Source organism: Ralstonia sp. SET104, from assembly GCF_003851545.1.
Classification (GTDB): domain Bacteria; phylum Pseudomonadota; class Gammaproteobacteria; order Burkholderiales; family Burkholderiaceae; genus Ralstonia.
Window position 1 is genome coordinate 110677 of record NZ_BHVX01000007.1, and the last position, 115343, is coordinate 226019.

Genomic DNA, 115343 nt, shown 5'->3' on the forward strand with positions numbered 1-115343 from the left:
CCCTCCGGGCTGGCGGCGATCTCGCTGGTGTACTTCACGCTTATCAAGTCTGGCGATGATGTGCTGGTTCCGGACAATGCCTACGGCCCGAACCGTGATCATGGCGAATGGATGGCGCGCCAGTTCGGGATCACCGTGCGCTACTACGACCCCATGATCGGCGCTGGCATCGCTGACTTGATCCGCCACAACACCAGGCTCGTGTGGCTCGAAGCACCGGGCTCGGTGACGATGGAAGTGCCGGATTGCGCGGCGATCGCCGAGGTGGCCCGCAAGGCCGGCGCCATCACTGCCATCGATAACACCTGGAGCGGCGGCGTGTACTACCAGCCGTTCGTGCATGGCATCGATATCTCCGTGCAGGCGCTGACCAAGTACCAATCCGGCGGCAGCGATGTGCTCATGGGCGCCGCCATCACCAACGATGAAGCACTGCACCATAAGCTGCTGGCCACGCGCATGCGCATGGGCTGGGGCGTATCTGCCGATGATTGCTATTTCGTGCTGCGCGGCTTGCCGAGCTTGCCAACACGCCTGGCGGCACACGATGCGCACGCACGCGAAGTCGCTGAATGGTTGGCTGACCGGCCCGAAGTTGTGCGCGTGCTGCACCCGGCGCTGCCCGAGTGTCCTGGCCATGAAAACTGGAAGCGCGACTTTGCCGGCGCGAGCGGATTGTTCTCGATCGTGCTGCACGAGCGTTACTCGCAGGCGCAGATCGATGCCTTTATCGAAGGCTTGCGCTACTTTGCGATCGGCTTTTCGTGGGGTGGGGCGCACAGCCTGGCACTGCCGTACAACATTCCGTCGATGCGCACGGCGACCGCCTGGCCGCCGGCCGGTTGGGAGAACACGGGCGGCTTTGTGCGGCTGTATATCGGGCTGGAAGATCCGCGGGATTTGATTGCGGATCTGAAGCAGGCGATGGAGACGCACCTGCGGGCTTGATCGTTCAGACTTTCAGGGCGGCGAAGCGGGGCGCAGAGATGCGCCCCGTTTGCATATCAGTGAGCGTTGCTACAGCGTTTCAAGCAGGCGTGCAATGGCTTCAGGCGAGGGCAACTGGCCCTGCAACTCCTTCGGCAGGCTTTTTGTGATGGCGTAGGTTGCTACGCCAATCGGCTTTCTTGCATCACGCAAGGCGTACTCAACGATGGTGCGCTTCTTTTCCTTGCACAGGATGATGCCGATGGATGGGTTCTCGTCGTCCTGGCGGACCTGTTCGTCCAATGCGGCCAGGTAGAACTGCATCTTGCCGATGAACTCAGGCTCGAACTTGCCGATTTTCAGTTCGATGGCTACCAGCGAGCGCAGGCGCCGGTGAAACAGCAGAAGGTCGATGAAGTATTCGTCACCATCCACCTCGAGCCGGTATTGGCTGCCGAGAAAGGCAAACATGCCGCCCATTGCGCGCAGGAAATCTTCAATGCGGGTGATTAGCGCGCGCTCAAGCTCACGTTCGCTGTGCTGGTCGCCCAGCTCGAGAAAGTCGAACACGTATTCATCCTTGACCGCCAGTTTGGCCTGCGCGCGCAATGCGGGCGTCAGAGCCTTGTCGAAATTGGTCTGGCCCAGGAGCGATTTCTGGTAAGTCTGGTTGTCGATCTGGTGCGCAAGTACGTTTTTTGACCAGCCGAACTTGCGCGTCATGCGCAGGTAGAACTCGCGTTCCTGGGCGTCTTTGCAGCGTTCAAGGATAAGCAGATTGTGGCTCCAGCCGATTTCTCGCACCAGCGGTGCGAGTTTTGCTGTGCCGCTGTAGGTCTCGAAGAAACCCTTCATCCGCCACAAGTTGGACGCTGAAAACCCGCCCGTGCCGGGGAAGCTCGCCTGCAGGTCTACGGCGAGTTGCTCTACGACGGCTTTTCCCCAACCCTCGGTTCGCTGCCGCGCCACGATCAGTCGCCCGATGTCCCAGTACAGGCCGACCAGTTCCTTGTTGACCGCCCGCAATGCCGCATACTGCGCGGCCTGAATGCGCGCCCTGACCTCGGTTAGCAGGGCCGCATAGTCGTGTGCTTCAACAGTTTCTCGCACCACCGGTGCGAGTTTCCTGCGGGTGGATTGAGTCGTTGCCATCGCTGCGCTTTCTCCTTGCCGGAGCGCTTACTGCAGGGGAAACAGATTCAACAATCCATCCAGGCCGACCACGTTGAACGCAACGTCGGCCTGCGCCTGCACGATGGGCTTGGCGCGGAACGCCACCGACAGGCCTGCCACGCCCATCATCTTCAGGTCGTTCGAGCCGTCGCCCATGGCGATGGCGTTGTGCGGCGACACGCCCAGCTCCTGGCAGAACGCTTTGAGCGTCTGCGCCTTCACCTCCGCATTGACGATCTCGCCGAGCACGCGGCCGGTCAGCTTGCCATCGACGATTTCCAGCGTGTTGGCGCGCGTACGGTCCAGGCCCAGGCGCTCCTGCAGGCGCGAGGTGAAGAACTCGAAGCCGCCCGACACCAGCAGCGTGCGGATGCCCAATGCCTGCACGGCTTTGAGCATTTTCTCGGCACCCAGCGAGAGTTGCAGGCGCTCAGCATAGACGCGCTCCAGCACATTCGCATCCAGGCCCTTGAGCAGCTCAACACGACGCGTCAGGCTCTCGTTGAAATCCTTGATCTCGCCACGCATCGACGCTTCCGTGATGGCGGCTACCTGTGGCTTGAGCCCGCAGAAGTCTGCAATTTCGTCGATGCACTCGATGGTGATGAGCGTGGAATCCATGTCCATCGCCAGCACGCGGAAATCGCCAGACGTCCATTCGTCAGGAATCCATGCGTAGTCCATCTTGAGGTTGGCGCAGATGGCGTCGAGCTGGACGCGCAATTCGCTGGGCAATTCGTGCACCCACTCGATGGCGGCGACGTTGGGCGCGCGCATCTCGTAGGTGGCGCTGCCGAACAGGCTGCGGACGGATTCAATGTCGCCGGTGGACAGCGGCGACAGGCTTTGCAGAATGACGGGCATGGAATGACGAGAAGAGGGGGGGGCGGGCAATTCGGTGCCGGGGAAGCTCGCTATTGTAGCGAACGCCCCGACCGGATACGCCCCGCCCAAAGGTGAGGCGTCGGTGTCCAAGCATCAGGCGGACGCGGTCTCGATCATCAGGCTGCGTGCCACCTTGGCGAGAAAGCGGTCGCAGGCGTCGAGCTGGGCGAGTTCAACGTATTCGTTGGCTTTGTGCGCCTGCTCGATGTTGCCCGGTCCGCACAGCACGGCCGGAATGCCTGCGCGCTGAAACAGACCGGCCTCGGTGCCGTAGGCGACCTTGCGCTTGTCGTTGTCTTCGGTCAGCACGCGCACGAGTTGCGTGATGGCGGCCTGTTCCGACGCGTCGAGCGATGGCGCAGCAGCAATCTCGTCGAGTTCGATGCGGGCATCCGGATGCTCGCGCTGCATGGCAGGCTCGATGGTCTCGCGCACGTAGTGCTCGACGCGCGCGCGTATGGCCGGTGCATCCACGCCCGGCAGGTTGCGGAATTCAAACACCAGCTCGCACAGTGCCGGGATGGTGTTCAGCGCAATACCGCCGTTGATGAGGCCGGTCGATGCCGTGGTGAACGGCACGTCAAACGCGTCATCGAACGGGCCTTTGGCGCGGAATTCATCGGCCAGATCGCGCACGAAGCAGATGATGCGTGCGGCGTATTCGATGGCGTTCACACCCTGCGGCGTCAGCGACGAATGCGCGGCGCGGCCATGCACGCGGCAGCGGTACGCGTTGATGCCCTTGTGGGCGACGATGGGGCGCATGGAAGTGGGTTCGCCCACGATGCATCCGGCGGGCTTGATGCCGCGCGCAATCAGGTCTTCGATCATGCGCGGGGCGCCCACGCAGCCGACCTCTTCATCGTACGACAGCGCAAGGTGCACCGGCTCACGCAGCTTGGCCTGCAGCAGCGACGGCACCAGCGCCAGCGATGACGCTATGAAGCCTTTCATGTCGCACGTGCCGCGGCCGTAGAGCTTGCCGTCGCGCACTTCTGGCGCGAACGGGTTGCTGTCCCATTTCTGTCCATCGACCGGCACCACATCGGTGTGGCCCGACAGCACGATGCCGCCTTGCATGCTGCCGTTCGCGGCCGGAATGGTGGCAAACAGGTTGGCCTTGTTGCGATCGTCGTTGTGCGAGAGATGCGATTCGAGGCCGACGCCGCGCAGGTAGTCGCGCACGGTTTCGATCAGCGCCAGGTTGGAGCCGCGGCTGGTGGTGTCGAAGCTGACGAGCTTGTGTGTCCAGTCGAGCGTCGAGAATGGGGCGAGGGCGGTGCTCATGATGGTTTCCTTGTTCTGATCGGCTGATCCTACTGGATCACGTCAATTGCCGCATGGCGTGGCGAATGGTCTGCGCCAGCGCGGCGAATTCGGCCGGAATATTCTCGATGCGCAGACGGTCTTGCCCGGCCAGCTTGATCTGCCGGTTCTTCTGCACCAGATCGATGATCTTGATGGCGTCGACGGGCGGGTTCGGCACGAACTGCAGCGTGACGGCGTTCGTGCCTGTGTCGATCTTGCGGATGCCCAGCGGCGCCGCCGCAATGCGCAGCCGGTGCGTTTCGATGAGCGACTGCGCCTGCGGCGGCAGCTTGCCGAAACGGTCGATCAGCTCTTCCTGGATGTTGTCGATGGTGTCGCCGCTTTCGCAGTTGGCCAGGCGCTTGTAGAGCGACAGGCGCTCTTGCACGTCGCCGCAATAGTCCTGCGGCAGCAGGGCGGGTGTGCCGAGGTTGATCTCGGTGGTGGCCGCCAGCGGCGCCATCAGATCGGGCTCCTTGCCGGCCTTGAGCGACTTCACCGCCTGGTTGAGCATGTCGGTGTAGAGCTGGAAACCGATCTCGGAGATTTCGCCCGATTGCTTGTCGCCCAGCACCTCGCCCGCACCGCGAATTTCAAGATCGTGCATCGCCAGATAGAAGCCCGCACCGAGCTCTTCCATCTGCTGAATGGCTTCGAGCCGGCGCTGCGCCTGCTTGGTCAGGCCATCCACGTCGTGCACCAGCAAGTACGCATACGCCTGATGGTGCGAACGCCCGACGCGGCCGCGCAACTGGTGCAACTGCGCAAGGCCGAACTTGTCGGCGCGGTGGATCAGGATCGTATTGGCGGTCGGCACGTCGATGCCGGTTTCGATGATGGTCGTGCACAGCAGGATGTTGGCGCGCTGGGCAACGAAATCGCGCATCACGCGCTCCAGCTCGCGCTCATGCATCTGGCCGTGAGCGACCACCACGCGCGCTTCCGGAATCAACTCTTCGAGCTTGGCGCGCTTGTTCTCGATGGTCTCGACCTCGTTGTGCAGGAAGTAGACCTGGCCGCCGCGCTTGAGCTCGCGCAGGATGGCCTCGCGCAGTACGCCATCTTCTTCGCGGCGCAGGAAAGTCTTGATCGCCAGCCGCTTCTGCGGCGCAGTCGCAATAACGGAGAAATCGCGCAGGCCCTCCAGCGCCATGCCCAGCGTGCGCGGGATCGGCGTGGCGGTGAGCGTGAGCACGTCCACCTCGGCGCGCAGCGTTTTGAGCGCTTCTTTCTGACGCACGCCAAAGCGGTGTTCCTCATCGATGATGACGAGCCCCAAGCGGTCGAATTTCACATCCGGCGAAAGCAGCTTGTGCGTGCCGATCACGATGTCGATGGTGCCGGCGTTGATGGCTTCGACGGCGCCGTCGATCTCTTTCTTGTTCTTGAAGCGCGAGATTTCGGCAATGCGTACGGGCCAATCGGCAAAGCGGTCGACCAGCGTCTGGTAGTGCTGCTCGGCCAGCAGCGTGGTAGGCGCGAGGATGGCGACCTGCTTGCCGCCCATTACCGCTACAAATGCGGCGCGCAAGGCGACTTCAGTTTTGCCGAAGCCGACGTCGCCGCAGACCAGGCGGTCCATCGGCTTGCCCGATGTCATGTCAGCGATGACCGCGGCGATGGCGGCGGCCTGGTCGGGCGTTTCTTCAAAGCCGAAGCTCTCGGCAAACGTGGCGTAATCGTCAGGCGTGAGCGGGAAGGCGAAGCCCTGGCGCAGCGCGCGGCGCGCATAGAGGTTCAGCAGTTCAGCCGCTGTATCGCGGATCTGTTGCGCCGCTTTGCGCTTGGCCTTTTCCCACTGGCCCGAACCGAGCGAATGCAGCGGCGCGGTTTCGGGATCGGCACCCGAATAGCGCGAGATCACGTGCAACTGGTGTACCGGCACGTAAAGCTTGCTGCCCTTGTCGTAGTCGAGGTGCAGGAATTCTTCCTCGCCGTTGCCCATGTCGATGGACACCAGCCCCTGATAGCGGCCGATGCCGTGTTCGCTGTGCACCACCGGGTCGCCGATTTTCAACTCAGCCAGGTCGCGCACCATGGAATCAACGGCCGTGGCCTGCTCCTGCTTGCGGCGACCGGCGCGGCGCACGGTTTGCGCGTACAACTCGGTCTCGGTGATGAGGGCGATCCGTTCGTCTCCGAGGATGAAGCCCTGGTACAGCGGTGCGACACCCAGCACGAACTGGGCGTCACTGCTCATCAGGTCGGCGTAGTCGGCCACACCTTCGGGGTGCAGGCCGCTGGCGGCGAACATTTGCGCGAGCGTTTCGCGGCGGCCGGCGGATTCTGCGCAGATCATCACGCGGCAATTGCCGCGCATCAGGAACGATTCGAGATTGACCAGTGGGTCTTCTGCGCGGCGATTGACGGCCACGTTGGGCAGCGGCAGCGACAGCGGTGCATCACCGGGCTCGGCGTGCAACACGAGGCGCGCATGTGGCTTGGCCGCCACGAAAAACGCTTCTTCATCCAGGTACAACGCAGACGGCTGCAGCAGCGGCCGCTCGCGGTCGTGCCGCATGAAGTTGTAGCGCTGTGTGGTGTCGGCCCAGAAGCGGCGCACCGCGCCTTCAATATCGCCGACGAAGGCGAGGTGCGTGGCGCCCGGCAGGTAGTCGAACAGCGTGGCGGTGTCTTCGAAGAACAGCGGCAGGTAGTACTCGATACCCGCGCTCGGTACGCCGTTGCCAATGTCCTTGTAGATGGGCGAGCGCGTCGGGTCGCCTTCAAATACTTCGCGCCAGCGGCCGCGGAAGGCGGTGCGCGAGGCCTCGTCCATCGGGAATTCTCGACCCGGCAGCAGGCGAACTTCGTTCACCGGGTAGAGGCTGCGTTGCGTGTCGGGATCGAACGAGCGGATGGTCTCGATCTCGTCACCGAACAGGTCGAGGCGGTACGGCAGCGGCGAGCCCATCGGGAAGAGGTCGATCAGGCCGCCACGCACCGAGTATTCGCCCGGGCGCATCACGGCACTCACGTGCTCGTAGCCGGCCAGGGTGAACTGCGCTTTCAATGCGGCTTCGTCGAGCTTTTCGCCTTTCTTGAAGAAGAACGTGTAGGCGGCCAGAAACGAAGGCGGTGCCACGCGCTGCAAGGCTGTCGATGCGGGCACCAGCAGGATGTCGCATGCGCCGTTCTGCAGATCGTGCAGTGTTGCCAGCCGCTCGGAGATCAAGTCCTGGTGCGGCGAGAAATTGTCGTACGGCAGCGTTTCCCAGTCTGGCAGCAGTTTCACGCGCGCCTGCGGAGCAAACCAGCGCAGTTCTTCAGCCAGGCGCTGCGCATCAACGGCATTGGCGCAGACCACCGCCAGCATCGGCACGGCCGCGCGATGCTGCTCCAGGTAGCGCGCAAGCAGCAGGGCATCTGCCGCGCCTTGCAGGCCGCTGAAGACGAAGCGCGAGCCCGGTTTGACGGCGGGCAGGGCAGAGAGCGAAAAATCGGACATGAGGCGTCAGGTTTTGTGGGGCACGACGGCAAGGCAAAGCACGACACCCCGCCGGCATGTGCAGGCGGGGTGTCGTGACGCAGGCCGCTATTATAAAATCCGCGCCAGCCGCGCGCTTGGCTGGCGCCAAAATCCAAGCAAATGCTGCGCCAACATCCTTTTTTCCGCTTTTCATGCCGATTTCTCACCCTGGTCGACGCCGTTTTGCGCTGATTCCCTCGGCCGGCGCTGGCTCGCGCGCCGGCGGCGATTTGCCCAAGCAGTATCGGGTGATTGCCGGCCGGCCGATGCTGTGGCACACGGCACAGGCGTTTCTGGCCAGTCCTGAAATTGATACTGTGCTTGTCGTGACGACGCCCGGCGTACAGCCGCTCGCCCAGCGTTTTGCCAATGGCGGTTTTGACGCGCCCAAGCTGGTGGAAGTCGATTGCGGCGGAGATTCGCGTCACGCATCGGTCACGCACGGGTTGGCGGCCTTACGTGGCATGGGTGCGCATGATGACGACTGGGTGCTCGTGCACGATGCGGCGCGCCCCGGCCTGACCCCCGCGCTGATCGCTCGTTTGGTTACTGCGGTGGAGGCGGAGGGCACACAGGCTGTGGGTGGCATCCTCGCGCTGCCGGTGGCCGACACGCTCAAGCGCGCCGACGCGGCGCAGCATATCAGTGCCACTTTGCAGCGCGACGGCCTGTGGCAAGCGCAGACGCCGCAGATGTTCCCGCTTGGTCTGCTGGAGCGCGCCCTGCGGGAGGCACTCGTGCAGCATCGCATCGTCACTGACGAGGCCAGCGCCATTGAAGCCGCTGGCCATCCGCCGTTGCTTGTGCCGGGTGCGCTGCGCAACTTCAAGGTGACGTATCCCGACGATTTCGCGCTCGCAGAGGCCATCCTCGCGCGGGCGAGCCATGACTGAGAGAGACAGCATGAACTGGATGGACATTCGCATCGGCCAGGGCTATGACGTGCACGCACTGGTGGAAGGCCGCAAGCTGATCCTCGGTGGTGTGGAGATTGCGCACACGCGCGGTCTGCTCGGCCATTCCGATGCTGACGCGCTGCTGCATGCGATTACCGATGCGCTGTTCGGCGCCGCTGGCCTGGGCGACATCGGCCGGCATTTTCCCGACACCGATCCGGCTTTTGCGGGCGCCGACAGCCGCGTCCTCTTGCGCGAGGCCGTGCATCGCGTGCGCAAGGCTGGCTACGCGGTCGGCAATGTCGATGCGACGGTCATCGCGCAGAAACCGAAACTCGCGCCACACGTGCCGGGCATGGTCGCCAACCTGGCGGAAGACCTGGGCATCGCGCCCGAGCGTTGCAACGTCAAGGCCAAAACCAACGAGAAGCTCGGTTTCGAGGGCAAGGAAGAGGGCATCGTGGCGCAGGCCGTTGTGCTGATCTATCGCTCGGAAGCCGCCGATCAGGACTGAGTTTTCTCCGTTCTCGCACCCCGAAAAACGGCAACGCCGAGGCGATCGGCGGTGCCGTTTTCGTTTGTGGAATCGGCGCAGCTATTCAGCAGCAATAACCTGCGCCGCCGCGTTGATGACGGCCGCGATGCGACCAACATCTCGCAGTTGCTGCGTGCTCATGCCCTGGTGGTTCTTGAGCAAGTCATAGTGCGATTTGATGCAGAAATGGCACTTCCCGATGATGGAAGCAGCCAGGGCATACATCTCGAAGCGGCGCTTGTCGACACCACCGTTGTTGGCATAGGCGTTCATGCGCAGTTCCGCCTTTTGCTGCGAGAGGTCAGAGTCGTCGGCCATCTCAACGTACGGATACCAAACGGTGTTCATGCCCATCAGCGCTGCGGCGGTCAGCGCACCGTTCACCTCCTCGGGCGACAGCACTCCCGCATTGCGGATGGCGTCTGTCAGCACCTTGCTCTTGGTTGCAAAGGCGGCTGCCAGTGCCACGCCCACCGCATCGTTGCCCTCCAGTGAGGAGCGCGCGATCGTGCCGTCCAGGTTCAGGCGGATGTCCTTGGCGTAGTCGGGAATCCGGCTTTTGATCGTCTGCAAAAATTCCATCGGTTTCTCCTGTCAGCGGTTGCTGAAAGAGAAAGCCCGCGCAAGGGCGGGCTTCGGGTTCGGAGGACGCTGCCTGGCCGTTACAGCGTGGCGCCGCCAACCGCGCGGTTGCAGGGGCACAGCTCGTCCGTCTGCAGGCCGTCGAGAATGCGCAGCACCTCGTCCGGATTGCGGCCCACGTTCAGGTTATTGACCGACACGTGCTGGATCACGTTGTCCGGATCAACGATGAAGGTGGCGCGCAGCGCAACGCCGGCCTCGTGCTCGCGCACGCCGAGCTGATCGATCAGCGCACCGGTCGAGTCGGCGAACGACCACTGGTTGAGCTTGTTCAGATCCTTGTGCTCGCGACGCCATGCGAGCTTGACGAATTCATTGTCGGTCGAGCCACCGAGCACGATGGTGTCGCGGTCGGCAAAGTCGTCGTTCAGTTTGGCAAAGGCAACGATCTCGGTCGGGCACACAAAGGTGAAATCCTTCGGATAGAAGAAGATGACCTTCCACTTGCCCGGGAACGAGGTTTCGTTGATGTCTTCGAACGCCGACTGGCCGTTTTCCTCGTGATTGTTGAACCCCGGCTTGACGCCAACGACCTTGAACGGTTCGAGCTTGTCACCAATGGTCTTCATGAGCTTCTCCTGGAGTTGTGTGGCAATGGGCGCAAAACCCAAACGGGGACATGCAAACACACGCTCGCCGGCCGTCCGGGTCCAGTTTGGGGGGGCAGGTCGCTCGAACGGAAACGAAGAACGCGCAGGCGCGCAGCCTGGCGGCTGGAGTATTGACGATGCATTCGAAACCGGCCAATTGATATTCTCAACGCCGGCCATAGCGCCGCCTGCTGCACCACCTTATCGGCGACACATGACAGACGTGGGAAGCAGAGCATGTGCCCAGACGTGGGGCGTGTGCGGTATCAGGCGCGCGCGTAGCAGGCGCTGACGAGAAGCCCCGTTTCGGGCGGTGTGCGGTTCTCAAGCACAAGGCGGCCGCCACTGCGCTGCAAGATGCGATTGACGATCGACATGCCCAGTCCGGCCCCCTTGGCTTCGCTGCGCGCCGATTCGAGCCGGTAGAACGGCCGCGTGAGCAGCGCAAGCTGATCTGTCGGCACACCCGCACCACGATCGGCCACGCACAACACAACTTCGTTGCCTTGAAGGAGCGTGCTGACGGTGATGTCCGCGCGGTTCGTGCCGGGCGTCTTCCCGTAACGGCGCGCGTTTTCGATCAGGTTGTCGAGAATGCGCTGCGTTTCCATGCGGTTGCAGCGGGCGATGGCTTCGGGCGCGAGCTTGAGCGTGAGGTCAATATCATCGTGCGCAGAGTAGACGGGCGCCGTGTCGCGCACCAGTTCGGTCAGGTCCACCTCTTCGAGCATCTCACCGCTTGGGCGCGCGTAGTCCAGGAACTGGCCGATGATGGCGTCCATCTGTTCGATGTCGGCCACCATCAACTCGCGCGTTGGCTCGTCGACGGGGCTCATTTCAGTTTCCAGGCGCAGGCGCGTGAGCGGCGTGCGCAAGTCGTGCGAGATGCCAGCAAGCATGACTGCGCGATCGGCTTCAAGCTGCTTCAAGTCGCGCACCATCTGGTTGAAGCTGTGATTTGCCTGCGCCACTTCGGTGCCACCGGCCTCGGGCAGTGATTTCGGATCGTCACCCGCGCTGATGGCGCGGGCCGTATCGGCCAGGCGCTTGAGCGGCTGGTTCACCCGTGACGTAATGAACGCCGCGCCCAGCACCGATAGCACCAGCGCCGCCATCGACCACCACAGCCACTGCAGCCCAGGCACGTGCTCAAAGCGATCCGGGCTAATGGCAACCCAGTAGTCGTCGCCCTCGATCTGGAAGCTCACCCACACGCCCGGGATGTCGTTGACCGCCGTGGCGATCACTGTGTCCTTGCCCAGCCGGTTACGGATTTCCTGCTGGACGAGTTGCGTCAGATACGGGTTGGTGTGCGGTTCACGGTATTCGTCTTCTTTCTCGCGCGGGTAGACCTTGATGCCCTCGTTCTGCACGAGATCGAGCAGCAGGAAGCGACGTCGCGTCGGGTCGGAATACAGCAGCGCCGCCCGCGTGAGCTTGACCACGCTGACCACCTGCATGGCGATCTGCTGCGCGCGCGGTTCGCGCTCGAAAATACGGAAGCTCTGGAACCACACGCCCAGAGAGATCGCGATAAGCAATGCGATCAGCATGAAGGTTCGCCAGAACAGCGAACCAAACACACTGATCAGCAGACGCCGCAACGCGGCCGGACGCGGGATGCGCAAGTCGGATGCGGAAAAAGAGGGTTGCTCGGGTGCCTACTTGGCGCCGTCGGGAATGAACACGTAGCCCAGGCCCCACACGGTCTGGATGAAGCGGGGGGTGCTGGCGTCGGGTTCAATCAGCTTGCGCAAGCGTGAGATCTGCACGTCAAGGCTGCGATCGAACACTTCGTATTCGCGGCCGCGGGCCATTTCCATGAGCTTTTCGCGCGATAGGGGTTGGCGCGGATGGCGTGCAAACACCTTGAGCACGGAGAATTCGCCCGTCGTGAGCGTGATCTCTTCGTCGTTTTTCTTGAGTGTGCGCGTGGCCAGGTTGAGCACGAAATCGCCAAAGGCGAAGGTTTCCGGCGTTTCCGACGGCGCACCAGGGATTTCCGCCGGACCGCGGCGGCGCAGCACGGCGTGGATGCGCGCGATCAGCTCGCGCGGGTTGAAGGGCTTGGGCAGGTAATCGTCGGCGCCCATTTCGAGGCCGACAATACGGTCCACATCTTCGCCCTTGGCGGTGAGCATGATGATAGGCGTCTGATCATTCGCACCGCGCAGGCGGCGGCAGATCGACAGGCCGTCTTCACCCGGCATCATCAGGTCGAGCACGAGCAGGTCGAAGCGCTCGCGCAGCCACAGTTTGTTCATGGCCGTGGCATTTTCCGCCACCAGCACGGTGAAGCCCTGTTCTCCCAGGTAGCGGCGCAGCAGATCGCGCAGGCGGGGGTCGTCATCGACGACGAGAATCTTTTGACCGGAATTTTCCATGGCGCTAATGGTAACGACAAAAACATGGGCCCAATGGACAGCAGAAGGCAGTAAAAGCCCAATTGAAACAGACGGTTACATTATTTACCGAGTCCCGCGAACAGTCTGTAGGACGTGCAGCTACACTGCCTTGGCAGTTCCTCGCAATGGTTTGGGGTCTGTCGACCCCCGCGGAGGGGACTGGCGTGCAATGCGGTTGCTTGTTATCGATTGTCGCGCAATGATGCATGGCGCATCGGTTTCCAGCAACAAAGACGTGGCTTCTCAACTCCCTTTTTCGAATCGCTCAGTGATGTTTCGGCGGCGCATGGCGCTGTTGACCTGTGTTCTTGCCCTCTGTGCGGCCGGCTCGCCGGCGCATGCGCGTGGCGAACGCGGTGGCTTGGGCGGATTTGGCGGTTTTTTTGGCGGCGGGCATGCGATGCAGGCCGGCGCACAGGAAAAAAAGGGCGGGCAGGGTCCGGCGCGCGGCCATGGCAGCGAAGAGCGTAGCCGTCGTGCCGCTGCGATGGAAAACCGCCGTGGCGAGAGTGCTGATCGTCAATCTCCGCAGCGCAAGCTGTCTCCCGAGGAACGCAAGCAATTGCGTCAGAACATCTATGACGTCACGCGGGACATCTACCACCGTGGCGGCTAGGTAGGCCCAGGGAGAACAGCGCGTGAGTTGCTGCCCCCGGCAAAACAGTAGGGTCGATTTGGGGGACCGACATGCGAATCCGTAGCACCACGATCTTCTTGGCGCTGGCCGCCGCCGGCGCGCTTTCAGTGTCATTGCAGAGCGCGCACGCGGCAACACAGGACAAGCCGCATCGCCATACCACGCAAGCCAAGGCGCCTGCCGCCGACGAGCAGCGACTGGATCGCGACGATGCGCGTTATTTCCTCACCCGCATCGGCTTTGCGCCTTCCGAGAGCGAACTCGATGCCTACGCCGGGCTCACGCACCGGGAAGCCGTCGACCGCGCGCTTGCCCAGACGGGCACTGTTGCCACGCAGGCGCCGCCTGCGTGGGTGAACGATCCGATCGTCCCCTACAACAAGCTGCCCGATGAAGATGCCCGCAAGGCCGCGCGCCAGAAGAACGCGGCGCACGAGCTTGAACTGCGTGCCTGGTGGATGGGCGAAATGATCAAGACGCCGTCGCCGCTGACCGAGCGCATGACGCTGTTCTGGCATAACCATTTCGTTTCCAGCTCGCAGAAGGTGCCGTTTGCACAGTTGATGTATCGGCAGAACGCACTGCTGCGCCAGAACGCGGTGGGCAACTTCGGCACCATGCTGCACGCCATCGGCAAAGACCCGGCCATGCTGATCTATCTGGATGGCGCCGAGAGCCGCAAGGGCAAGCCAAACGAGAACTTCGCGCGTGAGGTGATGGAGCTGTTCACGCTGGGGGAGGGCCACTACACCGAACAGGACATCAAGGAAGCAGCGCGCACCTATACCGGCTGGAGCATCGACCGCGAGCACGATTTCGCCTACGTCTGGCGCCCGCAGATTCACGATGCCGGCACGAAGACGGTGTTCGGCCAGAGCGGCGACTACGATGGCGACCAGATGCTCGACATTTTGCTGTCTCGCCCCGAGACGGCCACCTTCATCGTCACCAAGCTCTGGCGCGAGTTTGTTTCCGCTGACGTGGATGTGGCACAAGAGCAGCGCGTGGCCGACGCGTTTCGCGCAAGCGGCTACGACATCAAGGTGGCGTTGCGTGGGCTGTTTCTGACGCCGGCGTTCTGGGCGCCGCAATCGCACGCGACGCTGGTGAAATCGCCGGTAGAGATGATTGTCGGCACGCTCAAGCAGTTCAACGTGCAGTACACCGATCCGACGCCGTTTGCGATCAAATCTGCCCAGCTTGGGCAGAACCTGCTGGCGCCGCCCAACGTGAAGGGCTGGCCCGGTGGCGATGCGTGGATCAATTCGACCACGCTGCTTGGGCGCAAGCAGTTTCTCGATCAACTCTTCCGCTCGACCGAGATGAAAGCGCCCTCCGCACGGGCGCAACAGCAACAGAAGCCCGGCATGATGATGACCGCAATGCGCGAAGACCTGAAGCAGGGCGGCAACGTGCAGGGTCTGGGCCAGGCGCTCAAGGGCATGGGGCAGGAAGGCCGCTTCAAGCTTGCGCAGTCGCAGACCATGGTGTCGTTCAACTCGGCCAAGTGGCTTGCGCAGTTCGGTGCGGATGGGGATGAGCCACCGCAACTCGCGCCGCGCATTTCGATCCAGCGCGCGGTATTGCCGATCGAGCCGACTGCGCCGATCCCCGTCAAGCTGGCTGGTACGGCGTACCTGCGCACGCTGATGATGGACCCGGCTTATCAGTTGAAGTAACGCCATCTCTGCGGGAGCACACATCATGGAACGACGCGATTTTCTGAAGGCTGGCGCCATGCTTGGCATGGGTGGTGCAGTACCGGGGATTGTTTTTGCGCAGGGCCAACGGGATCAAGGCGGGCGCCAGGGCTACGGCAACCTGCTCATCCTGATCGAACTCAAGGGCGGCAACGACGGGTTGAACACTGTGGTGCCGTACACGAGCGCGCAGTATTACGCGTTGCGTCCGCGCATCGCCATCAAGCGCGAACAGGTGCTGCAACTGGATGACCGCTACGGCTTGCATCCGTCTTTGCAGGCGATGATGCCGCTGTGGCAAGCGGGTGAATTGTCGGTCGTGCAGGGGCTGTCGTATCCGCAGCCGAATCTTTCGCACTTCCGCTCGATTGAGATCTGGGATACGGCGTCGCGCTCCGACCAGTATTTGCGCGAAGGCTGGCTGACGCGCGCATTTGCCGCGCGGCCAGTGCCGGCGTCGTTTGGTGCTGATGGCGTGATCATCGGCAGCGCTGATCTTGGCCCCCTTGATGGCGGCGCACGCGCCGTAGCGCTGGCCAATCCCGACGCGTTCCTTAACGAAGCGAAGCTGGCGATGCCGTCCCATGCGATGGGCAACGCCACGCTCGCCCACGTGCTGAAGGTTGAGGCGGATATCGTCAAGGCTGCCGATGGGCTGCGCCCGAAGTCGGGCAAGTTCGCATTCCAGACGCACTTTCCCGATGGCGGTTTCGGCAATTCGATCAAGGCGGCAATGCAGGTTGTAGCGGCGCCGGGGCGTGGCGGTGCGGATGTGGCTGTGGTGTGCCTGTCGCTGGGCAGCTTTGATACGCATACCAACCAGCAGGGCACGCAGGCGAACTTGCTGCGCCAGTTGGGTGAGGGCGTGGCTTCGCTCAAGAGCGCATTGACGGAACTTGGCCGTTGGAATGACACGCTGATTGTCACGTACTCCGAGTTCGGCCGCCGCCCGCGCGAGAACCTGAACAACGGTACCGATCATGGGACCGCCGCTGCCCATTTCGTGGCGGGGGGGCGCGTGAAGGGCGGACTGGCCGGACAAGGGCCGGTGCTGGAGCGCCTGGATGGCGGCGGCAATCTCGCCCCGTCGATCGACTTCCGCTCGCTCTACGCCACGGTGCTGGAGCGTTGGTGGGGAATGGATTCCCAATCGGTGCTGGCCGGCCGGTTTGCGCCGCTGGATCTCATCAAAACCTGATTTACGTCTTTCGGGCGGGTGCTGACCATGCTTTGCGGTCCCCAGTATTCTGATTGCCCGAAGGCGTTTGTCGACTTCCCGGGGATCGATCAGTCGAGCCTCTTCGGCACGGCCTGGGCTTCTCAGTCAGGCGCGTCAGGCGCGGATCTGCGTCTTCCAGGCAAGCCATAGCTTGCGCAGCGGCGTGAGGTCCGTCCGCTGCGTGAGCACCTGGAAGCCGTCGGCCTCTACCTCATCGAGCAGGCGCATGGCCAGTACGCCGCGGATCAGCGCCGAACGCTGCGCGCGGCGATCTTCGGCCGGCAGCGCGGCCAGCGCTTCCTTGTACGTCGCACGGGCCCGTTCCGCCTGAAACGCCATCAACGGCTTGAACCCTTCTGCATAGCGGCGGTTGAATAGATCGGCCGCCGGTACGTTGAAGCGCTGCAGCTCGTCCACGGGAATGTAGACGCGGTTGTGGCGCACGTCTTCGCCCAAGTTGCGGATGAAGTGGGCGAGTTGTTCGGCCAGCGCCATCAACCGCGCAAATTCTAGCGTGCGTGCGTGCGTGTGTCCGGCAATGCGCGCGGTCAGCCGGCCTGCCACGCCTGCCACCTGATCGCCGTGGCGGCGCAGGTTGGGCCAATCCAGATAACGGTTCTGCATGGCGTCAGCCTCGACGCCCGCCAGCAGCTCTCCCAGATGCACGGCGCCGATATCGTAAGTGGCCAGGTGCGGCTGCAATGCCTTGGCCGCCGGGTGCTCGGGACGGCCCTCGAAGAGCCGGGCCAGCTCTTGCCGCCACCATTGCAGCTTCGATTGCACGACCGCCGGATCGCTCGCGTCGCGCACAGCGTCTTCCAGCTCGCGGCGCACGGCTTCCAGGGCGATGGTCGCGCGGCGGCGCTCGGGCGCCAGAAACAATACGCTGTAGTACACGTCGCTGCCGGGCGGGGCGGCCTTGTCGGCGCAGTAATCGTCAGGGGTCACGGAAAGAGCCGTCGCGGTGAGGTTTGAGGCGGGGCGGCCATTCTACAGCGCGTTGCAGTGCAGCATGCTCGTAGCCCTTGCGGCAGCACCTTGCAAGAAAAGTCAATCAGACGCGGCCGTGTCGTTGACCCTGCGCATTGCCGTGGGTATATTACTGACCGGTCAGTTATTTACTGAGAGCGTGTCATGCCAGCGTTGCGTTTGCCGTACCCGCATTCCGACTCCACCGGTTTTTCCGACACGCGGCCGTTGCCGCGCGGGCGTTCATTGTCGATAGCGACATCGGCGGCTTTGCTGACTGGCGCCGTGCTACTGGCCGGCTGCAGCAAGGAAGCGCCCAAGGCGCCCGATGTGCGCCCCGTGCGCACCATGACCGTCACCAGCGAGCAGGGTGCCGGCACGGCGGAATTCTCCGGCGACGTGCGGCCGCGCATTGAATCGCGCCTGGGCTTCCGCGTGCCGGGCAAGATCGTCGCCCGTCTGGTGGACGTGGGTGCGACAGTCAAGAAAGGCCAAGTGCTCGCGCGGCTGGACCCGACCGATCTGGCCCTCGCCCAGCAATCGGCTCAGGCCCAGTTGTCTGCGGCCAAGACCGACCGCGATCTGGCTGCGGCTGACCTCAAACGTTATTCCGAACTATTCGCCAAGGGCTTCATCAGTGCGGCCGAGCAGCAACGCCATCAAGCCAACTACGACGGCGCACGGGCTCGCTACGATCAAGCAGCGGCCGGGTATCGCAACCAAGCCAATCAAGCCGGATATGCCACGCTCGAAGCCGACGCCGATGGCGTTGTGACGGGCGTTGATGCCGAAGTCGGGCAAGTGGTATCTGCCGGCCAGCCGGTTGTACGCGTTGCGCAGACGGCTGAAAAGGAAGTCGTGGTCGGCATTCCGGAAGACCAGGTGGATACGCTGCGCAAATCGCCCCAAGTGAGCGTCAAGCTGTGGGCCGATCAGTCGCGCAGCATCCCGGCCAAGGTGCGTGAAATTGCACCAGCGGCCGACCCGCTCACGCGCACGTACACCGTGAAAATTTCGGTACCGAACCCGCCGCCTGAGCTGAAGCTGGGCATGACGGCCGTGGCGACCTTCGTGCGCCCTGGCGGCGGTGACAGCGGCGGCATGGGCGTACGCGTGCCGATCAGCGCGCTGCTGCAGGATCAAGGCAAGAGCGTGGTGTGGCTGTACGACGCTGCATCACAAACGGTCAAGCCTGTGCCGGTGACGGTGGGCGCGCCGCGCGACAACGTGCTGCTGGTGACGAGCGGGCTCCAGCCCGGCCAGACCATCGTGACCGCCGGTGTGCATCTGCTCAAGGCCGGCCAGAAGGTGATGCCGATGGCACCGGCCGATCAGCCGTCGGCGCAGTCCGCTATCACGCCGCGCCGGTAAGCCACGGCTTCCGCCCAACACGCCAACCTTCGCGCGTATGGAACATTCCCGTTTCAACCTGTCACGCTGGGCGCTTGAACACCAACCGCTCACGCGCTTCTTGCTGGTGGCGCTGTTGCTCGGCGGCATCTTTGCGTATTCCAAACTGGGGCAGGACGAAGACCCGCCCTTCACCTTCCGCGCGATGGTGGTGCAGGCTTTCTGGCCTGGCGCCACGGCCGAGCAGATGTCGCGCCAGGTGACCGACAAAATCGAGAAGGCGCTGCAGGAGGTGCCGTACGCTTGGAAGATCCGCAGCTACTCCAAGCCCGGCGAAACGCTCGTCACCTTCCAGTTGGCCGATACGTCGCCCGCCAAGGAGACGCAACAGCTCTGGTACACCGTGCGCAAGAAGGTGGGCGATATCGCGCCAACGTTGCCGCAGGGTGTTCGCGGGCCGTTCTTTAATGATGATTTCGGTGATGTGTACGGCTCGATCTACGCGCTGTCTGCCGATGGTTTTACGTACCGCCAGCTCAACGACTACGCCGATGCGATTCGCCAGCAGTTGCTGCGCGTGCCCAACGTCGCCAAGGTTGAGCTGCTGGGCGATCAGGACGAGAAGATCTACATCGAGTTCCAGCAGGCGAAGCTCTCGCAGATGGGGCTCGACATCAACAGCATCGCCACGCAGATCAGCCAGCAGAACAACATCGGCCCCAGCGGCGTGCTGGTCACGCCCACCGACAACGTGCAGATCCGCCTGTCGGGCCAGTTCTCGGACATCCGCGATCTGGAGAACCTCACGCTGCGCGGCCCAAGTGGTGCGACGAATATTCGCCTTGGCGACATCGCCACCGTCAAGCACGGCTACATCGACCCGCCGCACGCCAAGATGCGCTTCAACGGCAAGGAGGTGATCGGCCTGGGCATTTCAATGACCAAGGGCGGCGACATCATCACGCTGGGCAAGGATTTGCGCGCCACGGTCGACAAGATCCGCGCGAAGCTGCCCGTGGGCGTTGAGATGGAGCAGGTGCAGAACCAGCCCAAGTCGGTGCAGAACTCGGTGGGCGAGTTCGTGCACGTGCTGATCGAGGCGGTGGTGATCGTGCTGGGCGTGAGCTTTCTCTCGCTCGGTTTGCATACCAAGCCCCGCCTGCGCATCGATGTGTGGCCGGGTCTGGTGGTGGGCCTGACGATTCCGCTGGTGCTGGCGGTGACGTTTCTGTTCATGAACATCTTCGATATCGGCCTGCACAAAATATCGCTCGGCGCGCTGATCATTGCGCTTGGCCTGCTGGTGGACGACGCGATCATCGCGGTCGAGATGATGGTGCGTAAGCTGGAAGAGGGCTTCTCCAAGATGGAGGCCGCCACCTTTGCGTACACCTCCACCGCCATGCCGATGCTGACCGGCACGCTTATCACCGCCACGGGCTTCTTGCCGGTGGGGCTGGCGCGCTCGACAGTAGGCGAGTACACCTTTGGCATTTTTGCGGTGACGGCGCTGGCGCTGGTGCTGTCGTGGTTTGCGGCGGTAGTGTTCGTGCCGTATCTCGGCTTCCTGCTGCTGCGGACCAAGTCGCATGTGGAGGGCGGTGGGCACCACGAACTGTTCGACACGCCGTTCTACAACCGCTTCCGCGGCTGGGTGAACTGGTGCGTCGAATACCGCAAGACGGTGATCGTCATCACGCTGGTGGCGTTCGGGCTGGGCGTGTTCGGCTTCAAATATGTCGAAAAGCAGTTCTTCCCCGATTCCAGCCGCCCCGAGCTGATGGTGGAGCTATGGCTGCCGGAAGGCTCCAGCTTTAACCAGACCGAAGCCGAGGCCAAGCGATTTGAAGCGCTGATGCGCAAGGAGCAAAACGTTGACAGCATGACGCTGTTCATCGGCTCCGGTGCGCCGCGCTTCTATCTGCCGCTCGACCAGATTCTTCCGCAGACCAACGTGGCGCAGGCCATCGTCATGCCAAGTTCTCTGGAAGCGCGTGAGGGTGTGCGGCAACACGTTATCGGGTTGCTCAAGTCGCAATTCCCGCATTTGCGCGGCCGCGTGAAGCTGTTGCCGAACGGGCCACCGGTGCCGTATCCGGTGCAGTTCCGCGTGATGGGGCCAGACATTGGCGGGGTACGCAAGATTGCCGATCAGGTCAAGGCCATCATGACCGCCAACCCGAATACCGTGGGCGTGAACGACAACTGGAACGAGAACGTCAAGGTGCTGCGCCTGGACATCGACCAGGACAAGGCGCGCGCGCTGGGCGTGTCGACGGGTTCGATTTCGCAAGTCACGCAGACGGTGATGTCCGGCGCGCCGATCGCCCAGTACCGCGATGGCGACAAGCTGCTCGATATCGTCATGCGGCCACAGGAAGACGAGCGCAACACCCTCGATGCCTTGCAGCGCGTGCAAGTGCCGACCAGCAGTGGCCGCACGGTGCCGCTCACGCAAGTGGCGCGCGTGGGCTTTATGTGGGAGCCTGGCGTGATCTGGCGCGAGAACCGCGATTACGGCATCACCGTGCAGTCTGACGTGGTGGACGGCGTACAGGGCCCGACGGTTACTGCGCAGGTCAACCCGCTGCTCGACAAGATCCGCGCCGATCTGCCGCCCGACTACCAGATCAAGATTGCCGGCGCGGAAGAGGAAAGCGCGAATGCGGGCGCGTCCATCGCTGCACAGATGCCGCTGTGTATCTTCATCATCTTCACGCTGCTGATGCTCCAGTTGCACAGCTTCTCGCGCTCTGTGATGGTGTTCCTGACCGGCCCGCTGGGGTTGATTGGCGCGGCGGCAACGTTGCTGCTGCTGCGCGCGCCGATGGGCTTCGTGGCGCAGCTCGGCATTACCGCGCTGATCGGGATGATCATCCGTAATTCGGTCATTCTGGTGGACCAGATCGAGCAGGACGTGGCAGCGGGTGTGCCGACGTGGAACGCCATTGTTGAGGCGGCGGTGCGACGTTTCCGTCCCATCATCCTGACCGCGGCAGCGGCGGTGCTGGCAATGATCCCGCTGTCGCGCAGCGTGTTCTGGGGCCCGATGGCAGCGGCCATCATGGGTGGCCTGATCATCGCTACGGTGTTGACGCTGCTGTTCTTGCCGGCACTGTATGCAGCGTGGTTCCGCGTCAAACGGCCCGAGGCGCAGGCGGCCGCGCCCACGGTCTGAACTTCACACCGCGACTGCCCGACAGTTTCTGCCGCGGCGGGGATGGAAACCCCCGAACGACTGGGATATAATCGCGGGCTTCCTTTCCGGCGCCCCTGCCAAGGGGCGCCGCGATCCATCCGGCGAGGGTGGCGAAATTGGTAGACGCACCAGGTTTAGGTCCTGACGCCAGCAATGGTGTAGGGGTTCGAGTCCCCTCCCTCGCACCACTTACCTCGTTCCGAGGTGTCTCCAGGCAGCGGCATTACGCATCCGGCGTTCCGAGCGCTTTGTTGATCCGCAACGCTACCAGCGTGCCCACCACGCCTGACAGCAGGTACAGGCTGACGGCTCCGAGCCCGAACAGCGAGGACAGGCCCAGTGCGACCAGCGGCGCAAACGCCGCGCCGAACAGCCAGCCAAAATCGGTTGTCAAGGCCGCACCTGTATAGCGGAACCGGCTCTCGAAATTGGACGTCACCACGCCGGCCGCCTGTCCGTAAGACAGCCCCAGCAGACCGAAGCCCACCAGGATGAAGGTGTCTTGCCCCGCGACACCGCCATCGAGCAGCCAGGGCGCGGCCAGACTAAAGATGCCGATCAATACGGCCATGGCCGCCAATGTGGTGCGCCGGCCGAAGCGGTCTGCAATCAAGCCGGAAATCAGCGTGCCCATGAACGCGATTGCTGCGCCGACGATCTGGACCGTCAGCACCGCTGACACGCTCTGTGTCTTGCGCAATGACACCCAGGACAGCGGAAACACGGTAACCAGATGGAATAGCGCGTAGCTGGCCAGCGCGGCAAAGGCCCCCAGGAAGATGTTGAAACCTTGAGCGTTCACCATCTGCAGGGTGCTGATCGGCTCCAGCTCTTCTTCCTCGAGCAGTTGTGTGTACTCGTGCGTGACCACCAGCCGCAGCCGCGCAAACAGCGCCACCACGTTAATGGCAAAGGCGACGTAAAACGGATAGCGCCAGCCCCAGTCGATGAATTCCTGAAAGCTCAGGCTGGTGTAGAGGAACAGGAACAGCGAACCCGCGATGATGAAGCCGGTTGGCGCGCCCAGTTGCCCCAGCATGGCGTACCAGCCGCGCTTGTTCTCGGGCGCGTTCAATGCCAGCAGCGACGGCAGGCCGTCCCACGAACCGCCAAACGCAATGCCTTGCATGAAACGGAATAACGCCAGCAGGTAGATTGCCGCGTGTCCGATCGACGCGTACGACGGCAGGAACGCAATGCCCACGGTGGCTGTGCCGAGCAGGAACAACGATGCGGTGAGCTTGGTGCTGCGCCCCCATCGGCGCTGGATGCGCATGAACAGCGCCGTGCCGAATGGGCGTCCGATAAAGGCAAAAGAAAAGACCGTAAAGCTGAACAGCAGCCCGGCCAACTCACTGGCAAACGGAAAGTAGACCGTAGGGAAAACCAGCACCGAGGCGATGCCGTAGACGAAGAAATCGAAGTACTCCGACGCCCGCCCGATCACCACGCCGGTGGCGATCTCAGCCGGTGCAACTTCATGGTGTCCTGGTGCCGGAGGCGCAGTGGGCGACGCGCGATGCTGGTGGGTCAGACTTGCCATCGTGGAGTCTCCATCGAGATTCGGGGGAGGGGTGTCGTACGGCGATCAAAAGTCCGTCATCACAAGACCAGAATAGCGCCTAAACTGCAACGACAAGTCGAAAGATCGTTGGGCCACCCCAGCGCGACGTTAACCAAACGCCACTTCCGAGACCCATGCCACGCTTCAATGCAATAGTGACACCCCTTGGAGTTACGGGAAGGTCGCTTTGGCGAGGTGCAGCAATTGCCTTGTTGGTGACCCTCGCAGGTTGTAGCAATGCCGTGCTGTTATCGCCGGCTGGCGATATGGCGGTGCGGCAGCGGGACCTGATCATCATTGCAACGTGCCTGATGTTGCTGATCATCGTGCCCGTGATTTTTCTCACGCTGCTGTTTGCGTGGCGATATCGGGAGAGCGCTGAAAACGCGAACTACAACCCCGACTGGGACCATTCCACCGTGCTGGAACTGGCGATCTGGGCCGCGCCGCTGCTGATCATCATCACGCTCGGTGCCGTCACCTGGGTCAGCACCCATCAACTCGATCCGTATCGGCCGCTGACGCGGCTGGACCAAAGCCGCCCGGTACCCGCGCAGACCAAGCCGCTCACCGTTGAAGTGGTGGCGATGGACTGGAAGTGGCTGTTCGTCTATCCCGAGCAAGGCATTGCCACCGTCAATGAGCTGGCTGCGCCGGTCGACCGCCCGATTGCCTTCCGGATTACGGCTACCACGGTTATGAACGCGTTCTTCGTGCCGTCGCTGGCAGGCATGGTCTATGCGATGCCGGGCATGGAAACCAAGCTTCATGCGGTGATCAACCGGCCCGGCGTCTATGACGGGTTCTCCTCCAACTACAGCGGCGCGGGCTTCTCGCACATGCGATTCAAGTTCCACGGCCTGTCAAATGAAGAATTCGATCGATGGGTTCAGCAGGTCAAGTCCTCGGGCACGCCGCTGTCGAAGGACACCTACCTGAAGTTGGCCAAGCCCAGTGAGAGCGAGCCGGTGCAACGCTACGCAAGCGTGTCTCCCGACCTTTACGACCGCATCCTGAACCGCTGTGTGGATGGTCAGGCATGCCTGGCGGACACCATGGCGAGTAATCGCAACGTGAGGCGCTTCGATCCGTCGGCGGAAATCTGCACCGCGAGCAACACGGCCGATGCCATGCCCATGTTTGCGCCGGATGCGGCCATCAACGACGGTCGAAGGTTGTTGCGGTAGTACACGGCTTCGAGCCCGTTCAGCGTTTTCAGTCTCTTTGACGTTTTTCGCCAACATTGATCGGCCAGAATTGGTCAATACAGGCCAGGTGACATCCATGCCCGAGCGTTCCGAACTCGCCAACATGATCTTTGGCCGCCTGACGTGGGAGGCCATTCCGTATCACGAGCCGATCCTGCTTGCGACCTTCGCGGTCGTCGCCCTTGGCGGCCTTGTAGTAGTCGGCGCGCTGACCTACTTCCGCCTCTGGGGCTACCTCTGGCGTGAGTGGTTCACGAGCATCGACCACAAGAAGATCGGCATCATGTACGTCGTGCTCGGCATCGTGATGTTGCTGCGCGGCTTTGCCGACGCGGTGATGATGCGCATACAGCAGGCGGTGGCGTTTGGCGACAACCTTGGCTACCTGCCGCCGCATCACTATGACCAGATATTTACCGCGCACGGCGTGATCATGATCTTCTTCGTTGCCATGCCGCTGGTGACGGGCCTCATGAACTTCGTCATGCCGCTGCAGATCGGCGCGCGCGACGTGGCGTTCCCCTTCCTCAACAACTTCAGTTTCTGGATGACCACGGGCGGGGCCATTCTGGTGATGATGTCGTTGTTCGTGGGTGAGTTCGCGCGCACCGGCTGGCTGGCCTATCCACCACTGTCGGGCATCCTCGCGAGTCCGGATGTTGGTGTGGATTACTACATATGGGCATTGCAGATAGCGGGGGTCGGTACCGTGCTATCGGGCATCAATCTGCTGGTGACCATCGTCAAGATGCGTGCGCCAGGCATGACGCTGATGCGCATGCCGATCTTCACGTGGACGGCGCTGTGCACCAATGCGCTGATCGTCGCAGCCTTTCCGGTGTTGACGGCCGCCGTCACGCTGCTGGCGCTTGATCGCTACGCCGGCACCCATTTCTTTACAGTCGAGCAGGGCGGCAGCGCGATGATGTATGTGAACCTGATCTGGATCTGGGGCCACCCCGAGGTCTACATCCTGGTGCTGCCCGCGTTCGGCATCTTCTCGGAGGTGGTGGCCACGTTCTGCCGCAAGCGTCTGTTCGGCTATGCGTCGATGGTCTACGCAACGGTGGTGATCACGGTGCTGTCGTATCTGGTCTGGCTCCATCACTTTTTCACGATGGGGTCGGGTGCAAGTGTCAACTCGTTCTTCGGGATCACGACGATGATCATCTCGATCCCGACAGGCGCAAAAATCTTCAACTGGCTGTTCACGATGTACCACGGCAAGATCCGCTTCGAGCCGCCGATGCTGTGGACGGTCGGATTCATGGTCACGTTCGTCGTGGGTGGCATGACGGGCGTGCTGCTGGCGGTGCCGCCGGCAGATTTTTCACTGCATAACAGCCTGTTCCTGATCGCACACTTTCATAACGTCATCATCGGTGGCGTGCTGTTTGGCCTCATGGCAGGCATCACGTACTGGTTCCCCAAGGCGTTTGGTTATCGTCTGGTGTCGTCGTGGGGCAAGGCATCGTTCTGGTTCTGGTTTGTCGGCTTTTATTTCGCGTTCATGCCGCTGTACTGGCTGGGCATGCTGGGCGTGACCCGACGCATGAACCATTTTGATGACCCGTCCTTGCAGATCTGGTTCCAGATTGCAGCATTCGGCGCGCTGCTGATCGCCATCGGCATTGCGTGCTTCCTGATCCAACTGGTGGTGAGTTTCCGGCGCCGCGAGGAGCTGCGCGACACGACCGGTGATCCATGGAATGGCCGCACGCTGGAATGGTCAACCTCGTCACCGCCGCCGCAGTACAACTTCGCATTCACGCCGCTCGTGCATGACGCCGATGCCTGGTGGCAGATGAAGCAGTACGGCTATCGACGCCCGCTTGATGGCTTCAAGCCTATTCACATGCCAAAGGGCACCGCAGCCGGTATTGTGCTGGCGGGGCTATCCACGCTGTGCGGCTTTGCGCTGATCTGGCATATCTGGTGGCTGGCCATCACATCGTTCGTGATCATCATCCTCTCGGCAATCATTCACACCTTCAACTACAAGCGCGACTACTACATCCCGGCGGAAGATGTGGTCCGGACCGAAGCCTCGCGCACTCAACTGATGGCAGGCCATGGCTGAAACGACCGCACCCATGCATGTGACCGGCCCCACCGGTACCACCCCGGTGGACGACATCCCGCCGGGTGGCTACCAGTTTCATCTGACCGAAGAACCCCATGTGCCAAACGGCACGCTGCTCGGGTTCTGGCTTTACCTGATGAGCGATTGCCTGATATTCGCGTGCCTGTTCGCCGCGTATGGTGTGCTGGGTCGCGAGTACGCGGGCGGGCCCACCGGGGCGGAACTGTTCGAACTGCCGCTGGTGGCGCTGAACACCTCGTTCCTGCTGCTGTCGTCCATCACGTACGGTTTTGCCATGTTGCAGATGCAGCAGAACAAAGTCTTGGCCATGCAGATCTGGCTGGCCATCACCTGGGTCTTCGGCGCGGCGTTTCTTGCAGTGGAGCTCTACGAGTTTGCGCATTTGATCCATGAGGGCGCGGGCCCGACGCGCAGCGCGTTCCTGACGTCATTTTTCTCGCTGGTCGGCACGCACGGGCTGCACGTGACGTTCGGCCTGATCTGGTTGATCGTGCTGATGCTGCAGGTGTCGAAGCACGGGCTGATCACGGCCAATAAACGCCGACTGATGTGCCTGTCGATGTTCTGGCACTTTCTGGACGTTGTCTGGATCGGCGTCTTTACCTTCGTCTATCTGATGGGAACGCTGCCATGAGCGCGCAAGATCAAACGATGAACGGGCACGGTGACACCCACGACGCCCATCACCATGAAGAAGAGCTCGGACCGCACGCCACGCTGGGCGGCTACCTGACGGGTTTCGTGCTATCCGTTTTTTTGACGGCGATTCCGTTCTGGCTTGTGATGGGCAACGTGTTCGACAGATCGTCAACCACGGCGGTGGCGATCTTGCTGATTGGCGCCGTGCAGATCGTGGTGCACATGATTTACTTCCTGCACATGAACGCCAAGTCCGAGGGGGGCTGGAACATGTTGTCGCTGATGTTCACGCTCGTGCTGGTTGTCATCACGCTCAGCGGTTCGCTATGGGTGATGTACCACCTGAATGCGAACATGATGCCGCACATGCGGCCACCGGCGCAGCCCGCCGCCGGCGTCGTGCCGGCCCGGGCGCAGTAGCGTTCAGCGCCCGCATGCACGTTCCAGAAATCATCGTCACCGACGAGGCGGATGATGCATCAATCCAGATCATCGGCAACGGCCTGAACCACTTTAACGACAACCACGTTGGCTATGGCGGTTTGGAGAGGTGTCTTGCGACCCGCCCGGTACCAGCCGAGTCTTCCTGAGCAAGGTGTTGTAAGCCAAACCGTCAAGGTTTGGTGTTCTCCCGCGCGGCCGTTTCGAGGTATTCGAGAAAGCGGCTCGCGACCGGCTCTGCATCGCCCGCGCGTCGCAACGACAGCACGGGCGATTCTTTTCTGCCGCCGGCCAGCGGCACGAAGCTGACACGCGCATCGCCCGCATGCTGCAGCGTCTTGGGCACCAGCGCCACACCCATGCCGAACCCCACCATCGTCACCACCGTTTGCCACAGCCGTGTCTCGTGGCGGATGACCGGGCTGAAGCCGGCATCCACACACAGCGCGATGATCAGATCGTGATAGTGCGGCGACACCGTGCGCGGAAAGAGGATGAACGGCTCGTGTGCGAGCGCACCCAGTTCCAGGCTTTTGCGGCGGGCCAGCGCGTGGCTGGCGGGTAGGCAGGCGACAAAGGGTTCGGAGAAGATCGGCGTGGAAACGACTTCGGCGGGGAATGTTCCCCAGTACGCGCAGCCGAGGTCGATCTGCTGGCGCTGGAGCGCCTGGACCTGCTCGCCGGTGTTCATCTCACGCAGGATGATTTCCACCGCCGGGTGATCGGCCTCGAAGCGTTCCACCGCGCGCGGCAGGCCGCGATACAGCATCGAGTTGATGAAGCCGACACGCAACCGCCCGGCCAACCCATGCGCAGAGCGCTGTGTGATGCGCTCAACCTCTGCGGCTTGCTGCAACAGCTTGCGCGCCTCATCCAGCAGTACTTGGCCGGCGTTGGTGAGCGCCACGCTCTTGCTGGTGCGCGCGAGCAATTGCACGCCCAACTGATCTTCGAACTTGCGGATGTCAAAGCTCAGCGCGGGCTGCGAGATGAACAGCCGCTGCGCAGCCCGCCCGAAGTGAAGCTCTTCCGCCACGGCAACGAAATAGCGCAGTTGCTTCAGGTCCATGGCGGTTCCGTTCATTGATAAAGACAGCTTATCGTACAGGACAAAACCTGTATTGGACGATTATCGATGGCGTTCCTATGCTGGCCGGACAAAACAGGAGACAGCGAGGCCACCCGCATGAACGACATCGCCCGCGAGCCGCTTACGACCGATTTCGGCGGCCACCAGAACATTCCCGACAGCCGGGGCATCAATTTCTTCCACGTCGATCCGGATTTCGCACGCCTGCTGCGGTTGTATCTGGGCGACGCGCAGTATCGTGAGCTGGAGCCTCAACTCAAATCGCTCGGCTTGCGCGCTTCGGATGAACTCGACGCCTGGGCCATCAGCGCAGATCACAACCCGCCGCAACTGCGCCACCGCACCCGCCGCGGCGAAGCCTTGCAGCGTATCGACAAACACCCCGACTACGTTGCAATGGAGCGCGTGGCCTACGCTGAACTGGGTCTGGCATCGATGAGCCATGTCGGCAACGCCCCGCCGCCACTGGTCAAATACGCACTCACGTATCTGTTCGTGCAGGCCGAATTTGGCCTGTGCTGCCCGGTCAGCATGACGGATTCGCTCACGCGCACGCTGCGCAAGTTTGGTGATCCTGCGCTGGTGGCACGCTATCTGCCGATGCTGGCGTCGCGTGATTTTGACGTGCTGTACCAGGGCGCGATGTTCATGACCGAGCAGGCCGCCGGCTCAGACGTTGCACGCATCGCCACGCGCGCCGCGCTGGAGACTGCGCCCGACGGCACGCAAACATGGCGGCTTTACGGCGACAAATGGTTCTGCTCCAACGCCGATGCCGACCTGGCGATGGTGCTCGCCCGCCCGGACGGTGCACCATCGGGTATCAACGGCCTAGCGCTGTTCTTGTTGCCCAAGACGCTGCGCGACGGCTCGCGCAACCACTACCGCATCGTCCGCCTGAAGGACAAGCTGGGCACCCGCTCGATGGCCAGCGGCGAGATCGCCCTCGAAGGTGCAACCGCCTACCTGATTGGCGAGATCGGCCGCGGCTTTCATCAGATGGCGGACATGATCAACATGTCGCGCCTCTCGAACGGCGTACGCGCCGCCGGGCTGATGCGCCGCGCGACCACCGAGGCGCTGCACATCGCGCGCAACCGTGAAGCCTTTGGCCGCAAGTTGATCGACATGCCGCTGATGCAGCGCCAGCTCTTGAAAATGCTGCTGCCGACCGAACAAGCGCGTTCGATGTTCATGCAGATCGCACAACTGCTGCCGCTGGCCGATGCCGGCGACGCGCAGGCCGCCAAATGCGTGCGCATTCTGACGCCGCTCATCAAGTTCCGCGCGTGCCGCGATGCGCGCCGCGTGACAGGCGACGCGATGGAAGTGCGTGGCGGCACCGGCTATATCGAAGAGTGGAGCGATGCGCGCCTCGTGCGTGATGCGCACCTGGGCTCCATTTGGGAGGGCACGAGCAATATCGTTGCGCTCGACATTGCGCGAGCCGTGAAGCGCGAAGGCGCGCTCGAACCGCTGCGCGTGTACCTGCTTGGCCTGCTCGATGGCGTCACGCTGGCGGCACGCAGCGACGCGCTGCTGCGTGCCATGCTCGACCGCGTGTGCCGCACGATCGCCAAGGTGGCCGAAGAGGGGAGCGACCAACTGGTCCGTCAGGCCGGTTCCGCGCTGTACCACATCACCACGGCGATCTTCATGGCAGTGGAGGGCGCGCGTCTGGCGCCGGATCACCGCCGTCTGGCGCTCGCGCATCTGGTGCTGCGCCACAAGCTGTTGCCGGCTGATCCGCTGGCCTTGCCCGAGAACGAAGACGCGCTGCTCTTCGATGCGCTCGTCAAGCAGCATGAGGTGCCATTCGCGCTGGCCATGCAGGCGCTCCCCGCAGGAGACGTGCAATGAGCACGGTCAATGGCGCGCTGCACGGCCTGAAAGTCATTGACCTGAGCCGTGTGCTCGGCGGCCCGTATTGCACGCAAGCGCTGGCCGATCATGGCGCGCAGGTCATCAAGCTCGAACCACCCGATGGCGATGAAACTCGCACCTGGGGGCCGCCGTTCGACGAGAGCGATACCGCCTGGTACTTCAACGGCGTGAACCGCAACAAGTTCGGCATCTCGGTCGACCTGTCGAGCGACGAGGGCCGCGCCGTGCTCTGGCAACTGCTGGAAGACGCCGATGTGCTGGTCGAGAACTTCAAGCCCGGCACACTCGCCCGCTGGGGCATGGATTTCGGGCGCGACCTGCAATCGCGCTTTCCGCGGCTCATCCATTGCGCTGTCTCGGGTTTCGGCCCGGACGGCCCCCTGGGTGGGCTGCCGGGCTACGACGCCGCCATCCAGGCCATGGCTGGTCTGATGAGCGTCAATGGCGAGCGCGACGGCGGCCCCATGCGTGTTGGCCTGCCGATCGTCGATATGGTGACGGGGCTCAATGCGTTGGCGGGCATCCTGCTGGCGCTGGCCGAGCGTGAAAAGAGCGGGTGCGGGCAGTCGATCGACATTGCGCTGTACGACTGCGGCGTATCGCTGCTGCATCCGCACCTGCCCAACTACTTCGGTTCGGGCAAGGTGCCGCAGCGCAGCGGTAATGCGCACCCGAACATCGCGCCGTATGACAGCTATCAGACTGGCACTGCGCCGATCTTTCTGGCGGTGGGCAATGACCGTCAGTTCGCCAAGCTGTGTGCACATATCGGCGCAGCGGAATTGGCGCAAGATGCGCGCTTTGCCGACAACCGCAGCCGCTGCGCGCATCGCCCGGAGCTCAAGCAGGCGCTGGAGGTGCAACTGGTGCGCTTTGATTGCGAGAGGCTCGCGCAAGACCTGATCCACGGCGGCGTACCGTGCGGGCCGGTGCTGAGCGTCGATCTGGTGGCACACCATCCGCATACGCTGCACCGGCAGATGGTGGTCGAACTGGGTGAGTACCGTGGCACCGGCTCGCCGATCAAGCTTTCGCGCACGCCAGCCACATATCGCAATGCGCCGCCTGCGCTGGGCGCCGATACCGATGCCGTGCTGGCCTCGCTCGGCATTGATGCCCAGACCCGGCAGCGCTTGTTCGAGGCAGGCGTTCTGAAATGAACTGAAGCAGGTTCATCACAACAAGGCAGACGGCCCGACAGAGGCAGCGCCACACCGGCAGTACCACCAAGGAGACCAACAATGCATCACCAGCCAGCGCCCCAGACCGCCGAGGTCGCGAACCTGCAGCCGCGCCGTGCCGCGGTGGCCGCCTTCATTGGCACCACCATCGAGTGGTACGACTTTTACATCTATGGCCTTGCCGCTGCGCTTGTTTTCAGCAAGGTGTTCTTCTCCAAGACGCTGGACCCGGGCATCGCCACGCTGCTGTCGTTTGTCACGTTGTGGGCCGGCTTTGCGGCGCGGCCTATCGGCGGGATCATCTTCGGCCATTTGGGCGACAAGATCGGCCGGAAGACCACGCTGATCATCACACTCATCCTGATGGGCCTGGCGACGATGGGCATCGGCCTGCTGCCAGGCTATGCGCAGATCGGCCTGTGGGCGCCGACGGGGCTGGTGGTGCTGCGCGTGATCCAGGGCATTGCGGTGGGTGGCGAATGGGGTGGGGCAGTGCTGATCGCCAGCGAAAGCGCGCCCAAACGCAAGAGCATTCTGTACTCCGCCTTTGCGCAGCAGGGCTCGCCCACGGGCAACCTGCTGGCGACGGTCGTGTTTTTTGTGTTGAGCGCATTGCCCACGCCGCAGTTCATGCTCTGGGGCTGGCGCGTACCGTTCCTGCTGTCGGCGCTGCTGGTGATCGTGGGCATGGTCATCCGCCTGAAGCTGGAGGAATCCGACGACATGAAGCGCGTGCTGGCGCAGAAAAAGACCGTCAAGCTGCCGCTTAAAGACGTGGTGCGCGACCACTGGGGCCTTGTGCTTCTGGGTGCGGGTACGCTGCCGCTTATCCATGTGACCTATCTGAAGAGCAACTTCGCGCTGGCGTGGGCCACGAAGGAACTCGGCTATGCGCAGGACACCTTCCTCGGCATCATTGCGATTGCGCTGGTGGTGCAGTTCATCACGCAGCCAATGGGTGCGTGGCTGGTCTCGCGCATGGACATGCGTCGTGCGATCTGCCTGATGGTGCTGCCTGAATTCCTGCTCATGCCGGTAATGTTCTTCGCCATCGAGAGCAAGGTGTATTGGATTGCGCTGGTCGGCATGTGCCTGGCGACGATTCCGCATTCGATGTTCTACGGCGCCATTGGCGGCATTCTGGCGCGCGTGTTCCCGACGCGCATCCGCTACACGGGGCTGTCGCTGGCGTATCAGTTGTGCTCGCTGGTGGTGGGCGGTGGCACGCCGGTGTTTGCACAGTGGATGCTCAACAGCAGCGGCAATATCGTGGGCGTGGCAGTGTCATCGGCGCTGTATGCGCTGGTGTCGCTGGCGTGCACGCTGGTGCTGCTTAACCGCACCGGGTATCGCGCAGACGAGCTGTCCACCGCCGAGCGTGCTGACGCGATGGACTTGGGGCAGGGTGACGCCGATGCCTCTCGACCCCACGCCGCCCCGTTAGGAAAGCCGGTAGCAACTGTCTGATCTGTTCGGGCCAACCGCCTTACACGAAACGTGCAGTAGCACTGCTGCCGCACCTTCCCTACGATGACAAGGCACGCCAACAAAATGGGGAAGCGAGCCATGTCTATCTTTGACGAGAACGAGCACCGCGAAGCCTTCTGGGAAACCGTGCGCCAAGCCATCGAGGCACGCCATCAGGCTGAAGAAGCGCGCCGCGCCGGGCGATTGACCGGTCTGGCAATCGGCCTGTCGGTGGCGGCGCTGGCGGTGGCACTCATGGCGTGGCGGCGCAGGTCTGCAGACGATGTGGCTTAACCCCGTCTTGCCGCTGCGCGCCGATTCTTGGCGCTTTTTTCCCTCGCTTGCGAGCAGGCTTCCTCTTCCCATGATGAGAATGATTTTCGTTTTGACGGGCGCGATGTGTGCCTGTTCTGCGCGCACGTCCGGCTGATTTCCGGGGAGCCCGAATGTCATCGCGCAACTCATCGGCGTGCGCTTGCACCGTGACGTGGGCGCACTGGCCTGCAACGCTCAACAGGGCTGCTGTGTCGTCACCGGGTTCCGTGGCGCAGGGCGCGCGCCTTTCATGCGCTGATGGCGCGTGGTGTATCGGAACCCGGTCCATATCACTCACCGCTTGAAGACGGCATGCAGCGTTTCCACGCGTGCTACCGGCGCGCGATGGGCGCGCGATGGGCACGCTGCCCGTCGCCGATGTCTAACCGCAAACGACTGCGCCAGATCAAGGCGCAGGGGAAGGGCGGCGTTACAATTCGCCGCTTCTTCCCAGGGTGTTTCATGCCACGCGGCCTCGCTCTCGCCACGCCTCAACTCACGTCGGACGGCACGCCGTTTTCCGCGCAATACGATGACGTCTATCACAGCACTGAAGGCGGTCTGGCACAGGCTAATCACGTTTTCCTGGCCGGCAACGGCTTGCCGGGTGCCTGGCGGGGCAAGCGCGTCTTCAGCATTGTTGAAACCGGCTTCGGCCAGGGGCTGAATTTCCTGGCAACGTGGGCTGCATGGCGTGACGATCCGCAGCGTTGCGCACGGCTCGATTTTGTCTCTATCGAGAAGCATCCGTTCGATCGCGCGGGCTTGTCGATCGTGCATCCGAGAAGCGGCGCACTGGCACCGCTGGCCGAGACGCTGCGTCAGTCATGGCCTGTGCCGGTGCCAGGCGTGCATCGCCTTGTGTTCGAAGGTGGCCGCGTTACGCTTACGCTGCTGTTCGGTGATGCGACGGAGATGCTGCCGCAGTTGTCCTGCGCGGCCGACGCGTTTTATCTCGACGGTTTCTCGCCCGCCAAGAATCCGGATCTATGGCAGCCGCGCGTGTTCAAGCAGCTTGCTCGCGTAGCCCGCGCAGGCGCCACGCTGGCCACATACACGGCAGCAGGCTTCGTGCGGCGCGGGTTGCAGGAGGCCGGCTTCGAGGCCCACAAGGCGCCCGGCTTCGGCACCAAGCGCGACATGACCATCGCCCGGTTTCCGACGTATTGGCGCACGCGGCGTGGGCCGGCTGAAGCGCCGGTCTGGAGCGAGCGCCACGCCATCGTGCTTGGCGCGGGGCTCGCAGGCTGTTCCGTCGCGGAGCGACTCGCGTCGCGCGGCTGGCGCATCACGCTCATTGACGCAAACGACGGCCCCGCGTGCGGTACATCAGCGCATCGCGCAGCGGCTATGCATCCGCACGTGTCCATCGATGACAGCGTTCTCTCTCGCCTTTCACGCGCCGGCAACTTGCTGGCGCGCTGTCATTGGAGCGCACTCGACCGCGCTGGTATCACCACGGGCTTCCGGCCTACGGGCGTGCTGCAACTCGCCGAACACGCTGACGATGCCATCGATCAGCAGCGCGTCGTGCAAGCGCTTGGTTACCCCACGGATTACGTCGATTGGCTCAATGCTGAGCAGGCCGCTGAACGCGTCGGCGCCCGCGTGCCACAGGGCGGCTTGTGGTTTGCGCAGGCCGGCTGGGTCGCGCTGCCCGATGTCTGTCGTGCCAATCTGGCTGCCGCAGGCGCGGCAATCGACGCACGCTGGAACACACACGTTGAATCACTGCGCCAAGACGGCGATCAATGGCAGGCCCTAGATGCGCGGGGTGGCCTCATTGCGAGCGCGCCGGTCGTTGTTCTCGCCAACAGTGTTGGCGCGGCACGTCTCGCACCGCTGAAGTCCGCGTCGCTCAAACCGGTGCGCGGTCAACTCACGGATGTGCCCGTCACCAGCTTGGAGGCGGGTGCCGCCTGGCCCAACGCCGTCGTCTGTGGCGATGGCTATCTGCTACCGGCAGAGCCGGGTGCGCAAACAGTACGCACGGGATCCTCCTTCCAACCGGGCGAATCCGAGCTGGCCGAGCGTATCGCTGATCACGCGGCCAATCTCGGGCGGCTGGCCAAGCTGCAGCCGCACCAATCAGCGGCGCTGACCAAGCTGGACCCCTCACAACTGCATGGCTATGTCGGCGTGCGCTGCGTCTCTGCCAATCGGTTGCCGTTGATCGGCCCGTTGGCGGATGAGGCGGCGGCCATGGCGCCCGGCTTTCGTTTGCGCGGGCCGCACGCGCAACTGCCTCGCCTCGCCGGGTTGTATGCCGCACTTGCGTATGGCTCGCGCGGTCTCACGTGGTCTGTGCTGGGCGCGGAACTGCTGGCGGCACAGATCGATGGCGGTCCGCTGCCGCTGGAATCCGATCTGGCTACGGCGCTTGATCCCGGCCGCTTTATCCTGCGCGCACTGCAGCACGGACGCAGGCAGGCGCAGGACGCCGCACCTGCGGAAAACGAGGTTACGGACACGCTGGACTAGCGTGCCGTTTAACGGGTTTTCCAAGCGTTCTGACCCAAAAAATCAGGGTCAGCGAACGTTCCATGCCATAATATGCGTTTTGCGTTTGCCAGCCTGAACGCGCCCGTTGTGCCGCACATAATGCAGTCAAGCGGCCCTCGCGCCGCATTCCTGCAAGCCCGGCAAGACCAAGAACTTTGAACCACGGCTGCTGCTGGCGCTGCGCCGTTCGACGCAACCATCTTCTGAATCTGGAATTACAACCATGTCGACTATCGAAAACCTCGGCAAGCTTGATCGCAAAGTGACCCTGGCTGTCCCGAAGGCCGAAGTGGAGCAAGAGAAGCAAAGCCGTCTGGCGCGTTTGTCCAAGACCGTCAAGATGTCCGGCTTCCGCCCGGGCAAGGTCCCGATGAAGATGGTCGAAAAGCAATACGGCCAGCAGGTCGAATACGAAGTTCGCTTCGACAAGGCTGCCCGTCAGTTCTTCGACATCACCAATGAACAAGGCGTGAAGGTTGCCGGTCAACCGCGCTTTGAACTGAAGACCGAAGGCGTGGCCGATGACCAGGTCGCATTCGATGCCACCTTCGAGGTGTATCCGGAAGTCAAGCTGGGCGATCTGGCCGGCGCAGAACTGACCCGCACCAAGACTGAAATCACCGACGCCGAAATCGACAAGACCCTCGACATCCTGCGCAAGCAACGCGTGCACTACCACCCGCGCGGCGAAGCCGGTGAGCACGGCGATGGCGGCGCGGCTGTTGCACAAGATGGCGACCGCGTGACGGTTGACTTCGTCGGCACGATCGACGGCGTGGAGTTTGCCGGTGGCAAGGCAGAGGGTTTCAGCTTCGTGCTGGGCGAAGGCCGCATGCTGCCCGAATTCGAGCAAGCCACGCTGGGCTTGAAGCAAGGCGAGTCGAAGAAATTCCCGCTGGCGTTCCCCGAGGACTACCACGGTAAGGACGTGGCTGGTAAGACGGCTGAATTCACCGTTACGCTCAAGCAAGTCGAGTGGGCACACCTGCCGGAAGTCAACGAAGCCTTCGCGCAATCGCTGGGCATTGCCGACGGCAACCTCGACAAGATGCGCGGTGACATCCGCGAAAATCTTGAGCGCGAAGTCAAGCGCCGCACGCACGCGCTGCTCAAAGACCAAGTCATGGACGCGCTGCTGAAAGTGGCTGAGCTGGACGTGCCGAAGTCGCTGGTCGAACAAGACCAAGAGCGCCTGGTTGAAATGGCCCGTCGTGACCTGGAATCGCGCGGCATGCCGAATGCCAAGAACATGCCGATCCCGGCCGAGATGTTCACGCAGCAAGCCGAGCGCCGCGTGAAGCTGGGGCTGGTGCTGGCTGAAGTCGTCAAGGCCAACAGCCTGGAAGCCAAGCCGGAGCAGATCAAGGCCGAGATCGAAGAGTTCGCCAAGAGCTACGAAGACCCGAAGGAAGTCATCCGCTGGTACTACGGTGACCAACAGCGCCTGGCTGAAATGGAAGCCTACGTGCTCGAAAACAACGTGGTAAATTTTGTGTGCGACAAGGCCAAGGTTACCGACAAGGCCGTATCGTTCGAAGAGTTGACCGCCACCCCGGCCCAAGGCTGATTTGACCCGCTGAAGTCAAGCACCGGAGAACCGCATGATCCGCAATGAACTGATCGACCAACTTGCCCGCACCCAGGCTTCTGCGCTCGAAACGCAAGGGCTCGGTCTGGTGCCGATGGTGGTCGAACAGTCTGGCCGCGGCGAACGCGCCTACGATATCTATTCGCGCCTGCTCAAGGAGCGAGTGATTTTCATGGTGGGCGAGGTCAACGACCAGACTGCCAACCTTGTGGTGGCACAACTTCTGTTCCTGGAGAGCGAGAATCCCGACAAGGACATCTCGCTGTACATCAATTCGCCGGGCGGCTCGGTATCGTCCGGTCTGGCGATGTACGACACGATGCAGTTCATCAAGCCGGATGTATCGACTCTGTGCATGGGCATGGCCGCCAGCATGGGCGCGTTCCTGCTGGCAGCCGGCGCGAAGGGCAAGCGTCTCGCGCTGCCAAACTCGCGCATCATGATTCATCAGCCGCTGGGCGGTGCGCGTGGCCAGGCTTCGGATATCGAGATCCAGGCGCGCGAAATTCTGTACCTGCGCGAGCGTCTGAATACGGTGCTTTCGGAGGCGACCGGCCAGCCGGTCGACAAGATTGCCCGCGACACTGATCGCGACAACTTCATGAGCAGCGATCAGGCCAAGGAATACGGCCTGATCGACCAGGTCATCGCCAAGCGCTGAAGTGTCGAAGTCATGCGCCGATGTGCGCGGTAGCCGGTGCTCCGGTGCGTTTTGCGGCACCGGTTAACCGCACCAAACATCTCAGGCGGTGTCAAAAACGAGGCTTCGCGCCTCGTTTTTGCTTTGAACAACACCCGCGGATCGTCGCCAGATAATTTGGCGTATGATGCTGCCAAGAACTACTGGTAATCGTTATGGCGGACAAGAAAGGCTCCACTGGCGAAAAGCTGCTGTACTGCTCGTTTTGCGGCAAGAGCCAGCATGAGGTCAAGAAACTGATTGCCGGCCCCTCGGTCTTCATCTGCGATGAATGTATCGACCTGTGCAACGAGATCATCCGGGACGAAGCCGCCATTTCCGAAAAGGAAGGTGGTCTGGCGGTCAAGTCTGATCTGCCGACGCCGCATGAGATTCGCCAAAGCCTCGACCAATATGTGATCGGTCAGGAGCAGGCCAAGAAAATTCTGGCGGTGGCGGTCTACAACCATTACAAGCGTTTGAAGCACCTCGGCAAGAAGGACGATGTCGAGCTGTCCAAGAGCAACATCCTGCTCATCGGGCCGACTGGCTCGGGCAAGACCTTGCTTGCACAAACGCTGGCGCGTCTGCTGAACGTGCCATTCGTCATCGCTGACGCCACCACGCTGACCGAAGCCGGTTACGTGGGCGAAGATGTCGAAAACATCATCCAGAAGCTGCTGCAGAACTGCAATTACGAAGTGGACAAGGCCCAGCGCGGCATCGTCTACATCGACGAGATCGACAAGATTTCGCGCAAGTCTGACAACCCCTCCATCACCCGCGACGTTTCTGGAGAGGGCGTGCAGCAAGCTCTGCTCAAACTGGTCGAAGGAACGATGGCGTCGGTGCCGCCGCAAGGTGGTCGCAAGCATCCGAACCAGGACTTCCTGCAAGTCGACACCACCAATATCCTGTTCATTTGCGGCGGGGCGTTTGATGGTCTGGAAAAGATCATCATGCAGCGCTCCGACAAGACAGGTATCGGTTTTGGCGCAGAGGTGCAGAGCAAGGAAGAACGCGACGTTAGCGAAGTGCTGCCCCAAGTGGAGCCGGAAGACCTTATCAAGTTTGGTCTGATTCCCGAGCTGATCGGCCGTCTGCCCGTGGTGGCGACGCTGGCCAAGCTCGACGAAGCCGCCCTGATGGAAATCCTGGTCGAGCCCAAGAATGCAATCGTCAAGCAGTACCAGAAGCTGCTGGCAATGGAAGGGGTGGAGTTGGAAATTCGTCCGAGTGCGTTGACGGCAATCGCCCGCAAGGCGATCAAGCGCAAGACGGGGGCGCGCGGTCTGCGCTCCATCGTCGAGCACGCGTTGATGGATGTGATGTATGACCTCCCCAACCACAAAGGTGTGCAAAAAGTGGTGATCGATGAAAGTACGATCTCTGACGACGGCAAACCCTTGCTGATTTACGAAGAGCAACCCAAGGTTGCAGGTTCCAACTGACGCGAATGTCCGGCCGGGATGCGCCGTATGCGTCCCATGCAGGAAGCCGTTCGCTCGCGAGCGGCTTTTTTGCTTCGGGAAACCGGGTCGGCATGCGACTTGCAGCAACGGTCTTGTAAAACCGTCGCTGTGCCCAATTTAGCCCTTACATGACTTTCTGGGGAAAATAATGTCCGGAACCCAACTTTTACCCGCCGAGCAGATTCGCCTGCCGCTGTTGCCGTTGCGTGACGTGGTGGTGTTTCCGCACATGGTGATTCCGCTGTTCGTGGGGCGCCCCAAGTCCATCAAGGCGCTGGAAGCCGCAATGGAAGCGGGCAAGAGCATCATGCTCGTGGCGCAAAAAACGGCTGCCAAGGACGAGCCGACCGACAAGGACCTTTACGAAGTCGGTTGTATTGCCAACATCCTGCAGATGCTGAAGCTGCCGGACGGCACCGTGAAGGTGCTGGTCGAGGGCACGCAACGAGCCAACATCCTGACCGTGACCGACGACGAATCGCATTTCTTCTGCGAAGCCGTGCCCGTCGGCCCTGAACCCACTGAATCGGCTGAGACCGAGGCGCTGCGACGCGCCATCGTGTCGCAGTTCGATCAGTACGTGAAGCTGAACAAGAAGATTCCGCCCGAGATCCTGACCTCATTGTCGGGCATCGATGAGCCGGGGCGTCTGGCTGACACCATCGCCGCGCATCTGCCGATCAAGCTCGAGCAGAAGCAGAAGATTCTCGAGATGTTCAATGTGACTGAACGTCTGGAGAGCTTGCTGTCGCAGTTGGAAGGCGAGATCGACATCCTGCAGGTGGAAAAGCGCATCCGCGGCCGCGTCAAGCGCCAGATGGAGAAGAGCCAGCGCGAGTACTACCTGAACGAGCAGGTCAAGGCCATCCAGAAAGAACTGGGCGAAGGCGAAGAAGGCGCTGATCTCGAAGAGCTGGACAAGAAGATCAAGGCTGCCCGCATGCCCAAGGAGGCCAAGAAAAAGGCCGAGTCCGAATTCAAGAAGCTCAAGCTGATGTCGCCGATGTCTGCAGAGGCAACGGTCGTGCGCAACTACATCGACACGCTTGTGGGCCTGCCGTGGCGCAAGAAGAGCAAGGTCAACAACGACCTGTCGAATGCTGAGCAGGTGTTGGACACCGATCACTATGGCCTGGAAAAGGTCAAGGAACGCATTCTTGAGTATCTCGCGGTGCAACAGCGCGTGGACAAACTCAAGGCCCCGATCCTGTGTCTGGTGGGGCCGCCGGGTGTGGGTAAAACTTCACTCGGGCAATCGGTGGCGCGTGCGACGAACCGCAAGTTCGTGCGCATGGCGCTGGGCGGCGTGCGTGACGAGGCCGAAATCCGCGGTCATCGTCGCACGTACATCGGGTCGATGCCGGGCAAGATTCTGCAGAGCCTGACCAAGGTTGGCGTGCGCAACCCGCTGTTCCTGCTCGATGAGATCGACAAGATGGGTGCGGATTTCCGTGGCGATCCTTCGTCGGCGCTGCTCGAGGTGCTGGACCCGGAGCAGAACCACACGTTCCAGGACCACTACATCGAAGTGGACTTCGACTTGTCGGACGTGATGTTTGTGGCGACGTCGAATTCGCTGAACATTCCGGCACCGTTGCTTGACCGGATGGAAGTGATTCGCCTGTCGGGTTACACAGAAGACGAGAAGATCAACATCGCCCGCCGCTATTTGCTGCCCAAGCAAATCAAGAACAATGGTCTGAAGGAGGGTGAGATCGATGTGACCGAAGGCGCGCTGCGCGACATCATTCGCTACTACACACGGGAAGCCGGTGTGCGTTCGCTGGAGCGCGAGGTCTCGAAGATCTGCCGCAAGGTCGTCAAGCAACTGCTGCTGAAGAAGGAAGCCAGTACGTCCGTGAGCGTGGATTCTGACAACCTGGACAAATTCCTTGGCGTGCGTCGCTTCGACTTTGGTCTGGCTGGCAAGGAAGACCAAGTTGGCCAAGTGACCGGTTTGGCATGGACGGAAGTTGGTGGCGATCTGCTGACCATCGAAGCCGCGCTGATGCCGGGCAAGGGCAACATCACCCGCACGGGTTCCCTGGGCGACGTGATGAAGGAATCGGTCGAGGCGGCTCGCTCGGTGGTGCGCTCGCGTTCGGCTCGTCTGGGGATCAAAGACGAGATGTTCGAGAAGCGCGACATCCACATCCACGTGCCCGAAGGCGCTACGCCCAAGGACGGCCCGTCGGCAGGTATTGCGATGACGACGGCGCTGGTGTCGGTGTTGACCGGCATTCCGGTGCGAGCAGATGTAGCGATGACTGGCGAAATCACCTTGCGCGGCGAAGTGCTGCCGATCGGTGGCCTGAAGGAAAAGCTTCTGGCCGCACACCGCGGTGGCATTAAGCTGGCCCTGATTCCGGAGGAGAACGTCAAGGACTTGGCGGACATTCCGGACAACGTGAAGAACAGCATCGAGATCCAGCCGGTGCGCTGGATCGACAAGGTGCTGGAACTCGCGCTGGTGCGCAAGCCTGAACCGCTGCCGGAAGAGGAAGCCAAGCCGGCACCCGCCAAGGGCGATGACGGCAAGTCGCAGGAAATGGTGCATCACTGACAGCGCAGCCTGCAAAGGTTGAAGAAGGGCCCGACGTGTTCGGGCCCTTTTTCTTTGCGCAGGCTATGAGCTGCGGCACGCAGTTCTTCGCCTTGACACGTCGATTGTCGGCCACTTTAATGAATCCACATTGAGCGGGTGTTCGGGGAGGTGGGCACGATGAACAAAACAGATCTCATCGACCATGTGGCAACGCAAACTGACATGTCAAAAGCCGCAGCTGGGCGTGCCATCGACGCGCTGCTCGACGGCATCAAAGATGCGTTGTGCGATGGAGGGTCGGTCACGCTGGTCGGCTTCGGCACGTTCCTGGTCGGCAAGCGATCTTCGCGCAATGGGCGCAACCCGCGCACTGGTGCCGCCATCACGATCGAAGGCGGCAAGGTCGCGAAATTCAAACCTGGCAAAGCGCTAAAAGATGCGCTAAACTAGCGGGCTTTGGTGCTCGTGAGTGACAACGCGAGCGCCGGACAGTCCGGCTCACACCGGCAGTACGAACGGGTGCTTAGCTCAGTTGGTAGAGCAGCGCCCTTACAAGGCGCGGGTCGGGAGTTCGAGCCTCTCAGCACCCACCATCGTTCGTATTGCCGCTCACGTGTCGGGTGGTCCGACCCAATCTGGAGCGGTAGTTCAGTCGGTTAGAATACCGGCCTGTCACGCCGGGGGTCGCGGGTTCGAGTCCCGTCCGCTCCGCCAGCATCTTGTACAAAGGCCCGATTCGTTCGGGCCTTTGTCTTTTCCGCGTCAGGTGCGTTGCAGGTTGTGCCTGATCGCCGCGCCGCGATTGCCCGGAATGCCGGCGGCACCTGATAGAATCGCTCGATTTTCCATCTTCCATTCACCCCCGGTCCAGCATGCTTGATTTCGTACGTACGCATCGGCGCTTGATGTTTCTGGTGCTGCTGATTCTGGTGTTCCCGTCGTTCGTGTTCTTCGGCGTACAGAGCTATTCGAGCTTCATGGACAGCTCGCACGACGCTGCCAAGGTCGACGGCAAGGTCATCTCCACCAACGAAGTCGACGCGCGCGTGCGCGAGCAGACCGAGCGTCTGCGCCAGATGCTCGGCGCGCAATATGATCCGCGCCAGTTCGAAGGCCCGCAGATGCGCCGCGACGTGCTTGACGGAATCATTCAGCAACGCGTGCTGGCCAATGAGGTTACGCGAGCAAACCTGAACATCTCGAACGAGAAGATCCGCGACACCATCCTGCAGATCCCGGCTGTGGCAGCGCTGCGCAAGCCGGACGGCTCGTTTGACCAGGAAGCCTACGTGCGACTGCTGTCTGCGCAGAACATGACGCCCGAGCAACTGGAAGGCAATCTGCGTTTCGAACTCGCGCAGCAACAAATTCCGCAATCGATCACGTCGTCTGCATTTGTGCCGAAGTCGCTGGTGGAGCATCTGATTCAGGTGCGCGATCAACAGCGCGAAGTGCAGGCACTCCTGTTCAAGCCGGCAGACTACGCTGCCAAGGTCAATGTTGATGACAAGGCCATCCAGGCTTACTACGACGCGCATCAGCAGGAGTTTTCGGTGCCGGAGCAGGTCAAGGCCGAATACGTCGTGTTCTCTGGCGAAGACATGATGAAGCAGATTCCGGTCACGCCCGAGCAGATCAAGGAGTACTACGACCAGAACGCCGCGCGCTTCAAGACGCAGGAAGAACGCCGCGCCGCGCACATCCTGATCAAGCTGCCGGACAACGCCAAGCCTGCCGACAAGGAGGCCGCCAAGAAGAAGGCGGAAGAAGTGCTGGCCGAAGTGCGTAAGAACCCCGCGAGCTTCGCGGATCTGGCCAAGAAGTATTCGGGCGATCCGGGCTCGGCCGCGCAGGGCGGTGAGCTGGGCTTCCTGGGCAAGGGCGCGACCGTGCCGCCGTTCGAGAGCGCGCTGTTTGCACTCAAGCAGCCGGGCGATATCAGCGACGTGGTCGAAAGTGATTTCGGTTTCCACATCATCAAGCTCGAAGAAGTGAAGGGCGGCGGCGTGCAACCGTTGGAAGCCGTCAAGCCGGAACTCGAGCGCGAACTGCGTACGCAACTCGCCAACAAGAAGTATTCCGAGCTGGCCGATGCGTTCTCCAACACGGTGGAAGATCAGTCCGACAGCCTGAAGCCAGTGGCCGACAAGCTCAAGCTGCAGATCCAGACGGCCGACAACGTAACTCGCACACCGAGCCCGGCACAGTCCGGTAGCCCGATCGGCAATGACAAGGTGCTCAAGGCCCTGTTTGCTGATGAGGTGATCAAGAACCACCGCAACACGGCCGCTATCCAGGTCGGACCGACCACGCTGGTTGCAGCGCGTGCCGCGGAGTATCGTCCGGCCACGGTCAAGAAGCTGGCCGATGTGCGAGAGCAGGTCAAGGCCAAGGTGATCGCAGAACAAGCGGCTGCGCTGGCCAAGAAGGCAGGCGAAGAAAAGCTGGCCGCTGTGAAGCAGAGCAACAGCGCAGACGGTTTTGGCGCTGCGCAGACGGTCTCGCGTCAGCAGACGCAAGGTACGCTGCCCGCCGCGCTGACGGCTATCCTGCGCGCGGATGCGTCCAAGTTGCCAGTCACCATCGGCGTTGACCTCGGCGCCCAAGGGTATGCGCTGTATCGCATCAATAAGGTGCTGCCGCCAGCCAATGCGGACCAAGCGCGTCGTGCAGCCGATGCGCAACAACTGGCGCAGGCCGCTGGCCAGACCGAATTCAACGCCTATTACGAAGCACTGAAGGCGCGCTCAAAGGTGAAGGTCAACCGCAGCGCGGTCGACACCAGCAAGCCCGCAAACACGGCAGACGATGCCTCGTGAAGCGTTGTGAGTCGAATAAAAAAGCCCCGCAAATTGCGAGGCTTTTTTTATGCCGATTGCGACGATTTGCGACGATGCGACTTAGCCGCCGACCCGCCGCTTGAGCAAAGGCTCCAGCTTGGGCCACACATTGTCCAGCATGATGGGCTGTGCTGCTGCAATCGGATGGATGCGATCTTCCTGAAACCATTCGGGATGTTGCGCCACACCATCAAGCAGAAACGGCACCAGCGGCAGCTTGTGCTGTTGCGCCAGCTTGGCGAACATCGCGAAGAAGCGCTCGCTGTAATCGGGGCCGTAGTTGGGTGGAATGCGCATGCCCACCAGCAGCACCTTCGCGCCTGCGGCTTGCGAGGCCTCGATCATTGCCTTCATATTGGCCTCGCTTGAAGCGAGTGAGAGGCCGCGCAGTGCATCGTTGCCGCCCAGTTCAAGAATCACCACAGACGGCTTCTCGCGCGCCAGCACGGCAGGCAGGCGCGAGCGGCCGCCGGCCGTCGTGTCGCCGCTGATGCTTGCATTGGCGACGCTATAATCGGGCTTCCGTTCTTTCAGGCGCTTGTCGAGCAACGCGACCCAGCCGGTGCCTTGCGCAAGGCCGTATCCCGCCGACAAGCTGTCACCCAGCACCACCACCCGATGCGATACCGGCGCGCCTTGTGCTGAAGCCGTCTGTGCAAGCGGCAGCATGCCGAATATTGCGCAGCCAAGTGCTGCTACAAGTAACTTCGCGCGGCGCCTTCTACTACTTACTTGTCCAATCATGTCGTCTTCCGCTACCTGGGTGATTGAAGTCGATTCGCTGCACAAGACCGTGCGCGATGCCACCGGTGAGTTGCCTATTCTGAGCGATGTTGCCTTTCGTGTGGAACCCGGCGAAACGCTGGCCATTGTCGGTGCTTCGGGCTCGGGCAAATCGACGCTGCTTGGTTTGCTCGCTGGCCTGGACCTGCCGACATCGGGATCGGTCAAGCTGCTCGGCAATGACCTGTTCAAGTTGGATGAAGATGGCCGAGCGGCAGTGCGCGGCAGCCATGTGGGCTTTGTCTTTCAATCGTTTCAGTTGCTGCCCCATCTGACGGCGCTTGAGAACGTGATGCTGCCGCTCGAATTACAGGGCGATGTGAGCGCCGTGGAGATGCGCCGACGCGCTACCGTCTTGCTGGAGCGCGTCGACTTGGGCGCGCGGCTGTCGCATTATCCGAAAACGCTCTCAGGTGGTGAGCAGCAGCGCGTCGCATTGGCGCGCGCGTTCGTGACAGAGCCCGATATTCTCTTTGCCGATGAGCCGACTGGCAGTCTCGACACTGCCACCGGCGAGGCCGTTATCGCGCTGATGTTTGAACTCAACCGCGGCGCCGGTTCCACACTGGTGCTGGTGACGCACGACCGCTCCGTCGCGGCGCGTTGCAGTCGCATTCTCACTATTGAGGCCGGGCATCTGGTCGGCGACGAGATCGTCACCGAGCTCTGAACGTTTGCGTAGGCGGGAACGTTAAAGCGCAGTCTTGGCGCGGCGGATCAATGCCGCCGTCGATGCGTCATGAGCCACGGAGGCCGGCGCGCCTTCCAGCTCGGCCTGGATCGGCTTGGCGAGCTTCTTGCCAAGCTCCACGCCCCACTGGTCGAACGAGTTGATGTTCCACACCGCGCCTTGCACAAAGGTGCGGTGCTCGGCGCAGGCGATGAGCGCGCCGAACGACGCCGCGTCGAGCTGCTCCATCAGAATGGTCGTGCTCGGACGATTGCCTTCGAACACCATGTGCGGTACCAGTGCCTCATCGGTGACGCCGCCCGCGCGGACTTCATCGGCAGTGCGGCCAAGCAGCAATGCCTCGCCCTGCGCGAAGCAGTTGGCGAGCAGCTTGGCGTGATGGCCGGGCAGGCTGCGCACCGGCTCCAGCGTGGTGATGAAATCCACCGGTACGATCTGCGAGCCCTGGTGGATCAGCTGGAAATACGCATGCTGGCCGTTGGTGCCAGCCGTGCCCCAGACGATGGGGCCAGTGTCGGTATCGATGGGGCTGCCTGTGCGCTGGACGGATTTGCCATTGCTCTCCATCTCCAACTGCTGCATGAAATCGGTCAGCAGTTCCAGCGGCGCGCAGTACGGCACGGTGCAGGCGCTCGCCGCATCAAAAAAGCCGCGATACCACACCGACAGCATCCCAAGAATGAGCGGCATGTTCTCGCGCGGTGCGGCCGTAGCGAAGTGGCGGTCCATCGTTCGCGCGCCATCGAGCATTGCTTCAAACTGCTGCGGCCCGATCGCGAGCACGATTGACAGGCCTACCGCCGACCACAGCGAGAACCGCCCACCGACCCAATCCCAGAACGTGAACATGTTGTCCGGGTCGATGCCGAACTGGGCGACAGCCTCGCGGTTGGTGGAGACCGCGACGAAGTGCTGCTTGAGCTGGTCTTCCGCCACCCCGTGCTCGACAAACCAGCGGCGCATGCTGTGCGCGTTGGCCATGGTCTCAAGCGTGGTGAAAGTCTTGGAGCAGACGATGGCGAGCGTGGTGTCCGGGTTCAGGTGGTCGAGCGTCTCGGCCAGATCCGTGCCGTCGACGTTCGAGACGAAATGCACGCGCACCTGTGGCACGGCCAGGTGGTCAAGCGCGCGGCAGACCATGCGGGGCCCGAGGTCCGAGCCGCCGATGCCGATGTTCACCACATCCGTGATGCGCTGGCCGGAGTGGCCAGTCCATGCGCCGCTGTGCACGCGGTTGGCGAAGTCGCGCATCTGGGCACGTACGCGCAGCACCTCGGGCATGACAGGCTCGCCGTCGGCGCGGAAATCGTCTTCAGCGCGGCCGCGCAGGGCCACATGCAGGACGGAGCGGTGCTCGGTGTTGTTGATGCGCTCACCGCGCAGCATGGCGTCACGCAGTGTGAGCACACCGGCCTCGTCGGCCAGTTGCAGCAGCAGGGCGAGCGTGTCGGAGGTGATGCGGTTCTTCGCGTAGTCGACCGTCAGTCCCGCTGCTTCCAGCGTGAAGGCCCGCACCCGTTCCTCGGCGTCCGGCGCAGCAAACCAGTCGCGCATGTGTGCTGCGCGGATGGACTCTGCATGTTGCGTCAGGGACTGCCAGGCGGGTAGGGCTGTGGGCATACGGCGTGATGTGATGTGAGGTGGGTGTGGAAAACGAATGCGCAGTATAGCGGCGCACTATGACGTCTTTCTATCGGGGAACGTCCGACGCCAGCAGGGCGTTGAGCGCACGCCGTGCCGGCGCGCACAGCTCGCCCGCATGCAGCCCGATGGGGCCGACACCTGCATGGACGAGGTCGTCTGCCGCGCGGCCGTGCAGCCACACCGCTGCGAGCGCCGCTTCGCGCGCCCCCATGCCTTGTGCGAGCAGTGCGCCGATCATGCCGGTCAGCACATCGCCTGTGCCGCCGGTGGCAAGCCCGCCGTTGCCTGTCGGATTGATGGCGGGCGACATGCCCGGCGCGGCGATGACCGTGCCCGAGCCCTTGAGCACCACCACCGCGCCGGTCCGGTTGACGAGCGCCTTGGTTGCGGCCAGCCGATCGCGCTGCACGGCCTGCGCATCGGTATACAGCAGGCGTGCGGCTTCGAGGGGATGCGGTGTCAGCACCAGCGGCACGCCGCTTTCGGCCAGTTGCGTGAGGCGCCCAAGCAGCGCTGGCGTTTTGGCAAAGCAATTGAGCGCATCGGCGTCGAACACAGCGGGCGTGTGCGCCGACAGCATGCGGTCCAGCAGATGCGCAAGCGCGGCCTCCGACTCCTTGCCGGTGCCCATGCCGGGGCCAACGGCAAGCGCCTGCATGTCGCCCAGATCAAGCGCCCCCAAGGTGTGCAGCATCAACTCAGGTTGCGCTGGATCAACGCGCGGCGCATCCGCCGCAAGCGACACCACATGCACCTTGCCCGCACCGAGATAGAGCGCCCCACGCGCCGACAGCAGTGGCGCCCCGACCATGCCCGCGGCGCCGCCGACGATCGCCACGCTGCCATACGTGCCTTTGTGGCCGTTGTGGCGCCGGCGCGGCACATGCGCGAGCCAGCGTGCCGGCGTGCTAATGAATGCATCCGCTTCGATCACACCGTCATAGGCGGGCTGCGCGGCATGCAAATCGGCAAGGGCGATGTCGCCGGCGGCATCACGACCATTGCCCGTCAGCAAGCCCGGTTTGACGGCGAGGAAGGTGATGGTGGCGCGCGCCTGGATGACGAGCGATTCCGGAGCAGGCGGCTGCCCAGTATCGCCATTCAACCCCGAAGGGATGTCCAACGCATAGATCGGCAACCCGCTCGCATTGATGGTTTCGACCAGCGCCGCATGCAGCCCCGTCAGCGGCCGGGCGAGCCCGATGCCAAAGAGCCCGTCGACAATGGCCGTGGCAGCGGCCGGCACCGAGGCCGTTGCATGCAGGTGTTCGATGGGAACATTGGCAGCACAGGCTTCTGCCCAGGCGCGGCGGGCATCGTCAGGAAGTTTGGCCGGGTCTGCGGCAAGCCACACGGTGACTGCGCGGCCCGCAAGATGCAGCACTGTCGCCGCGACGAGTGCGTCACCGCCATTGTTGCCGGGGCCAGCAACGAACAGCACGTGCCCATGTGGTGCGCGCGTCTGCAGCCAGTCGGCAGCAGCTTCGCCTGCACGGGCCATCAAGGTGAAGGGTTCCAGGGATCGGTATGCCGCCGCCTCCAGCGCGCGGATGCCCGCCGTGCCAAAGAGCAGATCGGCGCCATGGTGTGCGGCGAGGGCGCCGTCGATCAGGATTTCGCGCCAGGTGGAGTGTGAGGACATGGCAACTACGCTTTCTGCGGGACAGACATGACGATCTATTCTCTTACAATAGCCCGCGTTTCCGGTCCTTTCCTGTCCAGTTGCAATGTCCAAGTCGCCGAACACTCCCAAAGCCGATCTGCCGCAAGCTGCCGCCAATGAGGGCGCGAAAGGGGAAAGTGCCGGCGGGCCGATCGTGTCTTCATCGCATCTGGTGTCGGCACGCAGCCCGGAGCTGTCGGAGTTCGAATTTGCGCTCAACACGGCCTACAACGCCTACAACCGCTGGTGCGTGCGGTGCATGGCTGCAGCCGGGGTGCGCGATCTGACCTTCCTCGATGTGCTGGTGGTGCACCACGTCAACCACCGGGGCCGAGCCAAGCGGCTGGCCGATATCTGCTTTGTGCTCAACGTGGAAGACACGCACCTCGTCACGTATTCCCTCAAGAAGCTGCAGGGGATGGAACTGGTGGAGGGCACGCGCAGCGGCAAGGAAGTCACCTACACCACCACGGCGGCTGGCGAAAAGGCCTGTGCCCGCTACCGAGAGATCCGCGAGCAGTGCCTGACGAGCAATATTTCGCCCAGCGGCGAGGAAAACGCCGAGATCGGCGAGTTGGCGCGGCTGCTGCGCGTGCTGACGGGCTTGTACGAGCAGGCCGCGCGCTCCGCGACGTCGCTGTAAAACGCCTGTTTCAGCCTCGGCAAGGGAGCTTTCGGGCGCTTTGGGGGCTCGGTAACAGGGGCAGGGCAAGGTACAATAGCGGTTTTCCCGCGCACGCCGGGAACCCCCTCTTCCAGCGACTCCTGCCTTGCCCACCATGGCGCATTTCTCGTGCTTTCCCGGCGCTCTCGCGCTGTCCGCCTTCCGCCAGCAACGCCTGCTTTCCACCCTCAAGCGCATCGATCCGGACATTGATGCCGTCAGCGCCCAATATCTGCACTTTGTTGCCGCCGACACACCGCTGTCGGCCGATGAATCCGCTCGTGTGCAGGCGCTGCTGACCTACGGCTCGCCTGCGCCGGCTGATGTCGAGGGCGATCGCTTCGTGGTCATCCCGCGCTTCGGCACGATTTCGCCGTGGGCCAGCAAGGCGACCGAAATCGCCCGCCACTGCGCGCTGCCGCAAATCCACCGCATCGAGCGCGGTGTGGAATTTACCGTCACGTGCAAGAAGGGGCTCATCCGTGGCCGCAAGCACCTGGGCGAAGCGACCCGCGCCGCCGTGGCCGCACACCTGCACGACCGCATGACCGAAGCGGTGATCGACTCGCGTGAAGCCGGCTACGGCCTGTTCGACGTGCTGCCCGCCAAGGCGCTGCGCTTCGTCGATCTGGGCAATGGCGATGCCGCTGAAGGCCGTCGCGCGCTGGAAGCCGCCAACACCGAGATGGGCCTGGCCCTGTCCGACGACGAAATCGATTACCTGGTCGACGCCTACCGCAAGCTCGAACGCAATCCGACCGACGTCGAGCTGATGATGTTTGCGCAGGCCAACAGCGAGCACTGCCGCCACAAGATCTTCAACGCCGACTGGACCATTGATGGCGAGACACAGGACAAGTCGCTCTTCGCGATGATCCGCAACACGCACCAGCTCGCGCCGCAGGGCACCATCGTCGCGTACTCCGACAACGCCGCCGTGATGGAAGGCGGCATGGCCGAGCGCTGGTTCCCGCACGCAGGCACCGAGGCATCGATGGGCGTACCGCAATACGGCCGCCGCGACGCGCTCACGCACACGCTGATGAAGGTGGAGACGCACAACCACCCGACGGCGATTTCGCCGTTCCCGGGGGCGTCCACCGGCGCGGGCGGTGAGATTCGCGATGAAGGCGCAACTGGCCGCGGCGCCAAGCCCAAGGCGGGTCTGACCGGCTTCACCGTGTCGAACCTGCTGCTGCCGGACGCCGAGCAATCGTGGGAAAACGCACGCGATACGGCCCAGCCCCCGGCGCACCGCAATCCGAGCGATGCTGCGCCGGGCCCGATCGGCAAGCCGGACCGCATCGCCTCGCCGCTGCAGATCATGATCGAAGGCCCCATCGGCGGCGCCGCGTTCAACAACGAATTCGGCCGCCCCAACCTGGGCGGCTACTTCCGCGTCTATGAGCAGAACGTGGGCGGCACGGTGCGCGGCTACCACAAGCCGATCATGATCGCAGGCGGTATCGGCAACATCGACGCCGGCCACACGCACAAGCACGGTCTGCCGGCCGGCACGCTGCTGATCCAGTTGGGCGGCCCCGGCATGCGCATCGGCATGGGCGGCGGCGCCGCCAGCTCGATGGCCACCGGCACCAACACCGCTGATCTGGACTTCGACTCCGTCCAGCGCGGCAACCCCGAAATGCAGCGCCGCGCGCAGGAAGTCATCAACGCATGCTGGGCACTCGGTGCGGACAACCCGATCCTGTCGATCCACGACGTGGGCGCGGGCGGTATCTCCAACGCCTTCCCTGAAATCGTGGATGGCGCAGAGAAGGGCGCGCGCTTCGACCTGCGCCAGGTGCATCTGGAAGAGTCGGGCCTGAGCCCTGCAGAAATCTGGTGCAACGAATCGCAGGAGCGCTACACGCTGGCGATCGCCCCGGGCGATTTTCCGCGCTTCCAGGCTATGTGCGAGCGCGAGCGCGCGCCGTTCTCGGTGGTTGGTTTCGCCACGGACGAGCAGCAACTGCAAGTGGTCGACAGCGATGCTCCGGCTGATGGTGCCGACCACTTCCCGGTCAACATGCCGATGGACGTGCTGCTCGGCAAGCCGCCGCGCATGCACCGCGACGTGCGCCGCGTGGCGCAGGAACTGCCGGAAGTGGACGTCACCGGCCTCGATCTTGAGACCGTCGCACGTGACGTGCTGCGTCATCCGACCGTCGCCAGCAAGTCGTTCCTCATCACCATTGGCGACCGTACCGTCGGCGGCCTGAACACGCGCGACCAGATGGTCGGCCCGTGGCAAGTGCCGGTGGCTGACGTGGCCGTCACCACGCTCGACTACAAGGGCTACACCGGTGAAGCGATGACGATGGGCGAGCGCACGCCGCTGGCCGTCATCAACGCACCGGCATCGGGCCGCATGGCGATTGGCGAGGCCATTACCAACATCGCTGCCGCGCCGATCGACTCGCTCACGCAACTCAAGCTGTCGGCCAACTGGATGGCCGCTTGTGGCGTGAATGGCGAAGACGCCCGCCTGTACGACACCGTCAAGGCTGTCGGCATGGACCTCTGTCCGGCGCTGGGCATCAGCATTCCGGTCGGCAAGGATTCGTTGTCGATGCGCACCAAGTGGGAAGACGCAGGCGCGGCCAAGGAAGTCGTGGCGCCGGTGTCGCTCATCGTCTCGGCCTTCGCGCCGGTGACGGACGTGCGCAAGACGCTCACGCCGCAACTCAAGCAAGTCGAATCGGCCAACGCGCCGGCTGACACCACACTGATCCTGATTGACCTGGGCCGCGGCAGAAACCGCATGGGCGGCAGCATTCTGGCGCAGGTCACGCAGCAGATCGGCAACAGCGTGCCGGATGTGGACGACGCAGAAGACCTCAAGCGCTTCTTCGCAGCCATCCAGCAATTGAACGCCAGCGGCGCGCTGCTGGCCTACCACGACCGCTCCGACGGCGGCTTGTGGGCGACCGTCTGCGAAATGGCGTTTGCCGGCCACTGCGGTGTGTCGATCAACGTCGACATGCTCACGCTGGACGCCGCCGCCGATCATGGCGACGCCAAAAACTGGGCGCAGCAAGTCTCCGGCCGCCGCGCTGATCTGACCCTGCGTGCGCTGTTTGCCGAAGAACTCGGCGCGGTCATTCAAGTGCCGCTGGCCCAGCGCGATGCTGTGTTTGCGGTACTGCGCGAGCACGGCCTGTCCGGTTGCAGCCACGTGATCGGTGCGCCGAACGCCAATGGCCATATCGAAATCTGGCGCGATGCCAAGAAGGTCTTCAGCGCCGAGCGCGTCGAACTGCAGCGCACCTGGACGGATGTCTCCTGGCGCATCGCCAGCCTGCGCGACAACCCCGAGTGCACGCAGAGCGAATACGACAGCCTGCTCGACGCCGAAGACCCCGGCATTTCGCCCAAGCTCACGTTCGACTTGGCCGAAGACGTTGCCGCGCCGTTCATCGCCACGGGCGCACGCCCGCGCATGGCGATCCTGCGCGAGCAGGGCGTCAACTCGCAGGTGGAAATGGCCTACGCAATGGACAAGGCCGGCTTCGACACCTACGACGTCCACATGAGCGACCTGTTGGCCGGCCGCACAAACCTTGCCGGCTTCAAGGGCTTCGTCGCATGCGGCGGCTTCAGCTACGGCGACGTGCTCGGCGCAGGCGAGGGCTGGGCGAAGACGATCCTGTTCAACAGCATGCTCGCCGAGCAGTTCGCGGCCTTCTTCAATCGCACCGATTCCGTCGCGCTGGGCGTGTGCAACGGCTGCCAGATGATGGCGAACCTCGCCCCGATCATCCCGGGTGCCGGTGCATGGCCGAAGTTCACGCGCAACCAGTCGGAGCAGTACGAAGGCCGGCTGGTGACGGTGCAGGTGGAGGCTTCCCCGTCGATCTTCTTCGCGGGCATGGAAGGCAGCCGCATCCCCATCGTCGTCGCACACGGCGAGGGCTATGCCGACTTCTCGCAGCAAGGCGACATCAGCAAGGTTGCCGTCGGCCTGCGCTACGTCGACAACCGCGGCGAAGTCACGCAGACGTATCCGCTGAACCCGAACGGTTCACCGCAGGGCATCGCCTCCGTAACGACGCACGACGGCCGTTTCACCGCGCTGATGCCGCACCCGGAACGTGTATTCCGTGCCGTGCAGATGAGCTGGCATCCGAAGGATTGGGAAACCGCCGGTGATGGCAGCAGCCCGTGGATGCGGATGTTCCGTAATGCGCGGAAATGGATGGGCTGATCTGTCTGCCGCAGCAATGACAAAACGCGCCGGGGCGACTCGGCGCGTTTTTTTTTTCGCGCTGAGCCACCCGTGTCCGGCAGGTTGACTTGCATCAACCGCAAGAACGAGATCGCGCCTAGATTTCCGTAGAAGGGGCATGTAGGAGCCGCAAGCCTACAGAGCGCGGGATGTAGCCATGGAGACGCAAATGAACATGAACACGATTCGCACACTCGCTTCCACGCTCGTCGTGGCGGGTCTAACGGTGGCAGCGGAAGGCATTCACGCGCAGACGCTGGAAAAGATCGCTGCGGCGGACAAGATCACGGTTGGCTATCGTGAAGCTGCGGTTCCGTTCAGCTACTTGCTGGCCCCGAACAAGGCCGTCGGATTTTCCGTCGATCTGACGCAAGCCATCGTCGACGATGTGCGCGCCCGGTTGAGAAGACCGTCTCTGCAGGTCGATTCGATTCCGGTGACCGGCGCGAATCGGATTCCGCTGCTGGCAAACGGCACCTACGACCTCGAGTGCGGATCGACCACCAATACCAGCGCACGGGGCAAGGAGGTGGCCTTCTCGATCAACTTCTTCTACGCGGGAACCCGCCTTTTGACCAAGCGCGATTCGGGCATCAAGAACTATCCGGACTTGGCGAACAAGATCGTCGCCAGTACTGCCGGCAGCACGAACGAGAAGGTGCTGAAGAAGTTTGCCGTCGACCACAACATCGACGTCCAGATCATCTCCGGCAAAGACTATGCGGACGCGCTAAAGCTCGTCGAAACTGGCCAGGCGTCAGCGTTGGCGCTGGACGACGTGTTGCTGTATGGCCTGCGCGCCAACTCGGCGAATCCGGGAGCGCTCGAGGTTGTGGCGCAAACCCTGCAGGTCGAGCCGTACGCCTGCATGGTTCGCAAGGACGACCGTGCCTTCAAGCGGCTGGTGGACGCAACCATCACGCGCCTCATGAAATCTGGCGAGTTCGCGGCGCTGTACAAGAAATGGTTCGAGTCGCCCATCCCGCCGGCCGGTGCGAACCTGGACATGCCGATGAGCGATGCGCTGCGTGCCAACCTGAAAAAGCGTAGTGACAAGCCGGCGCAGTGACGTGGGGCGCCGTAACCGCCCACGCTATCGCCCGCTCGTTGCCGTTTCCAGGTACGGCGCCAACTGGTCTGCCATCCAGTTCATGAATACCTGCACCCGAACCGGCAGATTCCGCCGGTTCGGATACACCAGCGACACCGGCATCGGCGGCGGGCGGAAGTCGGGCATCACCTCCACCAGCGTGCCGTCTGCAATCGCTGATGACAGCCCCGCATACACCGGCGCCTGAATCATCCCCAGCCCCGCGCGGCACGCTGCGTCATAGCTCTCAGCCGAGCTGACGGTTACCGCGCCTTTCATCGGTCGGAACGCGGGGCGGCCATCCACCGTGTATTCCCACCCTGCCGATTTCGTCCCCAACGTCTGCACGTAATGCACGATGCGATGGTGGTCGAGGTCTTCGAGCGACTTCGGCATGCCATGGCGCGCGAGGTAACTGTGGCTCGCGCAGTTGACCTGGTGCAACTGGCCGAGCGGGCGGGCGATGAGGCTGCTGTCGGTCAGGTTGCCGATGCGCAATACGCAGTCGAAGCCTTCGCGCACAGGGTCAACGCGGCGGTCGGTGCTGGAGAGTTCGATTTCCAGATCAGGATGCGCTTCGAGCAGGCTGGGCAGGGCGGGAATGACGACGCGGCGCGCGACGCCCACGGGCATGTCCACACGCAGACGGCCACGCAATGCCTGTGGGCTCTGGCAGAACATGGTCTGGAGTTCGTCCATATCAGCCAGCAGGTCTTGGCAGCGCTCATAGAAGGTCTGGCCATCCTGCGTGAGCTGCACCTTGCGGGTAGTCCGGTGCAGCAAGCGCGTGCCGAGCATCGTTTCCAGTTGCTGCACCGCCACCGAGGCTGCGGGCTTCGGGATGCTCAGGGCTTCTGCCGCACGCGTGAAGCTGGCGAGTTCAGCCACGCGCACAAAGATCTGCATGGCTTCGAGTCGGTTGGTGGACATGGCGTCGGCGGGTTGATTGTTATTTATTGGCAAACATAGCAATAGGATAAGCGAGATTTATTCTTTATTTGTCGCCCAATACCATGCTCTCACGGTGCGCAGTACGACAACCCGCACCACCCACCTGATCGACAACCCAGGAGAGCAACATGACCCAATCTCACATCCAACATGCACCGATTGCCATCGTGACCGGCGGCAGCCGCGGACTCGGCAAAAACATGGTGCAGAAGCTCGCCCAGCGCGGCACCGATGTGATTTTTACGTACCACAGCAACCGTGCGCACGCTGATGCGCTTGTGACCGAACTGACCGCCCAAGGCCGCCGCGCCCACGCGCTGCAACTCGATGCAGGCAAGATCGCCACCTTCCCGGCCTTTGCCGATGCCGTGCACGATGTGCTGGCGCAGTGGAAGGCCGAGCGCTTCGACTTCCTCGTCAATAACGCCGGTGTTGGCGTGCACGCCACCGTTGCGGAAACCAGCGAAGCCCAGTTCGACGAGCTGATGAACGTGCATTTCAAGGGCGTGTTCTTCCTCACGCAGATCCTGCTGCCGCTCATGGCAGACGGTGGGCGCATCGTGAATATCTCCTCGGGGCTGGCGCGCTTTGCACTGCCGGGCTACGGCGCGTATGCGGCCATGAAGGGCGCCATCGAGGTGCTCACCAAATACCTGGCCAAGGAACTCGGCCCACGTGGCATTGCCGTGAACGTGGTTGCACCGGGCGCCATCGAAACTGATTTCGGCGGCGGCGCCGTGCGCGACAACGCCAGCCTGAACGCTATGGTGGCTGCCAATACGGCGCTGGGCCGTGCTGGCATGCCAGATGACATCGGCGGGGTGGTGGCCTCGTTGCTGTCGCCAGACAACCGCTGGATCAACGCTCAGCGCATCGAAGCGTCGGGCGGGATGTTTCTCTAAGTTCATCCGGGAGGGCGAGGGCCGTAGCCGCTTTGATTGGGCCGCTCGTCTAAACGGGCGAGTCGCGGGCAGCACCGCATACTGAGGCACGCAGTTTTTTGCCGCGTCGCAGTGCAGCGAATCCGGCCGTCAAACGGCTGCGGCGCTTGTTGTTACGGGCCTTTGCACCGCACCGTAAGTCTGCGTTTGCACAGCAATAAAAATAACTTTACGCGGCAGTCATCAGCATTTCCTAAGCTTAGCCGGCAACGAAAGGCCGGACGTGTCCGCGTTCGAGCCCTCATCGACTGAGGGCCGCGCGGCGTTACGGCCCGGTGCAAGGCATCGCCGTGGGTGCCGGGAGTGAGGCTATGCGGTGCGACGTGCGCGAGTCGCTATCCCTGTCATCCACACTTGCACAGACCGAGAAGGACGAAGGGGGAATCCACCACCAGACAGTCTCCGCAAGAGGAGGTTTTCATGTCTCATCACAGAGCGACCGCGCTGCTGCGCAGAAGCACGCTAACGGCAGCCTTGATCGTCAGTCCGGCAGTGTGGGCGACCACGCTGGTCTCGGGCCCCAGCCCGTTTGCCGGGTGTACGGTTGGCGGGCCAGGCACGATCTATGTGAATGCCGAAGTCGAGCCGTACGTCGCGGTCAACCCAGCCAATCCAACGAACTACATCGGCGTGTGGCAGCAGGATCGATGGTCCAACGGTGGCGCGCATGGTCTGATGTCCGCCGCCACGTTCGATGGTGGCGCCACCTGGAAACCAGTGCCTCAGCCGTTCAGCACCTGTGCGGGCGGGCTGGGTTACGAGCGGGCGTCCGACCCATGGGTGTCTTTCGGGCCGGATGGCGTTGCTTATGCGGTGTCGATCTCGTTTGACCACTCCCGCAACAACAATGCGGTGGGCGCGGCGGTCTCCAAGGATGGCGGTCTGAGCTGGACCAATCTGACAGAGCTGATTGCTGACAACGAGCCAGGCACGCAGTTCTTCAACGACAAGGAATCGGTAACGGCAGACCCGGTCAAGCGGGGCGTCGCCTATGCTGTCTGGGATCGCCTGGAGCTGCCCAATGCCAACCCATATGCCAATCAGCACGCCCTGGCGTTCCGTGGGCCCGGGATGTTTTCCAAGACGGTGGATGGTGGCCTGACCTGGAGCCCGCCCAGCGTGATGGTGAATACGCCGTCGGAGTATCAGACCATCGGCAACCAGATCGTGGTGAACCGGCAGACCGGCGCGCTGTACGACTTCTTCAACTACATCCACGCGCCGGGGCGGTCGGCTGGCACCAACAGCGTGGCGTTCGTCAAGTCGACGGATGGCGGGGCTACGTGGAGCAAGCCGCAGGTCATTGCGAGCCTGCAGGTGGTCGCGGTGACGGACCCCAACACCGGAGAGATGCTGCGCACCGGAGACATCATTCCCGAGCCTGCCATCGACCCGGCCACCGGGCAGCTCTATGTTGCCTGGCAGGACAGCCGCTTCAGCGGCGGCGCGCATGCCGACATTGCGCTGTCCACCTCCACCGATAGCGGCCAGACGTGGAGTGCGCCCAAGCAGGTCAATACGCCGACGGGCAAGGCGGCCTTCAACGCGATGGTGCAGGTCAACTCAGCGGGCACCGTAGCCGTGACGTATTACGACATGCGCAATCTCGCGGCAGGCAACATGACCACGTTACCGACGGACTACTGGCAAACCGTGTCTACCAACGGTGGCCAATCGTTCGGTGGTGAAACGCATCTGGCCGGGCCCTTCGACATGAGGACGGCCCCCATCGCAGAGGGCTTCTTCCTTGGCGACTACGCGGGGCTGGCGGCGGCCGGTACAAAGTTTGTGCCGTTCTTTATCCAGACCAACTCAGGCAACACCGTTAACCGGACGGACGTGTTCGCCTCGCCGTAGCGATAGGGCGGCGCGCAGCCCGCCCGGCGAGACAGGTCCGGTTGCGCGCAGCCTGCGTTCAGGCAATCGCCTTTGCGGCAGCACGCCCACGTAACCATTCAAACGTCAGCAGCAGGCAAGTCGAGAAGACGATCAGGATTGTTGCCAGCGCGGCAATGGTGGGCGAGATGTTTTCGCGGATGCCCGTGAACATCTGGCGCGGCAGCGTCACCTGATCGGCGCCCGCCAGGAAGAGCGTAACGACCACTTCATCAAACGACGTCGCAAACGCAAACAGCGCGCCCGAAATCACGCCCGGCGCAATCACGGGCAGGGTGATGCGGAAGAACGTCATGACCGGGTTGGCCCCCAACGACAGGCTCGCGCGCACGAGGTTGTGGTTGAAGCCTTGCAGCGTCGCCAGCACGGTCGTCACCACAAACGGCACGCCCAGCGCCGCGTGCGCCAGGATCAGGCCGATGTACGTGTTGGCAAGCCCCAGCGGCGCAAAGAACAGGTACATGCCCACGCCCACCACCACCACGGGCACGATCATCGGCGACACCAGCACCGCCATCAGCAGCCCCTTGCCGCGAAAATCTGCTTTGTTCAGGCCGATGGCCGCCAGCGTGCCGAGCACCGTTGCCACCACGGTGGCTGCAGGCGCAACGATGAAGCTGTTCTTGGCCGCCATGCGCCATTCATCTGACGTGACGAGGTTCTGGTACCAGCGCAGCGAATAGCTCGGGATCGGGTAAGACAGGAACGTGCTTGACGAGAACGACAGCGGCACGATTACCAGCACGGGCAGCACGAGGTAGAGCAGCGTGAGCACGGCCAGCCCGCGCAGCGCGAAGTACCAGATGCGCTCGATGAGCGAGGTGTGCGGGGCGAACATCGGTTTGGTGAATTTCATGGTCGCTGTGCTCCGTTCAACCGACGCGGACTTTCGGGCGCGTGAAGCGGCCGTACACCGCATACAGCACCAAGGTTGCTGCCAGCAACAGAGCACCCAGCGCGCAGGCCATGCCCCAGTTGATGGTGACGTTGGTGAAGTACGCCACGTAGTAGCTGACCATCTGGTCGTTTGGCCCACCCAGCAGCGCGGGGGTGATGTAGTAACCCAGCGCGAGGATGAACACCAGCAGCGCACCGGCGCCGATGCCCGGATACGTCTGCGGCACGTACACGCGCCAGAACGCAGCAAACGGATGGCTGCCCAGCGACACGGCCGCACGCTGATACGTGGGCGGGATGGATTTCATCACGCTGTACAGCGGCAGGATCATGAACGGCAGCAGGATGTGCGTCATCGAGATATACACGCCCACGCGGTTGAACAGCAGCGCCAGCGGCTCCTTGATGATGCCGAGGTCCATCAAGCCGTGGTTGATCAGGCCCTCGGTCTGCAGCAGCACGATCCACGCGGCCACGCGCACGAGGATGGACGTCCAGAACGGGATCAGCACCATCACCATGACGAGGTTGGCGCGGCGCTCCGGCAGCGAGGCGATCCAGTACGACAGCGGATACCCCAGCAGCAGCGCGAACAGCGTCACCATTGCGCTGATGACGAAGGTGCGCAGGAACACCGTCACGTAGATCTGCTCGTCAGGGTCGGTGGCTTCGATGTGGCCGAAGGCGTCTTGCCGATGGTCCAGCGCGGCCAGCAGGTAGAACGGCGATGTGCGGCTGCTGTTCTTGGCGATGGCCTGCCAGTACGTTGCGTCGCCCCAGCGCTGGTCGAGTTCGAGGAGCTTGGCGCGCGTTTGTGCGGGCGTGAGCGCCAGGGCTTTGCCCTGGTCATCGGCCAGCGGCATCGCACGCGCAGTTTTGGCGACCAGCGAGCGGAAGCCAGGGATTTCGGTATTCAAGCGGCGGGCCAGCGCGCCCATGGCTTCGCCTTCGCTCACGGCGGTCAAATCTGTGGCGAGGGCGACGTAGGCAGCGTCGGCGGGCGGCGTTTTGCGGTCCCAGTTCTTGAGTGCGCTCACCGTTTTGGGCAGCGCGTCAGCCACCTCAGGGTTTTGCACGGCGCGCGTGAGCAGGGCGCCGATCGGCACCACAAAAATCAGCAACAGAAAGATGGCGAGCGGCGCCACCAGCGCGAGCGCCATGGCACGCCTGCGCGCCTCAGCGCTCTTCAGTTCGCGTTTGAGTTTGGCCGTCGATTCAGGAACCGATTCAGCCGCGATCGTCATGGTGTTCAATGCTGCCTCGCCATCGCTACGGGAATTCGTCCGGCGAATGCCTTGCCAATCCGGCAGGGCATCCGCGCGGTCACTGCGTTACACCCTTACTTCGACGCCCACGAGGCGAAGCGCTGTTCCAGCTCATCACCGTGGTCTGTCCAGAACTGCAGGTTCTGCAGCACAGCGTTCTTGGCGTTCTCAGGCGAGTTCGGCATATTGGCCTGCGTCTTGGCGTCCAGCGCCTTGATGGCAGCCATGTTGGCCGGGCCGTAGGCGATGTGCTTGGCGTATTCCTGCTGCGGCTTCTGCGACAGCGTGTAGGCGATGTACTGCTCGGCCAGCGCCTTGTTGGGCGTGCCCTTGGGGATGGCCCAGTAGTCCAGGTCGTAGATGCTGCCGTTCCAGACCACCTTCAGGTTCTTGCCTTCGCGCTGCGCGGCGTCGATGCGGCCGTTGAACGCGGTGGACATCACCACATCACCCGCCACCAGGAATTGCGGCGGCTGCGCACCGGCTTCCCACCACTGGATGTTTGGCTTCAACTGGTCGAGCTTCTTGAACGCGCGGTTCTGGCCGTCCTTGGTGGCGAGCACCTTGTAGACGTCCTTGACCGGCACGCCATCGGCCATCAGCGCGAATTCCAGATTGCCGCGCGCACCCTTGCGCATGCCGCGCTTGCCGGGGAATTTCTTTACGTCCCAGAAATCGGCCCAGCCAGCCGGGGCTGTCTTGAGCTTGTCAGCGTTGTACGCCATCGCGGTGGACCACACGAAGAAGCCCACACCGCAGGTGCTCGGCGACTCGGGGATCAGGTCGCCCTTCTTGGCGATCTTGCTCCAGTCGAGCTTCTCGAACAGACCTTCGTCGCAGCCACGGCCGATATCGCCGGATTCAACTTCCACCACGTCCCAGTTGACGTGCTTGGCTTCCACCATGGCCTTGATCTTGGCCTGCTCGCCGTTGTACTCGACCACGGTGACCTTGTTGTTGGTCTGCGCTTCAAACGGCTTGTTGAAGGCGGCTTTCTGTGCGTCACCGTTGGCGCCGCCGAAGTTGACGACGGTGATTTCCGCAGCGTGCGCACCGAATGCAATGGTGAACGCGCCGGCAAGTACGCTCAAACGCGTCTTTGCGATGTGCTTCATGTTGGCTCCTCTTTTGGCTTTGGCTTGTGAGTACGGCTTGTGGTCGTAGCACGTGGGCGCATCGGGTGATGTGCCCACATGGGTCAGGCAAAAACGCGCAGGTGTTCGGGTGCGAATTCAAGCTGGATTGGCGCGCCGGGCGCAAAGCCTTCGAGCGCGCGCGTGCCCAGCGGCACCTTGACGAAGCATTCGGGCTGGTCGGGCAGGGCGCAGCGCATGCGCACGTGGTCGCCAAAATAGACGAGGCCGCGTGTCTGCCCGGCAAGTGCATTGCCGTTGGCGTGTGCGCCATCCAGCAGACGCATGCGCTCCGGGCGGATGCAGCCCGTGGCTGTGGCACCCACGCTGGCGCCGGCAATGTTGCGGCCCATCACGCGTGCGCCGTCGTTGAGCTGCAGTTCGCAGTAGTCGCCGTCGATGCGGGTAACGGTGCCACGCAGCGTGTTGCTGTCGCCGATGAAGTTGGCGACGAACTCGTTGCACGGGCGCTCATACAGACTGTCCACGGTGTCGAGCTGCTGCACGATGCCCTTGTCGAACACGGCCACGCGGTCGGACATGGTGAGCGCCTCGCCCTGGTCGTGCGTGACGTAGACAAACGTCACGCCCAGCTTTTCATGCAAGGACTTCAGCTCGTACTGCATGTGTTCGCGCAGTTGCTTGTCGAGCGCGCCCAGCGGCTCGTCCATCAGCACCAGCTTGGGCTCGAACACCAGCGCGCGGGCCAGTGCAATGCGCTGCTGCTGGCCGCCGGAGAGTTGCGCCGGGTAGCGCTTGGCAAAGCCTTCCATGCGCACCATCTGCAGGGCCTTGTGCACGCGGTCTGCGCGCTCGCTGGCGGCGATCTTGCGCACGGTGAGCGGGTATTCCACGTTCTGCGCCACCGTCAGGTGCGGAAACAGCGCGTAGTTCTGGAACACCATGCCGATGTTGCGCTTGTGCGGCGGCACGTTGTTGAGCAGCGCGCCTTCCAGGCGGATCTCGCCGCCGGTCGGGAATTCAAACCCCGCCAGCATCATCAGGCACGTCGTCTTGCCCGAGCCGGAGGGGCCGAGCAGCGTGAGGAACTCGCCCTGGTAGATGTCCAGGTCCAGATGCTTGACCACGAGGGTCTCGCCGTCATACGTCTTGCGCACACCTCGAAAGCTGACGATCACGTCGTCGGTCTTCATTGCTGCCTCCTGCATACCAGATCGATCTTCCAGCCTTGGCGCTTTCGGCGGCAGGCGGCATTTGCAGATGTGTGCATCCCCGCTTCGCGGGGCCGCTGCAGACTGCTCATGCCACCCTCCTGCCGTTCACGGGTCCTGATGGACCGGCCAACATGTCAGTGTTGGTTTGAATTGTGGATGGACTATAGCGGCTCATTGTTCTGTCAAGTGGACCCAATCCTGGTTATTTGATAGAGCCATTCTGAGCGGCACCGCTGGCACAGCCAATGGGCGTGCGGGCCGATGGCACCACAATAGGGAAAACCCCCGATGCCTTGCCCGAGCAAGCTCAGCGGCCGATCGTGCGGTGGCGGGAACGCGTTTGAGTGTAGGCCGCACGCTGGCACCCGTGCTGCGGTCAAAACAGCGTGAGGATGGAACCAATTTCGGCGGAACAGGAGGTGTTCACGCTGCGTGGAAATGGTGCGCCGCGTCGTCACGCAAATGGTGCACGGCGTTGGGTGGAATGCGAGACCGCTACAAGAACAATATTGTCCTGCAGCAACCGGCGATCAGATTGCAGGCTCGTCAGCCAACGCAAGCGCCAGGTAGACGCTCACGGTCAGCCGGCATCAAATGGGGCTAATGACCGAAGCGCGGCGAGTTTCAGTCATATGTCACCGTCGAGCGAGCATCGCTTTTATACATCGCAAGGCTTTGATGCTCACAATGCCAACCTGACTAACTCCCTGGCGACCTTCCCGATAACTATGTGTGTTTAGGGTATGAGTCCATCGGGCGCCCGTTTTGTTTGATCGAAGCGCCGCTCAACAGCGCGTCAATCAGGCACCGTGCGAGATTTCAGCATGCGCCGCAGGTCCCTGATGTCGTCAAAGGCGGCAAGGTCCTGCTCGATATTGCGCACATGCTGGTGGAGCGCAGTGATATCGGCGTCGAGCTTTTGCAAGACGGCATCCGGCGGCAGCACCCCGAATTGCTGGTAGCCGTAGGTGTACCGAAACGCCGTTTCGACTCGATGGATTTGCCGGTCCAGCTCGCGCACCTGGTCTTTCAGAATTTGGTTGTAGTGTGTCAGCCGGGCTTCGCTGATGTGGTTGATCGCGCGCTGGTCGATGTGTTCAAGCTCAAGCTGCAACTCCAGCAGTTGCAGCAGGTTGTTCTTGTCGTATGCCTCGTTGACGCGTTGCATGAGCCGGGTCTTCCGATCGCGTTCCTGGGGATCGGTCTCCCGGTCGGGGTGCAGGGCGCTGGCGAGCTTGCGATAGATCTCGCGGATAGACAGGCTGATCTGTGCCTGTTCGTCTTCCTCGCGTGCTTCTGCCGCAAGCTGCTTTGGAGACTTTTTTCTGGCAGCCCGGCGTGCTTCGCGCTTGCTTGCGGCGGCGGCCTTTTTCTCGGCGCGTTGCTCGATGTGCGCTCGGGCGCGCTGCAGTAGCGCCTCCTGCGAATGCACATCTGCGTCATCGCCCAAGTCGACACCGAGTGCCGCCTCCAGCCTTAACTTCATCTCTGCGGCTTGCGCTGCGGCCTGCCGGTCAAAGTCCGTTCCGCTGTACTTGTTGTAGAGGGCCTTTAGGCTCGGGGCTTCATCGATCAGATCCGTGGTCAGATCAATGATGAGGGCAGATATTTTGCGGCGCTCGGCCTTGGTGAGCCCCTCGTGCTCGTAGGCAAGGTCGAGACTCTGCACCATTCGGATGTGCAGATCGGTGCGGGCTCGCTCCAGCGGGAGGAATTCGCGGGCATATCGGCTTTGGAACTGGATGGTGATCGCCTCCCAGTCGACCAGCCGCTTGCGCCGATTCTCGATCTGCTTGATCAGCGCATTGAATGCTTTCTGTCCTTTCGACAGCGTTGGCACGTCCGGCGCGTGCTGATCGGGCGCAATGCTGATGGCTGGACGGTGTGCCTTGGTCATGGAGCGGAAATGTCGCGGGCTCCGCTAAGGGAGCCCGGGCTGTGTCATGTCGCGGTGGCGCTCAGGAATAGGGTCAGTCGAGCAACAGCGCGTCGTCGTCCACCTTGGCGCCGCGCGTTTCCTCGAACTTCTGCAGCAGATGCGGCACGTCCAAGCCACGGCGCTCCTCGCCTTGCACGTCGAGGATGACGTTGCCCTGGTGCAGCATCACCGTGCGGTCGCCGTAGTCCAGCGCCTGGCGCATGGAGTGCGTGACCATCATCGTCGTCAGCTTGCTTTCCGAGACGATCTTGGCCGTCAGTTCCAGCACGAAGGCGGCCGTTTTCGGGTCCAGCGCGGCAGTGTGCTCATCCAGCAACAGAATGCGCGAGGGCTGCAGCGATGCCATCAGCAGGCTCACCGCCTGGCGTTGGCCGCCCGAGAGCAGACCGATGCGATCGGTCAGGCGGTTTTCTAGCCCCAGGTCCAGCCGGCGCAGTTGCTCGCGGAAGATCTCGCGCCACTTGCGGTTGGTCGCAAACGCAAAGCCGCGACGCTGGCCGCGGCACATGGCCAGCGACATGTTCTCTTCGATGGTCAGGTTTTCGCAGGTGCCGGCCATCGGGTCCTGGAACACGCGGGCGACCTTGTCGGCGCGCTGCCACGCGGTCTTGCGGGTGACGTCCTCGCCGTTGATGATGATGCGGCCCGAATCGACCAGTTGGTCACCGCTGATGGAGTTCAGGAACGTCGACTTGCCGGCGCCGTTCGAGCCGATCACGGCCACGAACTGGCCCGAAGGGATCTCCAGCGACAGGCCGCGCAGCGCGCGCGTCTCGATGGGCGTGCCCGGGTTGAAGGTGAGGGTGAGTCCTTGTGCGCTCAGCATGTCAGTTCCCCTTGGTAGCTGCGCCGTTACCACTGCGGGCGAACTTGCCGAACACCTTGCGGCGCACACCCGGCAGCACGAGGGCGATCACCACTAGCGCAGCGGTCACCATGTTCAGGTCCTGCGCCTGCAGGCCGATGAAATCGCTGTTGAGCGCCAGGGCGATGAAGAAGCGATACAGGATCGCGCCGACCACCACGGCCAGCGTGGTCAGCACCAGGCGGCGTGCTGGCAGCACGGTTTCACCAATGATGACAGCCGCCAGACCAATCACGATGGTGCCGATCCCCATCGACACATCGGCGCCGCCTTGCGTTTGTGCGTAGAGCGCACCAGCGAGGGCGACCAGCGCGTTGGACAGCGCCATGCCAGCCAGCGTGGCGCGGCCGGTGGCCACGCCCTGGGCGCGTGCCATGCGCGGATTGGCACCCGTGGCACGCAGCGACAGACCGATCTGTGTTGAGAAGAACCAGTCCACCAGCAGCTTGACGATCACCACGACCACACCCAGCAGCACCGGGCGGAACACATAGTCGGGCATCCATTCCGGCTGCAGCAGCGAGAAGATCGTCGGCTCAGAGATGAGCGGCACGTTCGGCTTGCCCATGATGCGCAGGTTGACCGAGTACAGCGCGATCATCATCAGGATACTGGCGAGCAGATCCATGATCTTCAGGCGCACGTTGAGCCAGCCCGTGACGAAGCCAGCAAAGGCGCCGGCCAGCGTGCCGCACGCGGTCGACACGAACGGATCATGTCCGCCGGCGATGAGCGTGGCCGCCACAGCGCCGCCCATGGGGAAGCTGCCATCGACAGTAAGGTCAGGGAAGTTGAGGATGCGGAACGAAATCAGCACCCCGAGCGCCACGAGGCTGAAGATCAGACCAATCTCCAGGGCGCCGAGCAATGAAAACAGTGACATGTCGGAGTAGGGCGCGGTGGTTGGGCACCGGCCTGTGTGCAATGAACGGGGACGCTTGTGGGTAAGAGCGTAAGCGCCCGGCCATTATGCGGCGGATAGCCACGTTTGGGCTCGGGCAGCCAGACCCGCGCCAGGGCGGCTCCGCTGGGCGGAGACCGACCCGGCGCCTTGCGAGTTACTTGATGACTTCCTTGGCGTCTTTCAGCAAGTCTGCCGACAGGGTCGCGCCTTGCTTCTTGGCCGCGCGTTCGTTCACGAACAGCTCCAGGTCGGTGCTGCCGGCCGAGGCGATCGCGCCCGGCTTCTCACCCTTCAGGATGCGAGCAACGACCGTGCCGGTCTGCTGGCCCAGCTTGTAGTAGTTGATGCCCAGTGCAGCGATGGCGCCACGCTTCACGCTGTCGGTGTCGCCAGCCACCAGCGGGATCTTCGCTTCATTGGCCACCTTCACCAGCGACTCATACGCCGACACCACGTTGTTGTCGGTGTTCGTGTAGATCACGTCGACCTTGCCGATCAGGTTCTTGGCCGCCGGGGCGATGTCTACCGTGCGCGGCGCAGCCGATTCGACCAGGGTCATGCCTTGCGCCGACAGCAGCTTCTTCAGCTCGGTCACAACCACAACCGAGTTGGCTTCACCCGGGTTGTAGACCATGCCCACGCGCTTGGCGTTGGGCACGACGCGCTTGATCAGGGCGATCTGCTTGTCCAGCGGCAGCTTGTCGGACACGCCGGTCACGTTGGTGCCGGTGGGCTCCCAACTCTTGACCAGTTGCGCGGCAACCGGATCGGTCACACCCGAGTACACCACCGGGATCGACTTGGTGGCTGCCACAACCGCCTGTGCCGACGGCGTGGCGATGGCGACGATGGCATCCGGCTTGTCGCCGATGAACTTGCGGGCGATCTGCGCAGCGGTGGCGGTGCTGCCTTGCGCGCTCTGGTATTCCCACTTCAGGTTCTTGCCGGCGCCAGTGTCGGTAAAGCCCTCAGCCTTGAGTTCTTCCTTGGCACCGTCGCGGATGGCGTCGAGCGCCGGGTGCTCAACGATGGCCAGCACTTCGACCGTCTTGGTGGCTTGGGCCAGTGCCGGCGCGGCTTGCAGAAGCGCCATCGGAATGGCGGCAAGCGCAGCAATGCGGAAGGCGTGCTTGAACGTGGACATAAGGATCTCCTGTTTCCTTTTGGGTGGTTTCGCTCGGGCGGCGGGCGGGATATGCCCGTGCTGGCGTGGTTGGTTTTTCAGACTCTTTTGACTCTTGAATGCACCGAAGCAGTGCGGTGCCGGCGCACGTGGGCGCACATTATGGGTCAAATCGCAATGCTTTTCAGCAAACACTTCAAAAGAACATGAGGGGCCAGCGGGGATTCCGGTTGCGTGCGATGCAACCCGACCATCAAATCAAAAAGGGGCACGCGGCCCCTTTTTTCACTGCCCCGACGGGCTGCTAATTACTGGATCTTCGCCTTTTCGCGCAGGTCCCTCAGCATTGCCTGGAACTTGCTGCGTTGCCAGTTCTGGTCGCCCATCATCATTTCGAGCAGTTGCGGCTTGACGTCTTCGAACGACGGGATCTTGGCGTCGCGCGTGTCGTCCAGGCGGATCACGTGCCAGCCGAATTGCGTCTTGACCGGCGTCTGGGTGATCTCGCCCTTCTTCAGCCCGGTGAGGGCGGCCGAGAATTCCGGCACGTAGGTGCCTGGGTTGGCCCAGTCCAGATCGCCGCCGTTGGCGCCCGATCCCTTGTCCTTCGATTGGGCCTTGGCAATGTCTTCAAACTTGGCACCGCTCTTGAGCTTGGCAATGATCGCCTTCGCATCGGCTTCCTTGTCCACCAGGATGTGGTGAGCGTGGTATTCCTTGCCGTTGCCGAACTGCGCCTTGATCTTGTCGTACTGCTTGTGCAGTTCGTCTTCGGTGGCGGGGCTGTTCTTGACGTAGTCTTCAAACTCGGCGGCCACGAGCACATTCAGGCGGGCCGAAGCCAGTTGTTCCTGCACGTCATCGCGCTCCAGCAGACCGCGCTTGGCCGCGTCCTGCTCGATCAGTTCGCGGTCGACCAGCATTTCGCGGGCCTTGGCGCGCAGATCGGGCGATTCGGGCTGGCCCGACTTCTTGATCAGCGCGTCCACCTTGGCGCTCGGGATGGCTTTACCGTTGACCACAGCGGCGTTTTGCGCCATGGCGGGAGCAACGGCCGCAGCAAAGGCGACAGCCAGCAGGCTGGCAGTGAGGCTGGAAATCTTCATGGGATTGCGTTCGAGGGAAGGACGAGTGAGCGTGGAATGCGCTTACGTGTTTTCTTCGGGAGTGACCGCGCGGATCGCCAGGGCATGGATTGCCGCCGGCCACAGCGTGTGCAGCGCATCATACACCATGCGATGACGCGCCAAACGGTTCTTGCCCGCGAAGGCCGGGCTGACAATTTCGACGTTGTAATGCCCGCCGCCGGAGGCCGCACCGGCGTGTCCGGCGTGCTTGGCGCTGTCGTCTTCCACGACGAGGTGAAGGGGCTGGAAAGCCTCGCGCAGCAGGCGTTCGATTTCTCGTGGGTCAGCAGCCATCAGCGGTCCTCCCCGATATGGGCGTCATTGGCCGCAGGAGTGGTGCCATTTGCCGGGCGTTCCTGCATGTGGCGCGCCAGCCAAACACTTTGGCCGAGGATGAACACCACCATCAGGCCCATCGAGCCGAACAGCTTGAAGTTGACCCACACGTCAGTGTCGTAGTTGTAGGCCACATATAGGTTCAGGCAGCCCATGGCCAGGAAGAAAATCGCCCAGATGGCGTTCAGGCGCGCCCACATCGGTTCTGGCAGCGACACCTGTTGCTCCATCATGGCGCGGATGAGGTTCTTGCGAACGACCACCACGCTGCCCAGCAACACCACGCCAAACAGCCAGTACAGCACGGTGGGCTTCCACTTGATGAACGTGTCGTTGTGGAAGATGAGCGTCGCGCCACCAAACACGCCAATGATGAGCAACGACAGCCACTGCATGGCGTCCACCTTGCGGTGTTTGAACCACACCCAGGCGATCTGCAGCACGGTGGCGACCATCGCGACGGTGGTCGCCACATAAATACCGGCCACCTTGAAGGCAGCAAAGAACAGGATGACCGGGAACAGATCGAACAGAAATTTCATGCGGGAACGCGCTTGTGCGGGCCTATACAGACGATTAAGGATGACTAAGGAAGATCAATCGCCGAATTTTAGCGCAGCCGAGTTGATGCAATACCGCAGGCCGGTTGGCGCGGGGCCGTCTTCAAACACGTGGCCCAGGTGCGCGCCGCAGTTTTTGCACTGCACTTCGATGCGCAGCATGCCGTGCGAGCGGTCGGTCTTCTCGGCGATCACCTCGCCGTTGATGGGCTGGAAATAGCTGGGCCAGCCGCAGCCCGCGTCGAACTTGGTCGACGATTCGAACAGTGGGGTGCCGCAGCACACGCAGTTGTAGACGCCGCGATCCCAGTGGTCCCAGTACTTGCCGGTGAAGGGGCGTTCGGTGGCGGCTTCGCGGGTGACGCGGTATTCCATGTCGGAGAGCTGGTCGCGCCATTCGACGTCGGTTTTCTGGACGGTCATGGTGATGAGACTCCTTGTTGGTATTGCCGGTCGCCTCATGGGCAACCAGTGTGTGTTTGTCGTGCTGCAGCGGCAATCCTGACAGGCGCGGATTAGAGCACGGCGTCAGTTCCAGCGCATCACGCGTGCCGCATGTCGGCATGTCGAATTACGATGAGCAGCTCACCTCCAGCGAGGAGGCCCAATCCGGGGCCGGCTGCGCGTAGTGCTCAAAGCCGGGATGATCATCAAACGGGCGGGCCAGCACGGCGCGCAGGTTTTCGACCTCGGAGAAATCCTTTTCCTTGGCGTGGCGGATTGCAATTTCGGCCAGGTGATTGCGCAGCACGTATTTCGGATTAACGCGATGCATGGCAACGGCACGTGCTTCATCGGATTGCGGTTCGGCCTGCAGGCGCTGACGATAGGCGTCAAGCCACACATCGGCAGCGGCGCGGTCGAAGAAAAAATCGCGCACGCTGCGCGCTTCTGCCACAGCGGGGGCGTCATCACGGCGCACCTCGGCGAGGTGGCGGAAGAACAGCGTGTAATCCGTGCGCTGGTTGTGCAGCAGCTTGAACAGGTTGCCGAAGAGCGCTTCGTCTTCGTCCTGCGCGGTCGACAGACCGAGTTTGGCGCGATAGCGCGCGTAGAAGGCGGCACCGTAGACGTCGCGGTAGGTCAGCAGCACATTTTGCGCGGCGTCGATGGCGGGCTGGGCTCGCGCTTCATCGCTCAAATCAACGAATACGTCAGGATCGTCGCCAAACAGCGGCAGCAGCGCCTGCGCGAGACAGAACAGGTTCCAGTAGCCGATCTGGGGCTGTTGCGCGTAAGCGTAGCGGCCGCCGGTGTCGGAGTGATTGCAGATGTGGTTGGCGTCAAAGCCATCCAGGAAGCCGAACGGGCCGTAGTCGAGCGTGAGACCGAGGATCGACATGTTGTCGGTGTTCATCACGCCGTGGCAGAAGCCGACGGCTTGCCAGTCGGCCATCAGCTCGGCGGTGCGCCGGGCGACTTCCCGCAGCAGGGCGAGGTACGGTTGCGGCGCGTTGCGGCAGGCGGGATAGAAGCGGTCGATGACGTAGTCGGCGAGGGCGCGCAGTTGTAGCAGTTGCTCGCTGGCGGCAAAGTGCTCGAAGTGGCCAAAGCGCACAAACGACGGCGCCAGACGTGTGACGACAGCAGCGGTTTCGATCTCTTCGCGGCGCACCGGGGCGTCAGTGCCGGTCACGCAGAGCGCACGCGTGGTCGGAATCCCGAGACCGGCCATGGCTTCCGAACACAAAAATTCCCGGATGGACGAGCGCAGCACGGCGCGCCCGTCGCCCATGCGCGAATACGGGGTGCGGCCGGCGCCCTTGAGCTGCATTTCGCACGGGCCTTCGGCGGTTTGCAATTCGGCCAGTAGCAGTGCGCGGCCATCGCCCAACTGGCCCGCCCATACGCCGAACTGGTGGCCTGAATAGACAGTGGCGAGCGGGTCGCTCCATGCGGCGACGGCGTTGCCGGTAAATACGGCCAGCCCGGCCGGTGTGTCGAGTTCCGCCCGCGTGATGCCGAGCGATGCTGCGGCATCCGGCGCGAAACCCACCAGATAGGGGATTCCCGTTCCGCCCGAGGGCATGGGCATCGGCGGCAGGCGCGTCAGAAAGCGCTCGCCCAGCGCTGAGAAGCCGGAGGCTGCGGCCGGGCGGCCGGACCAGTCGAAAGGGCTAGCAAGGGAATCGTCAGATATGGGGGCGTGGGAAGCAGTCATAGGGCGGGGCGGCAAGGCAAGCAGCCTTTGGCACAGGAAACAGCAGCACAAAAATAGCGCCGAATCGTCAAATGTTGTGCGCTCTGCAGCGCAGCAAAATGCGCTTTCCGTAGGGGAAAACGCCATGTTGAGGCGCAGCAACGCTATCGCGTATTGTACTTGCGAGTAAAGAAAGCTGCAGACTGCGAACCCTTGCACCACAACGGTTCGTACGGTTTTTTAGATGGCCGGGTAAACATGGGGGCCGCGATTGCGCGGGATGCCGCAGCGCACAACAATATCCCGTTGACGTGCTTGACGATCACGGGAACAATCGGCCAAAAAATAGAACGGTTGTTCAGTTTTTTCTAGGAGACACCATGGCCCTGATGGGACAAATGATGAGCGCGCCGCTGCTCATCTCGACCATCATCGAACATGCAGCGCGCAATTCCGGTTCGACTGAAGTCGTGTCGCGCCGTGTCGAGGGCGATATCCATCGCACCACGTACCGGCAAGTGCGAGACCGTTCCAAGCAACTGGCGAATGCGCTGGCCGCACTGGGCGTACAGCCCGGCGAGCGCGTCGGTACGCTGGCCTGGAACGGCTACCGTCATCTTGAAATCTATTACGGTGTGTCGGGCTCGGGTTCGGTGTGCCACACCATCAACCCGCGGCTGTTTCCGGACCAGATCGCCTATATCGTCAATCACGCTGACGATCAGTACATCTTCTTCGACCTGACGTTCGCGCCGCTCATCGAAGGCATTGCGCCGCATTGCCCGAACGTGAAGGGCTGGGTGGCGATGACCGATCGCGCCCACATGCCCACCTCAAGCGTGCCGATGCTCTGCTACGAAGAGCTGCTGGACGCGCAGAGTGCCGACTACACCTGGCCGCAGTTCGACGAGAACACCGCAGCCGGCCTGTGCTACACGTCGGGCACCACGGGCAACCCGAAGGGAGCGCTGTACTCGCATCGATCCACGGTGCTGCATTCGTATGCATCGGCATTGCCGGACGCGCTTGGGTGTTCGGCGCAGGACGTGATCCTGCCGGTGGTGCCGATGTTCCACGTCAATGCGTGGGGACTGCCGTATTCGGTGCCGCTGGTGGGCGCCAAGCTGGTTTTCCCGGGCCCCAGGCTGGATGGCGCCTCGCTGTTCGACCTGTTCGAGCAGGAGAAGGTGACGTTCTCGGCCGGTGTGCCGACCGTGTGGCTCGGCTTGCTGCAACACGTGCAGGCCAACAAGCTCAAGTTCTCGACGTTCCGCAAGACCGTGATTGGCGGTTCGGCGGCGCCGCCTGCCATGATCCGCACGCTCAAGGAACTCGACGTGGAAGTCATCCACGCGTGGGGCATGACGGAGATGTCGCCGCTGGGCACCACGTGCAGGCTGATGGGCAAGCATGCCGATCTGTCGGACGAAGCCAAACAGCACGTGCTTGAGCGCCAGGGCCGTGCCATCTACGGCGTCGAGATGAAGATCGTCGACGCCGAGGGCCACGAGCTGCCGTGGGATGGCAAGGCGTTCGGCGATCTTCATGTACGCGGGCCGTGGACCATTCAGAGCTATTACCGCAATGACGTGTCGCCGCTGGTCGATGGCTGGTTCCCGACCGGTGACGTGGCCAACATCGACGCCGACGGCTACATGCAGATCACCGACCGCAGCAAGGACGTGATCAAGTCCGGCGGCGAGTGGATCTCGTCCATTGACGTGGAAAACGTGGCCGCTGCTCACCCGGATGTGCACATGGCCGCGTGCATTGCCTGCCACCACCCGAAGTGGGATGAGCGTCCGCTGCTGGTGGTGATGAAGAAACCGGGCACGGAGCTGACGCGCGACGAGATGCTCAAATTCTTCGACGGCAAGGTCGCCAAGTGGTGGATTCCGGACGATGTGGTGTTCGTCACCGAGATTCCGCTCACGGCCACCGGCAAGATGCAGAAGCTCAAGCTGCGCGAACAATTCAAGGACTACACGTTCCCTGTTGCGCAGGCGTAAATCACAAGCAGTGCAGAAAGAATAGAAGGATCAGAAGCCGCCGCCCGCGCAACGGTCAGAACCGGGCGTGAGGACGGCGGACAGAAGACAACCGGATCAGGGCCGGCCGCGGCACGTCGATACATATGACGACGATGCCGCGGGATGAAGCCCGGGCGCGTTGCAACCTGGAGACGCAAGCAGCCGCACGCCCACCAGAGGCATGCGGAGAGTGACTCGCCGGCGGCTCCACCACATGAAGGAGACACGCATGACGAAGTTCCGTCCGTTGGTTGTGGCTGTTGCATGTGTAGCGGCAATCGGTGGGGCATCTGTACCCACTGCAGCGTCCGCCGCCGAAACCGTCAAGATCGCCTGGATCGACCCGCTGTCCGGCCTGATGGGCGCGCTGGGCCAGAACCAGTTGCGCAGCTGGCAGTACATCGCCGATCTCGCCACGCAGAAGAACTGGGCCGGCGACGGCACCAAGTTCGAAGTGGTGGGCTTTGACAACAAGCTCTCGCCGCAGGAAAGCCTGACTGTGCTCAAGCAGGTGGCCGACCAGGGCATCCACTACATCGTGCAAGGCAACGGTTCGAGCGTGGGCATGGCGCTGGAAGACGCCGTGGCCAAGTACAACGAGCGTAATCCGGGCAAGGAAATCATCTACCTGAACTACGCGGCGGTGGACCCGGACATGACCAACAGCAAGTGCAATTACTGGCACTTCCGCCTGGACGCCAACTCCGACATGAAGATGGAAGCGCTGACCAGCTATCTGGCCAAGGACGCCAACGTCAAGAAGGTCTACCTGATCAACCAGAACTATTCGTTCGGTCATCAGGTGGCCCGTGCGGCCAAGGAATACCTCAAGCGCAAGCGCCCCGACATCGAAATCGTGGGCGAAGACCTGCACCCGCTGGCGCAGGTGAAGGATTTCTCGCCGTACGTCTCGAAGATCAAGTCGTCTGGCGCCGACACCGTCATCACCGGCAACTGGGGCAGTGACCTGGCGCTGCTCATCAAGGCCGGCAAAGACGCCGGTCTGAACGCCAACTTCTACACGTACTACGCCTCCACCACGGGTGTGCCGACCGCGATGGGCGCCGCCGGTGCCGACCACGTTAAATACGTCGGCTACTGGAATCCCAACAACGAAGGCTACAAGGGCGGTGACATCGTCGAGGGCTACAAGAAGAAGTACAACGACGACTTCTACCTGATGGCCTCGTACACCGGCATCGCCTTGCTGTCCAAGGCCGTCAAGCAAAGCAAGTCGACCGAGCCCGCCAAGGTGGCCAAGGCCCTCGAAGGCATGAAGGTCGACAGCTTGAACGGCACCTTCGAGATGCGCGCGTCTGACCATCAGGGCCAGCAGCCGCTCTACATCGCCACCTGGAAGAAAGCCGACGGCAAGGCCGTCAAGTTCGACCAGGAAAACACTGGCTACGGCTGGAAGACTGACGCGGTGCTCGATCAGTACGTCGCGTCGCAGCCGACCTCCTGCCAGATGAAGCGTCCTCACTGAGTGCGGCAGGTCATTTGCCGAAGGGCCGCCCGATGCTATCGTGCGGCGATGTTTTAAACGAGCAAAGGCATGGGCCGGTGCCGCATTTCGCGGGACGGCCCATGCCTTGCCGAGAGGGCTGTAGCGTGGAATTTCTAGTCATCAATCTCTTGAACGGCATCAGCTACGGGCTGCTGCTGTTCATGCTGTCTTCGGGCCTGACGCTGATCTTCAGCATGATGGGCGTTCTCAATTTTGCGCATGCCAGCTTCTACATGCTGGGCGCGTATTTCGCCTATGTCGTCAGCGGTTATCTGGGCTTCTGGCCCGCGCTGATCGTGGCGCCGCTGCTGGTGGGGGCGCTGGGCGCAGTGGTTGAGCGTTTCGGCCTGCGCACGGTGCACCGCTACGGCCACGTTGCCGAACTGCTGTTCACCTTCGGTCTGGCCTATCTCATTGAAGAGGGCGTGAAGCTGGTGTGGGGGCTGCCAGCGGTGCCGTATCGCGTGCCGGATGTGCTGGACGGCCCGCTGTTCACGCTGTTTACGTCGTCGTTTCCGAAGTACCGCGCGTTCATGATGCTGGTGTCGCTGCTGATGCTGGTGGGCATCTTCCTGTTGCTCACCCGCACGCGTATCGGGCTGGTCATCCAGGCGGCGCTCACGCATCCGGACATGGTGGAAGCGCTGGGCCACAACGTGCCGCGTGTGTTCATGCTGGTGTTCGGCGGCGGCTGTGCGCTGGCCGGACTGGCGGGTGTGATTGGCGGCAATGCCTTTGTGACCGAGCCGTCGATGGCGGCGGCGGTGGGCTCCATCGTCTTCGTAGTGGCGGTGGTGGGCGGCATGGGCTCGCTGGTGGGCGCGTTCATTGCGTCGCTGCTGATCGGCTGCATCCAGACCTTTGCCGTCACGCTCGATATTTCGGTGACGAGCCTGCTGTCCAACATTGGCGTCACGCTCAATCCGGATGTGCCGCTCATCTCGCTCTGGAACCTCTCGATTGCGCAAGTCGCACCGGTGCTGCCGTATCTGCTGCTGGTGTTGATGCTGATCTTCCGCCCGCGCGGGCTCATGGGTACGCGGGAGAGCTAAATGGAACGCACCATGCACCAACAAGCGCAACAACAAGCGACGCTGCCGACCAACGATCGAGCGCGAACGATGAAGTTCAAGCCCGTCAATCTCGCCCGCTGGCTCATCTGGGGCGTGACAGCGCTGGTGATGATCGTGCTGCCACTCATCTGGCCGCAGGGTTTTGCCATTACGCTGCTATCGCAGATGGGCATCATGATCATCTTCGCGCTGTCGTACAACATGCTGCTGGGGCAGTCGGGCATGCTGTCGTTCGGGCACGCCGTGTACGCCGGTCTGGGCGCCTTCATGGCGGTACATCTGCTCAACAAGATTGGCGCCATGCAGACGCTGGGCATTGGTGGCCCGCTGGCCGTTGCGCTGCTGCCCATAGCGGGTGGCTTGGGCGGCGCGCTGTTCGGCGTGATCTTCGGTTACGTCACCACCAAGAAATCGGGCACGACGTTCGCGATGATCACGTTGGGCATCGGAGAAATGGTGTTCGCCAGCGCCCTGATGTTCCCGGATTTCTTCGGCGGCGAGGGCGGTGTTTCCACCAACCGCAGCATTGGCGATGCACTGGCGGGCATCACCTTCGGGCCGGCACGTCAGGTGTATTACCTGATCGCCGCGTGGTGCCTGATCTCGATGGCGATGATGTACGCCTGGACGCAGACGCCGCTGGGCCGTATCGCCAACGCCGTGCGCGATAACCCGGAGCGTGTGGAGTTCATCGGCTACAACACGCAGCGCGTGCGCTTTCTGGTGGTGATTCTGTCGGCGTTCTTTGCAGGCATTGCCGGGGCGCTGTCGTGCATCAACTTTGAGATCGTGACGGCAGAGAATGTGTCCGCCGTGCGCTCGGGCTCGGTGTTGCTGGCGGCGTTCATTGGTGGCATGGGCAGCTTCTTCGGGCCGATCATCGGTGCCGTGCTCACGGTGTTCTTTACCGTGGCGCTGTCGGGCATCACCAAAGCGTGGCTGCTGTATCTGGGCCTCTTCTTCGTGCTGATGGTCATGTATGCACCGGGCGGCATCGCCAGCCTGTTGATGATGCATGTGCCGATCGCGCGGCGCGGCAAGCTGAAGACGCTGCTGCCGGCTTACGGCGTGGCCGTTGTGCCTGCCGTCATCCTGCTGGTTGCGTTGATCTCCACCGTGGAAATGATCTACGCCGTGCAGGACGAGGGCTCGGGCGGCGTCGCTACGCTGTTTGGCCTTGCGATCGAGCCGACGACCTGGAAGCCGTGGGCCATCGCTGCCGTGCTGTGGCTGGTGGGCGCCTTTGGCCTGCGTGCCGCAGCAGGCAAGCTGCGCACCGCTTGGGACAACGCATTGCAGGAGCCGCAACCATGAGCCAACTCACATCCGGGCCGACCGCAGCGCTCGAGTTGCGCGACGTACGCAAGCGCTTTGGCGCCACTGAAATCATTCGAGGGGTCAACCTCACCATTGGCAAAGGCGAGCGCCATGCGCTCATCGGGCCGAACGGCGCTGGTAAGTCGACCACGTTCAACCTGATCTCAGGCCGCTTCCCGGCAAGCTCGGGCAGCGTGCGCCTGAACGGGGAAGAGATCGGCGGTCTGGCGCCGTTTGAGATCAACCGCAAGGGGCTGTCGCGCAGCTTTCAGATCACCAACATCTTTCATCGGTTATCGGTGTTTGAAAACCTGCGCTGTGCGGTGCTCTGGTCGCTCGGCTACAAGTACTCGTTCTGGCACAAGCTGGCTGAATTGCGCGATGCGCGTGAGCGTGCAGAGGAAGTGCTGGAGCAGATCGGCATGACGCACCGGCGCGACGCCGCTGCAGGGTTGCTGACCTATGCCGAGCAACGCGCACTGGAAATCGGCATCACCATCGCGGGTGGCGCCGACGTGATTCTGCTGGATGAACCGACCGCCGGCATGAGCCGCTCTGAGTCCGATCACGCTGTCGACCTCATCCGCAAGGTCACCGTCGGCAAGACGCTGGTGATGGTCGAGCACGACATGAGTGTGGTGTTTGGCCTGGCGGATCGCATCTCGGTGCTGGTCTATGGTGAGGTGATTGCCACCGACACACCCGAAGCCATTCGCAACAACCGCCGCGTGAAAGAGGCTTACCTCGGCACCACGCTGGACGAACCTGCAGGAGCGCATTGATGGCAACGAATACTCCAATGCTGGAGGTGCGCGACCTGCACGCGTACTACGGAAAGAGCCACATCCTGCATGGCGTCGACATGCACGTGGGCGAGGGCGAGATCGTCGCCTTGCTCGGGCGCAACGGGGTGGGGCGTTCAACTCTGGCCAAGTCCATCATGGGCATGGTCCGGCACGAAGGCGAAATTCTGCTGCGCGGCAAGAACGTAAGCGGCCTGCGCACCTTCGAGGTGGCACACAAAGGAATCGGCTATGTGCCCGAGAACCGCGACATCTTCCCCACGTTGACGGTGCGGCAGAACCTGCTGCTGGGCGAGAAGCGCAACCCGAGTCAGCCCAAGCCGCGTTGGCAGGTGGAGGACATGTACCAGATGTTCCCGCGTTTGAAGGAGCGCGAGAACACCGCAGCAGGTGTGTTGTCGGGTGGTGAGCAGCAGATGCTGACGCTGTGCCGCACATTGATGGGCGACCCCGACTTCATCATCATCGATGAGCCGACGGAAGGGCTCGCGCCCTTGGTCGTCACGCTGGTGGGTGAATACCTGAAGACGCTCAAGGAACGCGGGATTTCTGTGCTGCTGGTTGAGCAGAAGCTGGCCATTGCCCTGGACATTTCACAGCGCGTGTATGTGATGGGGCATGGGCAGATTGTGTTTGAGGGAACGCCTCAACAACTGAAGGCTGACAGCAAGGTCCGGCAGGAGTGGCTGGAGGTTTGAACGCGCGCTGAGCCTGCCTCTTGGCACAGGTTCCAAAATGGCCCGCATGAATCAACATGCGGGCCATTGTTTTTCTGAGCCATTGCCATCGGTTGACAAAAATCTCCTTGAGGTTGGGGCTGCCAGTCATTACGACACCAGATGGGCCATGAATACCAAATGGCCCAGAGTCGTTCGACAACCCTGATGGAGACACTATGCGCAGAAGCTTCTTTGGACAGGTTCTTTGCCGCACGGCGGCGGCAGTGGTGATCGCACTGGCGTCGCCGGTGCTACACGCCGATGACGCAAGGGGCAGCAGATGGGTGGCAACCTGGACAGCCAGTGCCGATCGCAACAACTACGCAACGACACCCCAGAATTTTCCTGCCGCCACAACAGTTCGGCAGGTCATTCATAGCAGTGTCGGGGCGACCAACTGCGTATCCGGTTGACGAACGAATTCGGGACAGGGCCAGTGGCGGTCGGGGCAGTGCGCGTTGCACTCTCCGCTGGTCGCGCAAAAATCTTCCCCAACACGGATCGAACCGTAACGTTTGGCGGAAAAACGAGTACCACGCTGATTGCGGGTGCGCCTCTGATCAGTGATCCGATCGACCTCCCGATCACGCCGCTCTCTGACGTTGCGATCAGCTTGTTCCTGCCCAATGCCACCAAGCTGGAAACGATACATTCGCTGGGCAGCCAGACTGCCTACGTTTCAAGCGGGGACAACACCGCTGCTGAGGATCAGCCATCGCCGTCTACTTACAGCAGCCGGTTCTATCTCTCGAGCGTATTGGTCAAGGCGCGCAACAATCCACGTACCGTCGTCGCATTTGGCGATTCGATTACCGATGGCGCCTATTCCACCATCGACGCCAACAATCGCTGGCCCGATTATTTGTCACGGCGGCTCAACAGCAATGGTCCATGGGGCGCGTTTGCCGTGATCAACCAAGGCATTGCAGGAAATCGCGTTCTCTCTGATCTGGCAGGCGTGAGTGCGCTTGCCCGGTTGGATCGCGATGTGTTGAGCCAGCCGGGCGTCCAGTGGGTGGTCTTGCTCGAGGGTGTCAACGATATTGGCTACCCCGGTACATCGCTGGAGCCCACCGCCCCGCTGGTACCTGCGCCCGACATCATCGATGGCTACAGGCAGCTCATCGCGCGCAGTCATCTGCGGGGCATCAAGGTCATGGGCGCCACGATCACCCCGTTTAAGGACGCGGCGTACAAGGGTTACTGGTCTCCTCAGAAGGAGCTGACCCGCCAAGCAGTGAACCAGTGGATTCGGACCAGTGGCGCCTTCGATGCCGTGGTCGATTTCGACGCGGCGGTGCGTGACCCGGCCGACCCGGAGATGCTGCGGGCGACCTACGACAGCGGAGACCACCTCCACCCCAATGACGCGGGCTATGCGGCCATGGGCAATGCCATCAACCTCGCGGTGCTTCGCGCGGTCGGACCGTGATCGCCGCCTGGCCGGCAACCACCCCCGAGGCAGGAGCTTCTGCCTTGGGGGATACCGCATCCTGCTTCAAATGCTCCCTACTAAACTGCATCTCCGAGTACTTTACAAACCGCGTTTTGAACTTCCAGCGGTATCCCAGCCAGATCGCCACGAACACGAACACGCCGCAATACGTTGCGACGAAGGCGCCAACGTTGTCGATCGGCGCAAGCAGCGCCTTGGTGTTCTGGCCAAGAATGATCACCACGCACATGATCGCCACCATGATCGGCCCGACCGGGAAGAACGGCGAGCGGTAGGCGAGTTGATGCAGCGAATGCCCCTGGCTTGTGAACCCCTTGCGGAACCGGTAATGCGCCAGCGCAATACCAAACCAGGCAATGAAGCACGTCACCGCTGACGTATTCAGCAGCCACAGATAGACCACCTGATCCCCGAACAACGAGCTGAAGAAACACAGCGCGCCCACCGCGGAAGTTGCCACCAGGGCACGATGCGGCACGCCATTGCCGGACACCTTCACGAACCAGCGCGGTGCGTGACCTTCTAGCGACAGGTCATACAGAATCCGTGTGGACACATACAAGCTCGACGTGCCCGACGACAGCAATGCGGTCAGCACCACCGCATTCATCATCCCCGCGGCAAATGCCAGACCGGCATGCTGGAACACGAGCGTGAACGGGCTGACACCAATGTCTGTCGCTTCATTGCGCAGCAAATTCGGGTCGGTATACGGCAACACCACGCCGATGATCAGGATCGCCAGCACGTAGAACAGCAGGATGCGCCAGAAGGTTTGGCGAATGGCGCGCGGGATAGTGCGGGAGGGGTTCTCCGCCTCGCCGGCGGCCACGCCGATGGTTTCGATGCCCTGGAATGAAAATCCGGCAATCATCGCCACGGCCACCATGGCTGGTAAGCCGCCCACGAAAGGCGCATCGCCCGCGGTGAAGTTCTGCCAGCCTGACTGCGAACCGCCGTGCATGATGCCGGAGATCATCGCCAGGCCGATCAGCAGGAACACCACGATGGTCACGATCTTGATCATCGAGAACCAGTATTCCGTTTCACCAAAGCCGCGCACGGAAAAGGCGTTGATGCCGAACATAAGCAACAGGAACGCGGCGCTCCACACCATACCGGGCACGCCCGGAAACCAGTACTTCATCACCAGTTGCGCGGCGGCCAGCTCAACGGCAACGGTCACGGCCAATGAAAACCAGTAGTTCCACCCCAGCGCAAAGCCAAAGCCTTTTTCCACATACAACCGGCTGTACGTCACGAACGAGCCAGACACCGGCAGGTGCACCGCCAGTTCGCCCAGGCTTGTCATCAGGGAGTACACCATCACGCCGATCAGCGTATAGGTGAGCAGGGCGCCGCCGGGGCCAGCCGTCGCAATCGATGCACCGGAGGCCACGAAGAGCCCCGTGCCAATCGCGCCGCTCAAGGCGATCATCATGATGTGCCGCGAGCGCAGGCGTCGTCGCAGTTGGGATTGGGCTTCGGGGCCCGTGGGGGTGATGGGTGTGTGCATGGCGGGTGACGCTTTGGTGGAGCGCCAAAACAAAAAACGCCCGCCGGATGTGGTGCAACCGGCAGGCGGGTCGAATGTGGTTACTGCTCTCCGACGATTCCTGCCCCGAAGGTCGGCAGCTCGGGGCCAGGGGCTTGGCCGGCCAGCGGGTCGCGCATCACGGGCGGGCGCGGGAAGTGCATGTCCTGATAGCGGACGATGCCGCCGCCACACACCAGCCGGTAGCCGATCCAGATCAAGAAGAAGACGGGGATACCGATGTACGTGGCAATCACTGCGGGCCAATCGACGTTGCCGCTGGTGAAGGCTTGGTAGTTCTGGCCGAGCGTAATGACCAGGCACAGCCCGAATGCGAACAACGGGCCGTATGGAAAGAATTTCGAGCGGTACGGCAACTGCAACGGATCATGCCCCTGCGCCACCAGCCCCTTGCGGAAGCGATAGTGGCTGATGGCAATGCCCAGCCACGCCACAAAGCCGGTCATGCCCGAGGTATTCAGCAGCCACAGATAGACCGTCTTGTCGCCATACAGCGAGCTGAGGAAGCACAGCGCGCCCACGGCGGTCGTCGCCAGCAGCGCATTGCGCGGCACGCCATTCCTGGTGAGTTGCGCAAAGATGCGCGGCGCGCGGCCCTCGGTGGCCAGGTTGTAGAGCATCCGCGTGGATGCATACATGCCTGAGTTGCCCGCCGACAGCACGGCGGTCAGGATCACCGCATTCATCAGCCCGGCCGCAAAGGCCAGACCGGCATGCTTGAACACCAGCGTGAACGGGCTCACGCCAATATTGGTGACTTCCGTCGAGAGCAGGCTCGGATCGGTGTACGGCACCAGCACACCGATGATCAAGATCGCCAGTACATAGAACAGCAGGATTCGCCAGAACACCTGCTTGACCGCGCGCGGAATGGTGCGTGCCGGGTCGGCTGATTCACCCGCTGCCACGCCGATCAGCTCCGTCCCCTGGAACGAGAACCCGGCAATCATCGCCACACCGATCATCGCCGGCAGCCCGCCTACGAATGGCGCATCGCCCAGCGTCAGGTTCTGCAGGCCTGATTGCGGGCCACCCTTCATGATCCCGAAGATCATCGCCAGCCCAATGCCAATAAAGAAGATGACAGTAACGACCTTGATGAGCGCGAACCAGTATTCGGCCTCGCCAAAGCCGCGCACGGAGATGGCGTTAAGCAGGAACATGATGGCGAGGAACACCGCACTCCATAGCACGCCCGGCACATCCGGAAACCAGTAGTGCATGACGAGCTGCGCGGCGGCCAGTTCAACGGCAATCGTTACCGCCCAGTTGTACCAATAGTTCCAGCCAAGCGCGAAGCCGAAGCCTTCGTCCACATACAGTGCGCCGTAAGTGGCGAACGAACCGGAAACGGGCATAGAGGCTGCAAGCTCGCCCAGGCTGGTCATCAGGAAGTAGACCATCGCCCCGATCAGGATGTAGGCGGCGAGCGCGCCGCCCGGTCCTGCCTGCGAGACCGATGCGCCAGAGGCCACGAAGAGCCCGGTGCCGATCGATCCGCCAATGGCGATCATGGTGAGATGGCGCGCGCGCAAAGTGCGGCGCAAGCCCGGCGTCTGTGCAGACGGGGTAGCGTGTTCTGACATGGATACCGCTTGGCCGATCTGGCTCGGATCGCGAGCAAAAAATCGGCGAAATGTGATGAGGCGTCCCCGCACCTGATGGGTGCCGGCGGACGAAATGCGCGACTCTATCAAAACCGTCATGTGCTGGGCAAAAAATCAATGCTGCGGCACACGCGTTTGAACCCGCCAGCGTGCGCCGCATCGCCCGCCAGACGGCGCAGTGCAGCGCAAAAATAAAAATTGAACGACCGTGCTATTTTGTGTATTCTGTGTCGAGTCGCGGCCTTACCGCGCGTTAAAAAAACGATAGTTGAGAGACAGTCCAACCGCGAGGCACGGTGTGGCGCTTTGGTGCCATTCGAGCCGGCCCCCGCATCACCAAAGGAACCAGCATGACAGCGGAGTACAAGGTCCAGGACGGCGTTGCCGTCATCACGCTCAGCAACCCGCCGGTCAACGGCCTTGGCCACTCCACGCGCCTGGGTATCGTTGAAGGCATGGTCAAGGCTGGCGACGACGCCAACGTCAAGGCCATCGTGATCACCGGTGCAGGCAAGGCTTTCTCGGGCGGCGCCGATATCCGCGAATTCAACACCCCCAAGGCAACGCAAGAGCCAACGCTGCACGCCGTTATCAAGGCGGTCGAATCGAGCAGCAAGCCGGTCGTGGCCGCCATCCATTCGGTGGCGATGGGCGGTGGTCTGGAACTGGCGATGGGCTGCCACTATCGCGTGGCTGCGCCGGGCGCACAGATTGCGCTGCCGGAAGTCAAGCTGGGCATTCTGCCGGGCGCAGGCGGCACGCAGCGCCTGCCGCGCGCGATCGGCCTGGAACCGGCTCTGAACATGATCGTCTCCGGCACGGCCATCCCGTCGGAAAAACTGGCCAAGAGCGGCCTGTTCGACCAAATGATCGAGGGCGATCTGATGGCCGGCGCCATCGACTTTGCGCTCAAGGCCGCGGCCGAAGGCAAGCTGCCCAAACTGCGCGATCGCAAGGTCGAGCACGACAACCCAGAAGGTTTCCTGCAGTTCGCTCGCAATACCGTGGCCGCTATCGCCAAGAACTTCCCGGCACCGGGCAAGTGCGTCGACGCAGTGCAGGCCGCTGTGCAGAAACGCTTTGATGACGGCATCAAGTTCGAGCGCGACCTGTTCATCGAACTGGTAAACACGCCGGAATCGCGCGCGCTGCGCCATGCCTTCTTCGGCGAGCGCGCTGCCAGCAAGATTCCGGACGTGCCGGAAGACACGCCCGTGCGCAAGGTCGAGAAGGTTGCCGTGATCGGCGCAGGCACCATGGGCGGCGGCATCTCCATGAACTTCCTGAACGCGGGCATTCCAGTCACGATGCTGGAAACCAAGCAGGAAGCGCTGGACCGCGGCGTTGCCACCATCCGCAAGAACTATGAGAACAGCGCCAAGAAGGGCAAGCTGACGCAAGAAAAGGTCGAACAGCGCATGGCGCTGCTGACCCCGACGCTCTCGTATGACGATATCAAGGACGCTGATCTCGTCATCGAGGCCGTGTTTGAGGAAATGGGCGTTAAGGAAGTCGTGTTCAAGAAGCTGGACGAAGTGGTCAAGCAGGGCGCGATCCTGGCATCGAACACCTCCACGCTGGATGTGGACAAGATCGCCAGCTTCACCAAGCGCCCGCAAGACGTGGTCGGCATGCACTTTTTCAGCCCGGCCAACGTGATGAAGCTGCTGGAAGTTGTGCGCGGCAAGAACACCGCCAAGGACGTGCTGGCCACCGTCATGAAGCTGGCCAAGGTCATCAAGAAGACGGCAGTCGTTTCCGGCGTGTGCGACGGCTTTATCGGCAACCGCATGATCGAGCAGTACAGCCGCCAAGCCGGTTACCTGCTGGACGAAGGCGCGCTGCCTGAGCAGGTCGACAAGGCCATCGAGAAGTTCGGCTTTGCGATGGGCCCGTTCCGCATGGGCGATCTGGCCGGCAACGACATCGGCTGGGCCATCCGCAAGCGCCGCGCCGTGGACAAGCCGGACATCGTTTACTCGAAGACGGCCGATTTGCTGTGCGAAATGGGCCGCTTCGGCCAGAAGACCGGCGGCGGCTGGTACGACTACAAGGCGGGCGACCGCAAGCCGTATCCCAACCAGCAGGTCAACGACATGATCGTCCAGCACTCGAAGGATCTGGGCATCACGCGCCGCAAGATCTCGGACGAGGAAATTGTTGAACGCCTGGTGTTCGCCCTGGTGAACGAAGGCGCCAAGATTTTGGAAGAGGGTATTGCCTCCAAGGCGTCGGACATCGACATGGTCTACCTGACCGGCTACGGCTTCCCGCTGTTCCGCGGCGGCCCGATGCTCTACGCAGACACCGTCGGCCTGTACAACGTCGCACAAAGCATGCACCGCTACAGCAAGGGCTACCACGGTGAAGCCTGGAAGCCGGCGCCGCTGCTGCAGAAGCTGGCAGATGAGGGCAAGGGCTTTAACGGTTAATACGCGGTTAAGCCATCGATAACGCGACGCAACCGCCATGCAACTCACGCCCACCGATTGCCTGCTGATCATCGACGTGCAGAACGACTTTCTGCCCGGCGGTGCGCTGGCGGTGCCGGATGGCGACCAGGTCATCCCGGTCGTCAACCGGCTCGCCCAGGCTTTCGGTCGGGTAGTGCTGACGCAGGACTGGCACCCGGGTGAGCATGTGTCGTTCGCGGCTAACCATGCCGGCATGCAGCCCTTCGGCATGATCGACTTGCCTTATGGGCAGCAGGTGCTGTGGCCGGTGCATTGCGTACAGCGCAGCACCGGTGCGGCGCTTGCCGATGGGCTGGATGTGCCGCATGCGCAGTTGATCGTCCGCAAGGGCTATCACCCGCATATCGACAGCTATTCCGCCTTCTTTGAGGCGGATCGCAAGACGCCGACTGGCTTGCTGGGTTACCTGCGGGAGTTGGGTATCAAGCGAGTGTTCTGCGCCGGGCTGGCCACGGACTTTTGTGTGGCGTGGTCGGCGTTGGATGCGCGCGCTGCGGGGCTCGAAGTCGCCGTCATTGAAGACGCCTGCCGCGCGATCGACCTCAATGGGTCGCTTGCGCAGGCGTGGCAGCAGATGGCGGATGCGGGTATCGCGCGGTTGCAGTCGGGCGAAGTTCTGAACGGATAACAGAGATACCGGGCGCACTATAGAAGCCGCGCCCGCCACCAGATACGAGGAGCAACACCATGACCGAAGCAGTCATCGTTTCCACCGCACGTACCGGCCTGGCCAAAAGCTGGAAGGGCGCCTTCAACATGACGCACGGTGCCACCCTGGGTGGCCACGCCGTCGAACACGCTATTGCCCGCGCCAAGATCGAGCCGGGCGAAGTGGAAGACATTCTGATGGGCTGCGCCAACCCCGAAGGCGCAACCGGTGCCAACATCGCGCGCCAGATCGCCCTGCGTGCCGGCTGCCCCGTGACCGTGCCGGGTGCGACCGTCAACCGCTTCTGCTCGTCGGGCCTGCAGACCATCGCCATGGCAGCGCAGCGCGTGATTGCCGATGAAGGCGATATCTTCGTGGCCGGCGGCGTGGAATCCATCTCGTGCGTGCAGCAAGAGATGAACCGCCACATGATGACCGAAGGCTGGCTCAACAAGCACAAGCCAGAGATCTACTGGAACATGCTCCAGACCGCTGAGAACGTCGCCAAGCGTTACAGCATCGCCAAAGAGCGCATGGACGAGTACGGCGTGCAGAGCCAGCAACGCGCCGCCGCTGCAGCTGCCGCCGGCAAGTTCAACGACGAAATCGTCCCGATGACCACGGTGATGGGCGTGGCCGATGCCAAGACCGGCCAGCTCATGACGCGCGAAGTGACGATCTCCGCCGACGAAGGGATTCGCCTCGACACGACGCTCGAAGGCGTAGCGAAGATCCGCTCGGCCGTGCCGGGTGGCGTGATCACGGCGGGCAACGCCAGCCAGTTCTCCGACGGCGCTTCAGCGGCCGTTGTGATGAACGGCAAGGTGGCCGCGGCCAAGGGCCTGCAGCCGCTGGGCGTGTTCCGTGGCTTTGCAGTGGCCGGTTGCGAGCCGGACGAAATGGGCATCGGCCCCGTGTTTGCCGTGCCCAAGCTGCTCAAGAAAGCCGGCCTGAAGGTTGAAGACATCGGCCTGTGGGAGCTGAACGAAGCCTTTGCCGTGCAAGTGCTGTACTGCGCAGACAAGCTGGGCATCCCGATGGATCGCCTGAACGTGAACGGCGGCGCCATCGCCGTGGGCCACCCGTACGGCGTGTCAGGCGCGCGCCTGGTCGGCCATGCGCTGATCGAGGGCAAGCGCCGTGGCGTCAAATACGTGGTCGTGACCATGTGCATCGGCGGCGGCCAAGGCGCTGCTGGGCTGTTCGAGGTGCTCTAAAGACGAGCAGGCTCCCACTCAAAACGGGAGCCTGATTTGTTTCTGCTAGAGCTGGCTTGATCGCCAGCACATGCACCCAGACGGTTTGGCCGTTCCTGCCCTGGATGGCGCCTTGAATTTTTGTAAGCGGGCGGAAGTAAGACAGGGAACTGTCTGAGCGCAGCGAGTTTCGGTCCTTCTCCGCCCGGTTACGGAAATTCAAGGAGGCTTTCGCCATCTCGGGCGCGCCTTTCTTTGCTTACTTTCTTTGGCAAGACAAAGAAAGTGAGTCAGCCCCGGCAGGGGATGAAACAAGAGATGCACCACCAAAATCATGTCCTCTCTATTGCTATCCCGCCGCGACCTGAGCTTCCTGCTCTATGAATGGCTCGACGTGGAATCGCTGACGCGCATTCCGCGTTACGCCGACCATTCCCGCGAAACCTTTGACGCAGCGCTCGATACCTGCGAGCGCATCGCCACCGATCTCTTCGCCCCGCACAACAAGAAGAACGACCAAGAAGAGCCGCATTTCGACGGCACCACGGTCCACATCATTCCTGAAGTCAAAGTCGCGCTGGACGCCTTCAACAAAGCCGGCCTGATGGCCGCCGGGCAAGACTTCGAACGCGGCGGCATGCAACTGCCGGTTGTGGTGGAGAAAGCCGGCTTCGGCTTCTTCAAGGCCGCCAACGTCGGCACCAGCTCGTATCCGTTCCTCACCATCGGCAACGCGAACCTGCTGCTGGCGCACGGTACGCCCGCGCAGATCGAAACCTTCGTACAGCCCGAGATGGAAGGCCGCTTCTACGGCACGATGTGCCTGTCGGAGCCGCAGGCGGGGTCATCGTTGTCGGATGTTGTCACGCGTGCAGAGTACGAAGGCGAATCGCCGCTCGGCGCCCAATACCGCCTGACCGGCAACAAGATGTGGATCTCCGCAGGCGAGCACGAACTGTCGGAGAACATCGTCCACCTCGTGCTGGCGAAGATTCCTGGTCCGGACGGCAAACTCATTCCGGGTGTGAAGGGCATCTCGCTCTTCATCGTGCCCAAGTTCCTCGTCAATGCCGATGGCTCGCTGGGCGAGCGCAACGACGTGGTGCTGGCCGGCCTGAACCACAAGATGGGCTATCGCGGCACAACCAACTGCCTGCTGAACTTTGGCGAAGGCATGCAGTTCCGCCCGAAGGGCGTGGATGGCCAACCTCGCGCCGGTGCCATTGGCTACCTCGTCGGTGAGCCGCACAAAGGCTTGGCGTGCATGTTCCACATGATGAACGAGGCGCGCATCGGCGTTGGCATGGGCGCGACCATGCTCGGCTACACCGGCTATCTGCATGCGGTGGACTACGCGCGCAATCGCCCGCAAGGTCGCCCGGTTGGGCCTTCGGGCAAGGATGCCGCTTCCCCACAAATCCGCATCGTCGATCACGCTGATGTGCGCCGCATGCTGCTGGCGCAAAAGGCCTACGTGGAAGGCGCACTCGGTCTGAACCTGTATTGCGCGAAGCTCGTCGATGAAGAGCGCGGTGAAACGGATGCTGCCAAGCGCGCCAAGCTCGGCCTGCTGCTCGACATTCTCACGCCCATCGCCAAGAGCTGGCCGTCGCAGTGGTGCCTGGAGGCCAACAGCTTGGCGATCCAGGTGCATGGCGGCTATGGCTACACGCGTGAATACAACGTAGAACAGTTCTACCGCGACAACCGCCTGAACCCGATCCATGAAGGCACGCACGGCATCCAGGGTCTGGACCTGCTGGGCCGCAAGGTCGTGATGCAGGACGGCGCAGCCTTTGCCGCACTCGGTGAGCGTGTGCAGGCCACCGTTGGCCGCGCGCTGGAGACCAGTGATGAAACGCTGATCAGCTACGGCCGCGCGCTCGGCATGGCCACGCAAAAGCTGGCAAAAGTCACGCACGCGCTGTGGGCTGCAGGCGACCCGCGCGTGACGCTGGCCAATGCATCTGTCTACCTGGAAGCCTTTGGCCACATCGTCGTGGCATGGCTCTGGCTGGAACAGGCGCTGACAGCCGCTAAGGCGCTGCCGAACGCGCAGGGCGAAGACGCGGATTTCTATCGCGGCAAGCTGCAGGCCGCCCGTTACTTCTTCCAGTGGGAGTTGCCGAAGATCGACCCGCAGATCGTGCTGCTGGGCTCGCTCGACACAACCACGCTGGATATGCAAGACGCTTGGTTCTAACGCAAAACAACGATAGACAGGAGACACCATGGGTACGCTCAAGCATCTGTTTGATCTTTCCGGCAAGACGGCGCTCATCACTGGCGGTTCACGCGGGCTCGGCCTGCAGATTGCCGAAGCACTGGGCGAGCAGGGGGCCCGCATCGTGCTGTCGGCGCGCAAGGCTGAGGAGCTGAAGGAGGCGCAGGCGCATCTGAAGTCGCTGGGCATTGAGGCCGATTGGATTGCCGCCGATGGCGCAGTCGAAGCCGACATCCAGCGCCTGGCCGACGAGGCGCTGGCCAAGCTGGGCCATGTCGATATTCTCGTCAACAACGCGGGTGCCACGTGGGGCGCGCCGGCGGAAGACCACCCGGTTCAAGCGTGGGACAAGGTGATGAACCTGAATATCCGCGGCCTGTTCCTGCTCACGCAGCAAATCGGCAAGCGTTCGATGATCCCGCGCAAGTACGGCAAGATCATCAACGTGGCGTCGATTGCCGGCCTGAAGGGCAATCCGCCGGGTTCGCTCGATACGATTGCCTACAACACCAGCAAGGGCGCGGTGGTCAACTTCACGCGCGCGCTGGCGGGCGAGTGGGGCGAGCACGGCATCACCGTCAACGCCATCGCCCCAGGCTTCTTCCCCTCGAAGATGACGCGCGGCTCGCTGGAAAAGCTGGGCGTCGACAAGCTGACTGAGAAGTCGCCGCTGCACCGCATTGGCGACGATGAAGATCTCAAGGGCATTGCAGCGCTATTTGCGTCGAACGCCTCCAAGCACATCACGGGGCAGATCCTTGCCGTCGACGGCGGCGTGAGCGTGGTCTAATTTCGGCTGGCTTTCACTCCATTGAACGCAGCATGAGCGCAGACAACAACGGTTTTCCAATCGAGATTCCATTCCTGAAGCTTCTGGGCATGCGTTGCCTAAAGGCCGAGGGCGGCGAGGGCATCGTCGAACTGGCCCTTGAGCCCCAGCACATGAACAGCTGGGAAATGGCCCACGGCGGCGTGACCATGACGATGCTCGACGTTGCCATGGCCATGGCTGGCCGCTCGGCCGACGTGCATGGCCGCGGCGTGGTAACGATCGAGATGAAGACGGCGTTCATGCAGCCCGGACGCGGCACACTGCGTGCAAGTGCGCGCTGCGTGCATCAATCCACCACCATGGCCTTCTGCGAGGGCGAGGTGACCGACGACGACGGCAAGCTGGTTGCCCGCGGCTCGGGCACGTTCAAGTTCGTCAAACGCATGCCGCCGCCACGCACGCCTGAATCGGCCACATCAGCGGGGGCAGACGGCTGATCGCAAAGGTTGCAGTTGCACTACACAGTTGCATCCTGGGCCACGGCCCGGACCAAAAGAAAAGAAAAGAAAAGAAGAGCAGCCACGGAGACAACCATGCAACAACCTGCACGGCAGACGGTGTCTGCTCTTGCCCTCACTTTGCTTTGCTGCACCGGACTGACCATGACCCTGGAAGGATGCGCCTCCAATGCCGCGCCGGCTGCAGCACCGGCGGCTGACGCCCAAACCGCCGTACAGGCACCGCCCGCACCGCAGCCACCCATGCAGAAGCCACTCACGGCTGACGCGTCCGACCCGAACAGGATGGGCTGGATGCAGGGCTTCCCGCCGCCGCCCGATCGCATCATCCGCTTTGACCTGGCGGGCAACATTTTCCCGCGCACACGCTATGGTTTCAGCCATATGCGTGAATTCGTGCCGACGCGCGTGATCTGGCGCGGCGATGGCCCCATCAGCAAACTGCCACGCGCTGAACGCGATATCAGCGGCGTGCTGTTCACCGACCCCGAGGGCGTGCGCCGCACCTTTGCCGAGGCACTGAAGCTGACCTACACCGACGGCATCCTCGTCATGCACAAGGGACAGGTGGTGTACGAACGCTACTTTGGTGCGCTCGATGCACACACCCAGCACATCGCCATGTCGGTCACGAAATCGTTTGTTGGCACGCTGGCGGCGATGCTGGTGGCCGACGGCAAGCTCGATCCGGCCGCGCCCGTCACGCAGTACGTGCCGGAGCTTAAAGACAGCGCTTACAGCGATGCAACCGTACGCCAGGTCATGGATATGACCGTGGGCGTGCGTTACTCCGAGAACTATGCGGACCCCAACGCCGACGTCTGGGCCTATGCCCGCGCCGGCGGCATGCTGCCGCGCCCGGCGGACTACAAGGGCCCGGACAATTTCTACGATTACCTGAAGACGCTGCGCAAGGAAGGCGAGCACGACGCAGCGTTCTCGTACAAGACCGTCAACGCTGAAACGCTCGCCTGGATCGTGCGCCGCGCATCGAACAAGTCGCTGGCGGCGCTGCTGTCCGAACGTGTCTGGCAGCCAATGGGCGCGCAGGATGACGCGTACTTTCAGGTGGACAGCATCGGCGCTGAATCGGGCGGTGGCGGCCTGAACACCACGCTGCGCGATCTGGCCCGCTTTGGCGAGATGATTCGCAACGAAGGCCGCTTCAACGGCAAGCAGATTCTGCCCAGGAGCGTGATCGACGACATCCGCCGCGGTGGCAGCAGTGAGGAAAGTCGGGCCAAGTTCGCCAAGGCGGGTTACACCACGCTGCCCGGCTGGTCGTACCGCAACATGTGGTGGATCTCGAACAATGCGCACCACGTATTCGAGGCGCGCGGCATCCACGGCCAGCGCATCTATATTGATCCGGTGGCCCAGATGACCATCGTCCGGTATGCCTCGCACCCCATCGCTGCCAATGCCGCCAACGATCCGGTCACGCACCGGTCATATGCGGCGCTGGCCGAGTATTTCATGCAGCACAAATAACACCTGACCCCATCACCGAATCCGATATCCAGGAGCATTTTTCATGTCGAAGACTTATCAGCGCATTGTTCTGGCGTCCCGTCCGCAGGGTGCTGTGACGCCGGACAACTTCCGTCTGGAGACGGCCGATATCCCCGAACTGCAGGAAGGACAGGTGCTGGTGCGCAACCATTTCCTGTCGCTCGATCCGTACATGCGCGGCCGCATGAATGACAGCAAATCGTATGCGCAGCCGCAGCCGCTGGATGAAGTGATGATCGGTGGCACGGTGGGCGTGGTGGAGGCCTCGAAGAACGCATCGTTTGCCGTGGGCGACAACGTGGTGGGCATGTTCGGCTGGCAGGAAGTTGGCGTGTCGGATGGCCGGGGTATCCAGAAGGTGGATACGCGCTACATCCCGCTGTCGGCGTATCTGGGTGCGGTGGGCATGCCCGGCGTGACGGCGTGGTATGGCCTGAACAAGATCATGCATCCGAAGCCCGGCCAGACCGTGGTGGTGAGCGCCGCTTCGGGCGCTGTAGGCAGCGTGGTCGGCCAGCTCGCCAAGCTCAAAGGCTGCCGCGCCGTGGGCTTTGCCGGCGGCAAGAGCAAGTGCGACTACGTGGTCAACGAACTGGGCTTTGATGCCTGCATCGACTACAAGGCCGCCAAAGACCCGAAAGAGCTGTACAAGATGCTCAAGGAAACCACGCCAGACGGCATCGACTCGTACTTCGAGAACGTCGGCGGCGGCATCCTGGACGCCGTGCTCTCGCGCATGAACGCGTTTGGCCGCATCGCCATGTGCGGCATGATCGCCGGCTACGACGGCCAGCCGCTGCCGCTGCAAAACCCGCAGTTGATCCTTGTATCGCGCCTGACCATCGAGGGCTTTATCGTGTCCGAGCACATGGACGTGTGGCCGGAAGCACTGCGCGAGCTGGGCGGCTTCGTGGCGCAAGGCAAGCTCAAGTTCCGGGAAAGTGTGTCGGATGGCCTGGCGAGCGCACCAGAAGCGTTCATGGGCCTGCTCAAGGGCAAGAACTTCGGCAAGCAACTGGTAAAGCTGGTCTGACCCGACGTTTTTGCGTCGACATGCGGACTGTCAATCGCTTGACAGTCCGCCGGGCAAGGGCCGCAACAGAATGGCCCACCCACAACGACTGCGTGAAGGAGACACCATGAACGCACCCGAGAGCGCACCCAAGAGCGCACCCCAAAGCGCGCAAGCCAAGCGGCCCGAAGACATGGGCAGCAATCTCAGCCCCGAGGCCGCTGCCCGCTACCGCAACCTGCCGCGCCCGCCGCAGTTCGCCACCGTCGCAGAGGAGCGCCTGCACCGCAAACAGCGCTTGGCCGCGGCGTTCCGCCTGTTCTCCAAATTCGGTTTCGACGAAGGTGTGGCCGGGCACATTACGGCGCGCGATCCAGAGCATCAGGACAGCTTCTGGGTGAACCCGTTCGGCGTGCATTTCAGCCAGGTAACGGTGTCGAACCTGATCCGCTGCGATCATCACGGCAACGTGGTTGAAGGCGATTACCCGGTCAATGCAGCCGCGTTTGCCATCCACTCGCGCGTGCACCAGGCGCGGCCCGATGCCGTGGCGGCAGCGCATTCGCACAGCACGTATGGGCGCGCGTGGTCGACGCTCGGCCGCAAGCTGGCCCCACTCACGCAAGACGTCTGCGCCTTCTATGACGATCACGCGCTGTATGACGATTTTGGCGGCGTGGTGGTTGAGCTGGATGAAGGCCAGCGCATCGCAGATGCGTTGGGCGACAACAAGGCCGCGATCCTGCAGAACCACGGCCTGCTGACCGTCGGCAAGACGGTCGACGAAGCGGCGTGGTGGTTCATCACGATGGAGCGCTCCTGCCAAGTGCAGTTGCTGGCAGAAGCCGCAGCCGCACGCACGGGCGATGCACCGCGCACGATTTCCGATGCAGCGGCACGCCAGGCGTACTCCATCGTCGGTTCGGCGCAGGCGGGGTGGTTCCAGTTTCAGCCGCTGTACGCCCGCATCATCAAAGAACAACCCGATCTGCTCGACTGATCGGACTCGCAAATTTCTGGAGCACGCATGACGGACCTGATCCTGCATCACTACGCCACCTCACCGTTTTCAGAGAAGGTGCGCTTGATCCTCGGCTACAAAGACCAGCCGTGGAAGTCCGTCACGGTGCCGCCGATCCTGCCTAAACCGGATGTGATGCCGCTCACCGGCGGCTACCGGCGTACGCCGTTCTTGCAGATCGGCGCGGATATCTATTGCGATACCGCGCTGATTGCGCAGGTGCTCGAATCGATTCATCCGCTGCCCAAGCTCGTGCCGTCCGAGCACGCAGCGGCTGTGTTTGCGATGGCGCAGTGGGCCGATACGACACTGTTCTGGGCCACAGCTACATTCGTGACGCAGCCGGCCGGCTTCCAGAGCCTGTTTGGCGGCGCGCCCGAAGCGTTCGTCAAGGCGTTTGTAGAAGATCGCAAGGCGATGCGCGTGGGCGGCAGCGGCTTGCGTACGCCGCTGCCTGAAGCGACATCGACGCTGCACGTTTTCCTGGCGCAATTGCAACGACAGCTCGCTACCGGTGAACGCATCTTCCTGTTCGGAGAACAGCCGACCGTGGCGGATTTCTCCGTCTACCATTGCCTGTGGTTTATCCGCCGTGCGACGGCCGTGGCCGGCATTCTGGACGCGCATCCCGAAGTGGTGGCGTGGATGCACCGCGTTGCCGCGCTTGGACACTCGCAGGCGCAACCGATGACGTCGGCTGAAGCGCTTGACGTTGCCAAGGCGGCAACGCCGCGCGCATTGACTGACACAAATGCCGCTTTTGACGACAGCCACGGCCTGCCCAAGGGCACACGCGTGACGGTGGCCGCAGTCGACTATGGGGTCGATCCTGTCGAAGGCGACCTGGTGGTTTCCACGCGCGACACAGTCGGCGTGCTTCGCGACGATCCGCGTGTCGGCCAGGTGGTGGTGCATTTCCCGCGTGTGGGTTACGCCGTGCGCAAAGTTGAGGCGGCGGGCTGACAGGCTTTGCCGTCGCAGTGCATTTCATGACAACAACACGAGAGAGACACGTATGAAGCAATTCGCAGGCGGCGTGGCCGTCATTACGGGCGGTGCGTCGGGTTTCGGCAAGGAATTCGCCAAGATCGGTGCAGGGTTGGGCATGAAGCTGGTGCTGGCCGATATCCAGCAGGATGCGTTGGACGCTGCCGTGGCTGAGTTCTCGGCGCAGGGCGTGGAAGTCATCGGCCTGCGCGTTGATGTGTCGAAGGTGGAAGACGTACAGGCACTGGCAGATGCCGCCATCAAAACGTTCGGCAAGGTCAACCTGTTGTTCAACAACGCTGGCGTGGGCGCCGGCGGCCTGGTCTGGGAGAACACCGAGCGCGACTGGGATTGGGTGCTGGGCGTGAACCTGCATGGCGTGATTCACGGTGTGCGCATCTTCACGCCCCTGATGCTCGAAGCCGCCAGGAAAGATCCGTCGTACGAAGGCCATATCGTCAACACGGCATCCATGGCGGGGTTGTTGAATGCGCCGGCCATGGGCATCTACAACGTGTCCAAGCACGCGGTGGTGGCGCTATCCGAATCGCTGTATCAGGACTTGAGCCTGGTGACCGAGCAGATTCACTGCTCAGTGCTGTGCCCATACTTTGTGCCGACCGGCATCACGCAGTCGGATCGCAACCGACCGCAAGACCTGGCCAACTCGGCACCGCCCACCAAATCCCAACTGGTCTCGCGGGCGATGTCGGAGAAAGCCGTCAGCTCGGGCAAGGTGACGGCCGAGCAGGTCGGCCAGATGACGTTTGACGCCATCCGCAACGCGGGCTTTTACATCTATTCGCATCCGCATGCGCTCGCGCCGGTGCAGCGTCGCTTTGAAGACATCGTCTCGCAGCGCAATCCTTCTGACCCGTTTGAGGGCAAGCCTGACGTGCGTGCGCGCCTGGTTGAGGCATTGCGCGGGTAACCCCACCTCTACGACTGCGCCACCACTCCGAGATCGCCATGAACACAGCAACGGCTGCCGCCATCACTGAATCGCAGTTTGCCGATCTGCCCAACGGCACGCGGCTGCATTACGCCAGCGCCGGCAAGCGTGGTGCGCCGCTGATGCTGTTCGTGCACGGCTTTCCGGAGTTCTGGTACGAATGGGAAGCACAGTTGGCCGCCTTTGGCGACACACACTTTGCCGTAGCGCCCGACATGCGCGGTTACAACCTGTCGAGCAAGCCCGCGGCGGTGGATGCGTATCGCCCGAAGTTCCTGGTGCAGGATCTGGAACAGTTCATTGCCGCGCTGGGGTATGAACGCGCCATCGTGGTGGCCCACGACTGGGGCGGGGCGATCTGCTGGAATCTGGCGATCCAGCATCCGGAGCTGGTCGAGCGGCTGGTCATCGTCAACTCACCGCACCCGTGGATATTTGCGAATGCGCTGCTGACCGATCCGGCGCAGCAGGCTTCATCTGCGTACATGAACTGGCTGCGCCAGCCGGGTTCGGAAGACGCGCTGGCCGCCAATGAATTCGAGAAACTGGAAGGTTTCTTCCACGGCATGGGCCAGCCGGTGGCCGAGTGGTTTACGCCGGAGGTGCGAGCGCGCTATCACGCTGCATGGAGCCAGCCGGGCGAGGGCGGTTCGCACGGCCTGACGGGCGGTGTGAACTACTACCGTGCCTCGCCATTGCACCCGCCTATCGAGGGCACCGCGCCGCTGCGCATCGATCAGATGCCGCCCGAAGCGTTGGTCGTGAAAGTGCCCACGCTGGTGATCTGGGGCGAGATGGACATGGCGCTGCCAAAGCATCTGCTCAATGGGCTGGAGCGCTTCATTCCTGACATGCGCCTTGAGCGCATTCCCAATGGCACGCACTGGGTGGTGCATGAACAGCCGGCGCGCATTACCGCGCTAATCCGGCCGTTCGTTTCGTAACACGCTGCTTTACATCGATTCCGCCAGCATGCGGCGATAGTCGTCTGCCGTGGCGATGCGCGGGTTGGTTTTGTGGCAGTGGTCGAGCAGAGCGCCTTCCACGACATGTTCCAGCGCGTCATCCGGCACGCCCATCTGGCGCAGGCCGGTCGGCAGGCCAAGCCGCGCCGTCAGATCATGCACAGCCTGGGCGAGGTCGGCACCGTCCGGCAGATTCATCACACGGCGCATGCGCGCGTAGCGGTTGTCCCGCACCACCGTTTCCGCCGTCTCGTTAAAGCGCAGCACGGCTGGCAGCACCACCGCGTTGAGCGTGCCGTGGTGCAGGCCAGTCTTGCCGTTCACCTTTACGCCGCCCAGCGGGTGCGACAACGAGTGCACGCACCCCAGCCCCTTCTGGAACGCCATCGCGCCCTGCATTGATGCGCTCATCATGTTCAGCCGTGCATCGCGGTCGGCACCCTCCTGCGTAGCGCGTTCGATGTTGGCCCAGGCGCGCTCCAGACCATCCAGCGCAATGCCATCAGCAGGCGGGTTGAAGGCGGGTGCAAGGAAGGTTTCGATGCAATGTGCGATCGCATCCATGCCGGTGGCGGCCGTCAGCGCGGGCGGCAGGCCGAGCGTCAACTCTGCATCGCAAATGGCCGATTTGGGCAGCAGATGCCACGAGTGGAAACCGAGCTTGCGGCCATCTTCCAGGATGATGATGGCGCCGCGAGCGACTTCGCTGCCCGTGCCCGCCGTAGTGGGAATCGCGATCAGCGGCGCCGCAGCCTCGGTGATCTTCGTGCTGCCGCCCTCAATCGTCGCGTAGGTGGTGAGCGGCTCGGGGTGCGTCGCCGCAATCGCAATGCCTTTGGCCAGATCGATCGACGAGCCGCCGCCAATGGCGATCAGCCCATCGCAGCCAGCGTCCTTGTATTGGGCGCAGGCCTTCAGCACCATCGCCTCGGTCGGGTTGGAGGGCGTCTCGTCGAACACGGTGACGGGCAGCCCGCCCGTGGCATCAATGGCCCGTTGCGCGAGTCCGGCGGCGGCCACGCCCTTGTCGGTCACGATCATCGGCCGGCGGATGCCGACGCGTGCGCATTCGCTTTTCAGCTCGTTGACAGTGCCAAAGCCAAGGTGAACGTGGGTGAGGTAATAGATGAGGGCCATGCGTCGTCTCCGGATGGTTTGTCTGCGTCGCCCGTCTTGCTGTGCGGGCGTGGTTCAATGGATACTCCGATAATAGCCAAATTAGAACGATCGTTCAGTTATCGCACGCATGCAGCACCCTCCGCAGTCCCTGTCTCTCGACCCGCACGTCGCACAGTTGCTTGATCTTGTAGCCCGTGCCAAGCGCCCGCCATTGAATGCGCTCGACCCCGCTGACGCCAAGATCGCCTACGAAAAGAGCAGCCCCATTGTCGACATCCCGGCCATCCGGTTGGAAGCGGTGCATGATTTGACGGTGACGGCGCGTGATGGCTATGTCATTCCCATCCGCACATACGCGGCGCGCGAGGCCAACTGGGCCGATCCGCTGCCGTTGCTGGTGTACTTCCACGGCGGTGGTTTTACGGTGGGCAGCATCAAGACGCACGATCACCTTTGCCGCTCGCTCGCGGCCAAATCGGGAGCGATGGTGCTGTCGGTGGACTACCGGCTCGGGCCCGACTGGAAATTCCCGACCGCAGCCAACGACGCCTTCGACGTGCTGCAGTGGGTGTTCGATGAAGCCGCTACCATTGGCGCAGATCCGTCGCGCATTGCTTTCGGGGGCGACAGCGCAGGCGGCACGCTGGCTGCCGTCAGCGCCATTGAGGCGCGCAACCTCGGCTTGGCGCCGGTGCTGCAACTGCTGATTTATCCCGGCACGACCGCGCGTGAATCCACGCCATCGCACCGCGAGTTTGCCGAAGGCTATCTGCTCACGCAGGAAATGATCCACTGGTTCTTCTCGCAATATCTGCGCACTGATGCCGACCGCGACGACTGGCGGTTTGCTCCGCTGGATGCCGGCGGCCACGGCGCGGACGTTGCCGGCGTGTGCCCAGCCTGGATTGCCGTGGCCGGTTTCGACCCTATCCGCGACGCTGGCATCGGCTACGCCAACAAGCTGCGCGCCGCAGAAGTGCCGGTCGAGCTCAAGCTGTACGAGGGCATGATCCACGACTTCTTCAAGATCGGCCGCTTCGTGCCGGCCGTGGAAGACGCGCACCGTGATGCAGCCAACGCGCTGCGCCGCGCCTTCGGCACCGAGACTGCATAAGACATAACGAGAGGAGACCGCATGGCGATCGAGGATTTCCGCCACAGCACGCCGCTGCGCGTGCGCTGGGCCGAAGTCGATGCGCAGAGCATCGTCTTCAACGGCCACTATCTGCTGTACGCCGATGTGTGCATCACTGAGTACTGGCGCAGCATCGGCGTGCGGTACCCGGTGGATGTGGTCGACATCTTCGGCGTGGATTTCTACGTGGTCAAATCCACGCTCGAATACCACGCCTCCGCGCGCTTTGACGACGAGCTGGACCTGCGCTGCCGTGTGGCGCGTCTGGGCCGCTCCAGCATGCGCTTTATCATCGAGATGTATCGCGCAGACGAACACCTCGTCACCGGCGAAGTCATCTACGTATGCGCTGCGCCCGCCACGCAGACCTCCGCGCCGATCCCCGACACGCTGCGCGATCGCATCCTCAATTTTGAAGTTCTGAAGCCTGAAACATGACTGCTCCTGAATCTGCCCGCCCGCTTGCTGGCGTTGAAGTCAACCGCTGGGACGCCGTGCGCGAAGAGGCGCGTGCCATCCGCTACGACGTGTTTGTCATCGAGCAGGGCGTGCCCGTCGAACTCGAATGGGATGAGTGGGATGACCAGTGCTGGCATGCGCTGGCGCGCGACACCGCCGGGCGTTCAGTCGCCACCGGCCGTCTGCTGCCCGACGGCCATATCGGCCGCATGGCGGTGCGTAAGGAAGCGCGCGGCACAGGTGTCGGCGCACGCGTGCTGGAAGCGCTGATCGACAAGGCGCACTCTCTTGGCTATCCCGAGTTGATCCTGAACGCGCAAACCCACGCCATGCCGTTTTATGCGCGCGCGGGCTTTACGGCCGAGGGCGCGGAGTTTGAAGAGGCCGGCATTCCGCACCGGACCATGCGCCGCGTGTTGTAACAAGCCACCTACACGTTGATTGCCCGGGCGGCCCGCACAATTGCTGCGATGGCCGCCTGCGCTGCCGGTGATGCGGTTCTGCCGCGCAGCCGCACAACCCCCGTGATGGATGGCGCCGACAGCCAGCCTTTCACCTTCAGCCTGACCAGCGCGCCGGAGGCCAACTCATCCTGTACCGCCGCGTCGGTTGCGCCCAACACCGTGTCCGTGGCGAGCGCCACAGTCTTCAGCACGCCGTAGTTGTCGCATTCCAGCGCAATGCTGGCTTCTTGGCCCGCCGGCAGGCCCAAAAGCAAGGCCAGCTCGATTTTTGACGGGCTCAGCAGTTTCGGCACGGCAATGCCGTACTCCCAGACTTCGCGTAGCGTGTGCTCCCGCTCGGTAAGCGGATGGCCCGCACGCACGTACAGATGAGGTGGCTGGCCGCCGATCAACTGGATATCCAGCGCAGCGTCTTTCGGCATGTCACGCACGTCAGCGGCGAAGAACTCGATGTTCTCGCTGCGCAGGCTCTCCAGCAGTTGCACCCAGTTGCCAACTTCCATGCGCAGCGCCACTTGAGGATGCTGCTGCCGCAGTTCCTGTAGCGCTTGCGGCATGAGCGTGGCTGTCAGCAGCGGCCCCACGCCAAACGCTGTGTCGCCCAACTGGCTGTCACGATAGAGGTCAACGTCGCGTTGCAAACAGCGCGCCTCGAACAGCAGGCGGCGTGCGCGCTCGATGACGAATTCGCCGGCGGGAGTGGGGCGGACATCTCCGGTTTCGCGATCGAACAGGCGGATGCCAAGGTCATCCTCAATCGCTTGGATGCTGCGGCTGAAAGCAGGCTGGCTAAGATGCACCGCATCTGCGGCGCGAGCGAAGTGCAGGGTGTCGGCCAGGGCAACGACGTGACTGAGGCGGCGCAGGTCCATGGTGTTGCGTATAACGCATTGAATGAATGTTCATTATGCATTGGACGCATTGAGCTACCACTTCTAGGCTTCTCTCCACAACAAAAGCGAGGAGACACACCAATGAGTTCGCACATGGAGCACGCTCTGATTGCGGTCTGCATCCTGGGCTTTGCCGCCATGGAGTTCGTAACCCGGCGCTACCAGGCGAGCGTACGCGGCCGCGCGACCGCCAACGATGCGTGGCTGGAAGCGCTGATGTTCATCAGCCTCATCGCCGTCACCCAGCCGATTGCATTGCTGGGCAGCAACGCGCTGTGCAAATGGCTTATCCCGGCGCAGCACAACGCGTGGGCTGATTTGCCCTGGTGGGCGATGGTCGGCTTGCTGCTCATCGGCGATGACCTCACGCAATATCTCTGGCACCGCGCCTCGCACACGCCGCTGCTGTGGCCACTGCACCGCGCGCACCACAGCGCGTCCTACATGAGCGTGCGCATTACGTACCGTAACAACTTCTTCTACTACCTGATGATGCCGGGCTTGTGGATTGGCGGCGTGGCGGTGTACCTGGGCTTTGGTCCCGTCTACGCAGCGTATCTGGTGGCCAAACTGGCGGTCATCATCGGTGCGCACTGTGCGTGGCCGTGGGATGCGCCGCTGTATCGCATCCGCGCGCTGCGCCCGCTGATGTGGGTAATCGAGCGCACGATTTCCACACCCGCCACGCACTGGGCGCACCACGCGCTCACCAACGCCGATGGCATCGGCCACTACAAGGGCAACTTCGGCAATCTGCTGTTCTTCTGGGATGTCCTGTTTGGCACAGCGCATATCACGCGCAAATATCCGGCGCAAATCGGGCTGCAAGATGACGTGCTGTTCGGTGCCGAGCCCTGGACGGCGCAGATGTTCTATCCGCTGGTGCAGTCCAAGCGCGAGCATTCGGCGCTGCGCCCAGGCGGCGCGGCCATCACCGAGATGGAAGTGGATGCGTTGGCCGCTACCCACCAGGAAGCGGCCTGAACAGCGCTGCGCTTAAGTGTCGGCGTGCGTGACGGTATCGAGCACGCCGAGATAGCGCGTCTCGCCAATCTGGCCTTGGGCATCGAAGCGGCGCTCGGTCACGTCAAAGCAGCCGTCGTGGCGGATGCGCACGATGGTGCTGGCACGCGTGCCATAGCGCGGCGAGCGGATGAATGCGGCGGAAAGCAGCTTCTCCCACTCTGGTGCCACGCCCGTGGCGGGCAAGGAGCCGGTCGGCGCTTCACGCGTTTCAGACAGTAGATCGAGATAGCGCGTCACGTCCAGCGCGTTGCCGTGCCGGCCCGTATCTGCTGCGAGCGCCTCGGCAAAAGCGGCCATGCGATGCCGCACCTTGAACCATGGCGTATCGAGCAGCGCGTTGGACAGCCCATACAGGCCGGGGGCGAGCTTGCGCGGTGCTTCGGCACGGTTGCTGGTCCACCAGAGTTCGTCGCGCGTGGCGGTCAGCAGGTTGTAGCCGTTGTATGCGCGGTCGCGAGCGGTGAGGCTATCGAGATAAGCGGGGACAGACAGGTCATCCGCCGTCAGGAAATTGGAGACCAGTTCCCCACGGGAACGCGCATCGGGGCGGCGCTCTGACGGGGCGCGATAGTTGGTCAGCGCGGCAAAGCGGCCGTCGCGCGTCATGCCCATCCACGTGCCTGCGTGACCGACCACCTGGGCCATGTCACGCCCGGCCAGCACGTTGGGCGCGTCGCTCCACCATGCCAGGGGCGCGGCAGGGCGGTCATAGAATTCGTCCCGGTTGGCGGCCACCACCAGCGCATAGGCGGGGTGGGCGTGCCAGGCCGTGAGAATCAAACACATGAGCACTTCCTTTGAACATGCCGCACAACAAACGGCCAATGGTCAATGTGACGACCTGGGTTGCGCGGGCTTCGGCCAAGCATAGCAGCCTGCCGAATTTTTGCGATGTCGATTGCACCAGCACGCCGTCAACTGTTTTCCAGATCGACAAACAGCTCTACATGGCGTTCACTTGCGACGAATTCACGTGGGCCGCCGGTTTCCCACAGGCCGGCCAGAGTGGCGGCAAATGCAGGCGGGACGTCGTTGTAGGACTCCATCCACGTGGCCTGGCCGTCGCGTATTTCTGGACGGCGCATCAGGTTGCCCGCCACGCCGGTCGCCTCTTCCACGGTGTCGAGCCAGCGTTGCCAGCGCGGTAGCGCAGCAGCAGCGTCGCGCTCGGCAATGCGGAAGTAGACGAACAGGTGGTCGGCCATGATGGGGTCCGGTGTCAGGCGTTTTCTGAAGCGGGAATGGCGTACGGCAGGTTCTGCAACGTCAGCACGGGGCCGTCCGCCGTGGCGAGGTGGATGACAGTGTCGAGCGCATCAAGCTTCAACTCCACCAGCAGATCGGTGCCGCCATCCGGCGCCATGGCTGCGTTGACCACCATCCCGCACGGCTGGTTCAGATCATTTGCGCTGTAGACCTCGGCACCGGCGGACGTGGGGGCATTCACGTGTGCGCGCTGCATGCGCCGCTTGAGCGTGCCGCGATACTGGCTGCGCGCCACAATCTCTTGGCCGGGATAGCAGCCCTTGCGAAAATCGACGCCCCCCAGCAACTCCAGGTTCACCATTTGCGGGACGAACTGCTCTTGCGTGGGCGGTGTGATGTGTGGCACACCTGCTTGCAGGCTCATCCAATCCCACACCTCGGTGCCAATCAGCGACAGGCGCGAAGACAGGGTCTTCCAGGCGTGCTGGAAGTGCTCGGCGTGCACCATCCATTGATAGCGTGGGCGGCCTTCGGCATCCGGCAGGCGGATCACCGCACCGACCTGCTGGCCCACCGTCGCAGGCTGTTGTGCCACAGCGTTGACGGCATCAGGCTCGGGCAACACGGCACCGGCTTCGCGCAGCGCTTCCGCCGCATCCGGCCCCGCGACACCGATGGCGATGAACTCGTCCATCGGGCGCAGTTTTGCCTTGGCGCGCAGCACGAACATCGAGAGGCGCTTGGTCAGCGCGGGCGCGATCAACTTGTCGGTCTGCAGCACGATCGTATCGGCCTGACGCCACATCAGCAGCGTGGCAAGCAGCCGGCCCTTGGGCGAGCAGTAGCCGGCCAGGCGCGCCTGGCTCAGGCCCAGGCCGGTGACGGCGTTGGTCAGTTGGTTATGGAGGAACTCGGCGGCATCAGCGCCTTCAACGGCGATGCGCGCAAGATCAGTCGGCGCGCACAGCACGCTGCCGTGCGTGGCGGCCTCAAATTGCATATCGAGCGGAGGGAAGCTCAACGTATCAACAAAATCGTGAAAGACATCATTCATGGTGTGCGGGGCGGCCTGAGGTTGACCCGGTATTATATTGGGCTGTCTGAAGGGTGGTTTGTGCCCTGCCTATCCATTTCAAGAGTGCGGAAATCGCTGGCGTCAGCCGGTTCCGCACGCAAATTCGCAACACAATGCTCTCTTTTCTTAAACGCTTGATCCTGCTGGCGACACTGATTGTGCTGGCGGCAGCAGGCGGCGTGGCGTGGTGGGCTCAGCAACCGGTCAGTCTGTCGGCTTCGCCGCTGGAAGTGGTGATCAAGCCCAACTCGAGTGTGATCTCGGTCGCCAGGCAACTCGCCAATGCCGGCGTGAGTGTGCAGCCGCAGTTGTTTTCGCTCGTGGCACGCGCCACCGGCAACGCCAAGAGCCTGAAGGCCGGCGGCTATGCGCTGGAAACGGGTGCCACGCCGCTGTCTATTCTCGACAAGATGGCGCGCGGCGAGGTCACGCACTATGTCGTTACCGTCATTGAGGGGTGGTCCATGCGGCAGATGCGGGCCGTGGTCGATGCGGAGCCTGCGCTCAAGCACGATACCGCTGGCATGTCTGATGCAGACCTGATGCGCAAGATCGGCGCGGCCGAAACCAACCCGGAAGGCCTGTTCTTTCCTGATACGTATTTGTTTGCACGCGGCAGCTCCGACGTGGAGCTATACCGCCACGCCTATCAGGCCATGCAGAAGCGTCTGAACGATGCGTGGGCCAAGCGTGCGCTCGATCTGCCATACAAGACGCCGTACGAAGCCCTGACCATGGCCTCCATCATCGAGAAGGAGACCGGCCAGACGCTCGAACGGCCGATGATTGCGGCGGTGTTCGTCAACCGCTTGCGCAAAAACATGCTCCTGCAGACAGACCCGACGGTCATTTACGGCATTGGCGCGGGCTTTGACGGCAATTTGCGCAAGCGCGATCTGCAGAGCGACACGCCGTACAACACCTACACGCGCATCGGCCTGCCGCCCACGCCAATCGCGCTGCCAGGCATGGCGTCGCTCCAAGCGGCGCTGAATCCGGCGCCGTCCGACGCGCTGTATTTCGTAGCGCGCGGCGACGGCAGCAGCCAGTTTTCGACCAACCTGACGGACCACAACCGGGCCGTCAACAAATATCAGCGCGGCCAACCATGACCGGCAAGTTCATTACATTCGAAGGTATTGACGGCGCGGGCAAGAGCACGCACCTGGCGTGGTTTGCCCAGCAATTGCAGGCGAAACTCGCGCCACTGGGGAAAAAACTCGTCGTGACCCGCGAGCCGGGCGGCACGCCGTTGGGCGAGCGCCTGCGCGAAGTACTGCTGCACGAGCGCATGCATCTGGAAACTGAAGCGCTGCTGATGTTCGCCAGCCGCCGCGAACACATCGCCGAGGTGATTCAACCCGCGCTCGAGGCGGGCGATTGGGTCATCTCCGATCGCTTCACCGATGCGACCTTTGCCTATCAAGGTGGGGGCAGGGGCTTGGCCATCGAGCGGCTGGAGGCTCTGGAGCGCTGGGTGCAGCAAGGCCTGCAACCGACCAAGACCATCCTGTTCGATCTCGCCCCCGAGATTGCCGCCGCGCGCCTGGCTGATGCCCGCACGCCCGACAAGTTCGAAGCCGAGTCCGCCCAGTTTTTCTTGCGAACGCGCGCCGAATACCTGCGCCGCGCAGCCGTTGAGCCGGATCGATTTGTCGTGCTAAACGCCAATCGCGAGCGCAGTGATATCCAGAAAGACTTAGAGAATCTGCTTGCAACACTCTGATTTGGCAGGCAATTTCTGATACAGAAATAATGGTTTCACGGCGCGAATTCGCATCAACAATCTGACGCAACCCATTGATTCATGATGCTTTATCCTTGGCAATCCGCTGATTGGTCCCGCCTGCACACCATGCGAGCCAAGTTGCCGCACGCGATCCTGCTCAACGGTCAGGCCGGCACCGGCAAGCGCGATTTCGCCATGCACTTTGCGCAAGGCTTGCTGTGCGATACGCCCGCCGCCGACGGCCAGCCGTGCGGTACGTGTGCGGCCTGCAACTGGTTCGCCCAAGGCAACCATCCGGATTTCCACCTTGTGCGCCCCGAAGCCATGGAAGACGCGCCCGAGACGGAGAAAGACGCCGATGGCAAGAAAAAGGCGCCCAGCAAGATCATCCGCATGGAGCAGGTGCGCAACCTGATCGAGGCGGTGGGTGTCGGCACGCATCGAGCCGGGCTGCGGGTGGTGGTGCTGTATCCGCTTGATGCGCTGCAGACTGAAGGCGCCAACGCGCTGCTCAAGACGCTGGAAGAGCCGCCGCAGAACACCATCTTCCTGCTGGTGACGGACCGCATTGATCGCATCCTGCCGACCATTCTGTCGCGCTGCCGCCAGTTTCCGCTGCAGCCGCCGCAGCCTGACGCTGCGCGCCAGTGGCTGGAGCAGCAGGGCGTACCGCACGCGCAAAATCTGCTGGCCGAATTCGGCAATGCGCCGCTGGCTGCGCTGGCGGCTGCCGAGTCCGAAGATCGCCCCTTGCTGCAATTCCTGCTCGAACAGCTCGGCCAAGGCGCCAAACTGGACGCGCTGTCCACAGCCGATCATTTACAGAAATTGTCGGTGCCCGCCGTTCTCAGTACCATGCACCGATGGGTTTTTGACCTGATGGCGGCGCGGCTGGCGGGGCGTCCGCGCTATTTCCCGGCCCAGCGCGATGCGCTGCAACGTTGCGCGAACACCATCCCGCTGGAGCGCCTGGAACGTTTCGCGCGTGCGTTGCCAGAGCGGCGTCGCACCGAGCAGCACCCCCTGGCCGCGCGGCTCGTCATCGAAAGCCTTTTGCTGGATTACCGGCAGCTCTTTCCGGCTGCCTGACCCCGACCCGCCTCTGAACGTTTGCATCTTCTGGACACCCTGTGAGCACTGCACCTCTTCGTACGCCTGGCACCCCCGTCACTCCCGCCACCCCAGGCACGCCCGCTGTGGCAGGCGTCGCCACAAACGCACCGACCCGTCCGGGCATTGTGTCGCTAGCCATCAAGGATGAAGCCGGCCTGCACGCCGCGTATATGCCGTTCCTGAAAAACGGCGGCATCTTTGTGCCAACCCAGCGCCCTTACCGGATTGGCGAGGAGGTCTTCCTCGTGCTGTCGTTGCTGGATCGGCCACAGAAATATCAGGTGGCCGGCAAGGTGGCATGGATCACGCCGGTCGGCACGCCCGCAAAGACGCCGGGCATTGGCGTACACCTGGGGGAGGACGAACCCTGCCGCACCCTGCGCCGCGTGATCGAAGAGTTGCTGGGCAAGCAGATCAACTCGCAGCGGCCCACCCAAACGCTCTGATTTTTATTTGATGCGGCACACGAAATTTGTGCCGTAACTTTCTGATTATTCAATGTTTGTTGATTCTCACTGCCACATCAATTTCCCGGACTTGCGCGCGCGTCTGCCTGAGTTGCTGGCGCGCATGCGCGAAAACCGTGTCACGCACGCGCTGTGCATTTCCGTCACGCTGGAAGATTTTCCGAGCGTTCTGGAGATCGCCGAGCAGGAGCCGAATGTGTACGCCACCGTGGGCGTGCATCCCGATGCCGAAGCCGACATTGAAGAGGGCAAGCGCATTGAAGAGCCAACGCTGGAGCGCCTGCTGACCTTGGCCGATCACCCGCGCGTAGTCGGCATCGGCGAGACAGGGCTCGACTACTACCGCTTGGGCGAGCGCACCGTGGCCGACATGGAGTGGCAGCGCGATCGCTTCCGCACGCATATCCGCGCATCGAAACAGACCGGCAAGCCGCTGGTGATCCATACGCGATCCTCCGCAGACGACACGCTGGCCATCATGCGCGAAGAGGGTGCCGAGGCAGCGCGCGGGGTCATGCATTGCTTTACTGAAAGCTGGGACGTGGCCAAGGCCGCGCTGGATCTGGGCTTCTATATCTCGTTCTCGGGCATCGTGACGTTCAAGAACGCTGTGGACCTGCAGGAAACTGCCAAGAAGGTGCCGCTGGACCGCATGCTGATCGAGACAGACTCGCCGTACCTGGCACCGGTGCCGTTTCGCGGCAAAACCAACGAGCCGGCCTACGTGCGGCATGTGGGCGAGTTTCTGGCCACGCTGCGCGGCGAACCCCTGGACCGCATCGCTGGTGTCACGACGGACAATTTCTTCAATCTATTCAATGCAATATCGCGATAACTTGAAGCAGATGATGAAAAAAATCGCGCTGATGACCGGGCTGACTGCCGGACTGACGATGGCGTTATCGGGTGCAGCATTCGCCTCTGCGCAAGACGACCTGCGCGCTGCGGTTGAATACAACCGGCCGGTGCTGGTGCAGAGGTACATTGCGCAGGGCGTTGACCCCAACTTGAACACGCGCGATGGCACGCCGTTGCTGGTGGATGCGCTCAAGGACAAAAACGTCGAAGTGGCACAAGCGCTGATCCGCGCCAAGAACATCGATTTCGAGCGCACCAACGCCGCAGGCGAAAACGCGCTGATGATGGCCGCCTACCAGGGCCTGCTGCCTATCGTGAAACTGCTGGTGGAAACGTATGACGTGGAGGTCAACAAGACCGGCTGGACCGCGCTGCACTACGCCGCCACCAACGGGTATGACGATATCGTCAAATACCTGCTCGACCACGCGGCCTACATCGATGCGGAAAGCCCCAACGCCAGCACGCCGCTGATGATGGCAGCCATGGGTGGCCACATCACCACCGTCAAGCTGCTGCTTGACGAGGGCGCGGACATGAACCTGCGCAACCAGCAGAAGATGGATGTGATCGATTTTGCAAAGCGGTATCACCAGGACGAGATTGCAGCAGGGCTGGAATCGCGCCGTCGCAAGCTGGCAGCGCAGTCCGGCAAACCGATGCCTGCAGCACCTGCAGCACCTGAAGCGCCGACACCAATGCCGATGCCTGCACCGAACTCAACGGCGCCGGCCGCAGCCGCGCCCAGCAATCGCGATGCGATCGGCACGCCAACCGACGCACTCTTCAATAGCGGCGGCAACCAATCCCAAGCGCCTGGCGCATTGCGCGGCAACTGAGCCACCAGTCTGGCGTGGCGCCTGGTTGTTACCCGTCTACGCCCGCCGCGCCAGCCGCAACCCGGTGAACTGCCACCGCTGGTGCGGATAGAAGAAGTTGCGATATGTCGCCCGCAGATGCCCCTCGGGCGACACGCATGACCCGCCGCGCAGCACCATCTGGCTGCACATGAACTTGCCGTTGTATTCGCCTACGGCACCCTCGGCCGGCGCGAAGCCGGGGTACGGACCAAAGGGACTGGCCGTCCATTCCCACACATCACCGAACAACTGGCGCAGGCTGCCAGCCTTGGCGACGCCGTGATCAGGCAGTGCGCGCAAGGCGCCCCGGCCGGCGAAGTTGCCCTGCACGGGCAGGCCTTCGGCAGCGTGCTCCCATTCGGCTTCGGTGGGCAGGCGTGCGCCGACCCAGCGCGCGTAGGCATCGGCCTCATAAAAACTGACATGCGTGACGGGGGCGTCCCAATCCACCGGCTGCAGGCCGTGCAGCGACATCTGGAGCCAATCTTCGCCCTCATTCACGCCGGCTCGCCAGTAGAGCGGCGCGTCGATGCCTTCGCGCTGCACCCAGGCCCAGCCGTCGGACAGCCACAGCGTCGGCTGCCGATAACCGCCGTCCTGCATGAACGCGAGCCACTCGCGGTTGGTGACGGGGTGCGTGGCCAGCGCGTAGGGCTCCAGCCAGACGGTGTGGCGCGGGCCTTCGCAATCGAACATGAAACCCGCCGCCGAATCGGTCTGGCCGATCTGTATGGCGCCACCCGAAAAGCCAACCCAGCCCGCTGGTACCGGCGCTGCGTGCACGCGTGGCGCGGGCGCATCGGCGTAGGCGGGGCACAGCGGGTTCTGCGCAAACAGATGGAGCAGGTCGGTCAGAAGCAGCTCCTGGTGCTGCTGCTCGTGGTGCAGGCCAAGCGTGATCAGGCGGGCAACTTCGTCCGTCACGCCATCGGCAAGCAACTGCCGCATGGCCGCGTCGACATGGCCCCGATAGGTGCGCACCTCGTCGAGCGCCGGGCGCGTGAGCATGCCCCGGCGCGGACGCGGGTGCCGTGCGCCCACCGTCTCGTAGTAGGAGTTGAACAGATAGCGATAGTGCGGATCGGGCGATCGATAGCCAGGCACGTTGGGGCCGAGAACAAACGCTTCAAAGAACCACGTCGTATGGGCGAGATGCCATTTGGCGGGGCTGGCGTCGTCCATGGATTGGACGGTGGCATCCGCATCGGACAGCGGCGCGGCCAAGGCCAGCGATTGCGCCCTGACGGCATCGTAGTGCTGCAGGAGGGTGGGCAGCGTTGACGGGCGATTGGCGGGCACATCGAAGGCGGGCGATACACGCATGGCGTCTTCAGTCTCCAGGCAGGCGGCAGGAACGACACAGCAGCAACCGGGCCATGCAGCAGAGCGCATGCTGGCGCACCGTGCTAGCCAGTTTGGTAAGAAGCATATGCGAGCTTTGTAACTTTGCCACGCGCAACAACGGCGATGCTGCGTTGCGGCGGTGACTGCAGCGCAGCATCGATTGTCATAAAAGAGTCACTCCGGCCACCTACGATGTAAACGTTTACAAATTCCGAGGGGGCGCCGTGGGAAGCAGCATCAAGGACGTGGCCACGCATGCCGGCATTTCGATTGCAACGGTGTCGCGCGCGGTCAATACGCCCGAGCGGGTGAGCGCGGCAACGCTGGCCCGTGTGCAGGCTGCCATGGACGCACTGCAATATCGCCCGAACGCGCTGGGCCGCCAGTTGCGCGCCGTGCGCACAGGCTTGCTGGGCGTGGTGCTGCCGTCGCTGGCCAACCCGGTGTTTGCCGAATGCGTGCAGGGCATCGAGGAAGCGGCGTCCATCACGGGCCAGCGCGTCATGCTGATGACCACCGCCTATGACCGCCAGCGCGAAGCCCGTGCCATCGAGACCATGCTCGAGCAGCGCGTCGATGGCTTGATCTTGACGGTGGCCGATGCCGCCGCCAATCCGCACCTCGATCGCCTGGACGCCGAGCACGTGCCCTACGTGCTGGTCTACAACGACACGGTCGGCCAGGCACGTATTCCCGCCCGCTGCTGCGTGACGGTCGACAACCGGGCCGCCGCACGCGACGCCATCCGCGCGTTGCTGGCGCAAGGGCATCGGCAGATCCGCATGCTGACGGGCACGCTCTGGGCATCCGACCGTGCCGCGTTGCGCCACAACGGCTATCGGGAGGCACTGGAAGCCGCCGGCATCGCGCCGCAGCCGCCCGTGGAAATTGATTTCAATGCGGACGCCATGCTGCCCGCCGAGCTGGCCCGCCTGCTGGCGCCGCCGCGCCCGACCGCCATCTTCTGCAGCAACGACCGCCTGGCGTTGCTCACGATCCGCTCACTGCGCGAGATGGGCCTGCGCGTGCCGGAAGACGTGAGCGTGGTGGGCTTCGACGGTCTGGCGATGGGGCAGTGGCTCTCGCCCACGCTCGCCACTGTGGCGCAGCCGCACCGACGTATCGGCACCGATGCCGCCCTTGCACTGGCCCGCCGCATCACCGGTGAGGTGGTGCCGTCAATCACCTTGCCGCACCGTCTGCTGGCGGGCGGCACGCTGGCCCGTGCGCCGACAGAAGCCTCTTTGTCCGCTGTTTCTTCCCTCACGTCTGATACGCAAGGAGCGTCTCGATGAAACGTCTCGTTCAATGGCTGCGCGCGTGCGGCCTCGCTGGTGCCGCTGTTGCTGCCGGCGCGTTTGCCGTGGCTGGGCCGGTGCAAGCTCAGCCGGCCGGCCAGCAGGTCGCCATCTGCTACAACTGCCCGCCCGAATGGGCTGACTGGGCCAGCCAGATCAAGGCCATCAAAGAAAAGACCGGCGTGACCGTGCCGTTCGACAACAAGAACTCCGGCCAGGCCATCGCGCAGATGCTGGCTGAGAAGTCGCACCCGGTGGCGGATGTGGCCTACCTGGGCATCACGTCCGCCTATCAGGCCAAGGAGAAAGGGCTGGTCGCCAACTACAAGCCCAAGCACTGGGACGACATTCCTGCCGGCATGAAGGATCCGGACGGCGCGTTTTTCTCGATCCACTCGGGCACGCTGGGCTTCTTCGTCAACAAGGACGCACTGGAAGGCAAGCCCGTGCCGCATTCGTGGAAAGACCTGCTTAAGCCCGAATACAAGGGCATGGTCGGCTACCTGGACC

The 115343-nt window shown here is 62.7% G+C and carries 97 protein-coding genes and 3 tRNA genes (2 of these 100 only partly in view); 64 read left to right on the forward strand and 36 right to left on the reverse strand.

What is annotated here, in order from left to right:
* Nucleotides 1-948, forward strand: the 3' portion of a protein-coding gene (locus PSUB009319_RS11120; RefSeq protein ID WP_124382288.1) for a cystathionine beta-lyase. Its footprint begins 264 nt before the window's first position; only the last 948 of its 1212 coding nucleotides appear in the window; its start codon lies off the left edge, out of view; the stop codon is at nt 946-948.
* 69 nt (nt 949-1017) lie between these two features.
* Here the strand turns inward: PSUB009319_RS11120 and PSUB009319_RS11125 are convergent, their stop codons facing one another.
* The 4 genes from PSUB009319_RS11125 to mfd all read right to left on the reverse strand — a co-directional run bounded on the left by PSUB009319_RS11125 (nt 1018) and on the right by mfd (nt 7741).
* Nucleotides 1018-2079, reverse strand: coding sequence for a YhcG family protein (locus PSUB009319_RS11125; protein ID WP_124382289.1), 1062 nt, complete (start codon nt 2077-2079; stop codon nt 1018-1020).
* Between the two features lie 27 nt (nt 2080-2106).
* Entirely contained in the window at nt 2107-2964 is an 858-nt protein-coding gene (serB, locus tag PSUB009319_RS11130; RefSeq protein ID WP_124382290.1) for a phosphoserine phosphatase SerB, read from the reverse strand.
* Between the two features lie 114 nt (nt 2965-3078).
* On the reverse strand, nt 3079-4272 hold the full coding sequence (gene argE, locus PSUB009319_RS11135; protein WP_124382291.1) for an acetylornithine deacetylase: 1194 nt from the start codon (nt 4270-4272) through the stop codon (nt 3079-3081).
* 37 nt (nt 4273-4309) lie between these two features.
* Nucleotides 4310-7741 (reverse strand): transcription-repair coupling factor, encoded by a 3432-nt coding sequence (gene mfd / locus PSUB009319_RS11140; RefSeq protein ID WP_124382292.1) that lies wholly within the window; start codon nt 7739-7741, stop codon nt 4310-4312.
* A 173-nt stretch (nt 7742-7914) separates the two neighbouring features.
* On the opposite strand from mfd, the gene ispD reads away from it, so the two are divergent.
* Nucleotides 7915-8655, forward strand: coding sequence for a 2-C-methyl-D-erythritol 4-phosphate cytidylyltransferase (ispD, locus tag PSUB009319_RS11145; protein WP_124382293.1), 741 nt, complete (start codon nt 7915-7917; stop codon nt 8653-8655).
* Between the two features lie 10 nt (nt 8656-8665).
* Nucleotides 8666-9172 (forward strand): 2-C-methyl-D-erythritol 2,4-cyclodiphosphate synthase, encoded by a 507-nt coding sequence (gene ispF, locus PSUB009319_RS11150; RefSeq protein ID WP_124382439.1) that lies wholly within the window; start codon nt 8666-8668, stop codon nt 9170-9172.
* An 81-nt stretch (nt 9173-9253) separates the two neighbouring features.
* Here the strand turns inward: ispF and PSUB009319_RS11155 are convergent, their stop codons facing one another.
* The 4 genes from PSUB009319_RS11155 to ompR all read right to left on the reverse strand — a co-directional run bounded on the left by PSUB009319_RS11155 (nt 9254) and on the right by ompR (nt 12809).
* The gene (locus tag PSUB009319_RS11155) at nt 9254-9775 is read right to left on the reverse strand and encodes a carboxymuconolactone decarboxylase family protein (protein ID WP_124382294.1); all 522 of its coding nucleotides are present in this window, start codon (nt 9773-9775) and stop codon (nt 9254-9256) included.
* 80 nt (nt 9776-9855) lie between these two features.
* Nucleotides 9856-10404 (reverse strand): peroxiredoxin, encoded by a 549-nt coding sequence (locus PSUB009319_RS11160; protein WP_124382295.1) that lies wholly within the window; start codon nt 10402-10404, stop codon nt 9856-9858.
* A gap of 287 nt (nt 10405-10691) precedes the next feature.
* Nucleotides 10692-12053 carry an ATP-binding protein gene (locus PSUB009319_RS11165; protein WP_124382296.1) on the reverse strand — a complete coding sequence of 454 codons (1362 nt, stop codon included), beginning with the start codon at nt 12051-12053 and terminating at the stop codon, nt 10692-10694.
* A 33-nt stretch (nt 12054-12086) separates the two neighbouring features.
* Nucleotides 12087-12809 carry a two-component system response regulator OmpR gene (gene ompR, locus PSUB009319_RS11170; RefSeq protein ID WP_124382297.1) on the reverse strand — a complete coding sequence of 241 codons (723 nt, stop codon included), beginning with the start codon at nt 12807-12809 and terminating at the stop codon, nt 12087-12089.
* A 190-nt stretch (nt 12810-12999) separates the two neighbouring features.
* Between ompR and PSUB009319_RS11175 the strand changes: the two genes are divergently transcribed.
* The 3 genes from PSUB009319_RS11175 to PSUB009319_RS11185 all read left to right on the forward strand — a co-directional run bounded on the left by PSUB009319_RS11175 (nt 13000) and on the right by PSUB009319_RS11185 (nt 16365).
* Nucleotides 13000-13446, forward strand: coding sequence for a hypothetical protein (locus PSUB009319_RS11175; RefSeq protein WP_124382298.1), 447 nt, complete (start codon nt 13000-13002; stop codon nt 13444-13446).
* A 71-nt stretch (nt 13447-13517) separates the two neighbouring features.
* On the forward strand, nt 13518-15146 hold the full coding sequence (locus PSUB009319_RS11180; protein ID WP_124382299.1) for a DUF1800 family protein: 1629 nt from the start codon (nt 13518-13520) through the stop codon (nt 15144-15146).
* Between the two features lie 25 nt (nt 15147-15171).
* Nucleotides 15172-16365 carry a DUF1501 domain-containing protein gene (locus PSUB009319_RS11185; RefSeq protein WP_124382300.1) on the forward strand — a complete coding sequence of 398 codons (1194 nt, stop codon included), beginning with the start codon at nt 15172-15174 and terminating at the stop codon, nt 16363-16365.
* 135 nt (nt 16366-16500) lie between these two features.
* On the opposite strand, the gene hpnD is transcribed toward PSUB009319_RS11185, so the two are convergent.
* Nucleotides 16501-17334 carry a presqualene diphosphate synthase HpnD gene (gene hpnD, locus PSUB009319_RS11190; RefSeq protein WP_124382301.1) on the reverse strand — a complete coding sequence of 278 codons (834 nt, stop codon included), beginning with the start codon at nt 17332-17334 and terminating at the stop codon, nt 16501-16503.
* A gap of 186 nt (nt 17335-17520) precedes the next feature.
* Here hpnD and PSUB009319_RS11195 point away from each other — a divergent pair, with 186 nt between their 5' ends.
* The 3 genes from PSUB009319_RS11195 to PSUB009319_RS11205 all read left to right on the forward strand — a co-directional run bounded on the left by PSUB009319_RS11195 (nt 17521) and on the right by PSUB009319_RS11205 (nt 22092).
* The gene (locus PSUB009319_RS11195) at nt 17521-18726 is read left to right on the forward strand and encodes an efflux RND transporter periplasmic adaptor subunit (protein ID WP_124382302.1); all 1206 of its coding nucleotides are present in this window, start codon (nt 17521-17523) and stop codon (nt 18724-18726) included.
* Nucleotides 18727-18763: 37 nt separating this feature from the next.
* On the forward strand, nt 18764-21883 hold the full coding sequence (locus PSUB009319_RS11200; RefSeq protein ID WP_124382303.1) for an efflux RND transporter permease subunit: 3120 nt from the start codon (nt 18764-18766) through the stop codon (nt 21881-21883).
* 122 nt (nt 21884-22005) lie between these two features.
* Nucleotides 22006-22092, forward strand: a tRNA-Leu gene (locus PSUB009319_RS11205).
* A 35-nt stretch (nt 22093-22127) separates the two neighbouring features.
* Here PSUB009319_RS11205 and PSUB009319_RS11210 read toward each other — a convergent pair.
* Complete coding sequence (locus PSUB009319_RS11210) at nt 22128-23447, reverse strand: MFS transporter (RefSeq protein ID WP_124382304.1); 1320 nt, start codon at nt 23445-23447, stop codon at nt 22128-22130.
* A gap of 155 nt (nt 23448-23602) precedes the next feature.
* Here PSUB009319_RS11210 and cyoA point away from each other — a divergent pair, with 155 nt between their 5' ends.
* From cyoA to PSUB009319_RS22895, 5 genes are all read left to right on the forward strand, one after another.
* Nucleotides 23603-24655, forward strand: a complete 1053-nt coding sequence (gene cyoA / locus PSUB009319_RS11215; RefSeq protein ID WP_124382305.1) for a ubiquinol oxidase subunit II — start codon at nt 23603-23605, stop codon at nt 24653-24655.
* 97 nt (nt 24656-24752) lie between these two features.
* Nucleotides 24753-26756, forward strand: coding sequence for a cytochrome o ubiquinol oxidase subunit I (cyoB, locus tag PSUB009319_RS11220; RefSeq protein ID WP_124382306.1), 2004 nt, complete (start codon nt 24753-24755; stop codon nt 26754-26756).
* The gene (cyoC, locus tag PSUB009319_RS11225) at nt 26749-27414 is read left to right on the forward strand and encodes a cytochrome o ubiquinol oxidase subunit III (RefSeq protein WP_185453449.1); all 666 of its coding nucleotides are present in this window, start codon (nt 26749-26751) and stop codon (nt 27412-27414) included. Before cyoB ends, cyoC begins: the two co-directional genes overlap by 8 nt.
* A complete protein-coding gene (gene cyoD, locus PSUB009319_RS11230; protein WP_124382307.1) occupies nt 27411-27839 on the forward strand; it encodes a cytochrome o ubiquinol oxidase subunit IV in 429 nt (142 codons plus the stop codon). Before cyoC ends, cyoD begins: the two co-directional genes overlap by 4 nt.
* A 14-nt stretch (nt 27840-27853) precedes the next feature.
* Entirely contained in the window at nt 27854-28009 is a 156-nt protein-coding gene (locus PSUB009319_RS22895; protein ID WP_185453458.1) for a hypothetical protein, read from the forward strand.
* Nucleotides 28010-28032: 23 nt separating this feature from the next.
* Here the strand turns inward: PSUB009319_RS22895 and PSUB009319_RS11235 are convergent, their stop codons facing one another.
* Nucleotides 28033-28929 (reverse strand): LysR family transcriptional regulator, encoded by an 897-nt coding sequence (locus tag PSUB009319_RS11235; protein ID WP_124382308.1) that lies wholly within the window; start codon nt 28927-28929, stop codon nt 28033-28035.
* 117 nt (nt 28930-29046) lie between these two features.
* Between PSUB009319_RS11235 and PSUB009319_RS11240 the strand changes: the two genes are divergently transcribed.
* The 13 genes from PSUB009319_RS11240 (at nt 29047) to PSUB009319_RS11300 (ending at nt 45402) form a co-directional block, all read left to right on the forward strand.
* Nucleotides 29047-30810, forward strand: coding sequence for an acyl-CoA dehydrogenase family protein (locus tag PSUB009319_RS11240; protein WP_124382309.1), 1764 nt, complete (start codon nt 29047-29049; stop codon nt 30808-30810).
* Entirely contained in the window at nt 30807-31994 is a 1188-nt protein-coding gene (locus tag PSUB009319_RS11245; RefSeq protein ID WP_124382310.1) for a CaiB/BaiF CoA-transferase family protein, read from the forward strand. Before PSUB009319_RS11240 ends, PSUB009319_RS11245 begins: the two co-directional genes overlap by 4 nt.
* Before the next feature lie 81 nt (nt 31995-32075).
* Complete coding sequence (locus PSUB009319_RS11250; protein WP_124382311.1) at nt 32076-33482, forward strand: MFS transporter; 1407 nt, start codon at nt 32076-32078, stop codon at nt 33480-33482.
* Nucleotides 33483-33581: 99 nt separating this feature from the next.
* Nucleotides 33582-33776, forward strand: a complete 195-nt coding sequence (locus tag PSUB009319_RS11255) for a hypothetical protein (protein ID WP_124382312.1) — start codon at nt 33582-33584, stop codon at nt 33774-33776.
* 483 nt (nt 33777-34259) lie between these two features.
* Complete coding sequence (gene mnmC / locus PSUB009319_RS11260) at nt 34260-36278, forward strand: bifunctional tRNA (5-methylaminomethyl-2-thiouridine)(34)-methyltransferase MnmD/FAD-dependent 5-carboxymethylaminomethyl-2-thiouridine(34) oxidoreductase MnmC (RefSeq protein WP_124382313.1); 2019 nt, start codon at nt 34260-34262, stop codon at nt 36276-36278.
* 244 nt (nt 36279-36522) lie between these two features.
* Complete coding sequence (gene tig / locus PSUB009319_RS11265) at nt 36523-37866, forward strand: trigger factor (RefSeq protein WP_124382314.1); 1344 nt, start codon at nt 36523-36525, stop codon at nt 37864-37866.
* 34 nt (nt 37867-37900) lie between these two features.
* On the forward strand, nt 37901-38548 hold the full coding sequence (clpP, locus tag PSUB009319_RS11270; RefSeq protein ID WP_124382315.1) for an ATP-dependent Clp endopeptidase proteolytic subunit ClpP: 648 nt from the start codon (nt 37901-37903) through the stop codon (nt 38546-38548).
* A gap of 194 nt (nt 38549-38742) precedes the next feature.
* Nucleotides 38743-40017 carry an ATP-dependent Clp protease ATP-binding subunit ClpX gene (gene clpX / locus PSUB009319_RS11275; protein ID WP_124382316.1) on the forward strand — a complete coding sequence of 425 codons (1275 nt, stop codon included), beginning with the start codon at nt 38743-38745 and terminating at the stop codon, nt 40015-40017.
* A gap of 169 nt (nt 40018-40186) precedes the next feature.
* Nucleotides 40187-42601: an endopeptidase La gene (gene lon, locus PSUB009319_RS11280; protein WP_124382317.1), complete on the forward strand. Its 2415-nt coding sequence runs from the start codon at nt 40187-40189 to the stop codon at nt 42599-42601.
* A 159-nt stretch (nt 42602-42760) separates the two neighbouring features.
* Entirely contained in the window at nt 42761-43033 is a 273-nt protein-coding gene (locus PSUB009319_RS11285; protein ID WP_124382441.1) for an HU family DNA-binding protein, read from the forward strand.
* 67 nt (nt 43034-43100) lie between these two features.
* A tRNA-Val gene (locus PSUB009319_RS11290) sits at nt 43101-43176 on the forward strand.
* A gap of 44 nt (nt 43177-43220) precedes the next feature.
* Nucleotides 43221-43297: transfer RNA gene (locus PSUB009319_RS11295), tRNA-Asp, on the forward strand.
* Nucleotides 43298-43455: 158 nt separating this feature from the next.
* Entirely contained in the window at nt 43456-45402 is a 1947-nt protein-coding gene (locus tag PSUB009319_RS11300) for a SurA N-terminal domain-containing protein (protein WP_124382318.1), read from the forward strand.
* Nucleotides 45403-45483: 81 nt separating this feature from the next.
* On the opposite strand, the gene PSUB009319_RS11305 is transcribed toward PSUB009319_RS11300, so the two are convergent.
* Complete coding sequence (locus PSUB009319_RS11305; RefSeq protein ID WP_124382319.1) at nt 45484-46092, reverse strand: arylesterase; 609 nt, start codon at nt 46090-46092, stop codon at nt 45484-45486.
* 73 nt (nt 46093-46165) lie between these two features.
* Between PSUB009319_RS11305 and PSUB009319_RS11310 the strand changes: the two genes are divergently transcribed.
* On the forward strand, nt 46166-46876 hold the full coding sequence (locus tag PSUB009319_RS11310) for an ABC transporter ATP-binding protein (RefSeq protein WP_124382442.1): 711 nt from the start codon (nt 46166-46168) through the stop codon (nt 46874-46876).
* A gap of 21 nt (nt 46877-46897) precedes the next feature.
* On the opposite strand, the gene pgi is transcribed toward PSUB009319_RS11310, so the two are convergent.
* The gene (gene pgi, locus PSUB009319_RS11315) at nt 46898-48517 is read right to left on the reverse strand and encodes a glucose-6-phosphate isomerase (protein ID WP_124382320.1); all 1620 of its coding nucleotides are present in this window, start codon (nt 48515-48517) and stop codon (nt 46898-46900) included.
* Between the two features lie 70 nt (nt 48518-48587).
* A complete protein-coding gene (locus PSUB009319_RS11320) occupies nt 48588-50183 on the reverse strand; it encodes an NAD(P)H-hydrate dehydratase (protein WP_124382321.1) in 1596 nt (531 codons plus the stop codon).
* Nucleotides 50184-50268: 85 nt separating this feature from the next.
* Here PSUB009319_RS11320 and PSUB009319_RS11325 point away from each other — a divergent pair, with 85 nt between their 5' ends.
* The 3 genes from PSUB009319_RS11325 (at nt 50269) to PSUB009319_RS11335 (ending at nt 56165) form a co-directional block, all read left to right on the forward strand.
* Nucleotides 50269-50847 (forward strand): winged helix DNA-binding protein, encoded by a 579-nt coding sequence (locus PSUB009319_RS11325; protein WP_124382322.1) that lies wholly within the window; start codon nt 50269-50271, stop codon nt 50845-50847.
* Nucleotides 50848-50983: 136 nt separating this feature from the next.
* Nucleotides 50984-55075, forward strand: a complete 4092-nt coding sequence (purL, locus tag PSUB009319_RS11330; RefSeq protein WP_124382443.1) for a phosphoribosylformylglycinamidine synthase — start codon at nt 50984-50986, stop codon at nt 55073-55075.
* A gap of 196 nt (nt 55076-55271) precedes the next feature.
* Entirely contained in the window at nt 55272-56165 is an 894-nt protein-coding gene (locus tag PSUB009319_RS11335) for a transporter substrate-binding domain-containing protein (RefSeq protein WP_124382444.1), read from the forward strand.
* 24 nt (nt 56166-56189) lie between these two features.
* Here the strand turns inward: PSUB009319_RS11335 and PSUB009319_RS11340 are convergent, their stop codons facing one another.
* Nucleotides 56190-57116 carry a LysR family transcriptional regulator gene (locus PSUB009319_RS11340; protein ID WP_124382323.1) on the reverse strand — a complete coding sequence of 309 codons (927 nt, stop codon included), beginning with the start codon at nt 57114-57116 and terminating at the stop codon, nt 56190-56192.
* 149 nt (nt 57117-57265) lie between these two features.
* Here PSUB009319_RS11340 and PSUB009319_RS11345 point away from each other — a divergent pair, with 149 nt between their 5' ends.
* The gene (locus PSUB009319_RS11345; protein ID WP_124382324.1) at nt 57266-58039 is read left to right on the forward strand and encodes an SDR family NAD(P)-dependent oxidoreductase; all 774 of its coding nucleotides are present in this window, start codon (nt 57266-57268) and stop codon (nt 58037-58039) included.
* 459 nt (nt 58040-58498) lie between these two features.
* On the forward strand, nt 58499-59935 hold the full coding sequence (locus tag PSUB009319_RS11350) for a sialidase family protein (RefSeq protein ID WP_124382325.1): 1437 nt from the start codon (nt 58499-58501) through the stop codon (nt 59933-59935).
* 58 nt (nt 59936-59993) lie between these two features.
* Here the strand turns inward: PSUB009319_RS11350 and PSUB009319_RS11355 are convergent, their stop codons facing one another.
* From PSUB009319_RS11355 to PSUB009319_RS11415, 13 genes are all read right to left on the reverse strand, one after another.
* A complete protein-coding gene (locus PSUB009319_RS11355) occupies nt 59994-60830 on the reverse strand; it encodes an ABC transporter permease (protein WP_124382326.1) in 837 nt (278 codons plus the stop codon).
* A gap of 16 nt (nt 60831-60846) precedes the next feature.
* The gene (locus tag PSUB009319_RS11360; protein WP_124382327.1) at nt 60847-62115 is read right to left on the reverse strand and encodes an ABC transporter permease; all 1269 of its coding nucleotides are present in this window, start codon (nt 62113-62115) and stop codon (nt 60847-60849) included.
* 95 nt (nt 62116-62210) lie between these two features.
* Nucleotides 62211-63251 carry an ABC transporter substrate-binding protein gene (locus PSUB009319_RS11365; protein WP_124382328.1) on the reverse strand — a complete coding sequence of 347 codons (1041 nt, stop codon included), beginning with the start codon at nt 63249-63251 and terminating at the stop codon, nt 62211-62213.
* A gap of 83 nt (nt 63252-63334) precedes the next feature.
* A complete protein-coding gene (locus PSUB009319_RS11370; protein WP_124382329.1) occupies nt 63335-64423 on the reverse strand; it encodes an ABC transporter ATP-binding protein in 1089 nt (362 codons plus the stop codon).
* Between the two features lie 817 nt (nt 64424-65240).
* Nucleotides 65241-66341, reverse strand: coding sequence for a J domain-containing protein (locus PSUB009319_RS11375; RefSeq protein WP_124382330.1), 1101 nt, complete (start codon nt 66339-66341; stop codon nt 65241-65243).
* Nucleotides 66342-66414: 73 nt separating this feature from the next.
* Entirely contained in the window at nt 66415-67209 is a 795-nt protein-coding gene (locus PSUB009319_RS11380) for an ABC transporter ATP-binding protein (RefSeq protein ID WP_124382331.1), read from the reverse strand.
* Nucleotide 67210: 1 nt separating this feature from the next.
* On the reverse strand, nt 67211-68131 hold the full coding sequence (locus PSUB009319_RS11385) for an ABC transporter permease (protein WP_124382332.1): 921 nt from the start codon (nt 68129-68131) through the stop codon (nt 67211-67213).
* Between the two features lie 175 nt (nt 68132-68306).
* A complete protein-coding gene (locus PSUB009319_RS11390; RefSeq protein ID WP_124382333.1) occupies nt 68307-69296 on the reverse strand; it encodes an ABC transporter substrate-binding protein in 990 nt (329 codons plus the stop codon).
* A 287-nt stretch (nt 69297-69583) separates the two neighbouring features.
* The gene (locus PSUB009319_RS11395; RefSeq protein WP_124382334.1) at nt 69584-70381 is read right to left on the reverse strand and encodes a peptidylprolyl isomerase; all 798 of its coding nucleotides are present in this window, start codon (nt 70379-70381) and stop codon (nt 69584-69586) included.
* 42 nt (nt 70382-70423) lie between these two features.
* Nucleotides 70424-70696 carry a BolA family transcriptional regulator gene (locus tag PSUB009319_RS11400; RefSeq protein ID WP_124382335.1) on the reverse strand — a complete coding sequence of 91 codons (273 nt, stop codon included), beginning with the start codon at nt 70694-70696 and terminating at the stop codon, nt 70424-70426.
* Complete coding sequence (locus PSUB009319_RS11405; protein WP_124382336.1) at nt 70696-71280, reverse strand: septation protein A; 585 nt, start codon at nt 71278-71280, stop codon at nt 70696-70698. Before PSUB009319_RS11405 ends, PSUB009319_RS11400 begins: the two co-directional genes overlap by 1 nt.
* Nucleotides 71281-71334: 54 nt before the next feature.
* On the reverse strand, nt 71335-71721 hold the full coding sequence (gene msrB / locus PSUB009319_RS11410; RefSeq protein ID WP_124382337.1) for a peptide-methionine (R)-S-oxide reductase MsrB: 387 nt from the start codon (nt 71719-71721) through the stop codon (nt 71335-71337).
* A gap of 148 nt (nt 71722-71869) precedes the next feature.
* Entirely contained in the window at nt 71870-73459 is a 1590-nt protein-coding gene (locus PSUB009319_RS11415) for a YdiU family protein (RefSeq protein ID WP_124382338.1), read from the reverse strand.
* 359 nt (nt 73460-73818) lie between these two features.
* Here PSUB009319_RS11415 and PSUB009319_RS11420 point away from each other — a divergent pair, with 359 nt between their 5' ends.
* From PSUB009319_RS11420 to PSUB009319_RS11450, 7 genes are all read left to right on the forward strand, one after another.
* Nucleotides 73819-75447, forward strand: coding sequence for a 3-(methylthio)propionyl-CoA ligase (locus tag PSUB009319_RS11420; RefSeq protein WP_124382339.1), 1629 nt, complete (start codon nt 73819-73821; stop codon nt 75445-75447).
* Nucleotides 75448-75697: 250 nt separating this feature from the next.
* On the forward strand, nt 75698-76954 hold the full coding sequence (locus PSUB009319_RS11425; RefSeq protein WP_124382340.1) for a branched-chain amino acid ABC transporter substrate-binding protein: 1257 nt from the start codon (nt 75698-75700) through the stop codon (nt 76952-76954).
* 125 nt (nt 76955-77079) lie between these two features.
* Nucleotides 77080-78027 (forward strand): branched-chain amino acid ABC transporter permease, encoded by a 948-nt coding sequence (locus PSUB009319_RS11430; RefSeq protein ID WP_124382341.1) that lies wholly within the window; start codon nt 77080-77082, stop codon nt 78025-78027.
* On the forward strand, nt 78028-79362 hold the full coding sequence (locus PSUB009319_RS11435; RefSeq protein WP_124382342.1) for a branched-chain amino acid ABC transporter permease: 1335 nt from the start codon (nt 78028-78030) through the stop codon (nt 79360-79362). It abuts the gene before it with no gap.
* Nucleotides 79359-80147, forward strand: coding sequence for an ABC transporter ATP-binding protein (locus PSUB009319_RS11440; protein WP_124382343.1), 789 nt, complete (start codon nt 79359-79361; stop codon nt 80145-80147). Before PSUB009319_RS11435 ends, PSUB009319_RS11440 begins: the two co-directional genes overlap by 4 nt.
* Entirely contained in the window at nt 80147-80866 is a 720-nt protein-coding gene (locus PSUB009319_RS11445; protein WP_124382344.1) for an ABC transporter ATP-binding protein, read from the forward strand. The genes PSUB009319_RS11440 and PSUB009319_RS11445 overlap by 1 nt, the downstream gene beginning before the upstream one ends.
* A gap of 472 nt (nt 80867-81338) precedes the next feature.
* A complete protein-coding gene (locus PSUB009319_RS11450; RefSeq protein WP_185453450.1) occupies nt 81339-82319 on the forward strand; it encodes an SGNH/GDSL hydrolase family protein in 981 nt (326 codons plus the stop codon).
* On the opposite strand, the gene PSUB009319_RS11455 is transcribed toward PSUB009319_RS11450, so the two are convergent.
* On the reverse strand, nt 82285-83859 hold the full coding sequence (locus PSUB009319_RS11455) for an amino acid permease (protein ID WP_124382346.1): 1575 nt from the start codon (nt 83857-83859) through the stop codon (nt 82285-82287). The genes PSUB009319_RS11450 and PSUB009319_RS11455 overlap by 35 nt on opposite strands.
* An 80-nt stretch (nt 83860-83939) precedes the next feature.
* Entirely contained in the window at nt 83940-85484 is a 1545-nt protein-coding gene (locus PSUB009319_RS11460; protein WP_124382347.1) for an amino acid permease, read from the reverse strand.
* Between the two features lie 371 nt (nt 85485-85855).
* On the opposite strand from PSUB009319_RS11460, the gene PSUB009319_RS11465 reads away from it, so the two are divergent.
* The 12 genes from PSUB009319_RS11465 to PSUB009319_RS11525 all read left to right on the forward strand — a co-directional run bounded on the left by PSUB009319_RS11465 (nt 85856) and on the right by PSUB009319_RS11525 (nt 99766).
* The gene (locus PSUB009319_RS11465) at nt 85856-87937 is read left to right on the forward strand and encodes a 3-hydroxyacyl-CoA dehydrogenase NAD-binding domain-containing protein (protein ID WP_124382348.1); all 2082 of its coding nucleotides are present in this window, start codon (nt 85856-85858) and stop codon (nt 87935-87937) included.
* Nucleotides 87938-87974: 37 nt separating this feature from the next.
* Complete coding sequence (gene pncA, locus PSUB009319_RS11470; protein ID WP_124382349.1) at nt 87975-88607, forward strand: bifunctional nicotinamidase/pyrazinamidase; 633 nt, start codon at nt 87975-87977, stop codon at nt 88605-88607.
* 59 nt (nt 88608-88666) lie between these two features.
* A complete protein-coding gene (locus PSUB009319_RS11475) occupies nt 88667-89845 on the forward strand; it encodes an acetyl-CoA C-acyltransferase (RefSeq protein ID WP_124382350.1) in 1179 nt (392 codons plus the stop codon).
* 313 nt (nt 89846-90158) lie between these two features.
* Nucleotides 90159-92027, forward strand: a complete 1869-nt coding sequence (locus PSUB009319_RS11485; protein ID WP_124382351.1) for an acyl-CoA dehydrogenase — start codon at nt 90159-90161, stop codon at nt 92025-92027.
* Nucleotides 92028-92055: 28 nt separating this feature from the next.
* Entirely contained in the window at nt 92056-92838 is a 783-nt protein-coding gene (locus PSUB009319_RS11490; RefSeq protein WP_124382352.1) for an SDR family oxidoreductase, read from the forward strand.
* A gap of 32 nt (nt 92839-92870) precedes the next feature.
* Complete coding sequence (locus tag PSUB009319_RS11495) at nt 92871-93317, forward strand: PaaI family thioesterase (protein ID WP_124382353.1); 447 nt, start codon at nt 92871-92873, stop codon at nt 93315-93317.
* Between the two features lie 96 nt (nt 93318-93413).
* Complete coding sequence (locus tag PSUB009319_RS11500) at nt 93414-94829, forward strand: serine hydrolase (protein ID WP_124382354.1); 1416 nt, start codon at nt 93414-93416, stop codon at nt 94827-94829.
* 43 nt (nt 94830-94872) lie between these two features.
* The gene (locus PSUB009319_RS11505; RefSeq protein WP_124382355.1) at nt 94873-95883 is read left to right on the forward strand and encodes an NADP-dependent oxidoreductase; all 1011 of its coding nucleotides are present in this window, start codon (nt 94873-94875) and stop codon (nt 95881-95883) included.
* Nucleotides 95884-95989: 106 nt separating this feature from the next.
* The gene (locus PSUB009319_RS11510) at nt 95990-96862 is read left to right on the forward strand and encodes a class II aldolase/adducin family protein (protein ID WP_124382356.1); all 873 of its coding nucleotides are present in this window, start codon (nt 95990-95992) and stop codon (nt 96860-96862) included.
* Between the two features lie 27 nt (nt 96863-96889).
* Nucleotides 96890-97846, forward strand: coding sequence for a glutathione S-transferase family protein (locus tag PSUB009319_RS11515; protein WP_124382357.1), 957 nt, complete (start codon nt 96890-96892; stop codon nt 97844-97846).
* Between the two features lie 52 nt (nt 97847-97898).
* Nucleotides 97899-98801, forward strand: coding sequence for an SDR family oxidoreductase (locus PSUB009319_RS11520; RefSeq protein WP_124382358.1), 903 nt, complete (start codon nt 97899-97901; stop codon nt 98799-98801).
* A gap of 38 nt (nt 98802-98839) precedes the next feature.
* Nucleotides 98840-99766 (forward strand): alpha/beta fold hydrolase, encoded by a 927-nt coding sequence (locus PSUB009319_RS11525; RefSeq protein ID WP_124382359.1) that lies wholly within the window; start codon nt 98840-98842, stop codon nt 99764-99766.
* Nucleotides 99767-99775: 9 nt separating this feature from the next.
* Here PSUB009319_RS11525 and PSUB009319_RS11530 read toward each other — a convergent pair whose 3' ends face one another.
* Nucleotides 99776-100924 carry an iron-containing alcohol dehydrogenase gene (locus tag PSUB009319_RS11530; RefSeq protein WP_124382360.1) on the reverse strand — a complete coding sequence of 383 codons (1149 nt, stop codon included), beginning with the start codon at nt 100922-100924 and terminating at the stop codon, nt 99776-99778.
* A 109-nt stretch (nt 100925-101033) separates the two neighbouring features.
* On the opposite strand from PSUB009319_RS11530, the gene PSUB009319_RS11535 reads away from it, so the two are divergent.
* From PSUB009319_RS11535 to PSUB009319_RS11545, 3 genes are read left to right on the forward strand one after another with little or no spacing between them, the layout of a single operon-like run.
* Nucleotides 101034-102020: an alpha/beta hydrolase gene (locus PSUB009319_RS11535; RefSeq protein ID WP_124382361.1), complete on the forward strand. Its 987-nt coding sequence runs from the start codon at nt 101034-101036 to the stop codon at nt 102018-102020.
* A gap of 21 nt (nt 102021-102041) precedes the next feature.
* A complete protein-coding gene (locus PSUB009319_RS11540; protein WP_124382362.1) occupies nt 102042-102479 on the forward strand; it encodes a thioesterase family protein in 438 nt (145 codons plus the stop codon).
* On the forward strand, nt 102476-102922 hold the full coding sequence (locus tag PSUB009319_RS11545) for a GNAT family N-acetyltransferase (protein ID WP_124382363.1): 447 nt from the start codon (nt 102476-102478) through the stop codon (nt 102920-102922). The genes PSUB009319_RS11540 and PSUB009319_RS11545 overlap by 4 nt, the downstream gene beginning before the upstream one ends.
* Nucleotides 102923-102930: 8 nt before the next feature.
* Here PSUB009319_RS11545 and PSUB009319_RS11550 read toward each other — a convergent pair whose 3' ends face one another.
* Nucleotides 102931-103836, reverse strand: coding sequence for a LysR family transcriptional regulator (locus PSUB009319_RS11550; protein ID WP_124382364.1), 906 nt, complete (start codon nt 103834-103836; stop codon nt 102931-102933).
* Nucleotides 103837-103938: 102 nt separating this feature from the next.
* Here PSUB009319_RS11550 and PSUB009319_RS11555 point away from each other — a divergent pair, with 102 nt between their 5' ends.
* Nucleotides 103939-104841 carry a sterol desaturase family protein gene (locus PSUB009319_RS11555; protein WP_124382365.1) on the forward strand — a complete coding sequence of 301 codons (903 nt, stop codon included), beginning with the start codon at nt 103939-103941 and terminating at the stop codon, nt 104839-104841.
* Nucleotides 104842-104853: 12 nt separating this feature from the next.
* Here PSUB009319_RS11555 and PSUB009319_RS11560 read toward each other — a convergent pair whose 3' ends face one another.
* The 3 genes from PSUB009319_RS11560 to PSUB009319_RS11570 form a co-directional block, all read right to left on the reverse strand.
* Nucleotides 104854-105669: an NRDE family protein gene (locus tag PSUB009319_RS11560; protein ID WP_124382366.1), complete on the reverse strand. Its 816-nt coding sequence runs from the start codon at nt 105667-105669 to the stop codon at nt 104854-104856.
* Between the two features lie 128 nt (nt 105670-105797).
* Nucleotides 105798-106088: a DUF4936 family protein gene (locus PSUB009319_RS11565; protein ID WP_124382367.1), complete on the reverse strand. Its 291-nt coding sequence runs from the start codon at nt 106086-106088 to the stop codon at nt 105798-105800.
* A gap of 14 nt (nt 106089-106102) precedes the next feature.
* Entirely contained in the window at nt 106103-107143 is a 1041-nt protein-coding gene (locus PSUB009319_RS11570; RefSeq protein WP_124382368.1) for a folate-binding protein YgfZ, read from the reverse strand.
* 134 nt (nt 107144-107277) lie between these two features.
* On the opposite strand from PSUB009319_RS11570, the gene mltG reads away from it, so the two are divergent.
* From mltG to PSUB009319_RS11600, 6 genes are all read left to right on the forward strand, one after another.
* The gene (gene mltG / locus PSUB009319_RS11575; RefSeq protein WP_124382369.1) at nt 107278-108276 is read left to right on the forward strand and encodes an endolytic transglycosylase MltG; all 999 of its coding nucleotides are present in this window, start codon (nt 107278-107280) and stop codon (nt 108274-108276) included.
* Nucleotides 108273-108890, forward strand: coding sequence for a dTMP kinase (tmk, locus tag PSUB009319_RS11580; protein ID WP_124382370.1), 618 nt, complete (start codon nt 108273-108275; stop codon nt 108888-108890). Before mltG ends, tmk begins: the two co-directional genes overlap by 4 nt.
* Nucleotides 108891-108971: 81 nt before the next feature.
* On the forward strand, nt 108972-109982 hold the full coding sequence (locus tag PSUB009319_RS11585) for a DNA polymerase III subunit delta' (RefSeq protein ID WP_124382371.1): 1011 nt from the start codon (nt 108972-108974) through the stop codon (nt 109980-109982).
* Between the two features lie 41 nt (nt 109983-110023).
* Complete coding sequence (locus PSUB009319_RS11590; protein WP_124382372.1) at nt 110024-110452, forward strand: PilZ domain-containing protein; 429 nt, start codon at nt 110024-110026, stop codon at nt 110450-110452.
* 52 nt (nt 110453-110504) lie between these two features.
* Complete coding sequence (locus tag PSUB009319_RS11595; RefSeq protein ID WP_124382373.1) at nt 110505-111308, forward strand: TatD family hydrolase; 804 nt, start codon at nt 110505-110507, stop codon at nt 111306-111308.
* Complete coding sequence (locus tag PSUB009319_RS11600) at nt 111292-112170, forward strand: ankyrin repeat domain-containing protein (RefSeq protein ID WP_124382374.1); 879 nt, start codon at nt 111292-111294, stop codon at nt 112168-112170. The genes PSUB009319_RS11595 and PSUB009319_RS11600 overlap by 17 nt, the downstream gene beginning before the upstream one ends.
* 36 nt (nt 112171-112206) lie before the next feature.
* Here the strand turns inward: PSUB009319_RS11600 and egtB are convergent, their stop codons facing one another.
* Entirely contained in the window at nt 112207-113514 is a 1308-nt protein-coding gene (egtB, locus tag PSUB009319_RS11605) for an ergothioneine biosynthesis protein EgtB (RefSeq protein ID WP_124382375.1), read from the reverse strand.
* A 245-nt stretch (nt 113515-113759) separates the two neighbouring features.
* On the opposite strand from egtB, the gene PSUB009319_RS11610 reads away from it, so the two are divergent.
* Both PSUB009319_RS11610 and PSUB009319_RS11615 read left to right on the forward strand, forming a co-directional pair.
* Entirely contained in the window at nt 113760-114830 is a 1071-nt protein-coding gene (locus PSUB009319_RS11610) for a LacI family DNA-binding transcriptional regulator (protein WP_124382376.1), read from the forward strand.
* Nucleotides 114827-115343, forward strand: partial view of an ABC transporter substrate-binding protein gene (locus tag PSUB009319_RS11615; RefSeq protein WP_124382377.1) — the 5' end (the start) only. It continues 527 nt past the right edge of the window; only the first 517 of its 1044 coding nucleotides appear in the window; its start codon is at nt 114827-114829; its stop codon lies beyond the right edge, outside the window. The genes PSUB009319_RS11610 and PSUB009319_RS11615 overlap by 4 nt, the downstream gene beginning before the upstream one ends.

Bases quoted from the DNA above. Each gene is read 5' to 3' on its own strand.
- PSUB009319_RS11125 (WP_124382289.1), bottom strand. From the start codon at position 2,079: ATGGCAACGACTCAATCCACCCGCAGGAAACTCGCACCGGTGGTGCGA.
- serB (WP_124382290.1), bottom strand. From the start codon at position 2,964: ATGCCCGTCATTCTGCAAAGCCTGTCGCCGCTGTCCACCGGCGACATT.
- argE (WP_124382291.1), bottom strand. From the start codon at position 4,272: ATGAGCACCGCCCTCGCCCCATTCTCGACGCTCGACTGGACACACAAG.
- mfd (WP_124382292.1), bottom strand. From the start codon at position 7,741: ATGTCCGATTTTTCGCTCTCTGCCCTGCCCGCCGTCAAACCGGGCTCG.
- ispD (WP_124382293.1), top strand. From the start codon at position 7,915: ATGCCGATTTCTCACCCTGGTCGACGCCGTTTTGCGCTGATTCCCTCG.
- ispF (WP_124382439.1), top strand. From the start codon at position 8,666: ATGAACTGGATGGACATTCGCATCGGCCAGGGCTATGACGTGCACGCA.
- PSUB009319_RS11155 (WP_124382294.1), bottom strand. From the start codon at position 9,775: ATGGAATTTTTGCAGACGATCAAAAGCCGGATTCCCGACTACGCCAAG.
- PSUB009319_RS11160 (WP_124382295.1), bottom strand. From the start codon at position 10,404: ATGAAGACCATTGGTGACAAGCTCGAACCGTTCAAGGTCGTTGGCGTC.
- ompR (WP_124382297.1), bottom strand. From the start codon at position 12,809: ATGGAAAATTCCGGTCAAAAGATTCTCGTCGTCGATGACGACCCCCGC.
- PSUB009319_RS11175 (WP_124382298.1), top strand. From the start codon at position 13,000: ATGCGGTTGCTTGTTATCGATTGTCGCGCAATGATGCATGGCGCATCG.
- PSUB009319_RS11180 (WP_124382299.1), top strand. From the start codon at position 13,518: ATGCGAATCCGTAGCACCACGATCTTCTTGGCGCTGGCCGCCGCCGGC.
- PSUB009319_RS11185 (WP_124382300.1), top strand. From the start codon at position 15,172: ATGGAACGACGCGATTTTCTGAAGGCTGGCGCCATGCTTGGCATGGGT.
- PSUB009319_RS11195 (WP_124382302.1), top strand. From the start codon at position 17,521: ATGCCAGCGTTGCGTTTGCCGTACCCGCATTCCGACTCCACCGGTTTT.
- PSUB009319_RS11200 (WP_124382303.1), top strand. From the start codon at position 18,764: ATGGAACATTCCCGTTTCAACCTGTCACGCTGGGCGCTTGAACACCAA.
- PSUB009319_RS11210 (WP_124382304.1), bottom strand. From the start codon at position 23,447: ATGGCAAGTCTGACCCACCAGCATCGCGCGTCGCCCACTGCGCCTCCG.
- cyoA (WP_124382305.1), top strand. From the start codon at position 23,603: ATGCCACGCTTCAATGCAATAGTGACACCCCTTGGAGTTACGGGAAGG.
- cyoB (WP_124382306.1), top strand. From the start codon at position 24,753: ATGCCCGAGCGTTCCGAACTCGCCAACATGATCTTTGGCCGCCTGACG.
- cyoC (WP_185453449.1), top strand. From the start codon at position 26,749: ATGGCTGAAACGACCGCACCCATGCATGTGACCGGCCCCACCGGTACC.
- cyoD (WP_124382307.1), top strand. From the start codon at position 27,411: ATGAGCGCGCAAGATCAAACGATGAACGGGCACGGTGACACCCACGAC.
- PSUB009319_RS22895 (WP_185453458.1), top strand. From the start codon at position 27,854: ATGCACGTTCCAGAAATCATCGTCACCGACGAGGCGGATGATGCATCA.
- PSUB009319_RS11235 (WP_124382308.1), bottom strand. From the start codon at position 28,929: ATGGACCTGAAGCAACTGCGCTATTTCGTTGCCGTGGCGGAAGAGCTT.
- PSUB009319_RS11240 (WP_124382309.1), top strand. From the start codon at position 29,047: ATGAACGACATCGCCCGCGAGCCGCTTACGACCGATTTCGGCGGCCAC.
- PSUB009319_RS11245 (WP_124382310.1), top strand. From the start codon at position 30,807: ATGAGCACGGTCAATGGCGCGCTGCACGGCCTGAAAGTCATTGACCTG.
- PSUB009319_RS11250 (WP_124382311.1), top strand. From the start codon at position 32,076: ATGCATCACCAGCCAGCGCCCCAGACCGCCGAGGTCGCGAACCTGCAG.
- PSUB009319_RS11255 (WP_124382312.1), top strand. From the start codon at position 33,582: ATGTCTATCTTTGACGAGAACGAGCACCGCGAAGCCTTCTGGGAAACC.
- mnmC (WP_124382313.1), top strand. From the start codon at position 34,260: ATGCCACGCGGCCTCGCTCTCGCCACGCCTCAACTCACGTCGGACGGC.
- tig (WP_124382314.1), top strand. From the start codon at position 36,523: ATGTCGACTATCGAAAACCTCGGCAAGCTTGATCGCAAAGTGACCCTG.
- clpP (WP_124382315.1), top strand. From the start codon at position 37,901: ATGATCCGCAATGAACTGATCGACCAACTTGCCCGCACCCAGGCTTCT.
- clpX (WP_124382316.1), top strand. From the start codon at position 38,743: ATGGCGGACAAGAAAGGCTCCACTGGCGAAAAGCTGCTGTACTGCTCG.
- lon (WP_124382317.1), top strand. From the start codon at position 40,187: ATGTCCGGAACCCAACTTTTACCCGCCGAGCAGATTCGCCTGCCGCTG.
- PSUB009319_RS11285 (WP_124382441.1), top strand. From the start codon at position 42,761: ATGAACAAAACAGATCTCATCGACCATGTGGCAACGCAAACTGACATG.
- PSUB009319_RS11300 (WP_124382318.1), top strand. From the start codon at position 43,456: ATGCTTGATTTCGTACGTACGCATCGGCGCTTGATGTTTCTGGTGCTG.
- PSUB009319_RS11305 (WP_124382319.1), bottom strand. From the start codon at position 46,092: ATGCTGCCGCTTGCACAGACGGCTTCAGCACAAGGCGCGCCGGTATCG.
- PSUB009319_RS11310 (WP_124382442.1), top strand. From the start codon at position 46,166: ATGTCGTCTTCCGCTACCTGGGTGATTGAAGTCGATTCGCTGCACAAG.
- pgi (WP_124382320.1), bottom strand. From the start codon at position 48,517: ATGCCCACAGCCCTACCCGCCTGGCAGTCCCTGACGCAACATGCAGAG.
- PSUB009319_RS11320 (WP_124382321.1), bottom strand. From the start codon at position 50,183: ATGTCCTCACACTCCACCTGGCGCGAAATCCTGATCGACGGCGCCCTC.
- PSUB009319_RS11325 (WP_124382322.1), top strand. From the start codon at position 50,269: ATGTCCAAGTCGCCGAACACTCCCAAAGCCGATCTGCCGCAAGCTGCC.
- purL (WP_124382443.1), top strand. From the start codon at position 50,984: ATGGCGCATTTCTCGTGCTTTCCCGGCGCTCTCGCGCTGTCCGCCTTC.
- PSUB009319_RS11335 (WP_124382444.1), top strand. From the start codon at position 55,272: ATGAACACGATTCGCACACTCGCTTCCACGCTCGTCGTGGCGGGTCTA.
- PSUB009319_RS11340 (WP_124382323.1), bottom strand. From the start codon at position 57,116: ATGTCCACCAACCGACTCGAAGCCATGCAGATCTTTGTGCGCGTGGCT.
- PSUB009319_RS11345 (WP_124382324.1), top strand. From the start codon at position 57,266: ATGACCCAATCTCACATCCAACATGCACCGATTGCCATCGTGACCGGC.
- PSUB009319_RS11350 (WP_124382325.1), top strand. From the start codon at position 58,499: ATGTCTCATCACAGAGCGACCGCGCTGCTGCGCAGAAGCACGCTAACG.
- PSUB009319_RS11355 (WP_124382326.1), bottom strand. From the start codon at position 60,830: ATGAAATTCACCAAACCGATGTTCGCCCCGCACACCTCGCTCATCGAG.
- PSUB009319_RS11360 (WP_124382327.1), bottom strand. From the start codon at position 62,115: ATGACGATCGCGGCTGAATCGGTTCCTGAATCGACGGCCAAACTCAAA.
- PSUB009319_RS11365 (WP_124382328.1), bottom strand. From the start codon at position 63,251: ATGAAGCACATCGCAAAGACGCGTTTGAGCGTACTTGCCGGCGCGTTC.
- PSUB009319_RS11370 (WP_124382329.1), bottom strand. From the start codon at position 64,423: ATGAAGACCGACGACGTGATCGTCAGCTTTCGAGGTGTGCGCAAGACG.
- PSUB009319_RS11375 (WP_124382330.1), bottom strand. From the start codon at position 66,341: ATGACCAAGGCACACCGTCCAGCCATCAGCATTGCGCCCGATCAGCAC.
- PSUB009319_RS11380 (WP_124382331.1), bottom strand. From the start codon at position 67,209: ATGCTGAGCGCACAAGGACTCACCCTCACCTTCAACCCGGGCACGCCC.
- PSUB009319_RS11385 (WP_124382332.1), bottom strand. From the start codon at position 68,131: ATGTCACTGTTTTCATTGCTCGGCGCCCTGGAGATTGGTCTGATCTTC.
- PSUB009319_RS11390 (WP_124382333.1), bottom strand. From the start codon at position 69,296: ATGTCCACGTTCAAGCACGCCTTCCGCATTGCTGCGCTTGCCGCCATT.
- PSUB009319_RS11395 (WP_124382334.1), bottom strand. From the start codon at position 70,381: ATGAAGATTTCCAGCCTCACTGCCAGCCTGCTGGCTGTCGCCTTTGCT.
- PSUB009319_RS11400 (WP_124382335.1), bottom strand. From the start codon at position 70,696: ATGGCTGCTGACCCACGAGAAATCGAACGCCTGCTGCGCGAGGCTTTC.
- PSUB009319_RS11405 (WP_124382336.1), bottom strand. From the start codon at position 71,280: ATGAAATTTCTGTTCGATCTGTTCCCGGTCATCCTGTTCTTTGCTGCC.
- msrB (WP_124382337.1), bottom strand. From the start codon at position 71,721: ATGACCGTCCAGAAAACCGACGTCGAATGGCGCGACCAGCTCTCCGAC.
- PSUB009319_RS11415 (WP_124382338.1), bottom strand. From the start codon at position 73,459: ATGACTGCTTCCCACGCCCCCATATCTGACGATTCCCTTGCTAGCCCT.
- PSUB009319_RS11420 (WP_124382339.1), top strand. From the start codon at position 73,819: ATGGCCCTGATGGGACAAATGATGAGCGCGCCGCTGCTCATCTCGACC.
- PSUB009319_RS11425 (WP_124382340.1), top strand. From the start codon at position 75,698: ATGACGAAGTTCCGTCCGTTGGTTGTGGCTGTTGCATGTGTAGCGGCA.
- PSUB009319_RS11435 (WP_124382342.1), top strand. From the start codon at position 78,028: ATGGAACGCACCATGCACCAACAAGCGCAACAACAAGCGACGCTGCCG.
- PSUB009319_RS11440 (WP_124382343.1), top strand. From the start codon at position 79,359: ATGAGCCAACTCACATCCGGGCCGACCGCAGCGCTCGAGTTGCGCGAC.
- PSUB009319_RS11445 (WP_124382344.1), top strand. From the start codon at position 80,147: ATGGCAACGAATACTCCAATGCTGGAGGTGCGCGACCTGCACGCGTAC.
- PSUB009319_RS11455 (WP_124382346.1), bottom strand. From the start codon at position 83,859: ATGCACACACCCATCACCCCCACGGGCCCCGAAGCCCAATCCCAACTG.
- PSUB009319_RS11460 (WP_124382347.1), bottom strand. From the start codon at position 85,484: ATGTCAGAACACGCTACCCCGTCTGCACAGACGCCGGGCTTGCGCCGC.
- PSUB009319_RS11465 (WP_124382348.1), top strand. From the start codon at position 85,856: ATGACAGCGGAGTACAAGGTCCAGGACGGCGTTGCCGTCATCACGCTC.
- pncA (WP_124382349.1), top strand. From the start codon at position 87,975: ATGCAACTCACGCCCACCGATTGCCTGCTGATCATCGACGTGCAGAAC.
- PSUB009319_RS11475 (WP_124382350.1), top strand. From the start codon at position 88,667: ATGACCGAAGCAGTCATCGTTTCCACCGCACGTACCGGCCTGGCCAAA.
- PSUB009319_RS11485 (WP_124382351.1), top strand. From the start codon at position 90,159: ATGTCCTCTCTATTGCTATCCCGCCGCGACCTGAGCTTCCTGCTCTAT.
- PSUB009319_RS11490 (WP_124382352.1), top strand. From the start codon at position 92,056: ATGGGTACGCTCAAGCATCTGTTTGATCTTTCCGGCAAGACGGCGCTC.
- PSUB009319_RS11495 (WP_124382353.1), top strand. From the start codon at position 92,871: ATGAGCGCAGACAACAACGGTTTTCCAATCGAGATTCCATTCCTGAAG.
- PSUB009319_RS11500 (WP_124382354.1), top strand. From the start codon at position 93,414: ATGCAACAACCTGCACGGCAGACGGTGTCTGCTCTTGCCCTCACTTTG.
- PSUB009319_RS11505 (WP_124382355.1), top strand. From the start codon at position 94,873: ATGTCGAAGACTTATCAGCGCATTGTTCTGGCGTCCCGTCCGCAGGGT.
- PSUB009319_RS11510 (WP_124382356.1), top strand. From the start codon at position 95,990: ATGAACGCACCCGAGAGCGCACCCAAGAGCGCACCCCAAAGCGCGCAA.
- PSUB009319_RS11515 (WP_124382357.1), top strand. From the start codon at position 96,890: ATGACGGACCTGATCCTGCATCACTACGCCACCTCACCGTTTTCAGAG.
- PSUB009319_RS11520 (WP_124382358.1), top strand. From the start codon at position 97,899: ATGAAGCAATTCGCAGGCGGCGTGGCCGTCATTACGGGCGGTGCGTCG.
- PSUB009319_RS11525 (WP_124382359.1), top strand. From the start codon at position 98,840: ATGAACACAGCAACGGCTGCCGCCATCACTGAATCGCAGTTTGCCGAT.
- PSUB009319_RS11530 (WP_124382360.1), bottom strand. From the start codon at position 100,924: ATGGCCCTCATCTATTACCTCACCCACGTTCACCTTGGCTTTGGCACT.
- PSUB009319_RS11535 (WP_124382361.1), top strand. From the start codon at position 101,034: ATGCAGCACCCTCCGCAGTCCCTGTCTCTCGACCCGCACGTCGCACAG.
- PSUB009319_RS11540 (WP_124382362.1), top strand. From the start codon at position 102,042: ATGGCGATCGAGGATTTCCGCCACAGCACGCCGCTGCGCGTGCGCTGG.
- PSUB009319_RS11545 (WP_124382363.1), top strand. From the start codon at position 102,476: ATGACTGCTCCTGAATCTGCCCGCCCGCTTGCTGGCGTTGAAGTCAAC.
- PSUB009319_RS11550 (WP_124382364.1), bottom strand. From the start codon at position 103,836: ATGGACCTGCGCCGCCTCAGTCACGTCGTTGCCCTGGCCGACACCCTG.
- PSUB009319_RS11555 (WP_124382365.1), top strand. From the start codon at position 103,939: ATGAGTTCGCACATGGAGCACGCTCTGATTGCGGTCTGCATCCTGGGC.
- PSUB009319_RS11560 (WP_124382366.1), bottom strand. From the start codon at position 105,669: ATGTGTTTGATTCTCACGGCCTGGCACGCCCACCCCGCCTATGCGCTG.
- PSUB009319_RS11565 (WP_124382367.1), bottom strand. From the start codon at position 106,088: ATGGCCGACCACCTGTTCGTCTACTTCCGCATTGCCGAGCGCGACGCT.
- PSUB009319_RS11570 (WP_124382368.1), bottom strand. From the start codon at position 107,143: ATGAATGATGTCTTTCACGATTTTGTTGATACGTTGAGCTTCCCTCCG.
- mltG (WP_124382369.1), top strand. From the start codon at position 107,278: ATGCTCTCTTTTCTTAAACGCTTGATCCTGCTGGCGACACTGATTGTG.
- tmk (WP_124382370.1), top strand. From the start codon at position 108,273: ATGACCGGCAAGTTCATTACATTCGAAGGTATTGACGGCGCGGGCAAG.
- PSUB009319_RS11585 (WP_124382371.1), top strand. From the start codon at position 108,972: ATGATGCTTTATCCTTGGCAATCCGCTGATTGGTCCCGCCTGCACACC.
- PSUB009319_RS11595 (WP_124382373.1), top strand. From the start codon at position 110,505: ATGTTTGTTGATTCTCACTGCCACATCAATTTCCCGGACTTGCGCGCG.
- PSUB009319_RS11600 (WP_124382374.1), top strand. From the start codon at position 111,292: ATGCAATATCGCGATAACTTGAAGCAGATGATGAAAAAAATCGCGCTG.
- egtB (WP_124382375.1), bottom strand. From the start codon at position 113,514: ATGCGTGTATCGCCCGCCTTCGATGTGCCCGCCAATCGCCCGTCAACG.